Here is a 113686-nt window from a genome sequence, read left to right as displayed (position 1 = left end):
GCGGTCGGGCTCGTGTCCAAATGGGAGCGGGTCGTGCGCCGGTTCGAACGCCTCGGCAGGCTCACGGCCGCGGTGGCGTCGGGCGAATGCGCCGGAACGGCCTTGGACCTCCTGCTCGCCGCCGACATCCGGATCGCCGAACCGGGCACCACGCTGCGGCTCGCGTCGGCGGGCGGTGGCACCTGGCCGGGGATGACCGTGTACCGGCTCACCAAGCAGGCCGGGGCGGCGGGCATCCGCCGGGCCGTGCTGCTCGGAACCCCGCTCGACACGGAGCGCGCGCTCGCCCTCGACCTGATCGACGAGGTGTCCGACGATCCGGCGAAGACGCTGGCCGAATTGGACGTCGTCGTGGATGGCGCCGAGACCGCGATCCGGCGGCAGCTGATCTTCGAAGCGGGCTCGACCACCTTCGAAGAGGCGCTCGGTTCCCACCTGGCCGCGGCGGACCGGGCCCTGCGCCGGGAAGCCAAGTCGTGACGGCTCTTTCGCCAGGGCTCGATCTCCGGGCCCTGGCGGGGGAGGCCCACCGGGTCGACGACGAGGTCCGGACACAGCGCGCGGCCTTCGTCGAGGCGCACGCCGAGGAGCTCTACGCCGAACTCACCGACGGCCGGACGCGGTACCTGCGGCTCGACGAACTCGTCCGCGCCGCCGCGCTCGCCTTCCCCGGGCTGGTGCCGTCGGAGGAGCAGATGGCGGCCGAGCGGGCGCGGCCGCAGGCGGAGAAGGAAGGGCGCGAGATCGACCAGGGCATCTTCCTGCGCGGGATCCTGCGCGCGCCGAAGGCGGGCCCGCATCTGCTCGACGCCATGCTCCGGCCCACCGCCAGGGCTCAGCGGCTGCTCCCGGAGTTCCTCGAAACCGGGGTCGTGCAGATGGAAGCCGTCCGGCTGGAGCGGCGGGACGGCGTCGCGCACCTGACCCTGTGCCGGGACGACTGCCTGAACGCCGAGGACGCCCAGCAGGTCGACGACATGGAGACCGCGGTCGACCTGGTGCTGCTCGACCCGTCCGTCCGGGTGGGACTGCTGCGGGGCGGGGTGATGAGCCATCCCCGCTATCTCGGGCGCCGGGTGTTCTGCGCGGGGATCAACCTCAAGAAGCTCAGCTCCGGCGACATCCCGCTGGTGGATTTCCTGCTGCGGCGGGAAACGGGGTACATCCAGAAGATCTTCCGCGGTCTGCTGACGGACGATTCCTGGCATTCCCGGTTCACGGACAAACCCTGGATGGCGGCCGTCGATTCCTTCGCCATCGGTGGCGGGACCCAGCTGCTGCTGGTCTTCGACCACGTGCTGGCGGCGTCCGACGCGTACCTCAGCCTGCCCGCGGCCAAGGAGGGGATCATCCCCGGCGTGTCCAACTTCCGGCTTTCCCGGATCGCCGGGCCGCGCGTGGCCCGGCAGGTGATCCTCGGCGGCCGCAAGCTCCGGGCGGACGAGCCGGACGCCCGCTCGATCGTCGACGAGGTCGTGCCGCCGGAGGAGATGGACGCGGCCATCGACGGCGCGCTCGCCCGGCTCGACGGGGAGGCCGTCGCCGCCAACCGGCGCATGGTGAACCTTTCCGAGGAACCGCCGGAGGAATTCCGCCGGTACATCGCCGAATTCGCGTTGCAGCAGGCTTTGCGCATCTACGGCGCGGACGTGATCGGCAAGGTGGACGGCTTCGCGGTGGGCTCGCGATGAACGGCGTCCGGTACGAGAAGAAGGACCACGTCGCCTACGTGACGATGGACCGGCCCGAGGCGCTGAACGCGATGGACCGGCGGATGCACGCGGAACTCGCCGGGATCTGGGACGACGTCGAAGCCGACGACGACGTCCGGGCCGTGGTCCTGACCGGGGCGGGGGATCGGGCGTTCTCCGTCGGGCAGGACCTCAAGGAACGCGCGCGGCTGACCGACGAAGGCGTCGAAGCGTCGACGTTCGGCAGCAGCGGTCAGCCGGGCCACCCCCGGCTGACCGACCGGTTCACGCTGTCCAAACCGGTGGTCGCGCGCGTGCACGGCTACGCGCTGGGCGGCGGTTTCGAACTGGTGCTGGCGTGCGACATCGTCGTCGCTTCGGAAGAAGCGGTCTTCGGCTTGCCGGAGGTCCGTCTCGGCCTGATCGCCGGGGCGGGCGGGGTGTTCCGGTTGCCGCGCCAGCTTCCGCAGAAGGTGGCGATGGGATATCTGCTGACCGGGCGCAGAATGGACGCGGCGACGGCGTTGCGTCACGGGCTGGTCAACGAGGTCGTCCCGTTCCCGGAATTGGATCGGTGCGTCGCCGAATGGACGGACGACCTGGTGCGCGCCGCTCCGCTTTCGGTACGGGCGATCAAAGAGGCCGCGCTGCGATCGCTCGACCTCCCACTCGAAGAAGCGTTCAAAACCTCGTATCCGTGGGAAGAACGGCGACGGACGAGCGCGGACGCGAGCGAAGGCGCCCGTGCCTTCGCCGAGAAACGGGATCCGATCTGGACCGGTCGCTGAATTCGGGTTGGACCATTGTTCCGTGTGGCGGATGATGGAACATTCGGGGTAAGAGAATTCTCGCTCGAGTAAATGCCGGGCCTGCTTCTTCGTTCACCCGAGACCGCCGTCCGGGCCGGGAAACCCCGGCTTTCCCGCGCCCGGTGCCGGCAGAAACCCTGGATATCTGTGATGACAACCCTCGCCACGGTCGAACTCGACAACCAGCGCATCGACCGGATGGTCCCGCTGGTCACACCCGCCCTGCTGCACCACGAACTGCCGCTCAGCGCCACTGCGGCCGACACGGTGCGCCACGGCAGGGAAAACGTCCTCCGCGTGCTCGACGGCACGGACGACAGGCTGCTCGTGATCGCCGGGCCCTGTTCCATCCACGATCCCGCCGCGGCACTCGAATACGCCGACCGGCTCGCCGCCCTCGCCGGCCGGTTCGCCGACGAACTCCTGGTCGTCATGCGCGTGTACTTCGAAAAGCCCCGCACGGTCGGCGGCTGGAAGGGGCTCATCAACGATCCGCACCTCGACGGCACCGGCGACGTCAACCGCGGGCTGCGCGTCGCCAGGGACCTGCTCCTCGAACTCGCCGAGGGCGGTCTGCCCGCCGCTTGCGAATGGCTGGACACCACGATCCCGGCGTACCTCGCCGACACCGTCTCGTGGGGCGCGATCGGCGCGCGCACCGTGGAAAGCCAGAACCACCGCATGCTGGCGAGCGGCCTGTCCATGCCGGTCGGGTTCAAGAACCGCCGCGACGGCGATGTCGGCGTCGCGGTCGACGCCATCCGCGCCGCCGAGGCCCGGCATGTCGTCCCCGGTGTCGACCCCAGCGGCCTGCCCGCGATCCTGCACACCGTCGGCAATCCGGACTGTCACCTCGTGCTGCGCGGCGGCAACAGCGCGCCGAACCACAACCCGGCGTCCGTCCGCGCGGCGCTCACCACGCTGCAGAACGCGGGCCTGCCCCGCCGGGTCGTGATCGACGCCAGCCACGACAACAGCCGCAAGGACCACCTCCGGCAGCCCGTCGTCGCCGGCCAGATCGCCGAACAGATCAAGAACGGTCAGCGCGGCATCGTCGGCGTCATGCTCGAATCCAACCTCCAGGCGGGCCGCCAGGACCTCCACCCCGACCGGCCGCTCACCTACGGCCAGTCCATCACGGACGCCTGCATCGACCTCGCCACCACCCAAGAGGTCCTGCAGACCCTCGCCACGGCCACCGCCGCCCGCCGCTCCGGACTGCGCTGACCCGTGATCGCCCCCCCAAACACGCGAGATCGCCGTTCAATCACGCGAGATCGCCGTTCAATCACGCGTGATCGCTCTTCAATCACGCGAGATCGCTATCCGATCGCGTCGGCGCAGCCCATCGCGGCGTTCGGGGCGGCGTCGCCACGGGTGCGTTCGAGATGCGCCTCGCCCCAGACCCTGACTCCCTCGACCACCGGCAGAACCGTTGCGCCGTAAGGAGTGAGCCGGTAGATGACGCGCGCCGGGACCGGCCCGGTGACCACGCGTTCGACGAGCCCGTCGGCTTCGAGTTCGCGGAGCTGTTCGGCCAGCACCTTGGGCGTGATGGGGGCGCCCCGGCGGCGGAGGCCGGCGAAATGGGATTCGCCGTGGGCGAGCCAGTACAGGAGCGTCAGTTTCCATTTCCCGCCGATCGCGGCGAACGCCGCGGCCATCGGACAGCCCGGCAGCGGGTTGGGGCGGGGAAGGTTACCCGGAAGTGCCTTCTTGTCCATGGTCGTCCTCCGCTCGGATAGTTCGGACCATGACCGTGCCATACAAACGAATCCTGACAGTGGGCCTTGCGGCCCTGATGCTGGTCGCGACGGCGGCGTCGGGCGACGCGTCGACCTCGGGCACCGATCCCCAGCGGGCGTTCGACTGGGAGATCGGCACCTGGCGCTCGACGGTGCGGGTGCTCGCCGAGCCGCTTTCGGAGTCCGCGGACCAGTGGCTCCAGTTCGCGGGCACCAGCACCGTCCGCCCGCTCATGGACCGGCGGGCGAACGCCCTCGAATTCGAGGTTTCGGGCCCGGACGGGCGGATCGACGCGCTCAACCTGCGGCTGTACGAACCGCAGGCGCAGCGGTGGAGCCTGACCTTCGTCAACATGCGCGACGGTCTGCTCACCCCGTCGGTCTACGGCGGGTTCCATGACGGCGTCGGCGAGTTCCACGGCGACGACCAGCTCGGCGGCCGTCCGATCAAGGTGCGTTTCCTCGTCTTCCGGCAAGGCACGGACGAAGCGCGATTCGAGCAGGCGTTCTCGGCCGACGGCGGGGCGACCTGGGAGACGAACTGGGTCGCCGTGGACCGCCGGGTCCGCTGGTGATCGGCCGCACTCGTCACCCTCGGCCCACGCCGTCCAGCAAAGCGAGTTCCTCCTCGCTCAACCGCAGTCCGCCCGCCGCGACGTTCTCCGCCAGATGCCCGGGATCGCCGGTCCCCGGGATGGCGAGGACGTGCGCGCCGCGGTGCAGCGTCCAGGCGAGCCGGATCTGCGCCGAAGTCGCGTCATGCGCCGCGGCGACCTTCGCGACCTCGGCCTCGCCGCGAACAGCGCCGGGCGCCGCTCCCGGAATAGAGGTCGTGACGGCGAAGAACGGCACGAAAGCGATGCCGAGCTCCCCGCACAGGTCGAGCAGGGCGTCGTCCTCGCGGTCGGTCAGGCCGTAGCGGTTCTGCACGCAGACCACCGGAGCGATCGACAAAGCTTCGGTCAGCTGGTCCGCCACGACGTTGGAGACACCCAGATGGCGGATCAGGCCGGCCTCGCGCAGCTCCGCCAGCGCGCCGAAATGGTCGGCCACCGAGCCGGGCTCCTTGCCCATCGCCGCGCCCCAGCGCAGATTGACGACGTCGAGGTGGTCGAGGCCGAGTTGCCGGATGTTCTCCTCGACCTGGCCGCGCAGCTGATCCGGCCGGGCGAAGGAGAACTCGCCGTCGCGGTCGCGGCCCGCGCCGACCTTCGTGGTGATCACGAGGTCTTCGGGATACGGCTGGAGCGCGGTCGCGATCAGCTCGTTCGCCGAGCGCGTGGGCGTGAAGTAGAACGAAGCCGTGTCGATGTGGTTGACGCCGAGTTCGATCGCGCGGCGCAGGACGGTGATCGCGTCCTCGCGGCTCTTGGGTCGCTCGTCCCAGGGCATCCCGGTCAGCCGCATCGCGCCGAGCCCGAGGCGGTTGACGGTGAGGTCGCCGAGCCGCCAGGTGTCGTGAAGATTCGTCATGACCATCAGCGTCGTGAGGAGGCCGTCCGTAGTCAGAAAATGGCAACAAGCTGCCACGTACTGGCGAGGCTGGGGCAGTATCGGTGTCATGCGGACGAGTGATGCGGTGACGGTCGTGCGCGGCGAGGAGGAGCTGTTCCGCCGCGTCGGGCACCTGTTCTCGACCGTGACCGACCTGGCGTGCGCCGCCAACGACCTCGCGACCTGGGTCGCCGCCCACGGAGCCGGCGAGCTCGCCGAGCGCCGGGCGGGCCAGGTCCGGATCCGCAAGATCTACCGCGCCGGACTGCTGCTCGACGAGGGCGCCGCGCAGGAACTCGCGAAGGTCCGCGACCGGCACGGAGCCCAGGTCCGGATCTCCACCGAGGACCTCAACGAGACGATCGTCCTGGACGGCAGGCTCGTCATCCTCGCCGGTGACCTCAGCGCCGGGCAGCGCGGCTACAGCGTCATCACCCAGCCCGAAACCGTGCAAGGTGTGACGTCGCTGTTCGAGGCGGCCTGGCGATCGGCGACCGAACTCGCCGTCTTCGACGCGCAGGTGTCCGAGATCCGGCGGCTCGCCCCCGCGGTGCTGGACCTGCTCGGCAGCGGCGTCAAGGACGAAGCCGCCGCCCGGACCCTCGGCCTCGGCGTGCGGACCTACCGGCGCCGGGTGGCCGAGCTGATGGCCGCCCTCGGTGCCGAGTCCCGCTTCCAGGCCGGAGTCCGGGCGCGTGAACTCGGTTTGGTCTAGGCCGCCCAATCCGGCAGCGGTTCGCAGCCGCTCTCGCGGACGAGACGCAGCAAGCGGTTCATGGACGGCCCGGGTGGCCAAAGGCCCCCGACCGGGTGAGCTTCGGCTGCTGTCGGTGCCCACCGGGAGGGTAAGATCTCCCCTCCGGGGACGCCGTGGAAATCTTCCGGGAACCAACGCGCGGCCGGATGCGTCGGTGTACACGAACGGCGTCATCGCGTTTACGGAAACGGTGCGCACGCGTGGGTGGGAACTCATAGGGTGCGCGGTGGGGCAACATGGGTCAGGCAAGCACGGGCCGGAAGGATCATTCATGACTCGCCGATTCGATCCAGAGCAGATCGCCGCGCTGGCCAAGAAGGTCGGCGGGCTCAAGGACGGTTACACCGGCACGGGCAAGGACCTGGGCGACGGTGATCCCGGAGCGGCGTTCGGCGATCTGAAGAACGCGGCCAGCACGGGGACCACGATGAAGGGTTTCCACCGCGGTGTGAACGCCGAACTGGCGGCCGCCGCGAAGCTCGTCGACGCCGCGTCGAACGCGCTGGCCAACGCCGCGCAGCGGATGCGCAACGACGAGGCCGCGGGTGTCGACACCCTCCGCGGCCACGCGCGCGAGCGGGACTGATCGGACTGAAGACGGGAACCAGGGGGATTTACCGATGACCACCGCGGAGCGGAATCCGAGCACGCTCGACGACCCGTCGCACGACCGCCCGAAGTCGCTGGACGCCATCGACAAGCACGCCCAGCAGACGCAGAAGCTCAACTCGGGCGCGGTCAACGACCAGGCCAGGAAGGTCGGCGGAGCCGCCACCCGGGCCAACGACCTGGGCGACGACCTCAAGGCCTTCCGTGACGACGTGCTGCGCCACTGGGAGGGCAAGGACGCCGACGCCGTCGCCGACCATCTCGAAAAGCTCGGCAAGGCCAGCTACAAGGTCAGTGACAAGGCCGAGGCGGCCAAGAACATCCTCCAGCGGGTGTCCGAGATCATGGACGAGGTCAAGAAGAAGGTCGCACAACTCGCCCAGGAAGCCAACGACAAGGACGCGGACAACCGCAAGCTGATCGACTCGGCCCGCCGCCGGAAGAACAGTTCCGAGGACGACAACGAGATCGCCGCGGCCGCGTCGGATATCGAGCGGCTCCGGCAGCTCAACGAAAAAGACTCGAACGGCAAGAAGGACGAGATCGAAAAGGCGCTGGACGACGCCGAGAAGCAGATCGACGAGCTTCTCAAGCCGCTCGGCCTGGAGATCGAAGGCGGCTTCCTCGAGCTGATCCCGGCCGACGACGGCCAGACCACGGCGTCGAGCGTCCACGCCAAGCCGGTCAACCAGCACCTGAGCGCCACCCCCAGCTACGGCGGGGGAGACGGCGGCGGTGGCGGAGGCGGCGGTGGCGGTGGCGGTGGGGGCCACGCCGGGGTTCCGGGCGACGGCAGGCCTGCCAAGCCGATCGACGCCCGCGGTGACAACCCGGCGAAGATCGCGGAGAAGTTCCTCGGCCGCAACGCCGGCGACCTCAAGGGCAGCGGTGAGCTCCCCGCCATGCAGTCGTGGGTGCCCAACAACGTCAACTGCGCGAACTTCGTCTCCGGCTGTCTCGAGGCGGCGGGCCTGATCGACAAGGGGCAGGCCAGTGCCTCGGTCGCGGGTCTGACGGCCAACCTCGAAGCGGACGGCTGGCGGTCGGTGCCGCTTTCCGAAGCGAAGCCCGGCGACGTGGTGATCTCGAACAACGGCGGGCACGTCGTGCTGTACGCGGGCGATGGCCAGTTCATCGGCTCGAACAACATCAACCCCGACGGTTCGCAGAAGATCAGCATGGGCGGCGGTGGCGGCCTCGTGAAGATCCTCACCCCGCCGACCTGATCCGACAGAACGCCGTAGCAGCACCGGGCAGGCGGACGCGATCGCTCGCGTCCCCGCCCGCCAGTGGGAGGTAGCTTGATGTACACCCCGTCCGCACGACCGTTCCCGGTGGCGCTGAATCCCGGCGACCCGGTCCGGGAAGCGGTGCTCCAGGCCGCCACCGCCCGGCTCGACGAGGAGTTCGGCGATCAGGTCCGGGTGGCCGTGGAACAGCTCGACCGGCTCGGCCCCTGGGTTTTCCTGCAGGGCACGATGCGTCCCGCCGAAGCAGGCCGTCCGTACTACGCCGGCACGATCTACGAGAACCGCCGGGCCGACGGCGTCATGTCCGACGTCTACGTCGCCCTGCTCAAGAAGAAGAGCGAAACGGGCGTCGACGACGACCCGCGGTCCTGGCGGGTGGCCAACTGCGCCATCGGCCCGACCGACGTCGCGTGGCTGACCTGGCCGGACGACTACGAAATCCCGCAGGAGCTGTTCGGGTTCTAGGCCCGAGTCCATTCCGGCAGGGTGCGGGCGACCTCGTCGGGCGAGGGCATCCGGGCGATCTCCTCGGCGATCGCCCGGGCCGCGTCGCGATGCGCGTTCCGGCCCAGCAGGGTCCGTGTGTGCGCGGCGACGGCTTCCGCGCTCAGCTCGCCGGGCTGAAGGCTCAGCGCGGCCCCCGCGGCGCACAGCGCTCCGGCGTTGGCGAAGTGGTCGGCTCCCTGGGGGAGGACCAGTTGCGGGACACCGGCGGCGAGCGCGCCGAGCGTCGTGCCGCTGCCGCCGTGGTGCACCACCGCGTCGACGTGCGGCATCAGGTCCGGTTGCGAGATCCAGGCCCGCACCGTGACGTTGTCCGGGACGGCGCCGAGTTCGTCAGGGCGGATCCGTCCCGAGGCGACGACCACGTGCGCGCCGAGCGGGGCCAGCCCCCGGATGGCCGTGGCGAGCACTTCCGGCGTGCCGAACGCGGTGCCGAGGGTCAGGTAGATCAACGGTCGCGCGGTCGTTTCGAGCCGCGCCGCCGGTTCGGAGAACGGAACGGGACGTAGTTCGACGCGTTCGGCCGTCGCGAGGAAGTCCTTGTCCTGCAAGGACGGCGGGCAGATGTCGAGATGCGGCCGGTCGGGCCGCGTCGGCGGCTGGAGCCCGATCCCGTCGGGGAACAAGCGGCCGAAACCGTGCCAGAGTCCCGGGATCCCGGCGCGTTCCGCGGCGACGGCCACCCCCGGTTGTCCCCACTCGTGCACGACGAGGTCGGGCCGTAGCCGAGCCAGTTCCGGTTCGAGGTCCTCGGCGTAGATCTCGTAGAACGTGTCCGCCGGCCGAAACGGTCGGAGGCCGTTCCTGAGCAGTGGCGGATGGACGTTCTCGCCGGCGGCGAAGAACACCTCGTGCCCGGCGTTCCTGGCGGCGATCGCGAGCGGGATCAGCGGATAGGTGTGGCCGACCGACGCGAGGCTGGCGAAGAGGACACGCATGGTTGAGATGTTAGCACCAGATGTTCTGAACATCTGAAACCGCGCAGGGATGCCACCCCTTCCCGGCGGGCCCACCGGGAAGGGGTGGCGAAGCGGGTTACGGGATGACGCGGTTGCGCAGATTGTTCGGGTACGGGCCTTCGCCGTGGATGTTCAGCTCGTTGGCCACCTCGAAGCTGTAATACGGGTGCGAGCTGAAATAGCTGTCCAGATTGGTACCGCCGAAACAGATCAGATCCGCGCCGCCCGCCGCGTTGGGGCCGTTGCAGAGACTCAAGGTCGGGTAGCGGAAGGAATCCACCGGCCGGAAACCGGCGCCACCGGGACCGGGAACGGGAAGATGCCCGATCAACCCGCCGGGGTCACCCGGCCAATTCGACTCGACGGGCTGCCGCCGCCCGTCGGCGAACAGCACGCCCTGGATGTTCCGTCCGGGCGGCTCGGTCTCCAGCACCGTGCCCGCGACGAGCGCGCCGAGGCTGAATCCGACGATGTACACCTTCGTTTCGAGGTCGCAGCCGTAGGTGACATAAAGGTTGTAGAGCGCGGTCCGGAGATTGGCGACACCGGCGTCGACGTCGGCGTACAGATTGACGTCCCCGGCGCTGTTCGGATACGGAATGCGCACCGGGTCGGCGCCGCCCGGCGCGAGTCCCCGGTCGAGCAGCTTTTGCGCGCCGCCGTCCTGATATCCCGGGACGACGAACATGACTGGCCCGCACGGACCGTCCGGGCGGGCGGGTGCCGCCTGCGCCGCTCCCGTGCCGGCGATCGCGCCTGCCAGGGTGACGACGGACAGGACGGCGGTCGCGAGCAAACGCGCTCCGGTTCTTTTCATCGGTTTCTCCCCACTGTCGTATTACCGCGCCGAACATTAATGAGCGCGGATGAAATACCGATGAAATGCGGCGCTGTACCCGCTTTCGGGTGAAGTTTCGGCGGGAGGTAGTTTTCCGTCGTGACGAAAAAGCGTGGGATTTCGATGACGGCACTGGCCGCACTGTTCGCTTGCTTGGCCATCGCCGGTTGTGGTGGTGATCCGCAGCCTTCCGCTCCCGCGGCAGGGCCGGGATCGAGCCAAGCGTCGACCACGGGGTCGGCGTATCCGATGCCCGCGGGCTGGCCGTTGACGGAGTTCCCGCTGCCGCCGGGCGGTACGGCGCCCGCCTCGCGCGCGGATGACAGTGTCGTGTCGTTCCGGGTCGACGGCGTGGACACCGAGAGCGCGAAGACCTTCTACGCGGACACGTTGCCGAATCTCGGCTACGCCGACACCCACAACGCGAACCTCGCCATCGCCCGCTACGAAGGCAACGGGCTGAAGATCCTGGTGCAGGACGAACAGACCGGCTCGGCGCGCGTCACCATCACGAAATCGGCGGGCTGACGGGGGAGCACCCGCGGCGCCACGGGTGTCCTGCCGGATCCGCGGGCTCAGGCCCTGGTGTTGACGCTGACCGGTCGCGAACCGGTCGGCGGGGTCCAGCCCTGCAGGGTGGAGCGGATGCTCACGCGGTTGGCGCAGTTGATCACCTGGTAATGCAGGTGATAATCGGTGGCCGCCCCGGTCTTGCCCGACCAGCCGATGATCCGGCCCTGCGGGACCCAGGCGCCCGCGTCGTAGATGGCCCGGTTCAGGTGGATGTATTGCGTGCAGGTGCCGTTGGAGTGCCGGATGATCACCTCGATGCCGTTCGACGCGTACGGCGACCAGCCCGAGACGAGGATCTGGCCGCCCTGTGCGGCGGAGACCTCGTAGTTGGCCGGGAGTGCGATGTCCCAGGCGTACTCGTTGTAGGCGCCGGTGTGGGAGAAGGTGCCTTCCGGTCCCTGCGAGATGGTGTAGGCCTCACCCGCGGGGTACGGCATCTCGTAGTAGAAGTCCGCGGCCGAAGCCGTGGCGGAGCCGGCGATCGAGAGGCCCGCCGCCGTCAGTACCGCGGCCGCCATCGTGATCAGCTTGCGCGGTAACGCTTTTCCGCTCATGTGTCCCTCGCTTCCGTGCGCTCGACGCCCTGCCATCGGCCGGGCGCCCCTGACTAAACAGGCAGGCCACGGCTCGGACAATGGTTTGTTCAGGGCTTGCGCGAGGGCGAGGATCGGGTTATCCGGTCAGCGACGGCCCGCGGCCAGGATGACGAGGAACTGGCCGCCGCCCGGCTCGACGGCGGCGGTCACCGGCAATCCCGGCACCAGCCGGGAGAAGCGGTCCACCAGCCAGTCGGCCGCCTCCTGCGCGTCCTGTTTCGTCGGGCAACGGGCCACCATTTCGCGGCCTCCCTTGCGTTCCAGCCGCCCGGCGACGGTGATCAGCGGCGCGGGCTCGACCACGTGCAGCCGGTCCGGCCAGGCGATGACCACCTTGACCGCGCCCTTGCGGGTGTTGCAGCCGCGGTGCGCGAGCCGCTCCGCGATCTTGGCCTTGCGGTCCGCGGTCCGGCTGTCGACGCTCGGGCCCCGCGGGTCGTTCACCGACATGTCCGGGTCGACCGGTTCGTCGCACACCCAGCAGCGCCAGCCGTCGCGTTCGGCCACGTCGTCGAGAAGACTCACCCGGCCAACCTAGCCTGAACATCCGTGAAGGCCTCCTTAAGGGACCCAGAGTCCCTCAAGGAGGCATTCACGGACCCCCTACTTCGTACAGTGGATCCCGGCTTCACCCCGGTACATCACGAAGCTGATCTTCACCGAGTACAGATGGATGATCACGCACTGATCCTGCGTGTACCCGTAGACGGAAGCGTGGTCGTAGGCCTGCTGCAACGCCGTCCGCTTGGCCGAGGCCGACGTCTTCTCCACCGTGGTCCCGAGGAACGCCCGGGTCTCCTCGGCGCTCGCCGTCGACGGCGCCAGTGTCATGAGTCCCGCGAGGACCACGGCGGCCCCCGTGGCGCGGGCGATCGTCCTGTTCATGTTTTCCCCTCCTGGTTTCAGCGCTGGCAGTAGAGCCAGACGCGTGCGCTGTAGTAGTCGAAGTGCGACCGGATGTCGGAGCCGCGGACGTAACACTGCGAGTCGAGCCAGCCCGTGTTGCGCGCGTACAAGCGCGCGACCTTTTCCGCCGACGCGACGGCGTCCGACGGTCCCGGGCCGATGCCGGTCGCGTAGAAGTCCCCGGTCTCCACGGCGAACGCCGGCTGTGCCGACATGGTCACCGCGCCCACCACCAGGGCGGCCGCGGTCAGCAACTTCTTCATGGGAGATCCCCCTTCTGGGTGTCAGCCAGGATCGACCGACTCCCCTTGGTCATTCATCTCAGCTAACGTGGAAACCGTAGGGCGACGGCCGTCTGGATGTCAACCCAGATGAACGAAGCAACGCATGTCATTCATTTCAGCTAACGGAGGTGAAGATGACCGAACCACGGGCGACCACGCTCACCGACCGGATCGACCGCCTCTTCCAGGTGGTCCGGCGGCCCAACGGCGAGCAGCACAGCCACGAGGAGGTGGCGCGGGCCTGCCGGGAGAGCACCGGCGAGTCGTTTTCCGCCGCCTACCTGTGGCAACTGCGGACCGGTCGCCGGGACAACCCGACCAAACGGCACCTCGAAGCGCTCGCGGCGTTCTTCCAGGTGCCGCCCGCGTACTTCTTCGACGACGAACAGGGGAGGGCCCTTGCCGAGGAGGTCGAATTGCTGGGAGCGTTGCGCAACAGCGCGGTGCGCAACCTGGCGTTGCGCGCGGTGACGCTGTCCGAGGAGGGGCTCGGCACCGTGACCGACATCGTCGAGGCGATCAAGCGGCGCGAGTCCAAGCGTGACCCGGGGGAGTAGCCATGCTGGGCAGGAAGAGTGCGCTCTGGCGCAGATGTGAGCGCATCGCGGGCGGTGTGCGGCTGCCGGAGCCGTTCGACGTCACCACGTTGTTCGGCGAGGTCGCGGCGATGCGGGGGCGGCCCATCGAACTGGTGCCGCTCGAAGCGCGGCCGGGGGCGCCGTGCGGGGTGCTCGCGGCCACCGATCGGGCGGACTACGTGTTCTACACGCGGGACACGTCCCCGTTGCACCAGCGGCACATCCTGCTGCACGAACTCGGTCACCTGCTCTGCGGGCACGTCGAAGGCGAGGTGCGGCCGGAGGCGATCGCGGAGATCGTCGCGCCCAGCCTGTCGGTGGACCTGGTCCGCCGCGTCCTCGGCCGCACCACCTACGCGCGGGAACAGGAGAAGGAAGCCGAACTCGTCGCTTCGCTGCTCATGCGCCGCGCCGCGCGCACCGGGCCGGAAAACGATCGGCTGCGCCACGCCCTCGGTTCATGATCAGCTACCTGTCCGCCGCGCTGCTGGCGCTGATCGGCCTCACCCGGCTGATGACGGTCCGCGCCGGACCGGGGTACCTGGCCACGTTCTTCCTCAGCATGGCGGTGGCTCTCGCCGTCTCGGCCGAAGACACGGTCCGGCTGCTCGGTGACGAACTACTCCCGCGGCTGGTCACCAACGCGCTGCAACTGCTCGCGATGCGCGCGCTGCTGCAACTGGTCCGCAGCACCCGGTCGCCGGAGAAACCGACGCCGTTCTGGCCGATCGTGGTGTGCTGGACCCTGATGGTGGTGTGCTACCTGGACTTCGCGCCGCATAAGTCCGAGGCGGGCACGCCCGAGTTCCAATGGCGCCTCAGCATCGTGGCGTACCAGGTGGTCCTCACGACCTACGCGGTCACGTGCCTGGTGCTGTTCATCCGCACGCTCGTCCGCAGCGCCGCGGGCCGTCCACGAGGGGCGTTCCGGACCGGGCTGCGGATCCTGGTCTGCGCCGCCGTCGTCACCATCGGCTGGGCGCTGTTCTCCGGGCTTCCCTCGCTGTGGCTGGAGATCACCGATCTCGCGGACCTCGACTTCCTGCCCCGCGCACGTCTGGTCGGGCTCTGCGCGATGGTGTTGTGGGTCCTCGGTGGACTGTTCACCACCTGGGACGGCGCGCTCCGGCTGGCGCGTGCGTGGCTGAGGATCCGGGCGGTGACACCGTTGTGGAAGGAACTCGTCGCCGCCCACCCACAGATCGCGCTGCCCGTGCGGCACGACCTCGAATTCACCTTGTACCGCAGGGTGATCGAGATCCGCGACGGGCTGCTCGCCTTGCGGGCACACGTCCCACCGCATGTCGGGGACTGGCTGCGCACCCCGGTCGACGAACCCACGCGCGCCGCCGCCGAACTCGCCGCCGCACTGGTGATGCGACAGGCAGGCCGGAGCTGGCCGAACCGATCGGCGGGGCCGCATCCCAGCGCACGGGACGAAAGCGCCTGGCTGAGCGCGGTTTCGTCCGCGTTCACGCGGTCCCGCGTCGTGCGGGAGGTACGCGAACGCGCGCTGGCGGAGGTCAAGGCCTCTTGAATTCCGGTGCGTCCGGCCCGGTTTCTTCACAGTCGAGTCCCCGGAATTGCTTTCACGTTATTTGCTGGTGTGGTGTTGCCGAAAATCGGCGATGCTTTGATTGTTCGTGGGGCCGGGAATTGTCGGTGGTGGGTCGTAGGTTCGTGGGGTGGATACTCATTCCGCGCCTGTGGCGCTTGTGGAAAGCCTCGCCGATCCCGAGGTGCTGGCCGCGGTGAACTCCGTGGTGGATTCTTTGGATGACAAGGATTGCGTGGCGTTGGCGCAGGCCGCGTCGGCGGGGATCGCGCGTTTGGAGGCGGTGCGGTTTCGGGCGTTGGCGCAGCTGAACCGTCATCGTGAGGGTGCGCGGAGTGTGGCGCAGGAGGTCGCGCTTGAGTTGTCCCTTGTGGACAATCATGCAGGTGCGCTGGTCGCTGCCGCGGACGCGCTGACCACCCGCCTACCCCGCACGCTGAATCTGATGGATGAGGGGAAGCTGGCCGGGTTCAGTGCGATGAAGGTCGCCACGGCCACCGCCTGGCTGTCCGACGAGGACGCTCAAGCGGTCGACGCGCTGCTGGAAGAGCGGATCGCGGACAAGAACCCCGATCAGGTCCGGAAAGCGGCCAATCATGCGGCGAACACGATCGACCCTGAGGGTGCCGGGAAACGGGCCGAGCGGCACCGTGAGGGACGTCGCCTCACGATGCGGCATGGTGAGACGGGGGTTGCGTCGATCGAGGTCGAGGATGGGCCGGTGGAGAAGGTCGTTGCCGCGTATCAGCGGATCGATCGTGAAGCTCGCGCACTCAGAACCGGTGGTGAGACTCGTACGTTGGAGCAGTTACGGGCAGATGTCGCCCTCGATCTGCTGCTCGGCGGCCAGGGCGGGGCGAGTGAACGCAGCGAAGTGTTCCTCTATATGGATTTGTTCACCTATCTGGGCTTGAACGAGGATCCGGCGGAGCTCGCGGGACATGGCACGATCCCCGCCGCGCTGGCCAGGGAGATCGCCACGGGTGGGAACAGTGTGTTGCGGCGGATCATCACCGATCCGCTGTCCGGGCAGGTTCTGGATCTGGGCCGTGACCGGTACCGGCCGACCGCGGGTTTGGCGGAGTTCGTGCGGGTGCGGGACCGTGAGTGTCGAAGACCCGGCTGCCATCGTCCGGCGCAGGCGTGCGACATCGATCATGCGGTGCCGTGGCAGCACGGCGGGCACACCACTGACACCGACCTGATCGATCTCTGCCGCCGCGATCATCGGTTGAAGGATGAACCCGGCTGGACCTACCACCTCGCCTGTGATGGCACTCTGACGATCACCACACCCACCGGGCAGCGTTACGACAGCACACCACCACCGCTGCACGAACCCCGCCCGGCGGTCGACGAGCCGCCACCGTTCTGAGTCCGTCGCCGAAAAGCGGCAACGTACGGCGAGTCGCCGAAAGCGCGAGCGTTGGAACGACCCGAACATTCACGACAGCGTCCCCTTCCGGGCCCGCGCGGCGCCAGCCGCCGCTCAGGCACCGGTCGAAGTACGAACCTGGCTGGACCTATCACCTCGCCATCGACGGCACCCTTACCATCACCACACCCACCGGGCAGCACACCACCGCCACTCCACGGACCCCGCCCGGCAGCCGACGAACCGCCACCGTTCTGAGTCCGTCGCCGAAAAGCGGCAACGTACGGCGAGTCGCCGAAAGCACGAGCGTTGGAACGACCCGAACATTCACGACAGCGTCCCCTTCCGGGCACGCGCGGCGCCAGCCGCCGCTCAAGCACCGGTCGAAGGACGAACCCGGCTGGACCTACCACCCCGCCACCGACGGCACCCTCACCATCACCACACCCACCGGCCAGCACACCACCACCGCCACTCCACGAACCCCGCCCAGCAGCCGACGAACCACCACCGTTCTGAACCCGTCGCCGAAAACCGGCAACGAACGGCAAGCCGCCAAAAGCGCGAGCCGCTCAGGCACCGGTGACGTAGATCCGGGCGATACTCCCGTCCGCCCAGCACAAGCAGAGCCGATGCCCGTCGATGTGGTAGACGACCGTGGCTTCGCCGTTGGCACGGTTCACCCAGCTGTCGTGCGGAACGGCCCCATGCGCCCGCACGAAGGCATCGACGGACCCACGATGCCCGCCGAGGTCGAGCCCGGAGATCAGCCGGTCCGCGGCCGGGCAGACCGCGACATCCACGCTGACCTTCGTCACCAGCCCGTCGAGCGCCTCGATGTAGACGCCGTCGGTGCTCGGCTCGTCGGGGACCAGCTCACTCCGCCTGACGGTCGAGCCGGGGAAGAGCCGCCGAAGTTCCGCGAAGGCAGGGGAGTCCTCAGACTCGCCCAACGAGGCGCACATCGTGACGATGACACCGGTCAGCGGTGTCCCGGGGGCCGGGAGCGGATCGGCCGTGGGCGCCTCGGAGTTCAGCGGCGCCGGCCGCGGGTCCTGCCCGCCGAAGTTCGCCACCCGGTCCCAGATCCAGTCGGCCATCGAGTCGGCGACGGGCTCGTCGGGCTGTCCTGCCCGGCGTTTCACCAGCCTCCCGAACGCGACGGCGACCAGGTAGGCCCCGGCGTCGTCGGTCATCACCTGCTCCCAGACCTCCTTGTCGGGCCAGTCGGGGTGCGCCGCCTGGTCGGCTTCGATCTCGGAGTCCATGGCGATGATTTCGGCCGCCGACATCAGGCGGAACGGCTCGGTCCAGCCCCAGGCGGCGCCGGAGCCGGGCGGCTGGCCGTTGTGCCAGGTGAGCAGATCCCTCGCGGCCATGGAGCCGACCTTGTCCTCGCCCTCGGCCAGCTCCGCGGCCGAGGCTCCCGGCATTAGCGTGTCGCGGAGTTCGGCGGGCATCACCGCGTCCAGTGCCGCCAGCGCGGAGGCCAGGTCGATGCCCAGCTTCAGGTCGCGGATCTGCTGCCAAGCCATCTCGAGCGCGCCGGTGGCTTGGATGTCCGCCAGGCTGATGTCGTCGTCGCGCGCCTTTTCGACGATCGTCAGCATCGTCCGAGCGGTATCCACCAGGGTGTGCAACAGGTCGTCGGTCGGGTCCTCACGCAGCAGCCGGAGACCGAGTCGTTCGGCGTCGTCGAACCGGTATTGCGCCAGGTAGGCGTAGCCGAGCAGCGTGGCGACCCAGGAGTCCGCCACGTTGGTCCGGATGGCCTCCTCGGCGGCGGGAACGAACCGTTCGGGTGGTGCGCAGGTGCCCAGCAGGTACTCCGCGCGTTTCGCCAGTGCCTTGGGGAGGTGGTCCGGCGCCGTCCGCGCGCACAGCGCCACCGCCTCGTCGAGTTGCCGCCACCCGGCCTCGTGCTCCCCGGCGCAGGCCTGGGCGTGGCCCAGTTGCATCCAGTCGTCCCAGCCCTCGTGGTTCTGGGCCAGTACGGTGCGAGCCCACCGCAACGCCTCGTCGTGGTTGTGCTCCCCCGATTCCAGATGCCGAAGCGCGCGAGCCGCCCAGATGAACTGATTGTCGCGGCGACCGGCCACCCGGTGATAAAGGCGCCGCGCTTCGTCCGTGTCGCCGCAGGACTCGCGGTGGTATGCGAGCACCATCGACGCGCTGCTCCGCTCCGGCTGGGCCGCGAGCACCCGCACCGCCAGCTCGGCGACGCGGGGATGCGTCGGCTGTGCTTCAAGGAGTTCCCAAGCCAGGTCGAGGTCCCGCTCGACGGTGTCGCTCATCGCATGCCCCGCTTGACCCGGTACGCCCGGAGCTGGTCGAAGGTGCCGTCGTCGACGCCGAACTCCAGCACCGGCGCCACCTGGTCGAACCAGGATGTCGTGGACGGGGTGATGCCGCGGACGGCGGCCAGCAGCGCGCCGGTGGTGACCGGGACCAGCTCGCCCTTGCTCATCGACTCGACCATCGCCTGCTGCAGCACGGTGGTCGTCAGGTGGCTGAGATCGGCACCGGAGAACCCTTCGGTCGCCGCCGCGACGGCCACGACGTCGACGTCGTCGGCGGGTTTGCCGTCCAGCGCGCCCTGGACGATCGCCGCCCTGGCGACCGCGTCCGGGGGCAGCACCAGCACCGTCTTGTCGATCCGGCCCGGGCGGCGCAGCGCGGAGTCGATGTCCCACGGCCGGTTCGTCGCGGCGAGGAAGTAGACCCCGTCGTTCGCGCCCGCCACGCCGTCGAGCTCCTCCAGGAGCTGGGTGACGAGCATCCGCATCGCTTGCGAACCGCCGCCACCGGAGGTGCGCCGTCCGCCGAGCGCGTCGAACTCGTCGAAGAAGATCACGCACGGTGCGGCCGCGCGGGCGTGGCGGAACACGCTCTGGATCGCCTTCTCGCTTTCACCGATCCATTTGCTGAGCAGGTCCGCGAGGGTCACGTGGATGAAGGACGCGCCGAGATCACCGGCGATCGCCCTGGCGATGAACGTCTTGCCGCAGCCGGGCGGGCCGTACATCAGCAGCGATCCGCCCGGTTTCTGCCCGAACGCCGCCGCCAGTTCGGGATTGCGCAGCGGCGTCAGGAACGCGGTGTTCAGATGCTGCTTGACCTCGGCGAGCCCCACGACGTCGGCCAGCGTCACCGACGGACGCTCGGTGTCCCACAGCGACTCCGAAGCGCCGGCGCTCACGGCGTGACGGTCCTCATCGGACGGGGCCGCCACGGCCTCGGCGGGCGGTGGGGCCGAGGTCCGCAACCGCGCCGCCATCAGCCGGGCACGCAGCAGGCGGATCCGCGCCTGATCACCGCCGTGTGCCTCGAACGCCGTCAGTTCGGTGGCGGCGCGGTCCGGGTCCTTCTCCAGCAGCAGCGTGATGAAGTCCTCACGCAGCGCCAGATTGCCGGGGTCGGCCTCCACTTCGCGGGCGATCACCTCGATGAAACCGTCATCGCTCACCGCGCACCTCCTTCCGCACATGGTCGGTGTGTCAGACCAGAGACAATCATCCCGGCGATCCTGGCGCACAGGCGGTCCGGCGAAGATCCCTGTCAGGGGTGAATCGGGGACGGTCCCTGATGTGCGCCCGCCTCGCGCGATGGACCGTGATGGGGTGACAGCAAGGACAACGGAATCACCCCAGTCCCTTGATCGCGGGATGTTCTTCGGTGGCAACGTGCCGATGGAGGGCGTGCTGAACGCGCTGGCCATGGAACCGTTCATCACCGGGGCCAAGCCGCATTCACGGGCCGCCGAAATCACCGAGGTCTCGCCGGACGCGACGCTGCTGCCGCCAGGAGTCACCGCGGATCTGACGTACGAACTGGACGGCAAGCGCTCGCATCTCGCCTCCGGTCCTGATTGGACACTCGTCGCGATGCGCCGCCGCGCCGGCGCCGCGACCGTGTGCGTGTGCGCCACTTCCGGCAAGCTCGCGGAGGAGGTGCTCGCGGCCGCGGTCGGAACCGCGCGGACGGGGCTACCCGGGGAATCGGCCGTACCGGTCGGGTTCTGGCACGTGCAGGGATGCGGCGGCGCCGGCGTACGCGCGCCCAGGACGATGGACTTGCCGCCGTGGCAGGCGATCCGCGGCAACTACCCGCGGTCGGCGGTGACCGCGCTCGACACGCTCATGGCGGCGCGCCCGGAGGACATCACCGGCAGGCTGATCCTTCTCCACGGCCCCGCGGGCACCGGCAAGACGACCGCCGTGCGCGCGCTCGCGCACGAATGGCGGGACTGGTGCCAGGTCGACAACGTCCTCGACCCCGAGGTCCTGTTCGCCGATCCGGGTTACCTGACATCGGTGGTGCTCGGTGAAGAGCGGGCGGACAACCGGAAATGGCGCCTGCTGATCCTCGAGGACTGCGACGAACTCGTCGGCGCGGACGCGAAGCGCGACTCCGGCCAGGCTCTGTCCCGTTTGCTCAATCTGACCGACGGACTGCTCGGCCAGGGCCTGGACATCCTGGTGTGCCTGACCACGAACGAGGACGTCGCGCGGTTGCATCCGGCGGTGGTCCGGCCCGGCCGCTGCCTCGCGGAGATCGAGGTCTGCCCGCTGCCGCGAGACGAGGCGGCCGCGTGGCTGGGCACGGAGAACGGCGCGGACATCGGCGCCGAGGGCGCCACGCTGGCCGAGCTGTATCGCCTGCGAGCCGCGGCCTAGCCGAGGGGCGGGTGGGATTCGGTCGTTCGGCCTGATCCCCGGCCCGCGGACTGTTAAGGTCCGCGCCATGCGGGTGTGGCTGTGCGGGCTGGTCGTGGGCGTGGTGGCGCTGCTCGGCGCGTGTGCCGGGGGCGGGCAGGGGCGCGGCCAGGTGGTGTCCCCGGCGACGACTTCGCTGACGGCCCCGGCGACGGCTCCGACGACGACCGGTCCGGTCACGACGGCCTCGCCGCAGACCCCGGCGACGACCACGACGACCCGGATCACCCCCGAGACCACACGGACCACCACGTACCGCGCCCCGACGACCGCGAAGCGCCCGACGACCCCGCGCCGTTCCACGCCCACTCGCAGACGCTGACGGCCGCGCGATTCCGTCCACATTCACGTCATTCCGGAAACGCGGGCGAAGTTCGGCGCGAGCGCCGTGGCCGCTACGGTTCCCGTTCGGGACCGACCTTCCAGGGGGACGAATGAGCGAGACGTTGGACGAGACCGTCGCGGGCATCATGCCCGAGGTCAGCACGACGATCGCCGAGGGCGACAGCATGTTCGCGGGCAACAACACCGCGCACTACATGAGCGTGTCCAGGGACGCGTTGCGCGCGGTGCTCGCCGCGTTGCAGGTCACGGGGAGGCCGGAACCGAAGCGGGTCTTGGACTTCGGGTGTGGTTACGGCCGGGTGATGCGTTCGCTGCGCGCTGCCTTCCCGGCGGCGGAGCTGATCGCGTGCGACATGGACCCGGCGGCGCTGGCCTCCTGCGCGGAGGCGTTCGGCGCGCGGGCCGTGCCCGGCGCCCCGGATGTCGACGACATCGAGCAGGTGACCGGTGTGGACCTGCTGTGGTGCGGTTCGGTGCTGACCCATCTCGATGCCCCGAACTGGGGTCCGCTGCTGCGCTACTTCTCGCGCTCGCTGGCTCCCGGCGGCGTCGCGGTGGTCACCACGCACGGCCGCCGGATGGCGATGCGCGCCGAGGCGGGCAAGGACTACGGGCTGGACGCCCGTGCCACCGACCGCGTGCTCGCCGCGTACAAGGCGTGCGGGTTCGGCTACAACGACTACGCGGGCAACGACGGCTACGGCATCTCGCTCAGCTCGCCAGGCTGGGCGGTGCAGCGCGCGCTGGAGGCTCCCGGCCTGCGTCTCGCCGGGTACGACGAGGCGGCGTGGGATCGCCATCAGGACGTCATGGTGCTGGTGAAGGACGCCGACGAGATCCTGAAGTCCGACCTGTAAACCCTGACCCCGTCACGGACTTTGCCGCGCTCGCAGCTGGTGCTATACCCTACGGGGGTAAAGTACTCCGATCGAAGGGTGGAGGCTGATGGACACCACCGTGTACACGGTCAAGGGCATGACCTGCTCGGGCTGCATGAACAAGGTGACGACGGCGGTGAACGGGGTCGCCGGGGTCAGCGACGTCGACGCGGACATCGCGACCGGTGAAGTGACCGTCGTGAGCGAGGGGCCGGTCGACGCGCGGCTGGTGCGGTCCGCGGTCGAAGAGGCAGGCTACGAGGTGGTCGGCTGACGACGATGGCCGACAACGGAGCCGAACCGGCCGTCGTCATCAAGGTCGTGGACAACGGGCCGTATCAGGTGAAAGGCCCTGTCCGGCTGGTCGACCACGACAACAACGAATACGAGATCGGCGGCCGCACGCACTTGCTGTGCCGGTGCGGTAATTCGGCGAAGAAGCCGTTCTGCGACGGAGCCCACGTCCGGACCGGGTTCACGGCGACCAGGGCGGAATGAGAAGCGGGCGGGTGACGTGAGGTCACCCGCCCGCTCGTTTGTACAAAAGGGTCAGGAGCGCACCAGGCGCGCGATCGCTTCGGAGGCTTCCCGGAGCTTCCTGTCCGCCTCGGGGCCGCCCTTCGCGGCGGCTTCGACGACGCAGCCCGCCATGTGCCGCTCGAGGAGTTCGAGGGAGAACGATTGCAGGGCGCGGGTCGCCGCTGAAACCTGGGTGAGGACGTCGATGCAGTACTTGTCCTCCTCGACCATCTTCTGCAGCCCCCGGATCTGCCCCTCGACGCGTCGCAGGCGTTTGAGCTGGCGCTCCTTGTCGTCGCCGTGATCGGCCACGCTCACTCCTCGAGTCGGGATTCGCGGACGTCCCAATCATGCCCGGCCGAAGGTGGCGCGTCGAAGGCGGCTGCCGCGCGAGCGAGTGGTGACATACACCACCGGGGTATGCCGGTTGCCCTACCCCCCTAGGGTATGTAGAGTCCTCGTCAGGAGGTCGAGATGCACGGATACACGCAAGGCAAGGACGACTACCTGACCCGGCTGCGGCGGATCGAAGGACAGATCCGGGGCCTGCAGCGAATGGTCGAAGAGGACAAGTACTGCATCGACATCCTCACGCAGGTGTCCGCGGCCACGAAGGCGTTGCAGTCGGTGTCGCTGGGGTTGATGGACGAGCACCTCAGGCACTGCGTGTCCGACGCCATCGCCAAGGGGGGCGACGAGGCCGACGAGAAGATCAAAGAGGCGACCGACGTCATCGCCCGCCTCGTCCGTTCCTGAAGTACCGCAACGAATCCGGAGGAGAAGAGAAATGAGCGAGACCACCTACACCGTCACCGGCATGACCTGCGGCCACTGCGTCCGCTCCGTCACCGAAGAGGTCGGCAAGATCGACGGCGTCACCGGCGTCCGCGTGGATCTGCCCACCGGCGCGGTGACCGTGACCGGCTCCCGGGAGCCCGCCCTCGCGGATGTTCGCGCCGCCGTCGAAGAAGCCGGATACGAGCTGACCGCCTGAGCCGCGGTTCGCTCCCGATCGCGGGTCACGGCCCGCACTAAGGACTTCACGATGAACACAGTTGCGAAGCTCTCCGCCTACGGTGTGGCGCTTGCCCTGGTCGCCGGTGGCGCCTGGGCCGCAGGCGCCGCTGTCGGTCCTTTCGCCGGCGCGGCCGGCCTTCCCGGCGGCGAGGACGCCGGGCATGGGGACGCTCACAGCGGCACCGTCGCGGAGGCGGCGCCGACCGACGAGCCCGGCGGGCTCGCGTCGTCCAGGGGCGGCTACACCCTCACGCCCACCACCACGACGCTCACGCCGGGGACGAACCAGCCCTTCTCCTTCAGGATTCTCGGCCCCGACGGCGCGCCGGTCACCGCGTACGACGTCGAACACGAAAAGCGGATGCACCTGATCGTCGTCCGTCGCGACACGGCCGGATTCCAGCACGTGCATCCCGAACTCGCGCCCGACGGCGTGTGGAGTGTCCCGCTGGCCCTGCCCGAGGCGGGCAGTTACCGCGTCTTCGCGGACTTCAAGCCGACGGGCGGCTCGGCCTCGACACTCGGTGTCGACGTGGCCGCGGCGGGGGAGTTCAAGCCCGTCGAGCACCAGCCCTCGCGGGTCGCGAACGTCGACGGCTACCAGGTCCGCCTGGACGGCGAGCTGGCGCCGGGCAAAGCGTCGAAGGTGACCTTGACGGTGACCAAGGACGGCCGTGACGTGACCGATCTGCAGCCGTATCTGGGCGCCTACGGGCATTTGGTGGCGCTGCGCGGTGGCGATCTCGCCTACCTGCACGTCCACCCGGACGGCGAGCCCGGAGACGGCCGCACGAAACCCGGCCCCACGGTGACCTTCTTCGCCGAAGTCCCTTCGGCCGGGACGTACCGGCTGTTCCTGGACTTCCAGCACCAGGGCAAGGTCCGCACCGCCGAGTTCACCGTCGCCACCGCGGGCACACCCGCCCCGGCCGCTTCGGCGCCCCAGAACCAGACCCCACCCCCGGCGGCCGGCGACGGCCACGGCGGACACGGCTGAGGCCGAGCCGGAAAGGAGTGACCACGATGACTTCCGATCTGGACCAGGCCACCACGGCCGAGGTCGAACTCGCGATCACCGGGATGACCTGCGCGTCGTGCGCGATGCGCATCGAGAAGAAGCTGAACAAGCTGGACGGCGTCACCGCCACGGTCAACTACGCCACGGAGAAGGCGAAAGTCACCTACAGCGGGGACATCGAACCCCAGCGGCTGATCGAGCAGGTGGAGGCGGCCGGTTACGCCGCCGCTCTGCCGGCTCCGCCGAAGCAGGAGCAGCCGGACGGGCCCGCCGAAGAGGCCGACCCGATCGCGCCGTTGCGGCAGCGGCTGATCGGTTCCGCGGTACTGTCGGTGCCGGTGATCCTGCTGGCGATGGTGCCGGCGTTCCAGTTCACCTACTGGCAGTGGATCTCGCTGACGCTGGCCGCGCCGGTGCTGGTGTGGGCGGCCTGGCCGTTCCACAAGGCGGCGTGGGCGAACCTGCGCCACGGCGCGGCCACCATGGACACCCTGATCTCGATGGGCACGCTCGCCGCGTTCCTGTGGTCGCTGTACGCGCTGCTGTTCGGCAGCGCGGGGACGCCGGGGATGACGCACGCCTTCGAACTGACCGTCGAGCGGATGGCCGGGGACGGCAACATCTATCTCGAGGTCGCCGCCGGGGTGACGACGTTCATCCTCGCAGGGAGGTACTTCGAGGCGCGGTCCAAGCGCCGGGCCGGTGCCGCGCTGCGCGCGTTGCTGGAGCTGGGCGCGAAGGACGTCGCCGTGCTCCGTGACGGCAAGGAAGAGCGGATCCCGGTCGACCGGCTCGTCGTCGGGGACCGGTTCGTGGTCCGGCCGGGGGAGAAGATCGCCACTGACGGCGTGATCGCCGAAGGCAGCTCCGCCGTCGACGCGAGCATGCTGACCGGTGAGAGCGTCCCCGTCGAGGTCGGGCCCGGCGACGCCGTGGTCGGCGCGACGGTGAACGCGGGCGGACGGCTCGTCGTCCGTGCCACGCGGGTCGGCGCGGACACGCAGCTGGCGCAGATGGCGAAACTGGTGGAGGACGCGCAGACCGGCAAGGCGCAGGTCCAGCGGCTGGCCGACCGGGTTTCGGGTGTGTTCGTGCCGATCGTGATCGCGCTCGCCGTCGGCACGCTGATGTTCTGGCTCGGGGCCGGTGGTTCGGTCGCGGCGGCGTTCACCGCGGCGGTGGCCGTGCTGATCATCGCCTGCCCGTGCGCACTGGGGCTGGCGACGCCGACGGCGCTGCTGGTGGGCACCGGACGGGGCGCACAGCTCGGGATCCTGATCAAGGGCCCGGAAGTGCTGGAGTCCACGCGCTCGGTCGACACGGTCGTCCTCGACAAGACCGGCACCGTGACCACCGGGCAGATGTCGCTGGTGGCGGTCCACGTCGCCGAAGGCGTCGACGAGGAGACGACGCTGCGCTTGGCCGGTGCGCTGGAGAACGCTTCGGAGCACCCGATCGCGCAGGCCATCGCCCGCGCGGCACGGGAGCGGGTGGGCGAGCTGCCCGCCGTCGAGGAGTTCACCAACGTCGAAGGCCTTGGTGTGCAAGGGATCGTCGACGGGAAGGCGGTGCTGGCCGGACGCAGCGCGCTGCTGGAGGAGTGGGCGCACCACCTGCCGTCGGATCTCGCGGCGAAGAAGGCGTCCGAGGAGAAGGACGGCCGCACCGCGATCGCCGTCGGCTGGGACGGGAAGGCGCGCGCCGTCCTCGTCGTCGCCGACACGGTGAAGCCGACGTCCGCCGAAGCCATCACGCAGCTGCGGGCGCTCGGCCTGACCCCGGTCCTGCTCACCGGGGACAACGAGGCCGTGGCCCGCGCGGTGGCCGCGGAGGTCGGGATCACCGAGGTGATCGCGGAGGTCCTGCCCAAGGACAAGGTCGACGTGGTCAAGCGGCTGCAGGGCGAGGGCAAGGTGGTCGCGATGGTGGGCGACGGCGTCAACGACGCGGCCGCGCTCGCGCAGGCCGACCTCGGCCTGGCCATGGGCACCGGCACGGACGTCGCCATCGAGGCGTCGGATCTCACCCTCGTCCGCGGTGACCTGCGAGCGGCGGTGGACGCGATCCGGCTCTCGCGGCGGACGCTGCGCACCATCAAGGGGAACCTGTTCTGGGCCTTCGCCTACAACGTCGCGGCGCTGCCACTGGCCGCGGCCGGGCTGCTCAACCCGATGATCGCCGGCGCCGCGATGGCGTTCAGCTCGGTCTTCGTGGTGACGAACAGCCTGCGGCTCAAGGGATTCCGCAGCACGGCGAGCCTCCGCTGACGTTGCGAAAGCCACTTTCGCAACCTTCAACGTTGCGAAAGTGGCTTTCGCAACCTGCCCACCGCCGATCAGAACGCAGCAACGACAAAAGGGCCGCCCCCGGTGCGAAAGCACCAAGGGCGGCCCTTGATCCGTAGTGAATCAGTGGTGGTAAGCGTGCACCACCGCGTGTCCGGCGCCGCGGCCGATGAGCCACTTGTTGACCGGCGTGGTGAGCAGGAAGGCGACGAAGAGGGCGAAGGCGAGCGCGCCCCAGAACAGCCCGCTGGTGAGACCGGCCTCCATCGCGCCGGGGACGACGAGCATCACGCCGTTGTCGATGATCTCCATGACGATGATCGAGACGGTGTCGGCGGCGAGCGCGACCTTGAGGGCCTGCTTGAAACCGACGCCCGCGCGCAGGACGCCGCGCATCGTCAGTGCATAGCCGAAGACGAACGCCAGCGCGACGGCGAGCACGATGGTGGCGAGGTTTCCCCAGCCCAGCGCGGTGCCGATCACCATGCCGAGCACTTCGCCGATGGCGCAGCCGGTGAGGCAGTGCAGGGTGGCCGACGCCGCCATACTCCAGGACACCTTGCCCTGCTGGTGGTGTTCGTGGCCGCCGTCGCCCGAATGTCCACTGTGGTCACCGTGGTGCTGGTGCTCGTGGTGCGAGTGGTCGTGTTCAGCCGACATGATCGTGTTTCTCCTTTGTGGACTGCTCGGCAGGCGCGGGTTCGAGTCCTGCGACGAGATTGAACGAACCGGTGAGCAGGTTGAGGGACACCAGCCCCACCGTGTCGGCGATGTGCCGGTCGCTCCAGCCGTGTCGCCGCAATTCGGCGACGTCCTCGTCGCCGATCGACGACGGTTCGGCGAGGACCCGCACCGCGTACGCGATCAGCGCGGCCTCGCGCCGATCGGTGGACGTGCCCTGGCGTGCCAGCGCGATGTCGTCGTCGCCGAGTCCGGCGGCCCGCGCGGCCCGGGTGTGCGCCTGCAGGCACAGTGCGCAACCGATCCACTCCTGCAGGGCGAGTGAGATCTTCTCGCCGAGTGCCCGGGGAAGCTTGGCCCGTTTCATGGCGCGCGAGAAGTCGAGGTAGCCCTGAAGGAGCGCGGGGGAGTTGGCCATCGCGGAGACCATCGGGCCCACCGAGCCGTGCCGCTCGATGATGTCGCCGAGCAACTCGGCGGACTTCGCCGGCGCATCGGTCGGATCAAGCGATTTGAGACGCTGCACGGCTCCTCCTCGTCTGTCGGTCGCCGGAACCTTATACCTGTAAGGGGTACCTGTCGACCTACTTGGTGCCGCGTAACGGTTCGCCGCCAGGAAGCGCCTGTGACGACCGCAACATTAACACCCCCTAGGGGTACTTGTGCGGCGGTGCCCGATCGGTCTAACTTCAACTCCGCAATACCCCCTAGGGGTAACTGAATCCTGAAAGGACGGTCGTCATGGCGGAGACAACCCCGGACCCACGACGGTGGTGGGCGCTGGGACTCATCGCGTTGGCCCAGTTCATGGTCATCATGGACACCTCGATCATCGGCGTCGCCCTCCCGGCGATGCAGCAGGACCTAGGGTTCTCCCCGGGTGACCTGTCGTGGGTGTTCAACGCCTACGTCATCGCGCTCGCCGGGCTGCTTCTGCTCGGCGGACGCCTCTCGGACCTGTTCGGCGCGCGGAGGATGTTCACCGCCGGCTGGGTCGTCACCCTCGGCGGTTCCGTGGTCGCCGCGGTCGCGGGCACCGCCTGGGTCGAACTGCTCGGCCGGGTGCTGCAAGGCGCCGGAGCGGCACTCATCGCGCCGTCCGCGCTGACCCTGCTGATGATGCTGTTCGGTGCGCGTCCGCGTGAGCTCACCAAGGCACTCGCGCTCTACGGCGCGGCGGCTCCCGCGGGCGGCACCGCGGGCGTGTTCCTCGGCGGCGTGATCACCGAATGGTTGTCGTGGCCGTGGATCTTCTGGCTCTACGTCCCGATCTCGCTGGTCGCGATCGTGGCGACCGGCAAGCTGATGCCGTCCGCCCCGGCCCGGCGTGGCTCGGTCGACATCGCCGGCGCCATCGCGGCGACCGCGGGCCTCGGCCTGACCGTGTTCGGCGTCGTCCGCGCACCGGAAGCGGGCTGGGACTCGGCGGGCACGTGGGGCGCGCTGGCCGGCGGCATCGCCCTGCTCGCGGTGTTCGTCGCGATCCAGCGGAAGCGCGAAGTCCCCTTGGTGCGGCTGGGTATCTTCCGGACGCCGAACCTAGGCGGCGCGAACCTGGCGCAGTTCCTGCTCGGCGCGGCGTGGATCCCGATGTGGTACTTCCTCAACCTGTACCTGCAGCAGGTCCTGGGCTACGGCGCGTTCGCCAGTGGCGCGGCGCTGCTGCCGATGACGGTGCTGATCGTCGTGCTGATGGTCGCGGTCGCGCCGAAGCTGATCGGCCGGTTCGGGCCGAAGAAGATGATCATCGGTGGGTTGTGGGCGCTCGCCGCGGGCCTGGTGTGGCTGTCCTTCGTCAGCCCGACGGGGAACTTCGTCGTCGATGTCCTGCCCGCGTCGCTGGTCGCGGCCCTGGGTCAGGCGCTGGCGTTCATCCCGTCGCTCGGCACCGCGATCTCCAGCGCGAAACCGGAGGAAGGTGGCCTCGCTTCCGGGATCGTGAACACCTCGTACCAGATCGGGTCGGCGCTCGGCCTGGCCGCGATGACCGCGGTCGCCGTGTCGGCCGGTGCGGGACGGGTCGGCGACCCGGTCGCGCTGACCGGCGGCTACTCGGCCGCGTTCCTCGGCGCCGCCGGGATCGCGATCGCCGGTGGCTTCCTGGCCATGGCGACCTTGCGCACTCCCAGTGAGGTCAGCGGAGGTGAACCGGCGGTCCGGCGATGACCGGCTGTATCCCCGTGTGGAGGGCGAGACCGATTCCCGGTCCGCCCTCCACACGGCGTTTCAGGCAGGAGGCTCCTCCTGACCCCGGTCGCCGAAAACGCCCGCCAGCTCGTCCGGACGGCAGGGCCCGCCGTAGTGATCACCCACCGCCAGCTCGGCCCCGGCGGCCAGCCAGAATCGCGCCTGGTCGGCGGTGGTCAGACCGTCCACGATCACGTCTGCGCCCGTCCGGTGCGCCAGTTCCGGCAGATCCCGCAGCAGACCGGCCACCGGCGAGTCCGGCGCGATCCCGTCCAGCAGCCCGCAGTCGAGCCGCACGCCGTGCACCGGCAGGTCGGCCACCAGGGCCAGCGCGCCGTCGCCCAGCCCGCGGACGCTGATCACCGGCCGCACCCCGAGGTCGGCCAGCGCGCCCAGGTTGTCCCTCGTCTCGCCGAGGTCGGCGGCCAGGGCCAGCATGGGCAACTCGACCAGCAGCCGCTCGGCGGGGAACCGCGTCTCCTCCAGCACGCCGACCAGCCGGGTGAGCAGGTCGGTGTCGGCCGCCTGGTGCGGGCTCAGACTGATCAGCATCCGCAGGTCGCGGTCCAGCCGCTGCCGCCACCAGCCCACCTGACGGCATCCGGTGCCCAGCAGCCATTCGCCCAGCGGCAGCATCAGCCCGGTCGTCTCGGCCAAACGGCGGCAGTGCTGGTCGGACAGCGGGCCCACGCCGGGCGGATCCCAGCTGAGCTGCACCTCCACCCCGTGCACCGCGCCGTCGGCCAGCCGTACCAGCGGCCGGTACCGCGCCTCCACGTCCCCGTGCTCGAAAGCGCCCGGCATGATCGCGGCCAGCGCGTCGGTCTCACGGTCCAGCCGGTTCTGCTCGGGGTGGAACAACTCCCACTGCCCGTGCCCGTTGGCCTTCGCCCGGCGCAATGCCTGATGGGACTCGCGCAGCAGATCGGCGGCTTCGCTGTCCTGGGCGGGCCGATTGACCACGCCGATACTGACCGAAAGCGCCAGCCCGTGCCCGTCCACGTAAGTAGGTTCGGTCAACGCTTGACGCAGTTCGTGCACCAAGCGCACCGGGTCCGGGGTGTCCGGCCCGTTCTCCACCAGCACCGCGAATTCCGCGCCGTCGAACCGGGAAAGAAGGGCCTTTTCCTTGGCCATCACGGACTTCAGCTGTTTCGCCACGGCGATCAGCAGCTGTTCGGCCGCACGCTCGCCGAGGCCGTTGCGCACCACCGCGAAGGAATCGAGCTCCAGCCGCAGGAGCGTCACGCCCAGTTCGGGATCGGCCCCGCCCAGCAGGTTCTCCATCCGCGTGCCGAAGCACTGCCGGTTGGGCAGGCCGGTGAGCACGTCGTGCAGGGCCTGCCTGCTGAGTTCGTTCTGCAGCAAAGAAAGTTCGGTGCCGTCCTCGACGACGGTGACGAAATGGCTGGGCTCGTCACCGGCGCCGCGCAGCAGCGAAGCGGTCAACGACACCGACACCGGCTCGCCGTCGCGGTGGAGCAACCGTTGCGACTGCTTGATCCGCTCGACCTCGCCCGTCAGCAGCGCGCGGTAATCCTCCCGCAGGACCAGCTTGTAGTCGGGGTGTACCAGCTCGAACAGGTCGCGTCCGGTCAGCTCGTCCGGGGCGTGCCCGAGCATCACGCCGGCCGCGGCGTTCACGGTGACCAGCGTGCCGTCCAGGTCGGTGACCAGGATGCCGCTGGCGGAGGAAGTGGCGACCTCGTCGAACCGTGCCTGCGCGGTCCGCAGCTCGTATTTGGCGTCCCGTACCGCTTTCAGCATGGACAGCTTCAGGCTTTCCTGCTGTGCCAAGGTGGCGTTCTGTGCGGCCACCACGACACTCGCGGCCAGCGCGCCGAGCACGCCCACCACGCGTTCGGCGAATTCTTCGGCGGGCTGGAATTCGGGCAGCGTGAGCAGACCCTTGCCCAGGACGCCCATGGTGACGGTGATCGCCTGCCCGCTCGCGCAGTTGAGCTCGGCCAGTCGCGCGCCCGCGGCCTCCAGCGAACCCGTGCTGCCCGGCGAATGTTCCTGCCCGCTCTCGTATACCTCGGCGCACAAGGCGTCCAGCAGCGCGGTCAGCTCTGCCTCGAAACTGGCGTGCACCAGTGGCACGTAACCGATTCCGCCGAGCAGGTACGCCCACTTGCGCGCGAGGAGAGCGCGCTCGCGGCGCCCGTCTTCGGGCGGCTCGGGGATCGGCAGGTCGCCGGGGTCGGTCATGGGCTCAGGACTTCCGTGCGACGCCCGCGTAGATCAGCTCGTTCCATGCCGGGTCCTCGGCGATGTCGGTGGGCCCGGTGGGCCGCCAGCTGCCACAGCCCACCAAACCCGGCTCGACCAGCGTCAGATCCCCGAGCAGACCGAGGACCTCGTCGTGGGAACGGGTGTGCGGCACCTCGCCGCGCCGCTCGGCCATCTGGTCGCTCGCCACGGCGAACGACTCCTGATGCGAGTCGGCCGAGATGTGGGTGAAGGCGAGCAGGCTGCCCGGAGCCAGGGGTTCCTGGTAGGCGCGCACCAGCCCGGCCGGGTCGTCCTCGTCCGGGATCCAGTGCAGCAGCAGCATGCACAGCAGGCCCACCGGCTCGGAGAAATCGATCAACCGCCGGACCTCCGGGCTGCCCAGCACCTTCGCCACGTCGCGCACGTCCGCGTGCAGGACCGCGGTGCGGTCGTCGCCCGCCAGCATCAGCTCGCCGTGGGCGACCGCCACGGCTTCCTTGTCGACGTAGACCACCCGGGCCTCAGGCGCCTCCCGCCGGGCGATCTCGTGCACGTTGCCCACGGTGGGGATCCCCGCGCCCAGGTCGAGGAACTGGCGGACGCCTTGGGCGGTCATGAAACGCACCGCCCGGCCGAGGAAGGCGCGGTTGAGCCGCACCGACTGCCGGATCCACGGCAGCGTGCGCTCGAGGTGGTCCGCGGTAGTGCGATCTTTTTCGAAATTGTGGTTGCCGCCGAGCCAATAGTCATAGATCCGGGCGACGTTCGGTGTGGCTGTATCGACTCCGGCCGGGACCCAGTCCCGTGTACCCGCCATCGCGCACCTCAATCGGTTCGGGAGACGGAACAGCATACCCACTCCCTCGAAATCGACTTAATCCGTCTTTCGTGGCGGGGATACACCCGATCGGGCGCTGCCGTCGCGGCCGAAGGGCCCGTACCGTGGCGGCCTTCCAGATTTTCCGTCAATGCCAAGGAGTTCCCGTGTCCGTCCGGGTGGCACCCGGCCGGTGGCCCTTGCTGGGACACACCCTCGCCCTGGTCCGCCGTCCGGTCCGATTCACCGCGGGACTGAGGGAACACGGTGACGTGGTCAAGGTTTCATTGGGGCCATTGCAAACCTATTTCCTCACGAATCCGGAATTAATTCACCGGGTACTGGTGACGAACGGATCGAGCTTCGGCACCGGGATCATGTTCCGCAAATTCCGTCCGTACGCGGGCAACGGCTTGGCCTTGTCCGACGGGCCTTTCCACCGCAGGCAGCGCAAGCTGATGTTGCCCGCCTTCGACCGGAAGCACCTTTCCCGCTACGCCGAGATCTGGGTCCGGGCGACCACCGCGCTGACCGGGTCCTGGCGGCCGGGCGAGGTACGGCGGATCGACGCGGACATGCAGGCGCTGGCCATGACCAACGTGGGCGAGGCGCTGTTCGGCACGGAACTGGGGGAGGCGGCGATCCGCGAGGCCCGCCGCTCGATCCCGCTGGTCATCCAGCTGGGTATGTACCGGGTGCTTTCCCCCGGCTTCGTGGAGAAACTGCCGCTCCCGTTCAACCGCCGCTTCGACGAGGCCACCGCGCGAATGAAGGCCGTGGTGCACGAGTTGATGGCGGGCCGCGACGCCGACACCGATCACGGTGACCTGCTGTCCACGTTGCTTTTGGCCCGGGACGCCGAGACCGGGGAGCGGATGACCCGGGAGCAGGTGCACGACGAGGTGATGACCCTGCTCACCGCGGGCACCGAGACCACCGCGCTGATCCTGGCGTGGGCCTGCCACGAGCTGGGACGCGATCCCGGCGTCGCGGACCGGCTGCGGGCGGAGGTGGACCAGGTGCTGGGCGGGCGCCCGGTGACCTTCGACGACCTGCCCGCGCTGGTCTACACCGGGCAGGTGGTCAGCGAGGTACTGAGGATGTACGCGCTGTGGATCCTGATGCGCCGGACCGAGCAGGAGATCGATCTCGGGCCGGTGCGGCTACGGCCCGGCGACGAGGTGATGTTCAGCCCGCTCGCCCTGCACACCGATCCCCGGTATTGGGACCATCCCGAAGTCTTCGATCCGGACCGCTGGGCCACCGATCGGGTGCGGTCGTTGCCGCCGGGGGTGTTCATCCCGTTCGGCAACGGGATCCGGCAGTGCGTCGGCCATCTGTTCGCCAGGGCCGAGGTGGTCATCGGCCTGGCCACGATCTTCGCCCGATGGCGCCTCGAACCCGCCGGCCCGGTCCGGGTGCGCTACACCACCATCGCCTATCCGCGCGGCATGCCGATGACGGTGCGCCCGCGGGATTAGGCCCCACAAAGGAGAATTTCGTGCGTTTTCGCTTGCGTCGCCTCGCCGTCGCGGTGGCCCTGCTGTGCGCGGGGGCGGTGCTCATCCCCGTGCAGGCGTCCGCCGTGGAGGCGGCTTGCCAGGACTTGAACATCCCCGTGTCGCTGGTGGATGTGCCGCTGCTGGGACTCAAGGATCAGACCATGTACGGCAGGCTGTGCGTCCCGCCGGGCGGCAGCCGCACCCTGCAGGTGCTGGTGCCGGGCGGTACCTGTAAATCGGACTACTACGACCCGCCGGACCTCTCGGAGACCCGGTCGTTCCGCAAGGCGGTGAACAAGGCCGGGTACGCCACCTTGTCGGTGGACCGGGTCGGTTCGGGGCGCAGCTCCAAGCCTCCGGCCGCGCTGCTGTCCGCGAGCGCACAGGCCAACGCGGTCCACCACGCCATCCAGGCGATGCGGACGGGCACAGTGGGGCCCGGGTTCGACAAGATCGTCCTCGTCGGACACTCGCTCGGATCGGCCACCGCGCTCATCGAAGCGGCCACCTTCCGTGACGTGGACGGCGTGGTGATCACCGGGTTCACCCATCGGATCGCGCCGCTGACGGTGACACCCACGCTGGTGGCGCTGGGCCCGGCGATGCTCGACGAGAAGATGTCCAAGATCGTCGGCCTGGACCCGGCGTACCTGACCACGGTGGCGGGCATGCGGTACTCCGCTTTCCACAATCCGGGGCCGTTCGACCAGCAGGTCGTCGACTCGGACGAGGCGAGCAAGGACCTGATCGCGGCCGGTGAGATCGTGGACGCCGTCCTGATCGGTCTGGTGCTTCCGTACAGCAGGCGGATCAACGTCCCGGTGCTGGTGGCCATGGGAGAAAAGGACGGTGTGTTCTGCGGCCCGCTGGCCAGCGACTGCTCCAGCGCGGAAAGCCTGCGGCAGGGCGAGGCAGGGTACTACTCGTCCGAGGCGAGGCTGCGCACGTTCGTGGTGCCGGGCTACGGGCACTCGATCAACTACGCGCCCAACGCGCCACTGCTGCACGACGCGGTGACCGGCTGGATGACCGAGATGGTCGGCCGGTAGCGCGGCCCGTTCGGACCGGATCTTTTCGTCGAGTTGTGGACAGGAGCACCGCGGGCATGTTGGGCTGAGACCGGGCCGGACCTGACGTGGTCGGCTTTTTTCTGACCTGCGACGTCGAGGAGCGGCGCCCTGAGCCTGTCGGAGTACCTCCGGGAGAACTGGATCGACGTCGTGAACGACGCGATCCTGCACGTGGATCTCACTCTGGCGGCGATGGCGCTGGCCGTGCTGATCGGGATGACGATCGGCCTGCTCACCTACCGGCGGCGGTGGCTGGGCGCGATGGCGACCACGACGACGGCGGCGTTCCTTACCATTCCGTCGATCGCGCTGCTGGGCATCCTGATCGGCCCGTTCGGGCTGGGGCTGACGAACGTCCTGTGCGCGCTGGTGCTTTACGCGCTTCTGCCGATCACGCGCAACACGATCGTCGGGCTGCGCGGCGTCGATCCGGCCGTGGTGGACGCGGCGCGGGGGATGGGCTTCGGCCGCGCGCGGCTGCTGTTCCGGGTACGCCTGCCGCTGGCCTGGCCGGTGATCCTTTCCGGTATCCGGGTCTCCACGCAGATCACGATCGGTATCGCGGCCATCGGCGCGTACGTCAAAGGTCCCGGCCTCGGCAACGAGATCTTCGACGGGCTCGGCCGGTTCGGTTCGGTCAACTCGCTGAACCAGGTCCTCACCGGAACGCTCGGGATCATGGTGCTGGCGCTGCTGTTCGACCTGGCCTTCGTGCTGGTCGGGAAGCTGACCACACGACGACGCCCACGTGTTCGCGGAACGGCGGCCCCGGTGACTTCGGGAGCGGCGGCCGGAACGGGCGGCGAGACGATCGAGTTGCTGGGCGTCGGCAAGCACTACCCCGGCCGAGCGGTACCGGCGGTCGAAAACCTGACGATGCGCATCCCCGCGGGCGAAATCGTCGTGCTGACCGGTCCGTCGGGATGCGGCAAGACGACGACCATGCGGATGATCAACCGGCTCGTCGAGCCCACCTCGGGCGCCGTCACGATCGGCGGTACCGACGTGTCGGCGCTCGACGTCGACGAACATCGGCGCAACACCGGCTACGTCATCCAGCAGATCGGGCTCTTCCCGCATCTGCGAGTGGACGCCAACATCGGTGTGGTGCCGCGGATGCTCGGCTGGACCCGGCAGCGGGTCGCCGGCCGCGTGCGCGAGTTGCTCGACGTCGTGGGCCTGACCCGCGAGCACGGTTTCCGTTACCCGCGTGAGCTTTCCGGCGGTCAGCAGCAGCGCGTCGGGGTGGCGCGGGCGATGGCCGCGGATCCGCCGGTGCTGCTGATGGACGAGCCGTTCGGCTCCACCGACCCGATCACGCGCGCCCGGCTGCAGGACGAATTCCTTCGCCTGCAACGGGAAGTGCGCAAGACGATCGTGTTCGTCACGCACGATTTCGACGAGGCGCTGAAGGTCGGCGACCGGATCGCCGTGCTGCGGCCGCGGTCGGTGATCGCTCAATACGACACGCCCCAGGCGATCCTCGCCGCGCCGGCGGACGACTACGTCGCGAGTTTCGCCGGCTCGAAGCGGAACCTGAAGCGGCTCGCGCTGATCCGGGTGGGTGACCTGGACCTCCGGCAGGAAGAAGGGCCGGACGGTTCGCCCGCGGTCCGGCCCGACGCCACCTTGCGGGACGTGCTGGACGTGATGGTGCGGACCGGCCGCACCGCCGTCGTGATCACCGAAGGCGACACCGCGCGGCCGCTGGGGGTGTGCGACGTGGCCATCCTGGTCGCGGCGCTGAGGTCCACCGACGCGGCACCCGCGATCCCCGCTGTGGAGGAGACGCCTCGGCCGGACACCACGGTGCCCGCGCGACCTCGTCGGCGGCGGCTCGGGCTGCTGATACGCCCGGTTCTGCTGACGCTCGCGTTGCTGGCGCTCTTCATGATCGTGCGCGCGCATCCGATCGACTCGATCGAACAGCGTTTCCTCAACCCCGGCGCGATCTTCACCGAACTGGGCGAGCACCTGCGGCTCACCCTGATCTCGACGGCGTGCACCATCGCCATCGCCCTCCCGCTCGGCGTCCTGCTCACCCGCGCCGGCGCCCGCTGGGCCCGGCCCATCGGGCTGGGTCTGGGCAACCTCGGCCAGGCGATCCCGTCGATCGGGCTCGTCGTGCTGCTCGCGCTCTGGATGGGCACGGGCACCGCGACCGCGGTGACGGCGCTCGTCGTCTACGCGACTTTGCCGGTGCTGCGCAACACGATCGTCGGACTCGACGGCGTCGACCCGACCCTCGTCGACGCCGCGCGGGGGATGGGCATGGGCAAGACGGCCGTCCTGTGGCGGATCGAACTGCCGCTGGCCGTCCCGGTGATCCTCGCCGGGATCCGGACCGCGCTGGTGCTCACCGTCGCGAGCGCGACGCTGGCGACGTTCATCGACGGCGGCGGCCTCGGGGGTGGGCTCGTCGCCGGGATCGGGCTGGACCGGCCGATCCTGAGCCTGACCTTCGGCATCATCGTCGCCGCGCTGGCGCTTTTCGCCGACTGGCTGGGGCTGGTCGCCGAGGAGGTCCTGCGCCCGCGCGGAATGTAGCTCGACCGACTCAAGGAGGACCCACCCATGCGGATGCTCCGGCGCACGACCGCCGCCGTACTCGCGCTCGTCGCGTCAGCGTCGCTCGCGGCGGGCTGCACCATCGGCAAGGACGAGACCGGTGCCCAAGTGGGCGCGGGATCCATCAAGAAGATCGACGCGCTGAACGGCGCCCGGATCCGCGTCAGCTCCAAGGAGTTCGACGAGCAGCTGCTCCTCGGCCAGATCGCCATCGTCGCCCTGCAGGCGGCCGGGGTGAGCCCGGAGGACAAGACCAACATCACCGGTTCGAGCAACGTCCGCCAGGCGCTCACCAGCGGCGCGGTCGACCTGTACTGGGAATACACCGGCACCGCCTGGATCAGCTACCTCAACCAGACCAAGCCGATCAGCGACCCGCAGGCGCAGTACGACGCGGTCAAACAGGCCGACACCGCCAACGGCGTCACCTGGTGGGCACGCTCGCCGGCCAACGACACCTACGCCCTGGCCGGAAACCCGGCGACACTGACCCGGACCGGCGTGAAGACGCTGTCCGACTACGCGGCCCTGGTGAAACGGGACCCGGCCGCGGCCTCGACCTGTATGGGCCCGGAATTCAAGAGCCGGGACGACGGGTTCCCCGGCCTGGCGAAGGCCTACGGGTTCGCCCTGCCCGACGCGCAGGTGCACCTGCTCAACGACGCCGTCGTCTACCCGAGCATCGGCAAGGGGGACCCGTGCGGCTTCGGCTCGGTCGCCTCCACCGACGGTCGCGTGGCCGCGCAGCAGCTGACCGTGCTCGAGGACGACAAGCACTTCTTCCCGACGTACAACCCGGCCATCACGATCGCCACTCCGCTCGCCCAGAAGTACCCGCAGCTGGAGCAGGTCTTCACGCCGATCGCCGCGAAGCTCGACACCGCGACGCTCACGGACCTGAACAAGAAGGTCAGCGTCGATGGACAGAAAGCGGCGACGGTCGCTCGCGACTGGCTCAAGTCGGCGGGCTTCATCAGCTGAGTCGTTCGCGTGGTCGGCTACAGAGTCCCTTCGAATACGACGGTGCCGTTGGCATCGCGCGTTTGAAGGTGGACCCCTTGTGGGAACGGGATTTTCTGCCCTCACGACTGCCCTTTCGGACAGTGCGCGGCGGCGCGGCCTGCGGTTGCGTTGGGCGAATGCGCGCGAAACTAGACCGAATAGCCCGATTCGACTGCTCCGCCCAGCCGGGTGCGCCAAGACCGCCGCACAACAATCTGCTGGCCTTGCAGCGAGCGGCAGGAAACCGCGCGGTCAATGCTGCCGTCCAGCGGCAGGTGGCATTCAAGTCGGGCGGGCAGTCGAAGCGCGCGTTAGACGTACGTGCCGAGGACCTGCAAGCCGCGTTCGCGGCGCGCGAGTACCTGCACCCGGAGATCCCGCGACGGTGGGGAGAGCCCAGCGCGGTGCGACTCACCGCGCTGCGCGGCGCCCTGGCTGCGCTTGACGAGTCGGTGCACGACCACGGCCTCATTGATCTGGACGAAGAAGAAGAGGTCACCGCGCTCTGCCGGGCGTTGATCGCCATCGCTGGATCCGGTGAAAAGCCGGTGTCCGGGTTCCGCTACCCCAGGATGAACGCCGAGGTCATCACCCGCAAGACCCGCGCCGGGATCGAACTCACCCTGGCGAAGTGGCACGACTATGCCAAAAAGTGGGTGGATGACGCGAGCGAAGAACACAGCGAGTGGACCGTCGCACGGAACAAGCTGGGAAACCAGTACTACGAGGACACCGCCCACCAAGATTTCCGCAAGCAGTACAAGGCATTCATGACCACCTACGAGCACATGGACGGTGTCATCCGGGAGTGCTTGGTGCTGATGGGGGTACTGAAGGACGCGGGCGAGGAGGAACTTCGCAGGTTCCGCGCGGTGTACAAAGCGGAAGCACTCCAGGCGGTCGTCGAGTGGGGAGACGAGACCGCCGCTCACATCGAGAACATCGTGTCCAATCCGCACAACCTGACGCCGGTGAACGAGCATCACCGCGTGCCCGGTGCCGCAGCCGCTGTACTCGCCCTCACTGTCCTGCGGAACCGGGCTCACCACGGGGGGTCGGGCCAGGACATCACCCTCACCACGCTCAACAACAAAGTCAAAGCGATCTACGACCGGTACTACTTCCGCGTGCGAACCGAGGAAAACAAGATCTACGAACGACCGAAACGTGGAGAGCTCAAACGGAAAGGCGACGGCAGACTCAAGCCGGCCAAGACGCCATGGCACAAGGAAGACAGCATGGTGCTGACACCGGCTATGGCGGATCGACTGTTGAGCGACGTCCAGCCAAACGAATGGCTGACCACGCCGACCGACCTCGACCGCGACCACGCGACAACAGAGAGTCAACTCTTAAAGTGAGGCGAAACGAAAAAACCGCCCTACCTCGGCGAATCTGCCAGGTGGGCGGTGTTTCGTAACTGTGGAGCTAAGGGGACTCGAACCCCTGACCCCCTCACTGCCAGTGAGGTGCGCTACCAGCTGCGCCATAGCCCCGGAGCGGATTTGTTCTCCGCATCTCGTGTGTCCATACATTACACCGCCCGCGGAGGCCGTTCACGCGGGGGTCACTCTATGCGCCCGGGGGCCGGTCGAACGTCGATGACCTGCATCTTTGCGACTTATTTTTAGCCGTGTATTGACTCCGCGTGTGACCGCCGTTACGTTTCGGGCATCGTGACGCCGAGGTCCCCGCCCGCTACGCCGCGTCTCCACTTGGGCTCCGCCTCAGCTCGCCCTGCCCGAATGACGCGGAGGAGACCCTGATGAGGGCCAGAGCAGTCCTGATAGCCCTGTTTTCCCTGGTCGGAGCACTGTTGGTGGTGGCTCCGGCAGCGCAGGCGGCCATCGTTCCCGACACCTGGTACACCGTGTCGACCACCGGCGGGAAATGCGTGGACGCGCGCGCCGCCGGGACGGCGAACGGGACGGTCGTCCAGCAGTACGCCTGCAACCAGACCTTTTCCCAGCAATGGCAGTTCCAGCCCACCTCGGGCGGCTACTACCGGGTCAACACCCGCAACGCCCCGGCGCAGGTGTGGGACGTCGCCGAGGTGTCGACGGCCGACGGTGGGCTGATCCACCTGTGGGCCTACGGCGGCGGGAACAACCAGCAGTGGCAGCCGGTCGAGGAGTCGGGCGGGACGTATCACTTCGTGAGCCGCAACAGCGGCAAGTGCCTGGACATCCCCGGCCTCTCGACCCAGGACAGCACCCAGCTGCAGCAGTACGCCTGCAACGGCACCGGCGCCCAGTCCTTCCGGCTCACCCCGGTCTCCGGCACCGCGAACCCCGACCTCGGGCCGAACGTGCTCGTCTTCGATCCGGCGATGTCGCAGTCGGCGATCCAGTCCCAGGTGAACAGCGTGTTCTCGCAGCAGGAGACCAGTCAGTTCGGCCCGAACCGGAAGGCACTGCTGTTCAAGCCGGGCTCGTACAACGTCGATGTGAACGTCGGGTTCTACACGCAGGTGCTGGGGCTCGGCCTGTCTCCCGACAACGTGACGATCAACGGCGCGGTGCACGCGGAGGCCGACTGGTTCCAGGGCAACGCGACGCAGAACTTCTGGCGTGGTGCGGAAAACCTGTCCGTGAATCCCAACGGCGGCACCGATAGGTGGGCCGTTTCGCAGGCCGCGCCGTACCGCCGCATGCATGTCCGCGGCAACCTGCAGCTCGACGACGGCGGCTGGTCCAGCGGTGGGTGGATGTCCGACGTGAAGGTCGACGGCCAGGTGCGGTCGGGCTCGCAGCAGCAGTGGATCTCGCGCAATTCGCAGTTCGGGAGTTGGAGCGGCTCCAACTGGAACATGGTCTTCGCCGGAGTCGGTGGCGCACCGTCGACCAGTTTCCCCAATCCGCCGTACACCACGGTGAACACGACGCCGGTCGTGCGGGAGAAGCCGTTCCTCTACGTCGATGCCGCGGGTGCGTACCAGGTCTTCGTGCCTTCCAAGCGCACCAACGCCTCCGGGATCACGTGGGGCGCCGGCCAGCCGGGATCCTCGCTGCCGATCAGCCGGTTCTTCATCGCGAAGCCCGGCACGACGGCGTCGCAGATCAACGCGGCCCTCGCCGAAGGCAAGGACCTCCTGATCACGCCGGGCGTCTATCACCTCAACGAGACGCTGCGCGTCACGCGGCCCGACACCGTCGTGCTGGGACTCGGCCTGGCGACGTTGATCCCGGACAACGGCATCACGGCGATGACGGTGGCCGACGTCGACGGCGTCAAGATCGCCGGCGTGCTGATCGACGCGGGCACCACGAACTCGAACACGCTGATGGAGGTCGGCCCGGCGAACTCCGCGCAGGACCACGCGGCCAACCCGACTTCGCTGTACGACGTGTTCTTCCGTATCGGCGGGGCGGGCGTCGGCAAGGCCACGAACAGCCTGGTGGTCAACAGCGACGACGTCATCGGTGACCACCTGTGGATCTGGCGCGCCGATCACGGCAGCGGGGTCGGGTGGAACACCAACACCGCCGACACCGGCCTGATCGTCAGCGGTGACGACGTCACGATGTACGGCCTGTTCGTCGAGCATTACCAGAAGTACCAGACGATCTGGACCGGCGAACGCGGCCGGACGTACTTCTACCAGAACGAAATGCCTTACGACCCGCCGAATCAGGCCGCCTGGATGAACGGCTCGACGCGCGGTTACGCGGCCTACAAGGTGGCGGATTCGGTGACGAACCACGAGGCCTACGGGCTCGGCAGCTACTGCTTCTTCAACGTGAATCCGAGTGTGGTGGCGGATCGCGCGATCGAGGTGCCGAACAACGCGAACGTCCGGTTCCGCAGTATGGTCGCCGTCTCCCTCGGCGGGAACGGGACCATCGCCCGGGTGATCAACGACCGCGGTGGACCGGCCAACTCGGGATCGAACGTGGCCAACCTGGTCGCTTATCCCTGACGACCCCGGTGCGCGCCGTGATGGCGGTCGCGGCGCGCACCGGCCTCACCCCAACGGGTGGCGTGCCGCGCGCTCCCGCGCGGGCGCTCCGATACTCGGCACATGCCTCTCGTCGGTCTCACCGTCGTCGAACCCCGCCTGGCCTGGCCGCTCGCCGCCGTGCGCGGGGTTTTCGCCATCCTGTTCGGCATTCTCGCGTTGATCTGGCCGGGAACGACCGTCCTGGCCCTCGCGATCCTCTACGGCATTTACGCCATCTTCGACGGCATCGGCGGCATCATGCAGGCCTTCCGGCCGGGCGACGCCGCTCATCGCGCCGCCTACGGTGTCCTCGGCGCGTTCGGGATCATCGCCGGTGTCCTCGTCCTGATCTGGCCCGGGATCACGGTGCTGGTGCTGGCCCTCCTGGTCGGTTTCTGGGCGATCTTCACGGGCATCGTCGAGATCGTCGCGGCGATCCGGCTGCGCAAGCAGATCGAGGGCGAGGCGTTCCTCATCGCGGCGGGCGCGCTGTCCCTGATCGCGGGCATCGTGATCGTGTTCAACCCGATCGCCGGCGCGTACGGGATCGCCCTCCTGGTCGGGATCTACGCCCTGCTGTACGGCGTGATGCTGCTCGTCCTGGCCTTCCGGTTGCGGAAACTCACCCAAGCCTGAAGGGCTAGGGGCTCGGCAAGAGGGCTTAGGCTGATCCGGTGAGCCAGCCGATCCTGTTGACCGTCGACGACGATCCCGCCGTATCCCGCTCGGTCGCCCGTGACCTGCGCCGAAGGTACGGAAAGGACTACCGGATCATCCGGGCCGATTCCGGCGCCGACGCCCTCGACGCGTTGCGCGAGATCAAGCTGCGCGGCGACGCCGTGGCCGCGATCCTCGCCGACTACCGGATGCCGCAGATGGACGGCATCGTCTTCCTCGAAAAGGCGATGGACCTGTTCCCGAACGCGCGTCGCGCGCTGCTGACCGCCTACGCCGACACCGACGCCGCGATTCAGGCGATCAACGTCGTCGATGTCGACCATTACCTGCTCAAGCCGTGGGACCCGCCGGAGGAGAAGCTCTATCCGGTCGTCGACGCGCTGGTGGAGACGTGGCGCGCGGTGGGGGAGCGGCCGGTCGACGAGATCAAGCTCATCGGCCACCGGTACTCCTCTCCGTCGTTCCACCTGCGCGACTTCCTGGCGCGCAACGCCGTGCCGTACCGCTGGTACTCCGTCGACGACGACGAGGGCCGCCGGATCCTCGAGGCGGCGGACGCGGCGCCGCACGACATCCCGGTGCTGGTCACCCCGGACGGCACGGTGCTGCGCCAGCCGTCGGGGCCGGAACTCGCCGACGCCGTCGGCCTCTCCACCCGGCCCACCCAGGAGTTCTACGATCTGATCGTGATCGGCGGCGGGCCCGCCGGGCTCGGGGCGGCCGTGTACGGCGCGTCGGAGGGCCTGCGGACCGTCATCGTCGAGCGCAAGGCGACCGGCGGGCAGGCGGGCACCAGCTCCCGCATCGAGAACTACCTCGGCTTCCCGGACGGCGTTTCCGGCGCGCAGCTCACCGACCGCGCGCGGCGGCAGGCGCTCAAGTTCGGCGCCGAGGTGCTCACCGCCCGCGACGTCGTGGGCCTGGAGGCACGCGGTTCCGCGCGCGTGGTCATGTTCGGCGACGGCACCGAGATCTCCGCGCATTCCGTGGTGCTGGCCAGCGGCGTCACCTACCGGGCGCTGGAAGCCCCCGGCGTCGCCGAACTCGCCGGCCGCGGCGTGTACTACGGCTCGGCCGCGACCGAGGCGCCCGAGTGCAAGGGCGAGCACGTCTACATCGTCGGCGGCGCGAACTCGGCGGGGCAGGCGGCCGTGTTCTTCTCCAAGCATGCCGCCGACGTCACCATCCTCGTCCGCGGCCAGTCGCTCGAAGCGTCGATGTCGCACTACCTGATCGAGCAGATCGCCGGGATCGAGAACATCCACGTCCGCACCCGGACCACCGTGGTCGAGGCGCACGGCGACGATCACCTCGAACGGCTGACCCTGTGCGAGAACGGCGGCGCGACCGAGACGGTGCCCACCGGGCACCTGTTCATCTTCATCGGCGCCGCCCCGCGCACCGACTGGCTCGGCACGGAGATCCAGCGGGACGACCACGGTTTCGTGCGCACCGGTCCCGATCTGCTCACCGACGGCGGCCCGCCGCCGGGCTGGCCGCTGGACCGCGACCCGCACTATCTGGAGTCGTCCATCCCGGGCGTGTTCGTGGCGGGCGACGTCCGGGCCGCGTCGGTGAAGCGTGTCGCGTCGGCCGTCGGCGAAGGCGCCATGGCGGTCACCCTGGTCCACCGGTACTTGGAGGAGCAATGAGCGTTCTGCCCAGGGAAGAACTGCGCGGGCTCTTCCTCTTCGAGCATCTCAGCGAGGAGCAACTCGACTGGATCGACGAGCACGCCGTGCTGGAGCAGTACACCGGCGGCACCACGGTCATGCGCGAGGGTGAACCGGCCACCTGCTTCTATCTCCTGCTGTCGGGCGCGTTGCGGATGACGCGGCTCGTCGGCGGCACCGAGGTCGAGACGATCCGGTCCGACCAGCGAGGCGCGTATTGCGGCGCGACGCAGTTCTTCGTGCACCAGGAGACCGAGCACACCTACGGCGCGTCGGTGCACGCGGTCAGCGACCTCACTTTCCTGACCCTGCCCGCGGCCGAATTCGCCACCGAGTTCCGCCGCTGGTTCCCGATGGCGACGCATCTGCTGGAGGGCATGTACCTCGGCTGGCGCAACAGCGACACCGTCATCGGTTCGCGACGGCGCCTGCTGGCGCTCGGCGAGCTGTCCGCCGGGCTGACCCACGAGCTCAACAATCCGGCGGCCGCCGCCGTCCGCGCGACGGCGTCGCTGCGGGAGCGGGTCGCCGGGATGCGGCACAAGCTCGCGATGCTGGCGAAGAAGAACGTCGACCCGACGCTGCTGGAGCAGCTGCTCGACATCCAGGAACAGCTGGTCAAACAGGTCGCGTCGGCGCCGAAGCTGACCGCGATGCAGCAGGCCGACCGCGAGGACGAGATCGGCGACTGGTTCGACGACCACGGCATCGACCAGGGCTGGGATCTCGCCGACATCTACGTCCGCGCCGGGCTGACGGTGCCGGATCTCGACCGGCTGCTCGACGCGGTCGGCGAGACCTTCCTCGACGGCGCCGTCCGCTGGCTCGCGTACGCGCTCGAGACCGAGATGCTGATGGGCGAGATCGAGGATTCGACCACCCGGATCTCGGTACTGGTCGGCAAGGCCAAGCAGTACTCGCAGATGGACCGCGCCCCGCACCAGTGGATCGACGTCCACGAAGGCCTCGACTCGACCCTCGTGATGCTGGCGGGCAAGATCGCGCCGGGGATCCGCGTGGTGAAGGAGTACGACCACACGATCCCGAGGATCCCGGCGTACGCGGGCGAGCTCAACCAGGTGTGGACGAACGTCATCGACAACGCGCTCGGCGCCATGGGGACCGAGGGCACGCTGACCCTGCGGACGTCCAGGGTGGACGATCACGTGCACGTCGAGATCGGCGACACCGGGCCCGGTATCCCGGCGGAGGTGCGGCAGCGGATCTTCGAGCCGTTCTTCACCACGAAACCGGTGGGGCAGGGGACCGGTCTCGGCCTGGACATCTCCTGGCGCATCGTCGTCGAACGGCATCAGGGCGATCTGCGGGTCGATTCGGCGCCGGGTGACACGCGGTTCACCGTGTGCCTGCCGGTTTCGGAGCAGTCCGTGATCTGATTTCCCTTATCCCCCAAGGTTTCGCCAGAAACTACCGACGGCTTCCGTTCATCGATCGTTCACTTCGAAATGGCTCGCCCGCGCGTCAAAAGAGTCGTACGGGCTGAAAGATCGAGCCTGTGAACGAGGGGGTTGGCCGGTGAAACGCCGTCTGTCGATCGGTCTGGCCGTGGTGCTGCTGCTGGCCGTGACCGCGGTGATCGTCTGGGGCCGGGACGGTGACGAGAACACCGCGCAGGGCACGGATCTGACCACGGTGCGCGGGGTCATCGGTTCGGAGAAGCTCGCCTTCTTCTCCGACAAGCGGGTGGCGGACGCGTTCGCGAAGCACGGGCTGAAGGTCGAGGTCGACACCGCGGGCTCGCGGCAGATCGCGAGCATGGACCTCGGGAAGTACGAGTTCGCGTTCCCGTCCTCGTCGCCCGCCGCGCAGCGGATCCAGCGCGATCACCAGGTGACCGGCGTGCACACGCCGTTCCAGTCACCGATGGCGGTCGCGACCTTCGAGCCGATCGTGAACCTCCTGAGCGCCAACGGGATCGTGCGCAAGGGCGCCGGCGAGTACCAGGTGCTCGACATCGCGAAGTACCTCGAAGCCGCGCAGAAGGGCACGCGCTGGGACCAGCTTCCCGGCAACACCGCGTTCCCCGCGCGCAAGAACGTGCTGGTCACGACCACGGACCCGCGCGAATCGAACTCGGCGGCGATGTACCTGTCGATCGTCTCGTTCGTCGCCAACGGGAACAACGTCGTCAGCACGCCGGAAGCCGAGGCGAAGGTGCTGCCCGCGGTGTCGAAGCTGTTCATCGACCAGGGGTACACGCAGAACAGCACCGAAGGCCCGTTCGAGGACTACCTCGCGGCGGGGATGGGCAAGACCCCGATGGCGCTGATCTACGAATCGCAGTTCGTCGACCGGCTGGTGCGCGCCGACGGGTCGATCCGGCCGGACATGCGGCTGCTCTACACCGCGCCGACGGTGTACTCCAAGCACACGCTCGTGCCGCTGAAACCGAACGGCGACCAGGTCGGCAGGCTGCTCGCGACCGACCCGGAGCTGGGGAAACTCGCCGCGACGTTCGGTTTCCGTACCGGGGATCCGCGCCTGTTCGCCGACGTCGTCGCCGTGGCCAAGGCGCCGGTGCCCGCGGATCTGGTGGACGCCGTCGAGCCGCCGTCGTACGAAACGCTGGAGCGTCTGCTCGACGCGGTGAAGAAGCAGTACTGATGGACGATTTCACGCTCACTCCACCCGAACCGGTGGAGGCGATCCCGGCCGAGCGCGCGGCCGGCCTGGTCACCCTCGCGCCGGAGGTCCACGCCGAGATCGCGAAGCGCGCGGAGGGGTTCGCCCGGCGCCTCGAAGCGCTCGACGTCCGCTCGCCGGATTTCACGCGCGTCCTGGACGAACTGCTCGCGGTCGGCGAGTCCGACATGCGCGCGGCGGCGACCGTCGCCGGCGCGCTGCTGGACCGGTCGACGCGGGCGCTCACGGAAATCGGGTCGCCGCAACACCAGGCGACGGTGAGCCTGGCCGGGCTCCGGCGGGCCGTGGCGGAGATCGATCCGGCGAAACTGCCGATCACCGGCCGCAAGCTGATGGGGCTGATTCCGGTCGCGGGCAGCGCGAAGAAGGCTCTGGACCGCTACCGCGCGGCCAACGAGCCGGTGAACGCGCTCGTACTCGACCTGCGTGCGCGGCAAGACCATCTGCGACGGGACAACGCCGCGCTCAAGGGTGAACGAGAACGCCTGTGGGCGACGCTCGGCAAGCTGTCGGAAGCGGCCGCGTTCGCCGAAGCCGTCGATACGGCCGTCGACCGCCAAGCCGGGATCTTCGACTTCACCGACCCCGCGCGGGCCAAGGCCTTGCGGGCGGACGCGCTGCATCCGATCCGGCAGCGACATCAGGATCTGCTGACCCAGCTCGCCGTCAGCGCGCAGGGTTATCTCGCGCTGGATCTGGTGCGGCGCAACAACGACGAGCTGATCCGCGGGATCGAACGGGCGGTGTCGACCACGGTCGCGGCGCTGCGGGTCGCGCTGGTGGTGAGCGGGGCGCTCGCCGGGCAACGCGACGTCCTCGACGAGATCCAGGCCGTGCAGGCGACCACCGACGGGTTGATCAGGGCCAACGCCGAAATGCTGGAACTGCGCAGCGCCGAGATCCAGCGCGCGGGCAGCGATCCGGCGGTGGCGGTGGCGACGATCCGCGAGTCGTTCGAGCGGATCTACCGGAGCATCGACGCGATCGACGAGTTCAAGGCGGGGGCCGTCTCGACGATGGCGGCGACCGTGGAGGCGCTGTCGGGGGAGATCCGGCGGGCCGAAGACCATCTGCGCCGGTCTCACGAGACGGCGGCGGCCGAGGGGGCATCGTGAAACGCTGGGCGGTACTCACGGTGGCGGCGATCTGCGCGCTGTCATTGGTTTCCTGCGATTCGAGCGAAGGCGGGACGGGGCTGGGGGAGGCCGAAGCAGGCACCTTGCGGGTGCTCGCGGGCAGCGAACTGGCCGACCTGCGGCCGCTGCTGGAACAGGAGGCGGCGGCGACCGGCGTCAAGGTCAAGTTCCAGTTCACCGGGACGCTGGAAGGCACCGAGTCGCTCGCGAACGGCAAGGTGGACGGCCAGTACGACGCCGTCTGGTTCTCGTCGAACCGGTATCCGGCGGCGGTTCCGGAGGCCGCGAAACGGCTGGGCGAGCAGGTGAAGATCATGAGCTCGCCGGTGGTGCTCGGGCTGTCCGCGTCGGCGGCGCAACGGCTCGGCTGGGCCGGGCGCCCGGTGGGCTGGGGCGAGATCGCCGAACAGGCCGGGAAGAAGGCCTTCACCTACGGCATGACGGATCCGTCCGCGTCGAACTCCGGTTTCTCGGCGCTCGTCGGGGTGGCGTCGGCGCTCGCGGGGGCGGGCAACGCGATCGACGCTCAGCAGATCGCTACAGTCACCCCGAAACTGACCGAGTTCTTCAGCGCGCAGGCGATGTCCGCGGGCTCGTCGGGCTGGCTTTCCGAGGCCTACCAACGACGGGCGAGCGGCCAGGATCCCGGCAAGAAGGTCGACGGCCTGATCAACTACGAGTCCGTCCTGCTGTCGATGAACGCGAGCGGGAAACTGCCCGAACCGCTGACGCTGGTGTATCCCTCCGATGGTGTCGTGACCGCGGACTATCCGCTGACTTTGTTGCAGAGCGCGAATTCCGACGCGCGGGACGCGCACCGCAAGCTCGCCGAGCGGCTGCGAACGCCGGACACCCAGCGCAAGATCATGGAGACCACGCAGCGCCGTCCGGTCGTGCCGGGGGTCCAGCTGGGGCAGCAGTTCGCGCGAAAGGATCTCGTCGAGCTGCCGTTCCCCGCGACGCAGCAAGCGGTCGACGCGTTGCTGGGCGCCTACTTCGACAAGATCCGGCGGCCGTCGCGGACGCTGTACGTGCTTGACACCTCCGGTTCCATGTCGGGCGACCGGATCGAGTCGCTGCGCGCCGCACTGATCGGGCTGACCGGCGCCGACGGTTCGCTGACCGGGCGGTACCGCCGGTTCCGCAGCCGTGAGGAGGTCACGATGCTGCCGTTCGACACCGTGCCCGGCAGCCCGGAGACGTTCACCGTCCCGGAAGGCGATCCACAACCCGCGTTGGACAAGATCAAGCGCTTCGCCGAGGGCCTCGACGCGAACGGTGGCACGGCGATTTACGACAGCCTTCAGCGCGCGTACGACATCATGGGACCTTTGGTCGCGCGGGACCCCGATCGCTTCAACTCGATCGTGCTGATGACCGACGGACAGAACGCGAACGGCGCCAAGTTCTCCGATTTCCAGCTGAGGTTCCCGTCGTTGCCGGAGGCGATGCGGCAGATCCCGGTGTTCACCGTGATCTTCGGCGAAGGCGACTCCGCCGAGCTCGGCGAGGTCGCGAAACGCACGGGTGGCAACGTGTTCGACGCCCGAGGCGACGTGCTGCCCAAGGTGTTCCAGGAAATCCGCGGGTACCAGTGATCGGTTACCTCGGCTCCACGAAGAACCTCGCCGGCTGCGTCGGCGGGCTGATCGGGCTGGCGCTGTACCTGACCGGCGTCGTCGGCGGGTTGTGGCCGCTGGTCGTCGCGGGGCTGTACGCGGTGTTCGCCCTGCTCGCGCCGCCCGAGAAGGTCCGGCTCGTCTCGGTGGACGCCGTCGCCGAGGCCGGGCAGCTGCGGGCGGACCTCGAATCGCTGGTGGGCAAGGTGACCGAACGGGCGCAGCGGATGCCCGAGTCCTCTGTGGACGGTGTGCGGCGGATCGCGGAGGTGCTCGAAGACCTGCTCGCGCGGCCGGAGCGGTGGGCGGCGAACCCGGACGTCCAGCACGCCGTCACCCGGTTGGCGCGAACGGATCTGCCGCTTTCGGTGGAGACGTATCTGAATCTGCCGTGGTGGTTCGCCGCCAAACGGCCGGCCGAAGAGCTCCTCGCGCAGCTGGAGCTGCTGGAGACCGAAGCGCACCGGATAGCGGAACGCTTCTACGCCGGTGACGTCCATCAACAGGCCGATCACACGCGATATCTGCGCGAGCGCGGCGAATCGGCCTAGCGGTCCCGTTCAGTGGCAAGCGAAAAACAGTCTGCCGGTCGTTCTGCATGGGCAAGCCGGTTTCCCCGTGGTGGACTCGTGACGCCGATCCGATCATGGTCGGTATTCCGTCTTCCCCAGGGAGTTCAGACGTGCACAAGTACAGACTCGGGGCGGCCTTCCTGGCCGCTGTGGCGATGTGTCTCGCCTGCGTCGTCCCGGCGAACGCCGCGGAACGTGACGAGCACTGCGTCGCCGACACGATCACCGGTGCTTTCCGGTGCTTCGACAGCGTGGGCGAGTCCCTCGCCGCGGCGTCGGCGGGCGAGGTCGGCGCGTCCGCGACAGTGATCAGCGTGCTCTACGAACACGGGAACTTCGGCGGCGCGAGTGTCGCCGTCACCGGATCGCCGTGCGTCGAGGGGACGAACCAGACCATCGGCTTCCTCGGCTCGATGAACGACAAGGTCTCCTCGTTCCAGACCTTCTACAACTGCTACATCACGATGTACGAGCACGCCGAATACCAGGGCGCCACCCAGGAGTGGTACGCCAACGACAGCGCCAACTACGGGTCGAACATGAACGACCTCGGCAGCTCCGTCGTGTACTCGCGCGGGCCGTCCCGCGCCGAACTGCTCAAGGACTGCGGCCGCGCCACCAAGTCCTGCAACGCCCACGTCGACCAGCGCGGCCAGGACTTCTACGGCGAGTGGAACCGGGTGGACACGGTCTTCAACTGCAGTGCCAACAAGATCACCCAGGTGATCGGCAAGCGGGACACCCGCAGCGGGAAGAACACGGTGTCGAACGAGATCAGCGTGAGCGCGGGCTTCGAGTTCCTCGTCCAGTGGACGGTCGCCTACAAGCGCACGTGGGGCCAGGAGTGGGGCTGGGAGACCAGCGAGAACGTCGAGACCCGGATCGAGGTGAATCCGGGCTACTGGGCAGGCCTGGACCGCTCTCCGGTGATGCGTGTGGGCTACGGCTCGTACGACATGTGGTACGACAAGCGCCGATGGGGCCACCACCAGTGGTACGTCTGGAACTTCAGCGGTGAGGGCCCGGCGCCCGGTGTCGTGGGCCAGACCAGGACCGTCGGCAAGAAGATGACGTCGGCCGAGAAGAAGAAGGCGTGCGGCACGAAGACCGGTCTCGTACGGTCGTCCGCCCTCGCGGAGGCGGATACCGCCGCCGCGTCCGCCGCGAAGCCCGCCGCGCCCGCGGTGCGCGTCGCGCAGGGCGCGCTGCACAGCTGATCCGATGATGGCCCTCGTCGCCGTGGCGAGGGCCATCGCCGGTCACCGTCCGCCGAGTCTCGGCAGGGTCAACGTGGTCACGGCCGTCGTCACCCAGCCCAGCAGGTCACCGAGCGGGATGGTGGACAGCTTCTCCGGCCATTCCTCGGCCAGCGCGTGCAGCACCAGGTGACCGTCGTGCGCCTCGACGGCGGTGAGGCGGATCCCTTGCGGGAGTTCGGGTAGCGGCAGAACGATCGGTTTGAGCCGGGACGGTGGGCCGAATCGGCGGCGTCCGATGTGGACGGACATCGGCCGGAGGACGACGGCGTCGTGCTCCACAGTGGACTCCAGGGCGAGGTGTCCCCAGCGGGGCCGCTTTTCCCAGCGGATGTGGAAATGCCCGTCGTCGCCGGGGGTCACGATGATGCCCGGCCGGACCTCGGCCACACGGACCTGGAGGACTTCCGGCGATACCCGGATCGCCATCTTCACCTGTTCGGGGATGGCGGCCGGGGAGGGGAGTGAACGAAGACGCACGTTCGACGCCAGCACGGTGATGCGTTCGAGCGGGGTTTCCGGCCAGTCGACGTCCTCGACGACGATGCGGACGTCGCCGACCCGGCCGGTGGCGGCCAGGCTGAGGCTGTCGGTCTGGTAGTCGAGCCCAGTGAGGGTGAGACCGACGTCGTGCCCGTCCACCTTGGCCGTCAGCCTGCGCCCGACCAGCTGCTCGGTCACGGTCTTCAGGATCGCGGCCGGGGTCACGGGCACGTTCGGCAACAGCGCCCGCCCGGCGGCGGCCAGGCCGAACAGCTCGGGAAGCGGGTTCAGGTCGAACCATCTGCCGTCGCTCATCCGTCCAGTGTCGCCGAACGGGACGCCGATTGCCGCCGCAGGGGGTCAGCGGGCCGCGAAACGGGCGATGACGCCCGCCAGGATCACCCAGAACGCCGCGGCCAGACCGTAGTCGAGGATGACCGCGAGATTCGGGTCACTCACCGGGAAGAGACCCGGCCAGAACAACGCCAGCGGCCTGGCCAGTGCCTGGATGAAGATGAAGAAACCGTTGCCCGCGTTGGCACCCGCGAGCACCATCACCATGTACAGCAGTTCGATGAAAGCGAACAGCGCGCCGATGCCGGTGATGACGCGCACGGCGGTGTTGCTCCTACTGGTGGTTCGCCATCTGGACATGCCGGAAAAGTTCCCGCGCTCCGGCGGGGCAAACGCGTCAAGGGCCAAGTTGCGCCGATCGGCCGTACCTCGCTTACTACCTGGAGGTGGACCGTGACGCGCTGCTCACTTGATGGTATCGATTATCATTATCGGGCGTTTTCCCAGGCGGAGGTCACGCTGGTCGATCTCGACCCGGCGAACGCCCGCGGGTCGCTGCCATCGTCGGTCGAGGTAATCCGAGCCGGTCGACGAGTCCGTCGTGGTGGCCTTCAGGCCCCGTTGAACGGTGGATCGTCGAGCGGGGTGCCTCGCCATTGCCACCCGGCGCGCGACGGCCGTCCCGGTAGCTCCGTCCGGTCCGTCGCCCACAGCAACGCCGTCCAGGGATCGACGCCGGTGACGTCGACATCCGGGAACATCCGCGCGAGCACGCGCGAGCAGACGTCGCGCGGCGGGTCGAGACTGACGTCGAGCCCCCTGGCCATGTCCTCGCCGTGGACCAGGACTTCGACGCAGCCCATCCCGGCGAAACCTTCGAGGTCGGCACGGCCGCTCGGGTGGTACGCGCGGACGTCCGGGGCCACCGTGCGGAGCGTGGCGCCCAGGATGCCGCCGGCGACCGTGACGAACTCCAGCATCTCCGACGGAGTCGCGGCCTGGTCGGCGACGGATTCGAAGCAGACGAAACGTGGTGTCGACGGCCGCGCGATCAGCAGGCCCGCATAGGAGATCAGGCAGTCGCCGAGGTGTTCGGCCGTGCGCCAGGCGTTCAGGTCGCCGGTGCCCGACGCCGTCGACCAGTCACGGCCCGACGCCTGGCTTAGTTCACCGACCACGCTCGCGATCGCGGCGTCGAGGTCGCCGGGGGTGACTGTCATCGTGGCATCAGCTCAGCGACCTCAACTCAGCGTCTTCAACTCGGCAACCCTCAACTCAAGGGCGTCGGAAACGCAACCGGACCGCGGTGGCCGTTCTTTCCGACCGCGCGGACGCCGAAGAACACGTTGTCCTTCGACAGATCCACTTTAGCCTCGGTCGTGTCGCCGACCGTGACCACGTGCGTCCAGTCGGGCGCCGTCGTCTCCCTCCAGACGACCTCGTAGCCGGCGAGGTCCGGGTCCGTTCCGCGCCGCCACACCAGATCCGTCTCGTTCGTCAGCCGGTTCGTCCGGATCCGGACGTCTTCGGGGGTACCGGGCGCGGTCGCCAGCGACCACATCGTCGCGGCGTTCACCCGCGCGACCCTGGCGATGAACGGGAAGTCGCAGAACTCGGGCAGATCGCCGAACCGCTTGCCGTTCTCCACGCGGACGTCCTGGTGCTGATGGGCGTAGTCCTCGTGCGGTTCGGTGAACCGCGCGGCGGGATACCCCTGCTCCAGGAACGGGATGTGGTCGCCGCCGCGGAGGTAGCGGTCGCGCCGGTGGATCACCCGTACGGTCATGCCGGTCGCTTCGTTGTCCGCGACCGAGCGTACGAACCGCGCCAGCTGACGGGAGGGCGAATCGTTCTCCCCGCCGACCGCGCGCCGGATGTCGGCCTGCGCCGGGGTTTCCGACGTCGGCACGCCCTCGGCGAACAATCGGATCGTGCGCGGATCCCGCGTCCCGTCGTCCGCCCGGCTGGAACCGACGATGTCGTTGGTGAACATCGCCTGCACGTTCGTTCCTGCCGTCTTGAACAGCGTGGCCATGTGCCGTGCGCCGAACAGGCCCTGTTCCTCACCGGCGACCGCGGCGAACACGATGGTCGCGGCCGGACGGCGAGTGGCGAGCACCCGGGCGAGCTCCATCGCGACGGCCACCCCGGAGGCATCGTCGTCGGCGCCCGGCGCGTCCTTCGTCGCGTCGAGTGGGTCCGAACACCGCGAGTCGTAGTGACCGGACACGACGTAGACCCGTTCCGGGGTGGTGGAGCCGCGCAAGGTGGCGACGACGTTGGTGATGGTGGTCGCGACCGGGATCCGAGGCGGAGCGGGCTGCTGGAGGTACGACTGTGCCTCGACCGTCATCCGGCCGCCCGACCGCTCCGCGGATTTCGTCATCTCCGCGAGGATCCAGTCGCGGGCGGCGCCGATTCCCCGGACAGGGTCGGTCTGCGAGGACAACGTGTGCCGGGTTCCGAAGGCCGCGAGTCTGCGTACGGTGGCCTCGATGCGGTGTTCGTCTATCTCACGGAGGATCGCTCGGAGTTCGGCGTCGGGTCGTTGTGGGGTGAGGCGTTCGCCGGCTTCTTCGGCGCCGGCGCTCGGTGCGAGAGTTGCAGATGACAGGGCGGCCGCCGAGAGCGCGGCCGACGTGGACAGGAAAACTCGTCTGGACCTTTCCTCAGCCATTCTCTCGTTCCTACGCGTTCGGTCATCGGGCGTCTACCCGCGAAAAGGATGAGCGCGGTGGGCGGTGGATCGGGGAAGATCGCCGGGTGATCTTCGGGAGAAGCAAGTCCGTGGCCGAGGCACTCCAGGAAACTTTGGAGAGCAGGGGACAGCGCGTCGGCGTACTCATCGATGCGCTCATGCGCGTCGACAAGTCCGGCGACGACTCCGCGATCAAGGCCGCCTTCGCGACGATCACCGAGACACCGGCGCTCGTCGCGACTCTCGACGTGTACTGCCGATCTCAGCCGGCCTTGGCCGACGTCGGTCTACCGCTCACGGGACGTGGGGCCGGACCGTTGACTACGGCGATCGCCGCTTCACACGGCAACGGTCGAGTCCGCGAGGTGGCGGTCACGAAGATGCTGGCGAACCCACGACCGGAGATGCTTCCGTTCCTGCTGGTGCGCATGACGGATTGGGCCTCTCCGGTCCGCGACGCCGCCCGCATGGGTGTCGTCCGGCTGCTGCACGACAAGCCATCGACGTATCTCCAGCCCGCCGCCCGAGACGATGCTTCACCTGCGGCGCCGTCGTCGTGGGGGCTTCGGCGTCCAGCAGTTGTACGCGGCTGCTTACGACGCCCCCGTGGCGGTGCTCGAGCAGCTGATGTGCTCGGCGACCTCCGCGGTGCCGAGGTTCGCGTTCGAAATCAGAACCCGGCGTGGCGATCTCAAACTCGACGAGATGGTTCGGCTTGCCCTGACGAATTCCGACAAGGGTATCCGCGCCCGAGCCGCTGAGGCCGCCGCCCGCGAGGCCGTGTGGACCGGTCGCGTGGACGTCCTGCGCAAGCTGGCCGCCTCCCGGTACGGCGAGGTACGGATCAGCGCGCTGACCGGACTCGCTCGCCTCGGCCACTGGAATGAAATCGTCGGTCTGCTGGACGACCGTTCCTCACTGATCCGTGCGCTCGCGCGAGATGCTGCCCGGCGTACGGGCGTCGACGCTGTCGACTGGTACCGGTCGGCCGTTTCCGACGCGAACCCTTCCTTGGGCGCCATCGCGGGCCTTGCCGAGTCGGGGCGGCAAGAGGACGGGGAGCTGTTGTATCCGTTGCTGAGGCACCCCGCGGCCAGGGTGCGGGCCCAAACTGTTGGGGCGCTTCGGATTCTGGACGCCGTCCCGGTCGATTCGGTGAGGTCGATGGTCGAGGATCCTTCCCGTCGGGTGGTCAGGGCGGCCTTGAAGGCTTTGGGAACACGAGCTCAGGTCTGAGTTTCATCGTCCTCGGGACCTGTGCGTGGTTCGTGGAACGGCTCTGGCGCTGACTCGTAGGTATGGCCGCTCGGCGTGGTGATGATCATGCCGCCGTCGCCGGTGGGTACGGCCGACCACCCGGGTTCCTCCTTGAGCAGGTTGTGGTTCTTGCAGTGGATATGACAGTTGTGGTGATTGGTCTTCCCGTTGCGAGCCCGCGCGATGATGTGGTCGATCTCGGAGGCCTCGGCCGGAAGATGGCAGCCTGGCTGTGTGCACTCGCGATCCCTCGCCTTGATCAAGCGGGCCAAGGACGCCGGTGATCGGTACTTGTCGCCGCCCGCCTCGAGCAGTTGGCCCGTGGCGGAGTCGGTGATCAGCCGGGACCAGGTGGACCCGGGGTCTGAGGCGATCTCGCGGACCAGCCAGTCGGGGATGGGGCCGTACCCGGCCAGCGTCGCGGGATCGTCGCGCGCGCCGACGAGTGTCAAGAAGTCGACATAGACATGGATGTGGGCTCGCGGCTTGCCCCGGCCGTTCTCGGCCAGTAGCCGTTCGGCGAAGATGTCGGCGCGATGCTGGTCGAGCGTCCGGGATTTGTCCTTGTTCCGCCGGGAGCGCGCTGCGCGGCTCATCGAGGCGTAGATGGAACTGGCGACTTCCGTGGGAAGGTGGCCTGAGAGTGTGGACATGGTCTCGTCGTCGTGTTCCAACGAGATATGCCGCAAGGCGCGTTTCTTGGCCGCTCGTTCGCGATAGCCGTCGGGATCGAATTTCTGCACGGCATGTCTCACCGAACCCCGGATCGCTCCGGGATCACGGTCGGCGAGGCGTTTGGTCAGCCAGGCGTCGACCTGTGCCGCGACTTCGTCCGACACCTCTCTGGTCAGCTGCATGACCTTGGAAGCCTTGTACAGGTCGATATCGCCACGCTCCAACGCCGCCAGCGTGTTCGGCAGGCGGGCGACGAGGGCGCAGGAAGTCTCGACGAGCAGGAACGCGTGATTGCGGGTGACCGAGAAGCGCAAGGCGACCTCCTCGGTCACGGATCTTCGTGATCCACCGCGAGCGGCGAAGTCGGCTAACGCTCGTACCTGACGTCCCTGCGTCCGCCGAAGCGAAAGCTCTTCGTCGAACGCGGCGTCAAGAAAGCGAGCGGCTTTCGGGTTATAAGCGAGAGTTGTGGTCATGTCCATGATCATACTCGAACTTACGTTCGAATGGTGGCGAGAGCGTGATCGAATTTACGCGGAGAGTGAACGGGCCAGTCATGGCTGTTAGTTCCGGCTGAGGCGCGATCGCCGGCGCGGCTGATTGAATGGGAAGGTGAGCGACTACCCGAGGCTGCTGGAAGACCGAGAAGTATTGGTGGCGCGTGCCGGTGAAGGGCGACGAGCGCGGCTGCGGGGCTGGCTGGACGGTTACGACGGGCCAAGGCCGCTCTATCGGATCGAGCTGTTCCTGGGCGTTGACCGGTTTACGGCCACCGCCATGGACATGTTCGAGGCGCTGGCCCGGCTGCGTCGTCAGCTGGAACCCGGGGGTTGGGCCATCGCCGTTCAAGGCGCCCGCCGCGACACCTACCCGAGCGGGATGTGCAGGGACATGGGCGGCGGGATGCAGATCTATGTCATGCGCACTGGCGAAAAGACTTCGGAAGCGGACCTCGTCGATACGCTGGCCGATGCGGAACTCGACCAGATCGTGACCGTCGCGGAACAGGAGGCTTGGCACGCCGAATGGTGGGAAGCGGCCACCGGTCACCGGCTCTGAGCGCACGTGAAGGGAACTGTCATGAGCCAGGCGAACGGGGGCGACGGCAGACGACGCAACCGCGACCTCGTTGCTCGACACCGCAACGCCTGAGCCTCACTTGTCGGTGGTGCTTTCCCAGAGTGCATAGAACGTAGAACGGGAAACAGCTGTGAGGCCGGGGTCGAGTGCTTGATCGGTGAGTCCGCCGGCTTCATCCTCGATATTCCGCCACCAGTAGCGGCGAACGGCCCCTGACGAGTCCAATTCGATTTGTTTGATGGCCACTATCTCGTGCTCGACCACAACCGCTTCCCACAGCCAGCGAGCGCCTTCGTCGACCAGGCCTTCATGGTCCACGTACTCGTAGTACTGGCGAAGCCCAGCGCCCTCGTCCAACGCCCGATACCTCGCGACGCTTGCCCGGAAGGCGGCTTCAGTCTCGTGCGGCCAGTGCCGTTGGACTGCCAGACGCCGGTAGTGCGCCTCCACGTCCGGCGGAAAGTCGGTCACCATCAGAGTGCGCCGGTGGTTGAGTCGGAAGGCGCGGGATCCAGCTCTGTATCGGGCCAAGACTGTGGCGCGGGCCCGAACGCGCGTCGGGCGGCTCGGACCGCCAGGGAGGCGAGGGTGGCGTTGGCGCCGCCGCCGATCACCGCGCCGATGCCGAATGGAGCCACCCTGCCGAGCACGATGATGCCCTGCTTGGTGCCGTACTTGGTGATGAAGTTCTTGCCCAGGACCTTGTTGATCTGGCGGAGCGTCGCCGTAGGCACCTTGCTGACGAGCTGGCGGGCCCAGTGCTGGCCGGTGCGCTCGGCGGCCTTGCCGACAATGGTCGTGGAACCTGAATGTCCGAGGAGAATCCCCATGACCAGTGTCCGACGGCGTTCGATCTCGTCCAGCTGAACGCCGTGGACCTCGGCGACCGAAAGCACGAACAAAGTGCTCAGTTCAAGCGAAGAAAATGCCTCACCCGCCGACAAGGCCAATGCGACCCCGGTGCCGACGGCGGGTGCGGCCGCGGTGGCCCCGACTGCGGCTCCAGTGCCTGCCAAGGCGCTGACGTACATCCGTTCCAGTGTGCGCACGACTTCTGCGGGCGTCGCATCTGGGTTGCGCTGACGGGCCCGTGCGATGTTCTTGCGCACCAGCGGTGTCTGCAAGCCGATGGCCTTGTCCAGCAGATCGAGGATCGGCTGTCCCGGCCCGCTTGCCGCCGGTACCGGTCGTTCAAGGGCATCAGAGGCCACAGCGAGCTCCTTCGCGTCGTCAAGTTGCCGCCAAGTCTCGCACTGGCGCGGCCATCGCCGGTGCGTCGAGGTAGACGTAGTCCTCGACACGGATGCAGCGCCCGTTGCGCTCGAAGTGTTCAAGCAGGCGCCGCCCCTCGTGCCGACCGGAGACCTGCTGTTTGACTTCGATTCGGCGACCATGCGGCCGAGGTCCGAGCCGCAGGCCGTGGTCGCTGTGGTCCTCGCGGAGGACTGGTCGGTTGCACGCGTCCGGGCGCGGCGAGGCGGAGCCGGTCGACGCTAACGGCACGTCGGCGCAACCGGAGGGTCGAGCTCGGATCGACGCCGTGATTCCCCGGTCCGCTCAAGGACCGGCGGCCGGGTCGTCGAAGTCGAGCGGCGGCATCGTCGCCACATCCTGGGCCCAGGTGTCGCGAAATCCCGGCTGCACCGCGAGATCGACCAGTTCGATCCGCGCTCCGATGCTGTCGAGCCGGTGGTAGGTGAAGGACCGACCGTAGGGGCAGGAGTCGAACTCGATCGGCGCGCCTCGATCCGCCAGGCGCTGTTTGTCCGTCACGACGTCCTTGGACCAGTAGCCGATGTGGTCGAAGCGGGACCCGTCGGTCGCGTCCCACGGACTTCCGGCGGGTCCTTGGATCACCTCGAAGAACGGCGGCCCACCGGTCGAGAACACGATTTCGTAGTCCCAATCCCCGAGGGTGCCCGCACGGACCGGGCTCCAGGTCACGCCGAGGGTGCGGGTGAGGTCCTCGGTCGCCTGTCCGATATCTCGAACGACGAAGCACAAGTGATAGAAGGCGTTCAACTACTCAACCCTCGCCCGCCGCGAGCAACTCCCGCAACATCGCCAGCAGTTCCCGCCGGTCCCCGGCCCCGAGTTTGCCCCGGATCCGTGCCATGTGGTGTTCCACGGTCTTACCCGAGATGAACAGTTCGCTTCCGGCCTGCTTGTACGTCAGCCCGCCGACGACGAGACGGGCGACTTCCAGCTCCCGTTCGCTCAAGGCGTTCAGCCCGGTGGCCGCGACGGGTTCCGGTGCCCGGCCTTGGAACTGCCGGGCCGCTTCGAGCAGCTGGACCATCGCCTTCCGGTCGGAGGTCCGGATCGCCGCCTGCCCGGCCAGCCGGGACGCGTCCCAGCAGAGCCCCAGTTCGTGCAGTTCCGACGCGGACGCGGTGATCGATTCCGGATCGAAGCTGCCGGTCAGGACCGCGAGCCAGCCGGACGCGGCGGCGGCGAGGGCGGCGGGATAGCGGCCGCAGGACGCGAAGTCGTTCAACGCGGCCAGATGTTCGCCCGCCGACGTGTGGTCTTCGACGGTGATGGCGGCGTGCAGTTCGTGCCAGCGCAGGGTGGCCGTCCACAGTGGAGGGTTGCCGAGCGCGTCGAGCACGGCGTGTGCCCGCTCCAGCTGCCCGGCCAGTTTGGCGCTCGCGCCGCCCCGTGCGGCCGCGATCGCGAGTTCTCCCAGCGGCAGCAGCGAATACAGGTCCGGCTGCTGGCGCATCGAAGCCTGATACGCCCGGTCCCAAGAACGTTGCAGGCCGGGAAGATCGCTCGCCCGCCGTGCCAGGCCCAGCTGCAGAGTGGCGGCGAAGAGTTCGTCGCGCGCTTCGAGACCGTCCGGTGGCATCAGGGCTTCGGCTGCCGTCTTGAGGTCGCCCGCGGTCATCGCGACCCAGCCGAGCAGCAGCCGGTGCCGCTTCGCGAGCAGGTCGCCGCCGATCCGGCCGTTCGCCGCGCGGCTCAACACCGACTCGGCCAGCGCGAGTTCGCCGGAATGCAGGCCCACCAACGCCGCCAGGGCCGCCGGGCTGTCCGGCAGCGGAGCGGGCGCGCCCGTCGATTCCAGCATCGAAGCCGCGCCCAGCAAGGCGGACAGGGTTTCGGCGCCGCAACCCGACACCGAATCGGTGATCGCCCGCGCCATCCGCGAGGCGGCACCGGCGAACAATGTCGGGACTTCGGGAGTTTCCAGCACACCCCGGGCGGCTTCGAGTTTTCCGGTGCCCAGCAACGCGATCGCGGCGAATGCCTTCGACGCGGCCCGCCCGGACCATTGGTACAGCTCCGCGCTGTGCGCCAGTTCGCCGCGATGCGCCAGCACGGTCGCGGCCACTTCGGCGCCCGCGGCCCGGGCGTCCGTGTCCGAAGTGCTGCCGAGCATGCCGTCGCCGAGCCGCAACGCGGTGTCGAGGTCACCAGCCAGCGCCGCGGCATGCGCCCAGCCGACGGTGAGCGCCGCGCCGCGCCCACCGGCCTCGGACGCGGCCTCGTAGAACCGCGCCGCGAGTTTCGTGTCGTCGGGCATCGCCTCGCGGGCGGCGGCTTCGAAGGCCGTAGCTGCGCTCGCGCCCGAACTTCCCGTTCCCAGCAACGACTTCGCGAGGTCCAGCACCGGAAGCCCGTCCCGCAACTGGAGTTCCACGAGCCGCTGCAGCACCGTCAGCCGTCGTCCCGGCGAACCCCAGGTCCGGATGGCTTCGGCCGCGATCGGCAGCAGGACGTCGTCCTCGCCGAGGAGACCGGTCGCCCTGGCACTGTCGAAGACCTCGGGGAGACCTTCGCGATCGCGGTTCAGGAGCGCGGCGAGGAGATCGAGATTCCGGCCCGCGCCCGCCTCCGCCGCGATCAGGAAGCGGTGCACGTCGTCGTCCAGCTGCTCCAGTTCGCCGCGGAAGTCCGCGAGCCGCCCGGTGACCGCGCGCACGACGAGTCCCGGCACACCACCGGTTTTGAGGTGGACTTCGGCCGCGGTGGCCGCGTCGCCGCCGGAGTGCTCGACGAGCTTCCGGACGTCGTCGACGCCGAAAGCGCCCAAAGACACCGATCTGCCGAAGGAATCGGCGAGCGTGCGCAACGCCTTCGTGCGCGCCGTCCGGAAGGCCAGCACCACGGGCGCCGTCGTTTCCTCCGTCCGTGCCTTGATCTTCGCGAGCTCGTCGTCGTCGAGCTGGTCGGCGTCGTCGATCAGCAGTGCCTCGACACCGACGTCGGCGTAGCGACGTCCGAGCAGGCCGAGCAGATGGGTCTTGCCGTACCCGCCGGGGGCGACGACGGTGACCCGCACCGGGACTTCCGGGGCGGTGGTCACCTCGTCGAGCAGGCGCCGGGCACCCGGCTGGATGATGCCGGGCTGGTCGAGCAGTGCGTTCAACAGCGACCTTCGGGGGAATCGGTGGCACCGGGGGTGGGCGGCGCGCACGAGCTCGAAGTGGTGGGAGGGGCTTCGGGACCCTTGTCGGCGGTGGCTTCTCGAGTGGTCAGGGTGAGCAGCAGGGTGGTCGCGGCCAGCACCACGACCGCGGCGCCGGCGACGAGGGGCTTGCGCCGGCTGAGCAGTTTCGCCGCCCCGGTGCGTTCTGGCAAGGGGAACGGGGTGATGTCCACCGGCGGCCGTTCGGGCCGCTCGGTGAGCTCTTCGGGGGTGTCGACCCGGGGGAGCAGGGTGGTTTCGACGGTCGCGACGGCGTGCGATCCCGCGCCGCCGGGTTGAGGAAGGTCACGTCGCGCGGCGATGTTGGCGGCACCGGTCGCCACCGTCAGCACCGGGTCGCTCGACGCGAAGACGGGGCACCGTGTCCGGCCGGGAACCGGCGGTGCCTCGCCGCAAAGCACGATGCCCGCCAGCGCCTGGGGCGGGACCCCGGCGCCGTGCGCGAGTTCGAAGACCTTGCCGACGGCTTCGGCGGGGTCGACACCTTCCAGCGTTTTGACGGGTTGCCAGCCGTTGACGGCGGTGGCGGCGGCGATCGTGACGACCGCGCCGTCCGGGCCGAATTCGCAGACACCGGCGGTGACGTCGCCGTGCGGGGCGAGGTACGCGTGCAGTGCGGCGACGGGCGACGCCACCAGTGCGGCACGGGGGAATCCGGCTTCCGCCAGCGCCCGGCGCAGCAGGTCGCGGCGGAACGAACCCCAGCCGACGGGATGCGTGAGCACGATGTGGTGCGGTTTCTCACCGAAGCGTTCGGCCGCTTGATCCACCGCCGCGTCGACGAGGACCGCGCTGAGGGATTCGGCGGGGAACCGCTCGCCACCGACGATCACGGGAACGTCGTCGCCGACCCGTTCGTGGAACCCGGTGAGCAGACGGGCGGGCGCGGACCGGCCCGCCTCGACCGCGGCGTCCCCGGTGAGCAGGTAGCCGTCGTCGTCGAGGAACACCGCCGACGCCGCCGCCGGGCCGCGCGCGCCGAGCCACGACGGCTCGGGCACGCTCCAGCCGTCGCCGGAGTTCACGCAGGTGGCGGCGGTGGTGCGGGTCGAGGCGATATCGATGCCGAGGACGTAGGGCAACGAGCATCCTCCTTCGCTTGACCAGCCCCTAAGGACCAAATAGGGCCACTCACCTGAACGGCTTGACCCATCCGGGTGAGGGTTGGCATTAAACCCAACCGAGTGCGTCTCGGTTAAGCCCCTAACGCCCTAACGATGTCATACCGATCCCCTATTGGCTGAGTGAGCGACGACCAGGAGTGATCCCCGATGTGCCCACGGGTACCGGCTCACTAGCTTCGGTGACCTGCGCTCAGCCGTGCCCTCCGGCCGCTGGGCGCGCCCCACCGACCTAGACCCCCAGGAGAGTCCTTTCATGGGTTCCGTCCAGACCCTGCACGACTTCACGCTGAACCTGCTGAACGACACCGCGGCCCGCGCGGCGTTCGCCAACGACCCGCAGCAGGTGCTGGCCGACGCCGGCCTCGGTGACATCAACGCCGCCGACGTGCACGAGGTCGTCCCGCTGGTGCTCGACTTCGTCCCGGTCGGCACCGCCACCGACCTCACCGGAACCACCGCCGCGACCGCCGACAACCTGGCCGGCTTCGGCGGCGTCACGAACGCCGTCAACGGCACCGACGGCGAGTGCGCCGACGGCGTCCAGGGCGCGATCGACCAGCTCACCGCGCTGACCGCCGGTCTGCCGGTCGCGGTCCCCGGTGCCGGCTCCCTGCCGGGCCTGCCCGAGGCCGGTCTCCCGTCCGTGCCGGGTCTTCCGGAGCTCGGCGGCCTGCCGGAGCTGGGCGACCTGCCCGCCGTCCCGGCCGTGCCCGCCGTGGGCGACCTGCCGGTCGACGTCCCGGGCCTGTCCGCCGTCCCGGCCGTCTCCGACGTGACCGACGTGTCGAACGCCGCCGCCGGCGTGACCGCCCTCGCGCAGAACACCGTCGGCAGCTTCGGCCTGACCGACGACCTTTCGCGTGGCCTCGACGCCGCTTCCGTCGGCCAGGCCGGCGACCTCGCCAACGGCGCCGTCGACAGCGCGACCGACCTGGCCCACAGCGTCCCGGCCGTGGACGCCGCCGGTCTGCCCGCCGTCGACTCGGTCCCGGCCGTCGGCGACCTGACCAGCGACCTGCCGCGCGCCGACGGTGTCGCGGGCGACGCCCCGAACTTCCTGTCCACGGTCGGCGACCTGACCAGCGTCATCGGTCAGACGACGGGCGTCGCGGACGTCACCACCAAGGTGCACGACATCGCGGGCAAGGCGCACGACATCGGCAACGGCAACGTCGCGAGCGACGTGACCGACAACGTCGCGACCGACGTCACCGACAACGTCGTGAACGATGTCGCGAACCACGCGGGCGTCAACGACGTGCACGACGTCGTCTCCGGTGTGGCCAACAACATCGGCCACGTGGGCGACATCAACCTCGGGGCCGGCGACATCGCCTCGAACAACGACATCCACATCGGCTGATCCGAACATTTTTCAGCTCTGTGCCAGGGCCCCGCGACCGCCGCAGGTCGCGGGGCCCGCACGGCATGTTGGCCCATGCCACATTGATTCCGCGCTTGGTTAAGGGAACACTGCATCCCCGTGACAGCCCCCGCCTGGCTCGACGTGCTCAACGAGACCTTGGACGCCTGTGCCGCCCACGGCCGCGCCGACCTGGCCGAACGGCTCCGGCGTAGACGAGACCAACGGGCGCCGGGCACCCGGATCGCGGTGGTCGGTTTTCCCAAGCAGGGCAAGAGTTACCTGCTCAACGCGCTGCTGAACGCGCCGGTCTGCGCCGTCGGGGACGCGAGTACGCCCGCCGTTCCCACGGAGATCGGGTACGCCGCCGACCCCGCCGCCATCCTGGTCGGGCACGCGCGGGAGAACGTGCCGGTCGGCGACCTCGCCAAGGAACTCGAGGTCCGGCCGCCCGGGTCGCTGCGCCGGGTCGAAGTCGGCCTGCCGCGCGAACTCCTCGGCACCGGCCTGGTGCTCGTGGACACCCCGGCGATCGGGGATCCCCGGTCCCCGCGCACGGCGGCCACACTCGACGTCCTCGCCGACGCGCACGCGGTGATCCTCGTCTCCGACGCGACACAGGAACTCCAGCCCGCCGAACTCGCGCTGGCCAGGCACATCCGGACCTGGTGCCCCGCCTTGGTGCTGGCGCTGACCAAGATCGACGTGAGCCCGGACTGGCGGGAACTCGCCGCCCGCAATCGCGCCGCGCTGTCGGAGACCGGTGTCGTCGCCGATGTCTTCCCCGTGTCCGCGACGGTGCGGCAAGCCGCCGCGAAGGCCGGTGACGCGGCCCTCAACGGACGGTCGGGCTTCCCGGAACTCCTGACCTGGGTGGGAGAACAGGCCGCGCGCCCGATCGAACGCACCCGCGCGCTCGCCGTCGCGGTGAGTGTGCGCGCGGCGGCGGTCGAACTGGTCGAGACCTTGCAAACCCGGCTGAACGCGGTCTCGCAGGACAACGGCGTCGACCAGGTCACCCTGCTGCACCAGGCACAACGGCGCACCGAGGAACTGCGGCGGCAGAACGTCCGCTGGCAGAACATGTTGTCCGACGAGATCACCGACCTGATCTCCGACGCCGAATACGATCTGCGCGAGCGGACCCGGGTGATCGTGCGGCATGTCGACCGCACCTTCGACGAAGGCGACCCGGTGCAGATCTGGCCGGAGTTCCAGACCTGGCTGGAAGAGAACCTCGCCGAGGCCGTCGAGACGAACTACAACTGGGTGTCCGACCGGTCGGAGTGGATCGCGCAAGCGGTGGCGTCGACCTTCGGGCCGCATTACGGCCACGCCCCGGAACTGCCACTGACCGGGTCCGGAGTGGACTCGATCCCCGAGGTCGGCACGCCCAAGATCGAGCGGTTCAAGATCGGGCAGAAACTCTTCACCGGCTTGCGCGGTTCCTACGGTGGCGTGCTGATGTTCGGCCTGGTCACCAGTCTCGCCGGGCTGCCGTTGATCAACCCGGTGTCGCTCGGCGCGGGTGTCGCGTTCGCCACCAAGAGCGTGCGTGACGAAGGCGGGATGCGGTTGCAGCGCCGCCAGGCGTTGGCGAAGGCCGCGGCGCAGCGCCATGTGGACGACGTGTTCATCCGGTTCAGCAAGGAGATCAAGGACGAGGTCCGTCAGGTGCAGCGGCGCCTGCGCGACCATTTCGCCGCGCTGTCCGACCAGCTTTCGGAAGAGCTGACGCGGCAACGGGAACTGATCATCGCGGGCTCCGCCGAACGGGACCGGCGTACTCAGCGGGTCAAGAAGGAGATCGACCGGCTGGCCGCTCTGCACCGGAAGGCGGGGGCACTCGGCACCGGCGCCGCGCCGCGCCGGGAGCTGTCGGCGTGACCGCTCTGGACGTCCGGGAACTGCTGAACGAGGCCGCCGCGCATTACCGGGATCGCCCGCACGCCGTGGCGATGCTGCGGGAATGCCTGGAGCGGCTGGACGAACCGCTGCGCGTCGGCTTCATCGGCACGCCGGGAACCGGGAAGTCCACTTTGGTCTCCGCGTTGGCGGAATGGCCGACGCGGGCCCTGCGCGAGATCGATCTGTTCGACACTCCGGCTTTCGCCGAACACGTCGACGCGACGGTGCGTTTGGTGCGCCATCTCGAACCCGACGAACTCGCCGGAACGCGGTCGGTGGGCGGTTCGGCGTTCGCGCGGCAGACCGCGGTGAACTCGGTTCTGGTTCTCGGCCGGGCGGACGAGGTCGGCGCGGGCCGGATCGACGCCTTGCTCACCGCGAAACAGCTGGCACGCCGGGCCTGGCGCGAAAACCCGGATTGCGCGGGATTCCAAGGAGTCATCGCGGTCGCCGGACAGCTGGGCTACGCGGGACGAGCGTTGCGGGACGACGAATTCGAGGTGCTGCGCGCGCTCGCGTCGATCTCCCGGCCGGAGCTGGAGCGGTATCTGCTGTCCGTGGATTCCTTTGTGGACGATCCGTTCCCGGTGCGGGTCTCGCCGGAGTCGCGGAAACACCTGGTGTCGCGGTTCGGGCTCTACGGCGTCCGGCTGGCGATCACCTTGATCCGCACCGGCTGCGACAGCAGGCTCAAACTCTCGGCGGAACTCGTGCACCGAAGCGGTCTCGGCGACCTGAGGGACACGCTCGCCGGATGCTTCGTCGCGCGGGCCGAAGCGTTGAAGGCGCGCACGGCGGTGTTGCGCTTGGAAAGCCTTCTCGCCGCGGAACCACTTCCGCACGGTGACCGGCTTGCCGCCCGCGTGGAACGCTTCGCCGCGGCCGCGCACGACTTCCGGGAACTGCGGCTCATCGCGGGTATCCGCGGCGGCCGTACGGCGTTGTCCGGGGAGAGCGCCGAGGAGGCCGTCCGGCTGCTCGGCGCGCAGGGACTCGCGCCCACCGAGCGGCTCGGTCTCGAACCCGACGCGGATCCGGCCGAGATCCACGCGGGTGCCGAAAGCGCCCTCGTCCGCTGGCGGCACGAGGCGGAACGGGCCGACGCCGCGCACGCCGAACGCGCCGCCGCCCGGGTGATCGTGCGCTCGGTCGAGGGACTGCTCAGCCTGTTCGTGGCTTGACGCCTGCTGGTCACCGAGTCACCATAGAGCACTCTATGGCGGCTCTGACCAGGCGAAAGGGGTCCGGCATGCCCGATGACGCGCGTCCGGATGTGCGGCTTCTCGGTGAACTTTTCGCGCACTGGGCGAAGGCGATCCCCGAGCGGGAGGCCCTCTCGTTCCCGGGGCGGCGGCTCACCTGGGCCGAACTCGACGACCGGGCGAGGCGCGTCACCGGCGCGCTCGCGGCCGCCGGAATCGGCAGAGGCGACCGGGTCGCCTTCGTCGACAAGAACACGCCCGCCTGCCTGGAGGTGACCTTCGGCGCGTCCTCGCTCGGGGCGGCGAACGCGGTCGTCAACTGGCGTCTCGCCCCCGAGGAACTGGCGTACGTCCTCGGTGACAGCGGCGCGCGGATCGTCTTCGCCGGACCGGAACTGCTGCCCGCCGTCGAGGCGCTGCGCGATCGGCTGCCGTCGGTCGAGCGCGTGATCGTCGTCGGGGGAGAAGAGGACCAGTACGAGGACTTCCTGGCCGGGGCGACGCCTGCCGACGTCTCACCCGAGGTCGATGAACACGACGGCGCGCTGATCATCTACACCAGCGGTACCACCGGTTTTCCCAAGGGCGCCGTCCTGACGCACCGGAACCTGCTGGCGCACAGCCGCAACGCCGGCGCCGCGTTCCCGATGGGCGACGGCGACCGCAACCTGGTCGCGATGCCGCTGTTCCACGTCGGCGGGAGTTGTTACGCGATCATCGGTTTCCACTACGGGCGGCCGACGACGATGACGCGCGAGCCCGACGGCAGGTCGCTGCTGGGCGCGCTCGCCGAAGGGGTCACGCACGCGTTCCTGGTGCCCGCCGTGGTCGCCGGCATCATGCAGGCGGGGGAGCAGGCCGTCGCCGCGTTCGCGCGGTTGAAGTACCTGGGCTACGGCGCTTCGCCGATGCCGCTCCCGTTGCTGCGCAAGGCACTCGCGGGCTGGCCGGACACCCGGTTCGTGCAGGTCTATGGCATGACCGAGCTGTCCGGGGTGGTGACGACGCTCGGTCCGGATGCGCATCGCGACCCCGCCCGGCCCGAGCGGCTGGCGTCGGCGGGCACGGTGCTCCCCGCGGTGGGGATGCGCGTCGTCGACCCGGCGACGCTGGAAGACGCCGAGCCGGGGACCCCCGGCGAGCTGTGGTTCCGCACCGATCAGGCGATGGCGGGCTATCTGGGCAAACCGGAGGCGACCGCTGAGACGATCGTCGACGGCTGGGTCCGCAGCGGTGACGTCGGCAGGGTCGACGACGGAGGTTTCGTCTTCATCGAAGACCGCGTGAAGGACATGATCATCACCGGTGGCGAGAACGTCTACTCGCCCGAGGTGGAGCGGGTCATCGCCGAACATCCCGCGGTCGGCGAGGTCGCCGTGATCGGGATCCCCGACGATCGCTGGGGCGAGCAGGTCAAGGCCGTCGTCGCCCCGGCTCCGGGAGAGCGCGTCGACGCCGACGAACTCGTCGAGTACTGCCGGGAACGCTTGGCGCATTACAAATGCCCGCGGACGGTCGAGCTCGTGGAGGCGTTGCCGCGCAACGCGACCGGCAAGATCCTCAAACGCACGTTGCGGCGCCCGTACTGGGAGGGACGGGAGCGCGCGGTCTGATGCCGTCGACCGTCAGCCGCGAGCAGTACTTCGACGCGGCGCTGGAGATCCTCGCGGAGTCCGGGTTCGCCGGGCTCAACGTCGGCGCGCTCGGCAGACGCCTCGGCGTCACCAGCGGATCCTTCTACCACCATTTCGGCGGCTGGCCCGGATTCGTGGGCGCCTTGCTCGACTTCTGGGCGCAGCGGCAGGTGCGGATCCTGCGGGAACTGGACTTCGGTTCCGGTGGCCCCGAGGCGGATTTCGCCGCGCTGATGAGCCTGACGCGCGGACTCCGCCATCGCTCGGAGGCGGCCATCCGCGCCTGGGCGGCGAACGACGAAACCGTTCGCGTGGCGCAGAAACGCGTCGACGACGCCCGGGTCAAGACGGTCGGGAGGGTGGTGGCCGAGCTGATCCCCGATCGGCGTCGCGCGGAGGTCGTGACCTCGCTCGGGCTGGCGATGCTGGTGGGTTATCAGCAGGTGGCCTCGGCGGGTGGGTTCACCGATCTCGGCGAGATCCTGGACGAGTACACGCGGCTGGTGCTCGCCGGTTAAGGTGCCCGATTTGAGCACTTTGTGCAGTATTGCGCGACGGTCGTGAGTGGTAATGGTCGTTCTAACCTTCTTTGCCACTCACGACCCCACGCGGAACTGTGCATGCAGGCATGAACCGGACATTCGATCGCCGTGGAATGTCCTCTGTGGACAATCCGAGTCGGGATCGTGCCGCCCATGGGCGGCACGGCTCATCTTGAAGCCCGCGAAGGGTCTTCGCGGACTTGTCGGCGGTGTCGCGAGACGCGGGGCTGTCAGGCGTTGCCGAGCACCCGCGTCACGGTGATCTCGATGACCACCCGTTCCGGGTTCGGCTTGGGCTGCCGATAGCGCGCGGCGTAGCGATTCTCGGCGTCGCGCACGGACTCCGGGTCTTCGCGCAGTACCGCGCGTCCCTCCAAAGTGGACCACCGGGGCCCGTCGAGCTGGCAGGCGGCGACCGGAATGCCGTTTTCGCCCGCTTCCTTGACCAGGCGTGCCTTCTTGGACGAGCGGAAGGTGATCACCCGGGCGATCCCCGCCTCGAAGTCCACCGTGACCCCGACCGCGACGACGTGCGGGGTGCCGTCCGGGCGGACGGTGGTCAGGGTGGCGAGATGCCGTTCGGTCCAGAATTCCCGGAAGGCTTCGCCGCGTTCGCTCAGGTCGATCTTCATGGTGTCAACGCTAGGCCACTGTTCACGTAGGCGTCATTTGAGGTAATAGTAAGGAAACTTTCTTAACTCTCTTGTTTTTGCCCGATCCGGATGTCACTCTCGGAACGCGCCGCCGCCACCAACGACGTTTCCGGAGGAGCCATGAGAAAGACCGTTCGGACAGTGCTGGCCGCGGCCGTGCTGACCGCCGGGCTGGTCGCCACGACCGCCCCCGCCACCGCGGCGACCACTCAGGGGACGCCTTACCTGCCGGGCGTTCTGCGCCCGTCGGCGAGCCAGTCGGCGCAGGACGCGGCGCTGGCCAAGTACTACGACTTCTGGAAGAAGAACTTCCTGACCACCAAGTGCGGCACGGGCACCTACGCGGTCAAGGCGCCGGACGCCGACCACGCCTTCGTCGCCGAGGGTCAGGGCTACGGCATGACCATCGCGGCCATGATGGGCGACAAGGACCCGCAGGCGCGCACCGTCTTCGACGGCATCCTCAAGTTCGTGAAGGCGCACCCGTCCGTGATCGACAAGGACCTGCACGCCGCCGAACAGGACCCGAACTGCAAGAGCGTCAACGGCGGTGACTCGGCGACCGACGGCGACCTCGAGATCGCCTACGGCCTGCTCATCGCCGACAAGGTCTGGGGAAGCGGGGGCTCGGTCAACTACAAGGCCGAGGCGCTGCGGATCATCAAGGCGATCAAGCGCAGCGAGGTCAACCCCGACACCAAGTTCATGCGGCTGGCGGACTGGGCCGACAGCGGCAAGTACATCAACAGCTCGCGCTCCTCGGACTGGATGCCGGGGCACCTTCGCGCGTTCGAAAAGGCCACTGGGGACTCGTTCTGGGGGCAGGTGCGGGCCCGGCAGGAGAAGGCCGTCACGCAGCTGCAGGAGAAGTACGCGCCGAAGACCGGCCTCATCCCGGACTTCGTCGTCGGCACCAACGCCACGCCGAAGCCCGCGCCGTCGGACTTCATGGAGGACCACCCGCAGCACTTCAGCTGGAACGCCTGCCGTGACCCGTGGCGCCTCGGCGTCGACGGCGTCACCGTGTCGGGCAGCCCGGCGCAGGGTCAGGTGCGGAAGATGAACACCTGGATCCAGCAGGCCACCGGCGGCGACCCCGCCAAGATCAACCAGGGTTACACGCTGTCGGGCTCCAAGATCTCGGGCGAGTCCGGCGAGCACCCCTGCTTCACCGCGTCGTTCGCCATCGCGGCGATGAACGACCCGGGCAGCCAGGCCTGGCTGGACAAGCTGTGGACCCGCGTCACGTCCTGGTCGCCGCAGGCCGACGACTACTACGGCACCGGCATCACCGTGCAGGTCCTGATCATCCTCTCGGGGAACTACATCGCGGTCTGATCCCGCGGCGCCAGCCGCTCGCTGAAGTGTCATGAAAGGGCCGTTCAGGACATCTTTTGTCCTGAACGGCCCTTTCATGACATCCGACCGGACAAGATTTCAACAGTCAGTTGACCTCTTCAACACCCAGTTGTAGCGTCGGCGACCACCCGAAGCCCCCCGTGGAGGTCCGTCATGCCGTCGACGCCGCTCACCCTGAACCGAACCTGGCGCCTGGCCGTGCTCACCGGCCTGGCCGCGCTCGTCACCGCGGCCTGCGGAGGCGGGCCCGACGGCGCCGGCGGCCAGGAACCCGCGGCCCCCGGCGCGCCCGCCGCGATCCCGGACACGACCGCGCTGATCGAGTCCGTCCAGAAGGACGCCGCCGTCGCCGGCACCTTGCCCGCGAAGTACACGCAGGCCGGGATGCTGCACCTGGCCTCGAACCTGCAGTCCGCGCCCAACAACTTCTACGCCGCCGACGGCAAGACCCCGATCGGTTACGAGGTCGACCTCGCCAAGGCCATCGGCAAGAAGCTGGGCGTCACCGTGCACCACCAGGACATGGCGTTCGGTTCGCTGATCACGAGCCTCCAGTCCGGCCGCGTCGACCTCACGATGGCCGCGATGAACGACACGAAGACCCGGCAGGCGCAGATCGATTTCGTCGACTACTTCTCGTCCGGCATCACGATCATGGTCCGCAAGGGCAACCCCGACCGGATCTCCGGGCCGGACACGTTGTGCGGCAAGAACGTCGCGGTGGTGCAGGGGACGAGCCACCAGAAGTTCGCCGAAGAACAGAACGGCAAATGCGCTCAAGCCGGCAAGCCCGCGCTGACCGTCACCGCGACCGATTCCGACACCCAGAACCAGAACCAGCTCCGCACCGGCCGGGTCGCCGCCATCCTCAACGACCTGCCCAGCGCGGTCTACATCTCGCGGACCGCGGGCGAGGGCAAGTTCTTCGAGGTCGTCCCCGGTGAGCCGATCAACGGCGGGCCGTACGGGATCGGCGTCAACAAGGAGAACAAGCCGCTCGCCGAGTCGATCCAGAAGGCACTGCAGTCGCTGATCGCCGACGGCGGCTACGGCAAGATCCTCCAGGCATGGGGCGTCGAGCAGGGCGCGCTCAAGGAGGCGAAGCTCAATGGCGGAAGTTGAGCCGCTGCCGATCGTCCGGCGTAAACACTGGGGCCGGTGGGTCAGCGCCGCGATCATCCTGGCGCTGCTGATCCTGCTCGGGATCGCGCTCGGCAACGCGCAGATCCAATGGGATTCGGTCCCCGATTTCCTGTGGTACCGCGTGATGGCGGTCGGCCTGCTCAACACCGTGCTGCTCGCGGTGATCGCGCAGGTATCGGCGATCGTCATCGGGATCGTGATCGCGTTGATGCGCCGGTCGGCGAATCCGGTGGCGCGCTGGTTCGCGGCGGGCTACATCTGGCTGTTCCGCGGGCTTCCGGTGCTGTTGCAGATCCTGATCTGGTACAACCTGGCGCTGGTCTTCGAGTTCATCTCCATCCCGCTGCCGTTCGGCGGCCACCTGCTGCACGAGCAGACCAACGTGCTGATCACCGCGTTCACCGCCGCGCTACTCGGCCTGGCGCTCAACGAAAGCGCGTACATGGCGGAGATCGTCCGCGCCGGGCTGAACAGTGTCGACAGTGGACAGACCGAGGCGGCGAAGTCGATCGGGATGTCGCCGGGCGCGACACTGTGCCGCGTGGTGCTGCCGCAGGCGATGCGGGTGATCATCCCGCCGACCGGCAACGACTTCATCAACATGCTCAAGGGCACGTCGATGGCGTCGGTGATCGGCGTGACCGAACTGATCCACGCCGCCAACAACATCTCGTCCAACAACCTGCTGGTGATGGAGACCCTGCTGGCCGCCGCCGTCTGGTACATGGTCGTGGTGACCGTCGCCGGGGTGGGGCAGCACTACCTGGAGCGCGCCTTCGACTCCGAAGACCGGTCGCGGAGCGCGTTCTCCCGCGCCGCCAAGGCCCTGCGCACCGCGCCACTGGTGAGGAGTGAACGTGTCTGAGCCACTGCTCAAGGCCGTCGGCGTCCGCAAGAGCTACGGCCACACCGAGGTACTGGGCGGCATCGACCTCGAAGTCCACAAAGGACAGGTCGTCTGCCTGCTCGGCCCGTCCGGCGCGGGGAAGAGCACCTTCCTGCGCTGTGTCAACCATCTGGAGACGATCGACGCCGGGCAGGTCTGGGTCGACGGCGAGCCGATCGGGTTCCGGCTGCGCGACGGCAAACTGTACGAGCTGAAGGAACGCGAGGTCGCCCGGCAGCGGCGCGACATCGGCATGGTGTTCCAGCGCTTCAACCTGTTCGGTCACCGGACGGCGCTGCAGAACGTCGTCGAGGGGCCGGTGCGCGTGCTCGGCGTCCCCCTGGAGGAGGCCCGGGAGCAGGCACTCGACCTGCTTGACAGGGTCGGCCTCGCGCATCGCGCCGACGCGTACCCGGCGCAGCTTTCGGGCGGGCAGCAGCAGCGGGTCGCGATCGCCCGGTCGCTCGCGATGAAACCGAAGCTGATGCTGTTCGACGAGCCGACGTCGGCGCTCGACCCGGAACTCGTGGGCGAGGTGCTGGCGGTGATGGGTACGTTGGCCGCGGAGGGGATGACGATGGTCGTGGTGACGCACGAGATGGGGTTCGCGGCCGAGGCCGCGGACGAGGTGGTGTTCATGGCCGACGGCAGGGTCGTCGAGACCGGTCCGCCGGGGGAGCTCCTGAGCTCCCCGAAGCACGAGCGGACCAGGCAGTTCCTGGCCAGGGTCCTCGCATGACGCGGATCTCGCCGCGGTACCTGCTGCAGTTCGGCGAGCCCGCCGGGTACCTCGACTTCGCCCGGTTCGGACCGCCGTCGCACGCCGTGCTCGACACGACGGCGAGCCTGCTCGACGCTTCGACCAAGGCTGGTCCGTCCACTGTGGACGACCTGATGCGGCAGGAGACCAGGGCCAAGGCCGCCGCCGCGCGGCTTTCCGGCAGCGACACCGACCACACGGTGCTGTTGCCGCACACGAGTCTCGGCCTGTTCCAGGCGGCGTTCAACGCGCCGGGCGGTGAGGCGCTGGTGTCGGCGGCGGAGTTCCCGGCCAACACCTACCCATGGGCCCGCGCGGAACGGGCGGGACGGCTGACCGTGCGGCGGCTGCCGCTGGGCAACGTCACCGCGGACGCGGTGAAGGCGGCGCTGACCCCGGAGACGTCGCTGGTGAGCGTGAGCGCGGTCGATTTCCGCACCGGGTACCGCGCCGATCTGGCGGCCATCCGCGAGGTGGTGGGGGACCGGCTCCTCGTGGTCGACGGGATCCAGGGCTTCGGCGTGACCGAGGCGCCGTGGGAGGTCGCGGACGTACTCGTCGTCGGCGGGCAGAAATGGCTGCGGGCGGGCTGGGGCACCGGTTTCGCCGTGCTGTCGGATCGCGCGCTGGAGCGGATGGAGCCGATCCTTTCCGGCTGGACCGGCGCCCGCGACCCCGGTCTGTTCGACGACGAGATCCATCCGGCCGACGACACCGCGGCCGCGTGGTCGATCTCGAACCTGAGCCCGATCACCTCGGGCGCGTTCGCGGCCGCGCTGGAACTGGTCGAGGAAGCGGGCGTCGGCGCCATCGCCGGGCGGATCGCCGAACGGGTCGGCGAACTCGAAGAAGTCGTGAAGTCGGTTGGTGGCGAGGTGGTTTCCGCCGTCGAGCGACGGGCCGGGATCCTCGCCTTCACGCTGGCGGGGCACGCGGCCGAACAGGTGGGTTCCGCGCTGGCGAACGCCGGGATCGCGGCGACCGTGCGGCCGGAACACGTCCGGCTGTCGCCGCACGCGTCCACTCCGGCGAGTGCGGCGGAGCAGGTGCGTTCGGCGTTGGAACGGCTGAAGAAGCCGGCTCGTGTCTTCGAGGCGCCCGTTGTCGCGTCCGCGGCCTCCGGCGATCTGCTCACCGCGCTCGTCCCGGCGGTGCACGCGCTCGCCGCGATGCTGGGGCCGGGCAACGAAGTCCTGCTGCACGATCTGAGCAGGCTGCCGGACTCGATCGTCGCCATCGCGGGCGATCTCACCGGCCGGACGGTCGGCGGGCCGATGACGGATCTGCTGCTGGGGCTCGTCCGCCGGGGCACCACGCAGGATCTGACGAACTACGAGACCCACGGCCCCGACGGGCGCGCGATCCGCTCGTCGACGTTGTTCCTGCGGGACGCGGACGGGGTCGCGATCGGCTGCCTGTGCGTCAACCGGCTGTCCGACGGTGCGCCGAAGGCCAACGGGCACGAGCCCGAGACGTTTCCGCCGGACGTCGACAGCCTGCAACGGTTCCTGGTCGGGCGCGCGGTGGCGAAGGCGGGGATCCCGGTGGACCTGATGAAGAAACGCCACAAGGCGGCCGTGGTCCGGGAACTGGACGAGGCGGGGTTCTTCCTCATCAAGGACTCGGTGGACCACCTCGCCGGGGAACTCGACGTCACGCGGTACACCATCTACAACTACCTGAACGAGATCCGGGGTACCTGACGCGCGTGCCATGAAAGGTCCTTTCCTTGCAAATTTTGCAAGGAAAGGACCTTTCATGGCGTTCCTGAGGGACTACGGGAGGAACGACTCCACGGCATCGGCGGCCCGCTCGATCCCGCCGTTCCCGCGGGTCTCGGCCCGCACCTCGGCCAGCCGCGCGGCCACCGAGGGCGAACCGGCCACCCGCTCGACGGCGGCACGCAGCGTCGATGCCGTCACCTCGTCGGCCGGAAGCTGTTCACCGACGCCGAGTTCGGCCAGTTTCGCCGCGTTGCCGAAACCGTCGGTCGCCAGCGGGATCGCGACGGTCGGCACGCCGTACCACAGCGATTCCGTGCTGCCGCCCATACCGGCGTGCGTGATGAACGCCGACGCGGCCTCCAGCACCGCGAGTTGCGGCACGAACGACCGCACCTCGATGTGCTCCGGCAGCGGCCCGAGCGCGGCCGGATCGGTCTGGCCGATCGAGATGACCACGTGCCAGTCCGAGTCGCGGAACCCGTCGACGCACGCGCGGAACAGGTCGAGCTGGTCGGTGAACGCCGTGCCGAGCGACATCAGGAGGACCTTCCGGCCGCTCGACGGCGGGGTCCAGCTCCGACCGGCCAGACGTTCCGGGTCCAGTGCCGGGCCGACGAACCGCACCGACGACGGCACCCGCTCGACGTTCGGCTGCATCGCCCTCGGCAGCAGCGCGAGCACCTGCTCCGGATGGGAGATCCAGTCCCAGGCGTCGGCCTCGATGCCGTTCTCGTTCAGCCAGTGGGTGAACGTGGCGAAATAGTCCTTTCCGGACGGTGAGGTCCGGATCGCGGTGACGATCTCGCCCATGTCCTCCTCGTAGCCTTCCCAGGCGACATACGTCGGGGAAAGCTGCACCGCGGGAACGCCGTAACGCCTCGCCAGCAGTGGCCCCGGAAGCCCGCCGATGTCGTACAGCACCAGATCCGGGCGGTTGTCGTCGTAGAAGTCGGTGAGCACCGGCATCGCCTGGATGCCTTCGTCGAGGAAGACCCGCATCTGTGACGCCGGATCCTCCGGCCACGCCGACTGATCGCCGAGCGGGAGGATCGAGGGGTGCGAGACGACCTCGGCCCCGGTCGGCGCGATCAACCCGGTGAGCGGCTCGCCCACGGCGTAGCTGACCCGATGCCCGCGGGCGACGAGCTCGCGGATGATCGCCAACGAGGGGTAGATGTGACTCGGCGCGGTGGAGCCGATCATGGCGATGTGCTGGTTCTGCATGTGTCCTGTCCGGATCCGTGAAGTGGGGTCAGAGGGCGCGAACGCGGATGCGGCGGATCATGATCGACAGCCTAGCGAGGCCCGCGAGGCCTCCCAACCGATTAACCGGTTGCCCGGTTTGCCGCGATCGGGACCCGCCGTTGGTAGGGACCTTCGCCGGAAGGCTTCCGCAGGTCATGGACGTGGATAGGGTTTCGGGGCTTTCACCTTTGGAGGGAAAGGGAGAAACCTTGAGACGTGTTCTCATCACCGCGCTGGCCGCGGCCACGCTCGCCTCGGTCGCGGTGACCGCGCCCGCCGGCGCGGCGGAGGCGGCGCAGCCCGTCGAGACGATCACCTGGGGAGCGTGCACCGACCCGACGTTGATCAACGCCGGTGCCGAATGCGGTCACCTGTCCGTTCCACTGGACTATTCGAGGCCGCGCGGCGAGAAGATCCAGCTCGCGCTCAGCCGCGTCAAGCACAAGACGCCCGAGGCGCAGTACCAGGGCGTCATGCTCACGAACCCCGGCGGCCCCGGCGGTTCCGGGCTGCTGCTCGCCACCCGCGGCACCCGCGTGCCGAACCACGCGGGCGACGCCTACGACTGGGTCGGCTTCGACCCGCGCGGCGTCGGCTCCAGCAAACCCGCGCTTTCGTGCATCCCGGACTACATGGACTACAACCGGCCGAACTACGTGCCGACGACGCGGCAGCTGGAGAAGACCTGGCTGCAGCGCTCGAAGTCCTACGCCGACGCGTGCGCGGAGAAGAACAGCCGCGCGCTGCTGGAGAACATCAAGACGACCGACACGGTCAAGGACATGGACAGTATCCGCAAGGCGCTTCGCGTCGAGAAGCTGAACTTCTACGGGTACTCCTACGGCACGTATCTCGGCCAGGTCTACGGAACGCTGTTCCCGCAGCACGTCCGGCGGATGGTCCTCGATTCCACTGTGGACCCCCGCAACGTCTGGTACCAGGCGAACCTCAACCAGGACGTGGCCTTCGACGTCAACCTGAACATCTGGTTCGGCTGGGTCGCACAGCACGACGACGTCTATCACCTCGGCAAGACGCAGGCCGCGGTGAAGCAGGTCTTCAACGAGCAGTTGAAGAAGGTGGCCGCCGTTCCGGCCGGTGGTTTCATCGGACCGGACGAACTCCTCGACGTCTTCCAGCAGGCGTCGTACTACCAGCTGCGCTGGACGCTGCTCGGTGACGCGCTCGCGAAGTTCGTCAACAAGGGCGACTGGCAGACGATGAAGGGTCTGTTCGAGGCCTTCGGCGGACGCGGTGACGACAACGGGTACGCCGTCTACCTCGCCGTCCAGTGCACGGACGTGAAGTGGCCGCCGAGCTGGCAGCAGTGGAAGCGCGACAACTGGCGCACGTACGAGAAGGCGCCGTACTTCACCTGGCAGAACGCCTGGTTCAACGCGCCTTGCCTGTACTGGCCCGCGAAGCCTGCCAAGCCGGTGAAGGTCGACGGCTCGAAGGTGCCGAGTGTGCTGATGATCGGCGAGACGCTCGACGCGGCGACGCCGTACGAGGGCAGCCTCGAGGTGCGTAGCCGGTTCCCCGGCGCTCGCCTGATCGGTGAGCCGGGCGGCACGAGCCACGCCATCACCCCGCGCGGAAACGCTTGCGTCGACAACCGGATCGCCGACTACCTGGCGACCGGGGCCCTGCCCGACCGCAAGCCGGGGCGTACGGCCGACGTCGAGTGCGCGCCGTTGCCGCTCCCGGTGCCGCCTCCGGCACCCGCCGCGGCTACGGCTTCGGCCCCCGACGCGGCGCTCTCCCGGGTGCCCGCCTAACCCCAGTCCGTGAAGGCCTCCTTGAGGGACCCAGAGTCCCTCAAGGAGGCCTTCACGGACTTCTGGGGTTTTCGAGGCAGGGGACTTTGTGTTACAAAGTGCGAGTGAGCTTTGTAGTTCAGAGTGCTCGAAGGGGGAGAGTCATGGCGGACGCGTTCAGCCTCGAAGGGCTGGTCAAGCGCTTCGGTGACGTCCTGGCCGTCGAAGACGTCAGCATGCGGGTCGCGCCAGGGGAGGTGGTGGCGCTGCTCGGGCCGAACGGCGCGGGCAAATCGACCACCATCGACATGCTGCTGGGGCTGAGCAGGCCGGACGACGGCCGGGTCCGGGTCGCCGGGCTCAGCGCGGCCGAGGCGATGGACCGGGGGATGGTCGGCGCGATGGCGCAGAACGGGACGCTGCTGCGGGACGCCACGGTCGCCGAACTGGTCGGCCTGTTCGCGTCGCTGCACCGGAATCCGCTGCCGGTCCGCGAGGTGCTCAAGCGGGCGGGTGTCACCGAGTACGCGAACCGCCGCTGCGGCAAGCTTTCCGGTGGGGAGCAGCAACGGGTCCGGTTCGCGCTCGCGCTGGTCGGCGATCCGGATCTGCTGGTGCTCGACGAACCCACGGCGGCCATGGACGTCGACGGGCGGCGCCGGTTCTGGGCGTCGATGCGCGAGTACACCGAGACGGGCCGCACGGTCCTCTTCGCGACGCATTACCTCGCCGAGGCCGAGGATTACGCGGACCGCGTGGTGCTCATGCGGCACGGCCGGGTCGTCGCGGACGGTCCCGTCGGCGAGGTGCGGGCCGCGGTCGCCGGGCGGGTGCTGCGCGCCGTCGTCCCGGACGCCACCCAAGCCGCACTCGCCGCGCTGCCCGGGGTCTCGCGAGCCGTGCTGCGCGCCGGCCACGCGGAACTGAACTGTGCCGACTCCGACGCCGCCGTCCGCGGCCTGCTGCGCGAGTTCCCGCTCGCCGCGAACATCGAAATCACCGCTGTGGGACTGGAAGAAGCCTTCATCGCGCTGACCACGGACGAGACTGAGGGAGCGCTGCGATGAACCTGAACTACCTCGCGCTGGAGATCAAGCGCATCGTCCGGAGCCCGCAGTTCGCGTTGTTCACCATCGGCATGCCGCTGGCGATGTTCCTGTTGTTCGGCGGGATCTTCGGTGCCCGCGAGATCGCTCCTGGCATCTCGACCGCGACGGTGACCATGGTGAACATGGCCGCGTACGGCGCCATGACCGCCGCGCTGTTCACCGGCACCCGCGTCGCCACCGAGCGCACCGACGGCTGGCAGCGCACCCTGCGGCTGACGCCGTTGCGCGCGCCCGGCTATCTGATGGTCAAGGTGGCGGCCGGGCTGTTCGTCGCCTTGCCCGTCCTGCTGGTGATCTTCGCGGCCGGGATGATCCGCGGCATCCGGCTCGAAACCGGCCAGTGGCTCACGATCTTCGGCACGCTGTGGCTCGGGACGCTGCCGTTCGCCGTACTGGGCCTCATGATCGGCCTGTTCGGCAAGGGCGACACGGTCCAGGCCGTGACCGGCGCGCTGATGCTGCCGCTGGGCATGTTCGGCGGGTTGTGGATCCCGCTGCAGGTGCTGCCCGGCTGGATGAACACCGCCGGGCATCTCATGCCGACGTACTGGCTCGGCGAGATCGGCCGCGCGCCGGTGCTCGGCGGCTCGGGCATGGTGACCGCCGTCGGAGTGCTCGCGGCGTGGCTGGTGGTGCCCGCGCTCGTGGTGATGGCGAGGTTCCGGCTCGACACGGCGAGGCTGTGAACCCGTGTTAGTTTTCCCAAGTGGTGGAGGATGAACGGGACGGCGACGAGCGGCCGATGACGCCCGAGGAGTCGCTCGCGCTCATCGCCACGCAGTCGGAGCGGACCCGGCGCGAGATCGGGCCGAATCCGGCCGTGCTGCTCGCCGTCTGGGGTCTGGTGTGGCTGTTCGGTTTCGGGCTGATCTACGTCTCCGCCCCGCCGACGGCGTTGATGCCGCTGTGGGTCGCCGCCGTGCTCACCGTCGTCGGTTTCGCCGGGGCCATGACGTACTCGGCGATCTACGGCATCCGCGCGGGCCGCGGCGTACACGGCCCGTCCCGGCTCGTCGGGGCGATGTACGGGTGGAGCTGGATGATCGCGTTCGGCGGGCTGACGGTGGTGAACACCGCGCTGATCCGTCTGGGCATCGACGCCGACCTGATCCCGTTGCTCTGGTCCGGGACCGCGCTCATGCTGACCGGCCTGATGTACCTCGCCGGCGGAATGCTGTGGCAGAGCAAACTGCAGTACGGCCTCGGCGTGTGGATCATCGCGTGCGGCGCGGCGAGTGTGCTGGCCGGGGGACCGTACAACTTCCTCGTGCTGAGCGTCGCGGGCGGCGGTGGCTTCCTGGTGGCGTCCCTGGTCTTCCTGGTGCGGGCGCGATGAGTGAGGACGGGCTGCCCCAGCTGGATCCGGTGATCCACGCGCAGGCGCGGCTGCGGGTCACCGTGGCCCTGTCGAGCCTGGGGCCGGGGGACAGCATCACCTTCCCGCGGTTGCAGCAACTGCTGGACATGACGCCGGGCAACCTGTCGACGCATCTGCGCAAACTCGAGGACGCCGGCTACGTCGGGATCACCAAGGCCTTCGAACATCGCACGCCGGTGACGCTGGTCGAGCTGACCACGCGTGGCCGGGCCGCGTTCGAGGAGTACACGAAGGCCCTGCACCGTCTTCTCGAGGTGCCGGGCGATGGGCGGGCATGACCGGTGGGTCATCCACCTCGACATGGACGCGTTCTACGCCTCCTGTGAACAGCTGACCCGGCCGACCCTGGCGCACCGCCCGGTCCTGGTCGGCGGCGCGGGCCCGCGCGGCGTGGTCGCCGGCGCGAGTTATCAGGCGCGCGAACACGGGATCAAATCGGCGATGCCGATGTCGCAGGCGCGGCGGCTGTTGCCGCCCAACGGGGTCATCCTGCCGCCGCGGTTCAAACTGTACGAACTGCTGAGCACCCGGGTGTTCGACCTCGTCGCCACGTACGCGCCCGTGCTGGAACGGATCTCCCTCGACGAGGCCTTCGCGGAACCGCCGTCACTGGCCGGGGCTTCGTCGGAGGAAGTGCGGGAGTTCGGTGCGCGCCTGCGGGAGCACATCCGCTCCGACATCGGCCTGGTCGCGTCGATCGGGGCGGCGTCGGGGAAACAGGTCGCGAAGGTCGCTTCGGATCTGGCGAAACCGGACGGGCTGCTCGTCGTCGACCAGGGCACCGAACGCGATTTCCTCGCGCCGCTGCCGACCAGGGTGCTGTGGGGGATCGGCCCGGTGGCGGAGGGGAAACTGCGCGCGATCGGCGTCCGGACACTGGGGCAGCTGACCGAGCTCTCCGACGCCGACGCGGTGTCCACTTTGGGCAGTGTGGTCGGGCGGGACCTGCGGCGGCTGGCGACCGGCGTCGACGACCGGCCGGTGTCCGACCGCGCGGAGCTCAAGCAGGTCAGCGCGGAGACGACGTTCGACCGCGACCTGATCGACCTGCCGAGCCTGCGGCGCGAGGTCCGCGACCTCGCCGTGCACGCGCACCGGCGGCTCGTCAACGCCGGCCGGGTCGCGCGGACGGTCGTGGTGAAACTGCGGCACACCGATTTCAGCACGGTGACGCGTTCGGAGACGATGGCCTCGCCCACCGACGAATTCGACCAGCTCGCCGCGATGGCGGAACGGCTGCTGATCGACCCGACCGAATTCGGCGGGGTGCGGCTGGCCGGTGTCGCGCTGTCCGGGCTGTCGGTGCCGCATCAGGATCCGCTGTTCACGCTTTCCGTTCCGGCGCCGGACGTGCCGGTGGTCGAGCGGGCGCCCGCGCCGGTGGCCGTGGTCTCGTCGAGCTGGCGGCCCGGCGACGACGTCGTGCACGACGAGTTCGGCACCGGCTGGGTGCAGGGCGCCGGGCACGGCCGGGTGACCGTCCGGTTCGAGACGCGGTCCAGCGGGCCGGGGGTCGCGCGGACCTTCACCCAGGAGGATCCGGCGCTGCGCCGGGGAGAACCCGGCGACTGCCTGGCCTGAACGCCGAACTCGCGTGATTGGAAGCGGAACTCGCGTGATTGAAGACCGATCTCGTGGGGGCGGCGGGCCGGTAAGGCAGGATGGAGGGGACTGTCACCCGATCGAGGGAATCGATGTTCAGCTCCCGCGTCCGCCAGACCACCGCCCTCCTCGGCGCCGCCGTCCTGCTCGCCGCGTGCAGCGGCACCCCTGAGCAGCAGCCGCCGCCCGCCTCCTCCGAGGCTCCGCGGGCGAGCCAGGCGCCGGACGGGTCCTTCACCGTGGTCGCCACCGGCGACGTGCTGATCCACCCCGCGCTGACCGAGCAGGCGAAGGAGGACGGCGGCGGCAAGATCGACTACCGGCCGCTGCTGGCCGGGATCAAACCGCTGATCTCCGGGGCCGACCTCGGCATCTGTCACCTCGAAACCCCGCTCGCGCCGAAGGGCGGGCCGTACAGCGGCTACCCGTCGTTCAGCGCGCCGCCGGAGATCGTCGACGCGCTCAAGGACACCGGGTACGACAACTGCTCGACCGCGTCGAATCACACGATCGACCAGGGCGTGGACGGCGCGACCCGCACGCTCGACGAACTCGACGAGGCGGGGATCAAGCACACCGGTTCGGCGCGTTCGGCCGAAGAGGCGAAGAAGCCGCTCATCGTCGACGTCAACGGCGTCAAGGTCGCCCAGATCTCCTTCGCCTACGGGTTCAACGGGATCAAGGTGCCCGCGGGCAAACCCTGGCTGGTCAACCAGATCGACGCCGAAGACGTGATCGCCCAGGCCAAGGCCGCGCGGAAGGCGGGCGCCCAGGTCGTCCTCGCGAGCCTGCACTGGGGCACCGAATACCAGCACGATCCGACCGCCGAACAGCGCACGCTGGCGAAGAAACTCCTCGGTGACGACTCGATCGACCTGATCATCGGCCACCACGCGCACGTCGTGCAGCCCTTCGAGCAGATCAACGGCAAGTGGGTCGCCTACGGCCTCGGCAACAGCGTCGCCCGGCATTCGGAACCGAAGGGCTCGACCGAACAGGGCGCCGCGGCGCGGTTCCGGTTCGTGCGGGACGGCGACCGCTGGAAGGTCGACAAGGCCGAGTACGTGCCGACGCTGGTCCAGCTCGGCCCGCCGATCCGGCTGCTCGACCTGACCGCGGGTCAGGCCGGGAACGCTGGCGCGGAGGCGCTCAAGGCCACCGACGAGGTCGTCCTCAGCCGTGGTGCCGGTGACCAGGGCTTGACCCGGCCCGGTCGTTGATCTGAGGGGACAGGGGTGGGCTCTTCCCCGCCCACCCCTGCCTTACCGCGCCCGGCTTCAATACCGTCGCCGCACCACCAGTTTCGCGAGGGCCGCGAGCTCGGCGCCTGGGCGGGGCACCGGGTTCGCGACGGCGAGATGGTGCAGCGCGCCGGTCAGGAGCGCGTCGGCCTGCTCCTGGCTCCACGTCCGGCCGCCCGCCCGTTCCACCAGCTCCGCCGCGTGGGGCAACTCCGCGGCGTCGAGGTTTTCCTTGCGGTACAAGGCATCCAGTTCTCGCCCGGCGTCCGTCCCCGAGTGGAGCGCGGCCACCACCGGCAGGGACTTCTTCCGGTTGGAGAGATCCGAGTGGACCGGTTTCCCGGTCACCGCCGGATCGCCCCAGATCCCGAGGAGATCGTCGATGTGCTGGAACGCCAGCCCGAGTGCCCTCCCGTACTCGGTCAGCCGGTCGACCTGATCCTGCCTCCCTTCTCCGGCCAGCGCTCCGAGCGTGCACGACGCCCCGAGCAACGCGCCGGTCTTCCCCTCGGCCATGCGAACGCATTCGGCGGTGTCGACGTCACCGCGTTCCTCGAACTTCAGATCGGCGCTCTGCCCTTCCAGCAGGTCGATCACGGCGGTGCTGAGCACCCGCAGCGCGGTCTGCCCGAACGGCGCCAGCACCTCGAAGGCCCGGCACAGCAAGGCGTCCCCGGCGAGGATCGCCGCGCCGGTGCCGAAAACGGTCCAGGCGGTCGGGCGGTGCCGCCGCGTGGTGTCGGAGTCCATCACGTCGTCGTGCAACAGGGAGAAGTTGTGCACCATCTCCACCGCGACGCCCACCGGGACGGCGGTCTCGGCGTCCCCGCCGACCGCCTGCGCCGACAACAGCGCCAGCGCGGGCCGCAGCGCCTTCCCGCTGTCCGAAGTGGACGGACGGCCGTGTTCGTCCCACCAGCCGAAGTGGTAACCGGCGATGAGCCGCATCGACTCGGGCAGTCCGTCGACGGCTTCACGCAAGGCCGGGTCGAGAAGATTCCGGCTCCAGGTCAGTACCTCGCCGGCGGGCCGGGCGCGGGTATGGGTCTCGATGGTCGTCAACGGACTCCCTTTCAGTCGACCCGGTGAACCGCGGTTTTTCGCAATTCGCGGATACCCATTCGAGTGGGGTGGGCGCAAAGTCAACATAGCAAGGGGTAATGCCCGGTCAAACAGCTCGATCGGGTCTACGGAGAGGTTCACCTGTTTGCCGGATTGGGCCGGACGCGCGTTCCGCGGGGGCCGATCGGGTGCCGTCGCTACGCGAAATGCCCGTATGCGGCGAGGTCGGTGACGTCTCGTGGTGGCCGCTCACCCGGTCGTGAAGCGGGGTTCTCCGACCGGTGACGGGCCTTTCCGGCGCGTGTCGGAAATGGTTTCGAGTCGTGGGAAATTGGGCCGAGCCGGTGATGATCGACTTATCTGCGTCCGCCGCTGGTATGAATTGATTCAACCGGTCTTTTCCGTTCGTCGAAGGGTGAACTAGTTTCAGCAGTCTCCCGCCTGGAAGGACTCGAATGGGTATTTACCTGACCGGCATCGCCTGGGTCGTCGGCGCGGCGGCCCTCGCGGGACTCGTCGGCTACCTCGTCCGCAAGTTCGGCTGGGACGAAGGACGGCCCGACAACAACGACGCCGCCGGCCAGGTGTTCACCATCGTCGGCGGGCTCCACGCCGTCCTGGTCGCGTTCATCCTGATCTCCCTCTTCGATTCCGCGAGCGCGGCGCGCGAGGGCTCCTACCACGAGGCGGACAGCCTGGTCGCCGCCGTCTGGGCCGCCGATTCGCTGGGGACCGAGGTCAAGGACGAGGTCCGGAAGCTGAGCACCGAGTACATCACCACGGTCGAGCAGAAGGAATGGCCGCTGATGGCCGGAGGGCAGACGACCCTCCCGGACACCGGCTGGACGCAGCTCGACCGGTTGCGCAAGGCCGTGGACAAGGCCCCGACGGACGACGACTGGCTCCGCGAGCGCAAGACCGAGGCGAACACGCAGCTCTGGCAGGTCTACGAGGCGCGGCAGGAACGGCTCAACGCGGTCGTGGGCGGCCGGGTCGGCGGTGTCGTGTGGTTCGCGCTCATCCTCGGCAGCCTCATCTCGGCACTGCTGCCCAACCTGTTCGGCGGTACCCGGCTGGCCGCGCATCTGGTGATCGTGTCCACGCTGGCCGGCACGGTCACGTTGCTGCTGTTCGCGATCTACCAGCTGCAGAACCCGTTCGGCGGTGGGGTGCGGATCCCGCCGGACGCGTTCACCGCCGCGCTGGCGAGGATCTCTTGAGCCGGTGAGCACTGTGGACGGGGTGACCCGCGCGGCGGCGACGGTGGCCGTCGCCGGGCTGGTGGGGGCGTCGGCGCTCTTGGCGCCGATGGCCGCGCGAGCCGCCGAATCCTGCCTGGTGGTGCAGGCGGAGACCGGGTCGTACGGCAAGTCGAAACTGCGCTGGCTCGACGTCGGCTCCGGCACGACGTCACGCGTGACCGAGCCGGGCTACCGGCTCAACGCGCTCGGCTATTCCGCGACGCGCGATCTGGTCTTCGGTGTCGCCGAAGGACTCAGCCGGGGCGCGCACGCGGTGACGATCGACCGGGCGGGGAAGACCCGGGACCTCGGCCCGATCACCCGCGCCGGGAACCGGCTGCCGCTGTGGAGTCCCGTCGCCGGGGTGACCGCCGGTGCGATCGGCGGTGATTCCTGGTACCTGCTCAGGAACGGCACACTGTACACAGTGGACTTGACGCCGGGGGAGCGGTTCCTGCGGGTGATCAGGACGGTGTTCCTGCGGCCGATCACGCTCGCCCACGACGTCAACGATTTCGCCTACCACAACGGATTGCTGTACGGGGTTTCCACCACCTGGCGCGGAAAAGGCGCCGTGATCACCATCGATCCGGAAACCGGCAAGGTTCGTGAAGCCGAAGACGCGCGTTTCCCGCCCGCCGACGTCTACGGCTCGGTGGTGCTCGGCCGCGACGGTGCCCTGTACGCCACGGCGAACCGGATCGGCGGGCGCAGTGTGCTCTACCGGCTGGACCGGAGCGGCCAGGTGACCGTGGTCCTTTCGGGACCGCCGCTGGCGGGTTCGGACGCCGCGGGCTGTCTCACCGCGCCGGAACCCGAGCCACCCAAGCCTGAGCCGCCGAAGCCGGAACCACCCAAACCGACGCCCACACCCACGCCTTCTCCTACTTCTACACCGCCGTCGACCAGCCCGTCTCCGTCTCCCTCACCGAGCCCGACGCCTACTCCCTCGTCGTCGCCCACGCCTTCGCCGTCGTCGAGCCCGGCGCCCACGTCCGCTCCCCAGGTGATGCCGCAGCCGCCCGTGTCCCAGCCGAGGCCGTCTCGTTCGGCGGCGCCCAGGGAACGGAAGGAGGTGGCGGCGGAGGTCGACGCGCACGCCCGCACGAAGGAGAAACGGCGGTGGGGCTTGACCGCATTGGTCCTGATCCTCGGCGGTGGCGCGGCGGCCGGTGCCGTCCGGCGGGCGCGGTGAGTCAGTACTTGAACTGGTCCACGTTCTCGCGCGTGATCAGGAGCGGGTCGCCCAGCAGGAGGGTCTTCTTGTCTTCCTCGTACTTGATCGCGGGGAGTTCGAGGTTGACCTTGTTCGACGGGCCGGGCAGTTTGCCCTCGGCGATCTGCTTGCCCGCCCAGGCGGTGAGGTAGCCGAGCGATTCGACGTTCCACAGCACCGAGAGCGACGCGGAACCGTCCAGCAGGTACGGCTTGATCGCCTGCGGGGTCCCGACGCCGACGGTGAAGACACGGCCGATCTTCTGCTGCGAGCGGACCGCTTCGGCGACGCCGGGCGCGGACGTCGTGCATTCGCCGACCAGGCCGGTGAGGTCCGGGTACTTGGTCATCAGCTGTTTGGCCAGCGCGGTGGCGTTGTCCTTGTCCTCACCGGCGTAGACCGTCTCGACGAGCTGGGCATGGGGGTACTGGGTAGCGGTATAGGCACGCTGGACGGCGATCCACGCGTTGAGGTTCTCGGCGGTCTCGCCACAGGAGACGATCGCGTACTTGCCCGCGTTCCCCATCTTCTTCATCAGCGCGTCGGTGAGCGCCTTGCCGATACCTTCCGGGGTCGCCTGATTGACGAAGAGCTCGCGATCGGTGCCCGGCGCGTCGGTGTCCGAAGTGATCACATGGATGCCCTTGGCCCGCGCGTCGGTGATCGCGGGCGCGATCGCCCTGGGATCGTTCGGTGCGATCGCGATGACGTCCACCTGCTGGTCGACGAGGCCGCGCACGATCGAGACCTGCGCCGCGGGGTCCACCGTGACCGGACCGGTCGAGGTCCATTCGACACCGAGCTGCTTGGCCGCGGCCCGCCCGCCGGTGTTCATCGCCTCGAAGTACGGGATGCCGGCGACCTTCGGCACGAACGCGATCCGGATCGGCCTGGCCGCCATGCCCGCCGGCTCTTCGCCGTCACAGCCGGCCAGCCCGAACACCATGCCCAAAACGAGCACAGTGGCAACGACGAGCGTCTTCGTCGGCCCTCGCATCTCCACCCCATAGTCACGGAACCATCTGAACCAGCCGATCGGTCTACGCGCGGTGGAGACCTCCGGCGAAACTAGGGGTCTCCGGTTACCCCGGTCAACCGGATGAGCGCAAAGGGTTACGGAAGTGAGTTCATCGACCTGGGACGATTACCCAGTCGGCCTCCGGGGGTGACGGTGAGCGACGGCTCGCCCTGCGGTTGATACGGGCGGGGGGTATGGTCTCCCGTATGGACGACACTAGGCATGGAGCAAGCTGGTCGATGGCGGTGTCGGCGACCCTGCACTGCCTCACCGGCTGTGCGATCGGTGAGGTCCTCGGCATGGTCGTCGGAACCGCGCTCGGCCTCAGCAACCTGGCGACGGTCATCCTCTCGGTGGTGCTCGCCTTCGTCTTCGGTTACGCGCTGACCATGCGTGGCGTGCTGAAGTCGGGGCTGCCGTTCGGCGCCGCGCTCAAGGTGGCGCTGGCCGCCGACACCGTGTCGATCGCGGTCATGGAGATCGTCGACAACGCGGTCATGCTGGTGGTGCCGGGCGCCATGGAGGCCGGGCTCGGGACCCTGCTGTTCTGGGGTGCGCTGGTGTTCTCACTGGCGGTGGCGTTCGTGCTGACGGTGCCGGTGAACAAGTGGATGATCGGGCGCGGGCTGGGGCACGCGAAGGTCCACGTGCACCACGGTGGCCACTGAGCGCGCTTCGCGGTCTTCGCAACACCGCGCCGCAGCCGGAAAGCCCGTCCGGCTCAGACGCTCGACAGATCGATGGCCCGGTCGATCTCCCGCGGCATCAGTACCCGCAGAATGCCCTCCAGCAGGTAGTAGTCGCCGTACGGCAACGAAACCTCGACACCGTCCTCGGCCCGCCGGTTGCGCGTGCCCCGCGCCATGATCGCCTCGGCCCGCGTGGATTTCGTGGTCAGGCACGTGTCGCACAGCGCGGTGAGGATGCGGATCGCGGCTTCGCGGTACTGCGGCCGGTTCGCCACCTTCGCCAGGTCGAGCAATCCGCACGCCATCACGGCCCCGGCGGAGGAGTCCTTGATGTCGTACGGCGCCTGCGGTGCGAGGTAGTCCCACACCGGCACGTTGTCCGGAGTCAGCGCGCGCAGCGCGAAGTCGGCCAGGCGTCGTGCGGTCCGCAGGAACAGCGGATCCCCGGAGCGCCGGTACATCGTGGTGAACCCGTAGATGCCCCAGGCCTGGCCGCGCGACCAGCACGACGTCGGGCTGTAGCCCTGCACGGTGTTCGGCCCGATCTCGGCGCCGGTGTCCGGATCGAAATCGAAGACGTGCGGGGTCGAACCGTCCGGGCGCACGAAGACCCGTTCGGTGGTCTTCGCGTGCGCGACGGCGATGTCGAGGTACTTCCGGTCTCCGGTCTGTTCGCTCGCGAAGGTCAGCAGGTCCAGGTTCATCATCGTGTCGACGATGACCCGGCCCGCGTTGCCCGGGGTGCCGAGCGCGCCCCACGCCCGGATGAACCGGCCTTTTTCGTTGTAGCGCTGGATGAGCGACGCGGCGGCGTTGAGCGCGCCGGCGCGCCACTTTTCGTCGCCGGTGAGCCGCCAGCCGGTCACCCACGACGGGTAGAAGAGGAATCCGAGGTCGTGATCCCGCGTCTCGTACTGGCGCGGCGCGAGCTTTTCCGCCGACGCCATGGCGAGTGTGCGGAATAGCGGGTCACCGCTGTAGATCGAGGCGAGCCACAAAGTGCCCGGCCAGAATCCGCCGATCCAGCCGCCGTTCTGCGAATAGGTCCATTTCTCGAATCGGGTGATCTCCGGAAAGGCCGTGACGCCGGGGGCGACGGCCCGCAGCTTGGTCACCGCGTAATCGGCCGTTCGGCGGAAAGTCCTTAGCCCGTCGGCTTCTTCCCCTGCCGCACTGGCGGCCGGGGTGATCGTCGTCGCCGCGACGGCGGCACCGGCAGCGGTGGTCAAGAGGGTTCGCCGGGAAACGTTCACAATGCCCGCCATTCGTCAGTGGGAACGCGTCACGGGAGTTTCGCACGACGATTACGGACTTGTGAAGACCATTCATGGTTGTGAATAACCGCGTCACTCAGCGGGACGGATGTTCGCGTTGTGGTGGAACACGTTGTCCGGGTCGTACACCGCCTTGATGGCGGCCAGCCGCGCGTACTTCTCCGCGCCGAACGCCGTGCGCACGCGGTCTTCGTCGTATTCGTTCATGAAGTTCAGATAACCGCCGTGGTTGTTGGAATGCGGCAGGAGTTCCTCCCACAGCGACCGCACCCAAGCCCGGTCGACGGCCAGGAGTTCCGGCGTCGGCGCGGTCGCCGCGAGGCCGACGACGAACCCCGGCGTCCGCGGCCCGCCGAACGCGGTCGCGTCGTCGGGCACCGTCGAGAACGTGTCCTGCAACGGCACGATCGGCATCACGGTCGTCGGCGACGCCTTGTCCGGCAGGCGCACGGCGATCACGTCGATGACCTTTTCGGACAGTGACGAGACATAGAGCGACTTCTCGTAGGCGAGGATGCCCCGTGGCGCGGTCGGGTCGAGCAGTTTCTGCAGCTCCGCGTACGGCATCGGCGTGACGAGTTCGAACGCCGTGGGCAGCCCGCCCCGGATCCGCTCGACCAGCCGCTCGTGCCGCTCGGGGCCGTCGAAGCCGGCGACGACCAGCGCGAGCCCCGGCGCGAAGTGGTGCTCCGGCGGGACGAACGGCGCGGGCGGCGCGGTGATCCCGACGAGCATGGAACCGGTACCCGGTGGCAGCGTCGCGATCACGTCCTTCGCGAACCGCATCGCGTCGGGCGCGTCCGCCAGTGTCCAGAAGAACAGCCCGACCTCGGCGAGACCGACCCGGTGCAACCGGAACTCGAATTCCGTGACCACGCCGAAGTTCCCGCCACCGCCGCGCAAGGCCCAGAACAGATCCGGATGCTCCACTTCGGACGCCCGCAGGATCCGGCCCTCGGCCGTGACGACCTCCGCCGAAAGCAGATTGTCGATCGTGAGCCCGTGTTTCGCGGTCAGCCAGCCGAAGCCGCCCCCGAGGGTGAGACCGCCGACGCCGGTGTCGCTCACCGTGCCGCCGACCGTCGCGAGCCCGTACCGCTGCGTCGTTTCGTCGAGGTCGGCCCAGACGGCGCCGCCCCCGGCCCGCGCGGTGCGGGCGTCGGGATCGACGGTGATCCGGCGCAGCCCGCCGAGGTCGATCACCAGTCCGTCGTCGGCGACGGCGGAACCGCTGAAACTGTGCCCGCCGCCGCGAACGGTGATCTCGAGACCCTTTTCGCGGCCGAAGGCCAGCGCGGTGACGACGTCTTCGCGGGTGGCGCATTCGGCGACCACCGCCGGACGCCGGTCGATGTCGCCGTTCCACACGGCGCGGGCGGTGTCGTAGCCCGGATCGGCGGCGGTGACCACCGTGCCGGAGAGCTTTTCGCGCAACGTGGTCGTTTCGGGCGGATTCATGGGGACCCCCTCAGGTCGTGGCTACCGCAAGTCTCGATGGCGGACGCCGCGGCCCAAGGTCCTCACGAGCGGGAGAAGGGGCGGACGAAAGGGCGAAGGCCCGGCGTTATGGGGTACGCCGGGCCTTCGCGATCAGGAGTGCGTCAGCACTTGGGTGCCACGGGCAGATCCGAGCCGGTCTGCACGTAGGTGTCGGAGACGTAGTGTCCCGGGCCGATCCGGTCCCAGATGTTGCTGGTGCCGAACTTGCCGGTGACGGTCTCGCCCTCGACGTAGCATTCGATGTTGACCTTCGCGTAGTTCGCCGCGAGACCCTTGATCGCCGCGGTGGTGCTCGCCGAAGCCCGGACGTTCATCGGGTCGCCCGCGGTGCTGATGACGCCGGTCGGGCCGGAGCCGGTCCACAGGTAGGAGACGTTGACCCAGCCGTTGTCCGTCATCTTCAGGCCGTCCCAGAAGGTGCCGTCCGCGAGGTCGATACCCGCCGGGTTGGCCACCTTGCGGCCGAACTCGTCCTTGCCGCCGTTGTAGCCGTCCTGGTACGCGGCCTGCGCCTCGGGCTTGCCCTGCGGCAGGTTCTTCCACATCTGGCGGGTGGCCGACGGGTTCCAGTAGTCGTCCTTGGTGTTCCACGGGCCGACGTCCCACACCGGCGCGTATTCGCAGCGGCTGTTGTCGGTGCGGCAGATGCGGACGGTGTAGTTGCCGGTGTTCTTCGGCGCCAGGCCGCGGCCCGACGGGAGGGCGACGAAGTGGTCGCGGGACTTGATCACGTGCCCGTTGGCGGTGGTGCCGCCGACGAGGCCTTCGCGGGTGCCGTAGACCTTGTACGTCAGCGGGGCCGCGGCCGCGCCGATCGCGTTCACCTGCGGGGCGAGATCACCCTGGAGGGTGATGTCGCTGACCTTCGCGGTCACGCCGTCGTTCACCGTGCGCAGTCCGACGCGGACCTGGACCGTGGAGACCGAAGCGGACAGCAGGGTGCCACCGTCGGCGGGAGTCCACTCCGTCCAGTCCTGCGAGTTGAGCTTGCCGCGGACGTCGACCTCGACCTCGGTGCCCTTCGGCGCGTCGGCGGTCACCTGTGCGGTGACACGGTTGACCGGCTTCCCGAGCTTCTGCTCGGCCAGCAGCAGGTAACCCTGGCTGCCGATGGAGTCGGGTTTTCTGTGCCAGGCGGCGTTTTCCAGGCTGAGCACACCGCCGTCGCTGCGGACGTTGACGTCGTCGCCGTCCACAGTGGACAGGTCGGCGCGCCAGCTTCCTTCGGGCGCGGCGTTCGCGGGGCTGGCGGCGAGCGCGGTGACCGCCCCCATGGCCAGCACGGCCGCCATCACCCGGCGGGCCTTCACGGTCCGGACCATTCCGGTCTCCCTTCGAGCACTCTCGGTTGCTACGAAGGGAGCTTCGCCGGGGGCTGTACACGATCGATACAAACGCAAGTCGGCACCCGATCGCGGTGCGTGAACCCCGCGCTCAGGTGCCGAAAGGCGAAACGGTCAGGCGCTCGCGGAGTCGTTGTAGGACGCTTCGGCCGCCTCCTGCAGGCGCGAAGCGAGCGCGGATTCCTGCGGCCGTGCGGAGAGTTCCCGCCACAACGCCAGCGCGCGTTCCGAATAGGTCCGCGACCGCTCGGGCTGGCTCAGCGCCTCGTGCAGTTCCCCGAGCAACTGCGACACCTCGGCCTCGGACCGGCGGTCCCCGTTGCGCCGGTGCACGCTGAGCGAATTGACCAGCAGCAGTTGCGCGTGCGCCAGATCCCCGCTGTGCAGGTACAGCTCGCCGAGATTCTGGTTCGCGTAACCGACGCAGTGGTCGTCGCCGAGTTCGTTGAAGAGGGCGATGGCGCGGTCGACCCACTCCCGCGCGCCCGCGAGGTCGCCCTGGTGCTGACGCAGCATCGCGAGCCGCTTCAACGCGTGCGCCTCCCGATGCCGGTCCCCGATCCGGGCGGACTGTTCGAGCGCCTCGGTGAACCAGCGTTCCGCTTCGGCGAACCGTCGCCGCGCCAGCCACACCGCGCCGATGGCGATCCGCGCGAGGGCCTCGCCATGCGGGTCGCCCGCCGCCGAGAACTGGTCGAGCGCCGCGTGACAGTGCTCCAGCGCGACGGTGTCCTCGCCCTTGATCCGCAGCACCGTGCCGAGCCCGGCCAGCGCGATCGCCGCGCCCTGCGCGTCGCCGACCTTGTCGAACAGCAGCTGCGACTGCTCGAACGCGACCAGGGCCTCGGCGTAACTGTCCTGGTACAGCTGGATCTGCCCGAGGTTGCGCTGGATGATCGCCTCGCCGCGGACCTCGCCGGACCGCCGGGCGGCGGCCAGCGCGACGGCGTGCGTGTGCAGCCAGTCGTCCTGGTGACCGCGCTGGTCGAAGTACGGCGCCAGGGCGGCGGCGAGCCGCCAGGCCAGCGAATCGAAGCCGAGGTCGGCGGCCAGCGAGACGGCGGCGACACAGGTGTGCCGTTCGGCGGCGAACCACGCGGCCGGATCCTCGATCAGCCTGCCGGTCCCCCGGGGGAGCGCGGGCTGGGCCGCGGTGTCGTCCCGGTAGAGGCCGAAGAAGTGGATCGGCAGCCGGTCCGCGGCCTCGACCGCGAGCGCGAGATAGCCCTCCAGCACCCGTTTCGTGGCGCCGTGCGCCTTCGCCGGGACGTCCTGCGCGCGGAGTTCGAGCGCGTAACACCGCAACAGGTCGTGCAGACGGTAGCGAGGCTCGCCGGTGGTGTCCGAGCCGCTGAGCTCGACCAGATGGGCGTCCACCAGCACGTCGAGGACGTCGTCCCCGTGCTCGCGGCCGAGCAGGGCCGCGACCACCCAGCCGGGGAACTGCACCGAGCCGAGCCCACCGAGGCCGCGGAACGCGGTCGCCGCCGACATGGGCAGCAGGTCGTAGCTGAGAGTGACACTCGCCCGCACGGCGAGATCGCCGACGCGGAGTTCGTCCAATCTTCGTCTCTCGTCCCGCAGCCGGTCCGCCAGCACGCGCAACGTCCAGCCCGGCCGGTGGGTCAGCTTCGCCCCGGCGACCCGGATCGCCAGCGGCAGATACCCGCAGTGACGCAGGATCGCGGTCGCGCACTCCGGCTCCGCGGCGACCCTCTCGGCACCGACGATGCCTTCGAGCAGCTTCGCGGCCTCGGCTTCGGGGAGGAGTTCGATGTCGACCGGGGTCGCCCCGGCCAGATCCGGCATCCGGATCCGGCTGGTGATCAGCACCGCGCACGAACCCGCGCCGGGCAGCAGCGGCCGGACCTGCGCCGCGCTGCCGGCGTCGTCGAGGACCACGCACATCCGCATGGTCGACAGCCGGGACCGCAGCAACGCCGCGCGTTCGGGGAGATCGCGCGGCAGCCCCGCGTCGGGGACGCCCAGCGCGCGGAGCAACTCGGCGAGCACCGTCATCGGGGGCCGGGGCGAGGACGACGTCCCGGCGAGGTCGACGTGCAGCTGACCGTCCGGGAAGTCGTCCCGGACCGCGTGCGCCACCCGGATCGCGACGGAGGATTTGCCGATCCCCGGCGCCCCGGAAAGCACCGCGATCGCCGGCTTCCCCTGTTCGCGGCGCTCGCGGAAGAGGCCGACGAGCTCGCCGACCACGTCGTCGCGGCCGGTGAAGTCCGGCAGGTCCAGCGGCAGCTGGCAGACCGGCGCCATCGGCCGGGTGAGGGCCGCGGACACCGCGTCCTGGGTCGCGGACGGCGTGAGGACCAGCGAGGCCCGCAGCTCCCTCAGCCGCGGGCCCGGTTCGGTGCCGAGCTCCTCGGCCAGCACCTTCTCGGCCGTTTCGTAGGCCTCGATCGCGTCGGCCGTGCGGCCGTCGGCGCGCAACGCGACGATCAGCTGCTGCCAGAGCTCCTCGCGCAGGGGATGCTCGGTGACCAGGCCGCGCAGTTCGGCGACGGCCTCCGCGGTCCGGCCGAGTTCGATCCTCGCCCGCAGCCGCTGTTCCTGCACCGCCAGCCGCAGTTCCGACAGCCGCGCCACGGTCGCGCCCCAGCCGTGGTCGTGGGGGAGGCCTTCGAGTACTTCCCCGCGCCACAGGGCTTCGGCCTGATCCAGCAGGTCGAGAGCGGATTCGGCCTCGCCGCGGCCGAGCGCGTCCTGCGCGCGGGCGGCCAGTTCGCCGAACCGGATGTGGTCGATCTCCTCGGGTGTGGCCTTGAGGATGTAGCCGGACGCCCGGCTCCCGATGCGCTCCCCGAGCGCGGGGTCGTGGTCGGCGAGGCGTTTGCGGAGTGAGTGGACGTAGGTGCGGATGTTCGCGGCCGCCGACCGGGGAGCCGACGAAGGCCACAGGACCTCGATCAGCAGTTCGGTGGAGACGACGACGTTGGGCTGGAGCAGGAGAGCGGCCAGCAGCAGACGGGGTTTGGGGCCGCCGAGCGGCACCACCTGCCCGTCCACCGCCACTTCGAGCGGACCGAGAACGCGAAACCCGAGAATAGTCACCTAAACCGCCAATACGGCAGGAGCCCCATATCCGCCGATAATATTGCCGTCCCGCCATGGTTGGCTAGATCCATTCGCATGCATGTGCAGACACGGGTCCGGTTTGTACGTGATGTGTACGACGCCGGTCGACCCTGCGGTCATGAAGCGTTCAAGTGTCCGGCGGCTCGCCGGTTTCTTTCTCGTGCTGGTGACGGCGGGCGCCTTGGGCCTCGCCGGAGCCACTCCCGCGGTGGCCGCGGCCACCGGGACCGTGAAGACGGCGGGTGATCCGCTGAACGTCCGCCGCGCCCCGAGCACCTCCTCGACCGCGGTGCGCACGGTCGCCAACGGCGCCTCGGTGACCATCGACTGCCAGACGATCGGGACCTCCGTCGCCGGCCCGCTGGGCACGACGACGTTGTGGGACTACGTTCCCGCGCTGGGCGGTTACATCTCGGACGGTTACGTCTACACCGGTTCCGATCAGCGCATCGCGCCCGACTGCGGAGTCGGTTCCGGCAGCGCCGAATGTTCGACCGGCGTCTGCGCGGGCGAGGGGCAGTTCCGTTCATCGGATGCTCATTTCCTCGTCTACGACAAGGACGCCGACGGCAAGTCCGCCGTGGTCGCCTACTGGCTGAAGGGCGGCGCCGGCCCGTTCTACGTCTGGGCTTCCGGCGGCAACGGCACCCACGTCGACAAGGCCGTGCCGGTCGCGAAGGGATCGTGGGTCTATTACAAGGTCTGCGTCGCCAACGCCGCCGCCAATCCGACGCTCGAAGCCTGTAGTGGCGGCATCACCGATTACGCCGCGTGAAATCCCTCCCCGTTCTTTCCCCACTTCGAAAGGTTGAATTTTCATGGGCCAGGTGAATCGGCGGGCGGTACTCCTCGGCGGTGCCGCGGCGGTTTCGGCGGCGGCGTTGTCGTCGACGGTGCCTTCGTGGGCGAACGCGAGAACGCTGGCGGCGGCGCCCGCCATCCACGATCCGTTCCAGCTCGGGGTCGCCTCGGGTGACCCGCTGCCGGACAGCGTCGTGCTGTGGACGCGGCTCGCGCCCGCGCCGCTGAACCCCGACGGTTTCGGCGGGATGCCGGACGCTTCGTACACAGTGGACTGGGAACTCGCGAACGACCAGGCGTTCACCTCGATCGTGCAGCGGGGCACCGCGACCGCGGCCCGCGCCTCCGGGCACAGCGTGCACATCGAACCGGTCGGACTCGAGCCGGGACGTGAATACTTTTACCGGTTCAAGACCAGCGGTTACATCTCGCCGGTCGGCCGGACCAGGACCGCACCCGCCGCCGGTGCCGCGGTGAACCAGCTGAAGTACTGCTTCTCCTCGTGTCAGCACTGGGAGGAAGGCTGGTACCACTCGTACAAGGGCATGCTCGCCGACAACCCGGAACTGGTGCTGTTCCTGGGCGACTACATGTACGAGCGGAAATCCGGCCGTGCCGCCGCCGAACGGAATCCGCGCAAGCTGGCCTTCACCGAGGACGTCACGACCCTCGCCCAGTACCGCGCGCGGCACGCCCAGCACAAGACCGACGCCGACCTGCAGAACGCGCACGCGATGGCGCCGTGGATCGTGGTCTTCGACGACCACGAGGTGATGAACAACTGGAACGGCACCACCAGCCCGGCCACCGCGGACCGCAAGGCCGCCGGATTCCAGGCGTTCTACGAGAACATGCCGATCCGGTCGACCGCCAAGCCGAGCGGCGCGTCGATCCGCCTGTACCGCCAGTTCACGTGGGGGAACCTCGCCCGGTTCCACATGCTCGACACCCGCCAGTACCGCAACGCGCAGGTGACCGACCCGTCTGGTTCGGCGGGACCGTCGTGCACCGACATGCGGTCGACGTCGCGCAGCATCCTCGGCACCACACAGGAAGCGTGGCTGCTGAAGGCGCTGGAGACGCAGCCGGCGAAGTGGGACTTCCTCGGCCAGCAGGTCTTCTTCGCCACCCGTGACGGCGACGGCAACAAGGCGACGTGCGAGAGCCCAGACTCCTGGCAGGGTTACGAGGCCTCGCGCGACCGGATCGCGAAGGGCATCGTGGACCGCAAGGTGCCGAACCCGATCGTGCTGACCGGCGACGTCCACCGGCACTGGGCGGCCGATCTGCGCCGCGACTACTTCAACCACAGTGACCCGGTGTTCGGTTCGGAACTCGTGACGACCTCGGTCACGAGCAACAGCGACACCGCGACCGACCCGTCGTCGACGTGGCTCTCGAACAACCCGCACATCAAGTACTGCCGGGGAAAGCGCGGTTATGTCCGGGTGACGGCGTCGCAAACCCAGATGCGGGCGGATTTCATGACGGTTTCGGACACCACCGAGTACGACTTCTCGAAGGTGACCTTGGCCGCGGACCGTTCGTACGTCGTCGAGGCCGGTAAACCGGGGCTGCAGCGGGTCTAGTCAGGAGAGCAGGTCCACCAGCGCGTCACCGCGAGGAGTCCGGACCACGAGGACGACCTGGCCCTCGCGGTGCCGCTGGATCAACCCCGCCGAAACGAGCTGTTCGCAGTGATAGGTCGCGGTGCTCGCGGCGCACGACAGCAGATTGGCGATCTCGCCCATCCGGGCCGGTTTTCCCAGATGCCGCAACAGTTTCGCGCGGTGGGCGCCGACCACCAGGTCGAGCCCGTCGACACCGGGGACCGGTTCGGTCTTGGCGCCGTCGAGCAGGCCGTCGAGCCCCGGCAACGGGTAGCCGATCCAGATGGCGTCCTCTTCGTCGAAGTTGGACACCACCGAACGGCTGCCCGCGAGCATCGGGACGAGGATCAGTTTGCGGCCGCGGGTGGTGTATCGCGCCGGTTCGGCGTCGGGCAGCAGGAGACATCCGTTGCTGAACCGGAAATGGGGCCGCAGCAGGCCGAGTACCGCGTCCGTTCCGCCGCGGACGGAGGCGACGCCGATACGTTCGATCTCGCGGTCGAGCAGGGGACGGGCCTTGGTCCAGAGATTTTCGGTCGCCAGCCTGGTCGCGGTGAAGGCGTCCGCGAGCGAGGCGGCCCAGCGTCTCGGCTGGTCGGCGGCCTGCCGCCACTGCGCGGGCAACCGGTCGCCGAAGACCTCTTCCAGGCCTTTCAGGACGTCGGCCTCCGGCAGTTCGCGCAGCATCTCCGCCTGTGCGGCGGCGGAGGAGTCCGCGCCGGGGCTGATCGGGACGATGAAGTCCGGTTGCACCGAAGTGCCGCGGCGGGCGAGGGCGCTCGCCGCGCGGTATCCCTGCTCCGGGATCGCCGAGCCCACCTGACGGCGCCAGGCGGCGGGCAGGCCGCGGTCGTACCCGCCGACGACCTCGACGAGCATCGAAACCAGTGAGATGTGCGGGGAAACCGTCACACCGACCGGGATCGTGCTGGTGTCACCGAGTTCGAGCCGGGTATAAGAAGCCGGGGGCGGCGTCTCGCGCATCCGGTCGTCCCTCCTGGGAGTGGGCGTCGCAGCACGCGATGTTAGCGCCTCCGGTCAATACCCGGAATCCGGCCGGAAACCGACCGAAGGACGCTTTCCCCAGGTCGGAAGCGGGGAAGGCGTCCTTCGGCCGGTGCGGCGACCTCAGCGGGCGAGTTGCTCATTCATGATGAGGAACGCGCCGAGACCGTGGAAATCGTTGGTGTTGCGTTTACGCGCGTAGTAATACGCCGTGTCGCCGACGTTGGTGCCTTCGGAAATATTCGCGATATCGGTCAATCCGTCGGAACCGGTCGAAACCTGGGACAGAACCCCGCGGTAGCCCTTCGCGGCCACTGGTCCGTACTCCGGGCCGACGTAGCCGCGTTGCACCGCGCGGGACAGCAGGAACGTGTACATCGCCGAAGCCGACGTCTCCAGCCAGTTGTCCTTGTCGCCGCCCCGGTCGACGACCTGGAACCAGCGGCCCGAAGCCCGGTCCTGCCAGCGCCGGTAGCCGGCCGCGAGGAATCCGACGACGTCCACGAGACGACGCCGCCGCGGATGGTCGCGGGGAAGGATTTCGAGGAGGTCGATCGCCGTCATCCCGAGCCAGCCGATCGCCCGCCCCCAGTGGTACTTCGAATGCCGTCCGGCGCCCGAAGCCCACGGTTCCGAGCCGTCCTCGTCGTAGGCGTGGTAGAGCAGGCCCTTGGCGGGTTCCTTGAGGTGGTCGAAATAGACGCTGACGTTCTTCGCGGCCTCTTCGTAGCAGTAGCCGGCATCGCCGAAGGTCTTGCCGTACAGGGCGAGGAACGGCTGCGCCATGTACACGCCGTCCGCCCACAACTGCCCGACCCGGCTCGTGGCGTGGAACATCCCGCCGTCGGACGTCCGGGGATAGGACGGGAAGCGGCCGCGCAGCTGCTCCGCCGCGGTCTTGTACTTCTCCTGCCCAGTTTCGGTGTACAGCAAGGGGAACATCTGCCCGGAGCGCATCGCGTCCAGATTGGTGAACCCGTTGGAAATGCCGCTGTCGGTGACGAATCGGTCGTACCACGCGAGGATGTAGTCGAGGTAGGACTTCTCGCCGGTGCGCCGGTACACCAGGTATTGGCCGTAGAGGTAGAGACCACGGGTGTAGCCCCAGCCGCCGAGCGTGGCCGGGGTGTGGCGTTTCATCGTCGAGTCGACGACCGCGCGCGACCAGTCCACCGGCGCCGCGGTGGCCACGCCGGGCAGGGTGAGCGCGCCGAGGGCGCCCGCGGTTCCCGCCAGCACGGTGCGTCGCGAAAGCCGTGCCGCGCGAAGAGGATCCGGTGCCATTCGAGGTCCTTCCTGCGCCGGGGAACCGGGAGAATGAGTGGCCGGGACGCCGATCCGCCGTCCGTCGCCATCCCGGCCGAACAACGTCTACCCGCGTGTTCGACGGCGAGTCAAGAGAGATCCGATCTCTTACGTCATATATCAGATATGCCACTCGAATGGGCGCTCCCGGTCGCCGGGACGGTCCCGCTGGGCGGCACTTTCCGTCCCCTGGCCCGCGCTCGCCTACGATCGGTGCGTGAACGAGCTGACCTTCCGCGGGCGCCGCGTCGCCAGGGACCGCGCCCTGGTCATGGCTATCGTCAACCGGACCCCCGATTCGTTCTACGACAAGGGCGCGACCTTCTCGGATCCGGACGCGCTCGCCGCCGTCGCCAGGGTGGTGGCGGAGGGCGCCGACATCGTGGACATCGGCGGGGTCAAGGCGGGCCCCGGCGCGGACGTCGACGTCGAGGAAGAGATCCGACGAGTGGTCCCGTTCGTCGAGCGGATCCGCGAACTGCATCCCGACCTGGTGATCAGCGTCGACACCTGGCGTCACGAGGTGGGCAGGCGCGCGGCGGAGGCCGGCGCGGATCTGATCAACGACACCTGGGCGGGCGCCGATCCGAAACTGGCCGAGGTCGCCGCGGAATTCGGCACCGGTTACGTCTGCTCGCACACCGGGAACGCCGTCCCGCGCACCCGCCCGTTCCGGGTGCGCTACCCGGACGTCGTCGCGGACGTCGTCGCGGAGACGACGGCCCACGCCGAAGCCGTCGTGGCGCTCGGTGTCCCGCGGGAAGGGGTGCTGATCGACCCGACGCACGACTTCGGCAAGAACACGTGGCACAGCCTCGCGCTCCTGCGGCACGCGCGGGAACTGGCGGACACCGGCTGGCCGGTGCTGATGGCACTGTCCAATAAGGACTTCGTCGGGGAGACGCTCGGCGTGGAACTCGCGGAGCGGGTCGACGGCACTCTCGCCGCGACGGCCTGGGCGGTGGCCGAAGGGGCGAAGGTGTTCCGGGTGCACGAAGTGCGGCGTACCCGGCATGTTCTGGAGATGGTCGCGTCGATCCAGGGTGTGCGGCCGCCGGCGCGCGCGATCCGCGGCCTCGCTTAGCCGCGGTCGGTCGCCAGCGCGATTCGGTCTGCGATCGGGCATTTCGCGTGACCGCGGGGACGACACTGGTGATCAGATGGACGACACGCGTGACTGGATGGACGACACGCGCACGTGGCCGGGTCCGCCGCGAGTCGTCCACCTGGACACGCGTGTCGTCCATCTGATCACGCGTGTCGTCCCCGCAATCACGCGCGCCGGACCGCGGCAGGGGCTAGGCGTCCAAGGGGATGACGGCCGAAACCGTGGTGCCCGAGCCGGGTTCGCTCGCGACGGTCAGTTCGCCGCCGAGCGCGCGCACCCGGTCACGGAGGCCGTGCAGCCCGGAACCGCCGCCGAGGTCGGCCGTGCCGACGCCGTCGTCGTGGACGTCCACCCGCAGGCCGTCCTCCCCGACGCGGATGCACACCCGGACCTGCTCGGCTTGCGCGTGTTTCAACGCGTTGGTGACCGCCTCCGAGACGACGAAGTACGCCGTCGCCTCGACGGCGCCGCTGAGCCGGGGTACGTCCGCCCCCGCGAGGTCGACGGCGATCGGGACGCGGTCCAGCAGCGACCGGACGGCGGGGATCAGCCCGGCCTCGGTGAGGATCGGGGGCCGCAGTCCGCGTGCGAGTTCACGCAATTCGGTGACGGTGGCCTGCAGTTCGTCGATCGTGCCGGCCAGCAGGGTCGCGACGGCGGGCGTGAGGTCCTCCCCGAGCCGTCGTTCCGCCATCCGCAGCAGCAGTACGACGCTGACCAGGCGTTGCTGTGCCCCGTCGTGCAGGTCGCGTTCGACCCGCCGCCGCTCGTCGTCGGCGGCGGCGACGATCCGGGCGCGGGAGGCCTGGACCTCGACGAGACGTTCCTCCAGTTCCGCGGCCAGCCGCTGGTTGTCCAGCACGAGCCCGGCGGCGGCGTTGAGCGCGTCGATCGACCGGCTGTCCTTCCACACCTCGTCGTCCTGCACGAGCGCGGCCAGCCCGGAGCCGTCGCGTTCCAGCAGGAGCCGGATCATCTCCGCGTTGCCGACCCGCGCCCGCAGCACCCCGATCAGGAACGTCAGCGGCCACAGGCAGAACGAGATCCGGTAGACGTCCAGCAGCGGTTCGGAGAACGGGTGCCCGGAGCCGAGCGCGCTGCCGACCGTGGTGCTCACCGCGCCGACCACGGCGATCGCGAGGACGGGGGAGAGCAGTCGCCGCTGCGGGAGCCGCCCGGCGAGCCAGCGGTAGAGCAGCACCACCACGACCCCGCCGCCGATCAGCGCGCCGACCAGCTCCAGCAGCCGTTTGACCAGTTGTTCGGCCTCCGGCGAGGCGGCGACCGCGGCGAGGTTCCGCGGATCGTCGTTGACCAGCAGGCCGAGGACCGCCGATCCGAAGACCACGGCGTACGCGGAGAACGCGAGGATCCGCTCCCCACGGGACCGGAGTTTCCCGTGGGGGAAGGCGAGTACGAGATGCGCGATCACCGGACTGGACGCGGCCGAGAGCGCCAAGCCGAGGGTGTGCGTGAGCGGCTCGTCGGAGAACTGGAGGTCCTCGGTGAACAACGCGAGCCCGGCCAGTGCGATGAGCAGGCCGATGGGGTTCGAGGCCCGGCGCACGTGCGCGACGGCGCCGGCGAGGAGGAAGAGGAACCCCGTCGTGGACGACAGGGTGGTGTCGAGCACGGTGTGCGTGCCGTCGGCGATCTTGAGCGTCGTCGCGACGACGCCCATGCCGATACCGGCGGTCAGCACGCCCGCCATCGCGACGGTCCGAGGGTGCGTCACCACTAAGCGTGATTCGTCCGTTCGGCCCGGACCGTTACACCGGTCCTGGTATGTGGAACACCTGTTCCGCCAGGTGTCAAGGATTCTCAGCATCTTTCCCGTCATTCGGATGGCGATGCAGGCACGTGGGTGAACATGCGACTCTCGCGCCACCACCCGAGCCGAAGTCGTACCCTCCGAAAGGCGACCTTCCGTGAGCACCCACCACAGAACCCGTTTGCTGGCCGCGGCCTTCGCCGCCTTGACCTTGGCTGGCGGGATCGCGGGGTGTTCACGTGCGGACAGCGGCGCCGCCCCGGCGGAGCAGAAGAGCCAGGGCGCCGCGGCCGAGGTGCGTGTCGGGTACTTCCCCAACGTGACGCACGCGCCCGCGCTGATCGGCGTCAAGAACGGCTTCTTCGCCAAGGAAATCGGCTCGACGAAGCTCACCACGCAGACGTTCAACGCGGGACCCGAAGAGGTCAACGCGCTGCTCGGCAACTCGCTCGACATCGCCTTCATCGGCTCCGGGCCCGCGATCAACGCCTTCACCAAGTCCAAGGGCGCCATCCAGCTGGTCTCCGGCGCGGTCACCGGCGGCGCGCAGCTGGTGGTGAAGCCCGAGATCACCGCTCCCGAGCAGCTCACCGGCAAGAACATCGCGACACCGTCGCTGGCGAACACCCAGGACGTCGCGCTCAAGAAGTTCATCGCCGAAAAGAAGCTGCCCGACGTCAAGATCACCAACCTCGAGAACCCGAAGACGTTCGACGCCTTCAAGAAGGGCGAGCTCGACGGCGGTTGGCTGCCCGAACCGTGGTCCTCACGGCTCGTGCTGGACGCGGGCGCGAAGGTCCTGCTGGACGAGAAGAACCTCTGGCCGGAGGGCAAGTTCCCGACCACGGTCGTGATCGTCCGCAGCGAGTTCCTGCAGCAGCACCCGGAGACCGTCACCGCCATCCTCAAGGGTGAACTCGCCGCCATCGAGTGGGCGAAGACCAACCCCGCCGAGGCGAAGAAGGTGGTCAACGGAGAACTCAAGGCGCTCGCGGGCAGCACACTGAGCGAGGCCGTCCTCGACCGCGCGTTCTCCGGTATCGAACTCGGCATCGATCCGGTGGCGTCGACCTTCACCCAGCTCGCGCAGGACTCGGTGACCGCGGGCGTGGTGAAGTCCGCGGTGGACCTCAAGGGGTTCGCCGATTTCGGCCCGCTCAACGCCGTGCTCAAAGAGCAGGGCAAGCCCGGCGTGAACGCGCCCGGGCTGACGAAGTGACCGGAGGGGATCAGCGATGACGACCACCTTGGAGCCCGGCTTGTCCACCGAGGTCGCCGTGCGGCTCGACGGGGTGCGGAAGGCGTTCGGGCCGACCGGCCGCGCCGTCGTGGCCCTCGACGGGATGGACCTGACGGTCGCGCCCGGCGAGTTCGTCTGTCTCCTCGGCGCCTCCGGCTGTGGCAAGAGCACCCTGCTGAACCTGGTCGCCGGCCTCGACCAGCCGACGTCGGGCTCGATCACGCTCGAAACCTCCCGGCCCGCGGTCATGTTCCAGGAAGCCGCGCTGATGCCGTGGCTGACCGCGGCCCGCAACGTGGAACTGCCGCTGCGGCTCGCCGGTTTCGGGCGGGCCGAGCGCCGCGAGAAGGCGGCCGAACTGCTCGAACTCGTCCGCCTCGGCGGCGCGGGCGACAAGCGGCCGCACGAGCTGTCCGGCGGGATGCGGCAGCGTGTCGCGCTCGCCAGGGCGCTGGCCGCGACCCTGCGCGTCGGCGGTGACGCGGAGCAGTCGCTGCTGCTGATGGACGAGCCGTTCGCCGCGCTCGACGCCATCACCCGCGACGTCCTGCAGGGTGAACTGCTGCGTGTCTACCGCAGCACCGGCACCTCCGTGCTGTTCGTGACCCACGACGTCCGCGAGGCCGTCCGGCTGGGCCAGCGGGTCGTGCTGCTGTCGTCGCGGCCGGGCCGGGTCGTGCGGGAATGGCGCGACGTCCAGGCTTCCGACGCCGAAGAGCTGACCCTGGAGATCACCGGTCACCTCCGGGAGGTGATCAGTACCCATGCCGCGGCTTGACCGCCCTGAAGCCGCGGTGGAAGACGCCGACGAGGCCGTCGGCGCGGGACTCGATTCGCTCGACACCCCGACCGGGGAACGCCGGGAAAGCCGGGGCAAGCGGTTCCTGCGCGGCTTCGTGCCGCCGGTGGTCTTCCTGGCGCTGCTGGTCGCGCTGTGGCAGGCGCTCTGGGCCGCCGCGTTCTGGCCGGAGGCGATGCTGCCCGCGCCGCTCGCGGTATGGGACGAACTCGTCGGGATCACCGTCGACGGCGAGATCTTCGAATTCGTCTGGACGTCGGTGCACCGGGCGGCGCTGGGCTTCCTGATCGGCGTGGTCATCGGGACCCCGCTCGGCCTGCTGGTGGCGAAGGTCCGCATCGTGCGCGCCGCGGTCGGGCCGTTCCTGACCGGGCTGCAGAGCCTTCCGTCGGTGGCGTGGGTGCCGGCGGCGATCCTGTGGTTCGGGCTGAACGACGCTTCGATCTACTTCGTGGTGTTGCTGGGTTCGGTGCCTTCGATCGCGAACGGCCTCGTCTCGGGCATCGACCAGATCCCCCCGATCCTGCCGCGCGTCGGGCAGGTGATGGGCGCGAACCGGCTCTCGTCGGCCAGGCACATCCTGCTGCCCGCCGCGTTGCCCGGGTTCCTCGCCGGGCTCAAACAGGGCTGGGCGTTCTCGTGGCGTTCGCTGATGGCCGCCGAGCTGATCGCGCTGTCCCCGGCGCTGGGCAAGGGGCTCGGCGCGTACCTCAACGAGGGCTCGTCGTTCAACAGCATGGAGGCCGTGATGTCGGCGATCTTCCTGATCCTGCTGGTCGGCGTCGGTATCGAGCTGCTGGTGTTCCGTCCGCTGGAGCGTTCGGTGCTGCGGGCGAGGGGGCTGACGGCCTCGCTGTAAGTCGTTCATCTTCCGGAGGTGGCAAACCTACGACACCGTAAGTTACGGTGTCGTAGGTAGCGTTTTCCGTACCCTGGAAGGACGAAACGCATGGCGGTCCCCGAAACCACCCGGCTGATGCTCGAGCTCGAGGGGACGGTCGAGGAGAACCTCAACCGGCATCTCTCGGTCGCCAAGGAATGGATGCCGCACGAGTACGTGCCGTGGGACGAGGGCCGGAACTTCGCCGATCTCGGCGGCGAGGCGTGGGATCCCGAGCAGTCGCGGGTGTCGCCGATCGCGCGGACGTCCCTGGAGGTCAACCTCCTCACCGAGGACAACCTGCCGAGCTACCACCGCGAGATCGAGCGTGCCTTCGGCCGCGACGGCGCGTGGGGGACGTGGGTGCACCGGTGGACCGCCGAGGAGGGTCGCCACGGCATCTGCATCCGCGACTATCTGCTGGTGACGCGTGCGGTCGATCCGGTCGAGCTGGAGCGTATGCGGATGCAGACCATGGAAGTCGGCTACGACAGCGGCGACAAGGCGCTGCTGAACGTCTTCGCGTACGTGTCCTTCCAGGAGCTGGCGACACGGATCTCGCACCGCAACACCGGGAAGTACACGCAGGATCCGTTGTGCGAGAAGCTGCTCGCGCGGGTCGCCATGGACGAGAACCTGCACATGCTCTTCTACCGCAACCTGGTGCAGGCGTCGCTGGAGCTTTCACCCGACGCGATGATGCGCGCCATCACCGACGAGGTCGTCCAGTTCCAGATGCCGGGCGCGGTGATCCCGAGTTTCGTGCGGAAGGCCGCGCTGATCGCGAAGGCGGGCATCTACGACCTGCGGATCCACCACGACGAGGTGATCTGGCCGCTGCTGCGGCAGTGGAAGATCTTCGAGCTCGAAGGGCTCGGCGAGGTGGGGGAGAAGGCGCGGGACGAACTCGACCAGTTCCTGAAGGCCCTCGACACCCAGGCGTCACGTTTCGAAGAACGTCGCGCGGCCGCCGAGGCCCGCTCCGCCGCCCGTCGCTCGTGATCGGAGCCGTCACTCGCGTGATCAGAGGCGTAACTCGCGTGATTGGAGCCGGATCACGGAGTTACGCCTTCAATCACGCGAGTCACGCCTCCGGACACGCGTGATCCGCCTTCGATCACGCGTGTCCGGGGTGGATCAGCGCGAGCGGCGCGAGCCGGCCCGGGTTCCCGAAGAGAACGCGGCGGCACCACCACGACGGGCCGGAGCACCGCCGGACTGGTTCCGCGAGGATTGCGACTTCGACGCGCCGGAGCCGCGGCGCGGCTGCGCCTCGGCGGCGGCGCGACGGCCTTGACCGCCCTTGGGCGCGCCTTCGCGACGTCCGGTGGACTCGGCACCGCGACGGCCCTGGCCCGCGGAAGCGCCGCGACGGTCGCCTTCGGTACGGGGCTGACGCGAACGGCCGTCCGAGGAGCCACCGCGACGTCCGCCGCCGGAAGCGCCACGGCCACCGGCCGAGGGACCGCGGCCACGACCACCGCGGGCACCGCGCCCGCCGCGAGCCGGACGCTCTTCGTCGTCACCCTTGGCCGGGATGGCCTCACCGGACGCGGTGACCTTCTTCGGCCGCGTGTCCACGATCGGCCGCCGCGGCGACGCGGTGAACGAACGCTCACCGGGCGCCAGCTCCGACAGCAGAGGGTGGCCGGGGCCGAGCTGCGTCGTGGTCGGCTTGATACCCGCCTTGCGGGTGAGGTCGCGGACGTCGCCGACCTGCGCGTCGGTCATCAGCGTGACGACGGTGCCGGACGCCCCGGCCCGCGCGGTCCGGCCGGAGCGGTGCAGGTACGCCTTGTGCTCGACCGGCGGGTCGGCGTGGATGACGAGCGTGACGTCGTCGACGTGGATACCGCGCGCGGCGATGTCGGTCGCGACCAGCGTCTTCGCCGCGCCGGACGCGAACGCCTCCAGGTTGCGGGTCCGCGCCGTCTGGCCGAGGTTGCCGTGCAGTTCGACCGCCGGCACACCGGAGGCCATGAGCTTGCGCGTCAGCTGCTTGGCGCGATGCTTCGTGCGGGTGAACACGAGCGTGCGGCCCGGGGCGGCGGTGAGGTCGATCAGGACCGGCAGCCGGTGGGTCTCCTCCAGGTGCAGCACGTGGTGCTTCATGGTCGCGACCGGCGACTGCGCCGAGTCGACGCTGTGCGTCACCGGGTCGTGCATGAAGCGCTTGACCAGCACGTCGACACCCGCGTCGAGGGTCGCGGAGAACAGCAGCCGCTGCCCGCGCTCCGGGGTCTCGGCCATGATGCGCCGCACGTCGGGCAGGAAGCCGAGGTCGGCCATGTGGTCGGCCTCGTCCAGCACGGTGATCTCGACGTGGTCGAGCTTCGCCTCGCCGGACCGCATGTGGTCGGCGAGCCTGCCGGGGCAGGCGACGACGATGTCGACGCCGTCACGCAGGCGGGTGATCTGCGGGTTCGGGCTGACCCCGCCGAAGATCGTGGTGACCTTGAGGCCGAGCGGTTTGGCCAGCGGCAGGAACGACGCCTCGATCTGGGTCGCCAGCTCGCGGGTCGGCGCCAGGACCAGCGCGCGCGGGCGGCCGGGGCGGCGCCGCGTCGGGCCGTCGGCGAGCCGGGCGAGGACGGGCAGCACGAAACCGTACGTCTTGCCGGAGCCGGTGCGGCCGCGGCCGAGGACGTCCCGGCCTGCCAGCGAATGCGGCAGCGTGGCGGCCTGGATCGGGAACGGGCTGGTGACGCCCTGTTCGGCGAGCGCGTCGACGATCGTCTTGGACAGGCCGAGTTCGGTGAAGGTAGGTGTGCTCATAAGCGTGTGGGCGCACGGGCGCCCTGGTATCTCCGTAAGAGTAGAAACGGTTGTCCTGCCCGGCGCAGACCTCGGGGGCCGCGGCGCGTGGTCTTCGACAACGAAACGCGGCCCGAGGCAGAACTGAGCGGACCGCAAGGCCAGTGTACTGGGTCGTGATCTCCCGGGCTACGTGATATCGCCCGCACCGGCCCGCCGATGTTCGTCGGTTCGTACGAGCCGGACCCGCCCTCACGGTGAAACGCTGACCTGACCGGACGAAAGGGGACACGGGTGTCGAACGTTCAGGAACTGCAAGGGGTGCTCGACGAGGAGGCGCGTCGCGCGAGCGTCCCCGGGGCCGTGGTGGGGGTGACGCACCGGGGCGAGGAGTCGGTGTTCGCCACCGGAGTGTCCAGTGTGGACACCGGGCTCCCGGTCGATCCCGGCACGTTGTTCATGATCGGCTCCACCAGCAAGACGTTCGCCGCGGCCGCCGTCATGGCACTGGTCGAAGACGGGGTGCTGGACCTGGACCGGCCGGTCGTCGAACATCTTCCCGATCTCCCGCTGGCGGATCCGGTGGCGCGGAAGACGGTGACTCTGCGCCATCTGCTCACGCATTCGGCCGGGTTCCTCGGCGACGTGGACTTCACCACCGGGTGGGGTGACGACGCGCTGGCCCTCGCGATCGCGAAGTTCGGCGAACTCCCGCAGAATTTCGCGCCCGGCGAGGTGTTCTCCTACTGCAACGCCGGGTTCCAGCTGGCCGGGCGGGTCGTCGAGGTGGCCGCGGGCGAGCCTTTCGAGGACGTCGTCCGCGCCCGGCTGCTCGAACCGCTCGGCATGACCGAGTCGTATTACCTGCCGTGGGAGGTGCTCACCCGGCGTCACGCCGTCGGTCACGTCCTGCGAGACGGCGGACCGGCGGTCGAGCACACCGTGGGCCTGACCCGCGCGGACAGCGCGAGCGGCGGTCTCTGGTCGACGGCGGGTGACCAGCTGAAGTGGGCGCGGTTCTTCCTGACCGGCGAGGCCGAGGGGAAGGTGCCGCTCAGCGAGGCCACCCGCGATCTCCTGCGCGCGCCGCAGCGCAAGGCCGCGCTGCGGTTCGAGGAGGTCGGCCTGAGCTGGCTGCACACGACTCACGGCGAGGCCCGGCTGGTCCGGCACGGCGGCAACGTGAGCAATCTGCAGCTGTCGGAGTTCGTGACCTTGCCCGAGCACGATTTCGCCGTCACGGTGCTGACCAACAGCGCGGGCGGATCGGCGCTGGGCGCCAAGATCGTCGACTGGTGCCTGGAGAAGGTGGTCGGGCTGCCGCCGCTCGTGAGCCCGCCGCCCGTGCCCCAGCCGGATATCGCCGAGTACCTGGGCCGCTACCAGACCGGTGACCTGACGTTCGTGATCAGCGACCGGGACGGCGCCCTCTGCGCTCAGATGGTCGCCGATATCGAGGACTTCCCGTCGCCTCCGCCGTTCGAGGCCGTGTTCGTCGGCGACGACGCGATCGCCCCGGCCGCGGACACCCGCAAGCCCACCGCGCGGT

At 69.1% G+C, this 113686-nt stretch carries 105 protein-coding genes and 1 tRNA gene (2 of these 106 running past the window's edge); 68 read left to right on the top strand and 38 right to left on the bottom strand.

Annotation, left to right across the window (positions count from 1 at the left end):
- From dpgB to DMC64_RS25650, 4 genes are all read left to right on the top strand, one after another.
- On the top strand, positions 1–480 hold the 3' portion of the coding sequence (gene dpgB / locus DMC64_RS25665) for an enoyl-CoA-hydratase DpgB (protein ID WP_125735606.1). It extends 183 nt beyond the left edge of the window; only the last 480 of its 663 coding nucleotides appear in the window; its start codon lies beyond the left edge, outside the window; its stop codon occupies positions 478–480.
- Positions 477–1691: a (3,5-dihydroxyphenyl)acetyl-CoA 1,2-dioxygenase DpgC gene (gene dpgC, locus DMC64_RS25660; RefSeq protein WP_125735605.1), complete on the top strand. Its 1215-nt coding sequence runs from the start codon at positions 477–479 to the stop codon at positions 1689–1691. Before dpgB ends, dpgC begins: the two co-directional genes overlap by 4 nt.
- Entirely contained in the window at positions 1688–2479 is a 792-nt protein-coding gene (gene dpgD, locus DMC64_RS25655; RefSeq protein WP_037346444.1) for an enoyl-CoA-hydratase DpgD, read from the top strand. Before dpgC ends, dpgD begins: the two co-directional genes overlap by 4 nt.
- 171 nt (positions 2480–2650) lie before the next feature.
- Positions 2651–3727: a 3-deoxy-7-phosphoheptulonate synthase gene (locus tag DMC64_RS25650; protein WP_125735604.1), complete on the top strand. Its 1077-nt coding sequence runs from the start codon at positions 2651–2653 to the stop codon at positions 3725–3727.
- Between the two features lie 95 nt (positions 3728–3822).
- Here the strand turns inward: DMC64_RS25650 and DMC64_RS25645 are convergent, their stop codons facing one another.
- Positions 3823–4224 carry a helix-turn-helix domain-containing protein gene (locus DMC64_RS25645; RefSeq protein WP_228694658.1) on the bottom strand — a complete coding sequence of 134 codons (402 nt, stop codon included), beginning with the start codon at positions 4222–4224 and terminating at the stop codon, positions 3823–3825.
- Between the two features lie 29 nt (positions 4225–4253).
- Between DMC64_RS25645 and DMC64_RS25640 the strand changes: the two genes are divergently transcribed.
- A complete protein-coding gene (locus DMC64_RS25640; RefSeq protein WP_233629803.1) occupies positions 4254–4820 on the top strand; it encodes a hypothetical protein in 567 nt (188 codons plus the stop codon).
- 13 nt (positions 4821–4833) lie between these two features.
- Here DMC64_RS25640 and DMC64_RS25635 read toward each other — a convergent pair whose 3' ends face one another.
- Positions 4834–5718 (bottom strand): oxidoreductase, encoded by an 885-nt coding sequence (locus DMC64_RS25635; protein ID WP_037346972.1) that lies wholly within the window; start codon positions 5716–5718, stop codon positions 4834–4836.
- 88 nt (positions 5719–5806) lie between these two features.
- On the opposite strand from DMC64_RS25635, the gene DMC64_RS25630 reads away from it, so the two are divergent.
- The 4 genes from DMC64_RS25630 to DMC64_RS25615 all read left to right on the top strand — a co-directional run bounded on the left by DMC64_RS25630 (position 5807) and on the right by DMC64_RS25615 (position 8820).
- On the top strand, positions 5807–6454 hold the full coding sequence (locus DMC64_RS25630) for a response regulator transcription factor (RefSeq protein ID WP_125735603.1): 648 nt from the start codon (positions 5807–5809) through the stop codon (positions 6452–6454).
- A 313-nt stretch (positions 6455–6767) separates the two neighbouring features.
- A complete protein-coding gene (locus DMC64_RS25625; RefSeq protein WP_037346453.1) occupies positions 6768–7082 on the top strand; it encodes a hypothetical protein in 315 nt (104 codons plus the stop codon).
- A gap of 34 nt (positions 7083–7116) precedes the next feature.
- Positions 7117–8331 carry a peptidoglycan-binding protein gene (locus DMC64_RS25620; protein WP_125735602.1) on the top strand — a complete coding sequence of 405 codons (1215 nt, stop codon included), beginning with the start codon at positions 7117–7119 and terminating at the stop codon, positions 8329–8331.
- 78 nt (positions 8332–8409) lie between these two features.
- Positions 8410–8820, top strand: coding sequence for a hypothetical protein (locus DMC64_RS25615; RefSeq protein ID WP_037346455.1), 411 nt, complete (start codon positions 8410–8412; stop codon positions 8818–8820).
- On the opposite strand, the gene DMC64_RS25610 is transcribed toward DMC64_RS25615, so the two are convergent.
- Together DMC64_RS25610 and DMC64_RS25605 are read right to left on the bottom strand one after the other, a co-directional pair.
- Positions 8817–9797 carry a glycosyltransferase gene (locus DMC64_RS25610; RefSeq protein ID WP_125735601.1) on the bottom strand — a complete coding sequence of 327 codons (981 nt, stop codon included), beginning with the start codon at positions 9795–9797 and terminating at the stop codon, positions 8817–8819. The two genes, DMC64_RS25615 and DMC64_RS25610, sit on opposite strands and share 4 nt — an antisense overlap.
- Positions 9798–9894: 97 nt before the next feature.
- On the bottom strand, positions 9895–10635 hold the full coding sequence (locus tag DMC64_RS25605) for a hypothetical protein (protein WP_038518176.1): 741 nt from the start codon (positions 10633–10635) through the stop codon (positions 9895–9897).
- Between the two features lie 120 nt (positions 10636–10755).
- Here DMC64_RS25605 and DMC64_RS25600 point away from each other — a divergent pair, with 120 nt between their 5' ends.
- On the top strand, positions 10756–11184 hold the full coding sequence (locus DMC64_RS25600; RefSeq protein ID WP_125735600.1) for a hypothetical protein: 429 nt from the start codon (positions 10756–10758) through the stop codon (positions 11182–11184).
- 47 nt (positions 11185–11231) lie between these two features.
- Here DMC64_RS25600 and DMC64_RS25595 read toward each other — a convergent pair whose 3' ends face one another.
- The 4 genes from DMC64_RS25595 to DMC64_RS25580 form a co-directional block, all read right to left on the bottom strand.
- Positions 11232–11783, bottom strand: a complete 552-nt coding sequence (locus tag DMC64_RS25595) for a M23 family metallopeptidase (RefSeq protein WP_125735599.1) — start codon at positions 11781–11783, stop codon at positions 11232–11234.
- 126 nt (positions 11784–11909) lie between these two features.
- Complete coding sequence (locus DMC64_RS25590) at positions 11910–12350, bottom strand: hypothetical protein (protein ID WP_037346462.1); 441 nt, start codon at positions 12348–12350, stop codon at positions 11910–11912.
- A 78-nt stretch (positions 12351–12428) separates the two neighbouring features.
- Positions 12429–12710: a hypothetical protein gene (locus tag DMC64_RS25585; RefSeq protein WP_125735598.1), complete on the bottom strand. Its 282-nt coding sequence runs from the start codon at positions 12708–12710 to the stop codon at positions 12429–12431.
- A 17-nt stretch (positions 12711–12727) separates the two neighbouring features.
- Positions 12728–12994, bottom strand: a complete 267-nt coding sequence (locus tag DMC64_RS25580; protein ID WP_125735597.1) for a hypothetical protein — start codon at positions 12992–12994, stop codon at positions 12728–12730.
- Positions 12995–13149: 155 nt separating this feature from the next.
- Between DMC64_RS25580 and DMC64_RS25575 the strand changes: the two genes are divergently transcribed.
- From DMC64_RS25575 to DMC64_RS25560, 4 genes are all read left to right on the top strand, one after another.
- Positions 13150–13572: a helix-turn-helix domain-containing protein gene (locus DMC64_RS25575; protein WP_125735596.1), complete on the top strand. Its 423-nt coding sequence runs from the start codon at positions 13150–13152 to the stop codon at positions 13570–13572.
- Between the two features lie 2 nt (positions 13573–13574).
- Complete coding sequence (locus DMC64_RS25570) at positions 13575–14057, top strand: ImmA/IrrE family metallo-endopeptidase (RefSeq protein WP_073847821.1); 483 nt, start codon at positions 13575–13577, stop codon at positions 14055–14057.
- On the top strand, positions 14054–15130 hold the full coding sequence (locus DMC64_RS25565; RefSeq protein WP_125735595.1) for an MAB_1171c family putative transporter: 1077 nt from the start codon (positions 14054–14056) through the stop codon (positions 15128–15130). Before DMC64_RS25570 ends, DMC64_RS25565 begins: the two co-directional genes overlap by 4 nt.
- Positions 15131–15299: 169 nt before the next feature.
- Complete coding sequence (locus DMC64_RS25560; protein ID WP_125735800.1) at positions 15300–16523, top strand: HNH endonuclease signature motif containing protein; 1224 nt, start codon at positions 15300–15302, stop codon at positions 16521–16523.
- 572 nt (positions 16524–17095) lie between these two features.
- Here DMC64_RS25560 and DMC64_RS25545 read toward each other — a convergent pair.
- Both DMC64_RS25545 and DMC64_RS25540 read right to left on the bottom strand, forming a co-directional pair.
- Entirely contained in the window at positions 17096–18817 is a 1722-nt protein-coding gene (locus DMC64_RS25545) for a lipopolysaccharide assembly protein LapB (protein WP_125735594.1), read from the bottom strand.
- Entirely contained in the window at positions 18814–19989 is a 1176-nt protein-coding gene (locus tag DMC64_RS25540; protein WP_125735593.1) for a 26S protease regulatory subunit, read from the bottom strand. The genes DMC64_RS25545 and DMC64_RS25540 overlap by 4 nt, the downstream gene beginning before the upstream one ends.
- 154 nt (positions 19990–20143) lie before the next feature.
- On the opposite strand from DMC64_RS25540, the gene DMC64_RS25535 reads away from it, so the two are divergent.
- The 5 genes from DMC64_RS25535 (at position 20144) to DMC64_RS25515 (ending at position 22959) form a co-directional block, all read left to right on the top strand.
- A complete protein-coding gene (locus tag DMC64_RS25535) occupies positions 20144–21199 on the top strand; it encodes a DUF5925 domain-containing protein (RefSeq protein ID WP_233629802.1) in 1056 nt (351 codons plus the stop codon).
- A gap of 67 nt (positions 21200–21266) precedes the next feature.
- The gene (locus DMC64_RS25530; RefSeq protein ID WP_125735592.1) at positions 21267–21560 is read left to right on the top strand and encodes a hypothetical protein; all 294 of its coding nucleotides are present in this window, start codon (positions 21267–21269) and stop codon (positions 21558–21560) included.
- 112 nt (positions 21561–21672) lie between these two features.
- A complete protein-coding gene (locus DMC64_RS25525) occupies positions 21673–22440 on the top strand; it encodes a trans-aconitate 2-methyltransferase (RefSeq protein WP_125735591.1) in 768 nt (255 codons plus the stop codon).
- Positions 22441–22528: 88 nt separating this feature from the next.
- Entirely contained in the window at positions 22529–22735 is a 207-nt protein-coding gene (locus DMC64_RS25520; RefSeq protein WP_125735590.1) for a heavy-metal-associated domain-containing protein, read from the top strand.
- Between the two features lie 5 nt (positions 22736–22740).
- The gene (locus tag DMC64_RS25515) at positions 22741–22959 is read left to right on the top strand and encodes a CDGSH iron-sulfur domain-containing protein (RefSeq protein WP_125735589.1); all 219 of its coding nucleotides are present in this window, start codon (positions 22741–22743) and stop codon (positions 22957–22959) included.
- 51 nt (positions 22960–23010) lie between these two features.
- Here DMC64_RS25515 and DMC64_RS25510 read toward each other — a convergent pair whose 3' ends face one another.
- Positions 23011–23292 carry a metal-sensitive transcriptional regulator gene (locus DMC64_RS25510; protein ID WP_125735588.1) on the bottom strand — a complete coding sequence of 94 codons (282 nt, stop codon included), beginning with the start codon at positions 23290–23292 and terminating at the stop codon, positions 23011–23013.
- Positions 23293–23454: 162 nt separating this feature from the next.
- Here DMC64_RS25510 and DMC64_RS25505 point away from each other — a divergent pair, with 162 nt between their 5' ends.
- From DMC64_RS25505 to DMC64_RS25490, 4 genes are read left to right on the top strand one after another with little or no spacing between them, the layout of a single operon-like run.
- Positions 23455–23736 carry a metal-sensitive transcriptional regulator gene (locus tag DMC64_RS25505; RefSeq protein ID WP_125735587.1) on the top strand — a complete coding sequence of 94 codons (282 nt, stop codon included), beginning with the start codon at positions 23455–23457 and terminating at the stop codon, positions 23734–23736.
- A gap of 31 nt (positions 23737–23767) precedes the next feature.
- Complete coding sequence (locus DMC64_RS25500) at positions 23768–23974, top strand: heavy-metal-associated domain-containing protein (protein WP_125735586.1); 207 nt, start codon at positions 23768–23770, stop codon at positions 23972–23974.
- Positions 23975–24025: 51 nt separating this feature from the next.
- Positions 24026–24994, top strand: a complete 969-nt coding sequence (locus DMC64_RS25495; protein WP_125735585.1) for a hypothetical protein — start codon at positions 24026–24028, stop codon at positions 24992–24994.
- Positions 24995–25020: 26 nt separating this feature from the next.
- Positions 25021–27282 carry a cation-translocating P-type ATPase gene (locus DMC64_RS25490; RefSeq protein ID WP_125735584.1) on the top strand — a complete coding sequence of 754 codons (2262 nt, stop codon included), beginning with the start codon at positions 25021–25023 and terminating at the stop codon, positions 27280–27282.
- A gap of 141 nt (positions 27283–27423) precedes the next feature.
- On the opposite strand, the gene DMC64_RS25485 is transcribed toward DMC64_RS25490, so the two are convergent.
- The gene (locus DMC64_RS25485) at positions 27424–27960 is read right to left on the bottom strand and encodes a DUF4396 domain-containing protein (protein ID WP_125735583.1); all 537 of its coding nucleotides are present in this window, start codon (positions 27958–27960) and stop codon (positions 27424–27426) included.
- Positions 27950–28507, bottom strand: a complete 558-nt coding sequence (locus DMC64_RS25480) for a carboxymuconolactone decarboxylase family protein (protein WP_125735582.1) — start codon at positions 28505–28507, stop codon at positions 27950–27952. The genes DMC64_RS25485 and DMC64_RS25480 overlap by 11 nt, the downstream gene beginning before the upstream one ends.
- Before the next feature lie 215 nt (positions 28508–28722).
- Between DMC64_RS25480 and DMC64_RS25475 the strand changes: the two genes are divergently transcribed.
- On the top strand, positions 28723–30147 hold the full coding sequence (locus tag DMC64_RS25475) for an MFS transporter (RefSeq protein WP_125735581.1): 1425 nt from the start codon (positions 28723–28725) through the stop codon (positions 30145–30147).
- Between the two features lie 60 nt (positions 30148–30207).
- Here DMC64_RS25475 and DMC64_RS25470 read toward each other — a convergent pair whose 3' ends face one another.
- Positions 30208–32379 (bottom strand): bifunctional diguanylate cyclase/phosphodiesterase, encoded by a 2172-nt coding sequence (locus DMC64_RS25470; protein WP_125735580.1) that lies wholly within the window; start codon positions 32377–32379, stop codon positions 30208–30210.
- A gap of 4 nt (positions 32380–32383) precedes the next feature.
- On the bottom strand, positions 32384–33199 hold the full coding sequence (locus tag DMC64_RS25465) for an SAM-dependent methyltransferase (RefSeq protein ID WP_125735579.1): 816 nt from the start codon (positions 33197–33199) through the stop codon (positions 32384–32386).
- Between the two features lie 167 nt (positions 33200–33366).
- On the opposite strand from DMC64_RS25465, the gene DMC64_RS25460 reads away from it, so the two are divergent.
- The 5 genes from DMC64_RS25460 to DMC64_RS25440 all read left to right on the top strand — a co-directional run bounded on the left by DMC64_RS25460 (position 33367) and on the right by DMC64_RS25440 (position 40702).
- Positions 33367–34680: a cytochrome P450 gene (locus DMC64_RS25460; RefSeq protein ID WP_125735578.1), complete on the top strand. Its 1314-nt coding sequence runs from the start codon at positions 33367–33369 to the stop codon at positions 34678–34680.
- A 20-nt stretch (positions 34681–34700) separates the two neighbouring features.
- Positions 34701–35750 carry an alpha/beta hydrolase gene (locus DMC64_RS25455; protein WP_233629801.1) on the top strand — a complete coding sequence of 350 codons (1050 nt, stop codon included), beginning with the start codon at positions 34701–34703 and terminating at the stop codon, positions 35748–35750.
- A gap of 171 nt (positions 35751–35921) precedes the next feature.
- Positions 35922–38318 (top strand): ABC transporter permease subunit, encoded by a 2397-nt coding sequence (locus tag DMC64_RS43685; RefSeq protein WP_125735577.1) that lies wholly within the window; start codon positions 35922–35924, stop codon positions 38316–38318.
- Between the two features lie 27 nt (positions 38319–38345).
- Positions 38346–39320: a glycine betaine ABC transporter substrate-binding protein gene (locus DMC64_RS25445; RefSeq protein ID WP_125735576.1), complete on the top strand. Its 975-nt coding sequence runs from the start codon at positions 38346–38348 to the stop codon at positions 39318–39320.
- A 158-nt stretch (positions 39321–39478) separates the two neighbouring features.
- Positions 39479–40702, top strand: coding sequence for a hypothetical protein (locus DMC64_RS25440; RefSeq protein WP_125735575.1), 1224 nt, complete (start codon positions 39479–39481; stop codon positions 40700–40702).
- A 62-nt stretch (positions 40703–40764) separates the two neighbouring features.
- Here DMC64_RS25440 and DMC64_RS25435 read toward each other — a convergent pair.
- A tRNA-Ala gene (locus tag DMC64_RS25435) sits at positions 40765–40837 on the bottom strand.
- 269 nt (positions 40838–41106) lie between these two features.
- On the opposite strand from DMC64_RS25435, the gene DMC64_RS25430 reads away from it, so the two are divergent.
- The 9 genes from DMC64_RS25430 (at position 41107) to DMC64_RS25390 (ending at position 52840) form a co-directional block, all read left to right on the top strand.
- A complete protein-coding gene (locus tag DMC64_RS25430) occupies positions 41107–43260 on the top strand; it encodes an RICIN domain-containing protein (RefSeq protein WP_125735574.1) in 2154 nt (717 codons plus the stop codon).
- A gap of 102 nt (positions 43261–43362) precedes the next feature.
- Positions 43363–43917: an HdeD family acid-resistance protein gene (locus DMC64_RS25425; RefSeq protein WP_038518076.1), complete on the top strand. Its 555-nt coding sequence runs from the start codon at positions 43363–43365 to the stop codon at positions 43915–43917.
- A gap of 38 nt (positions 43918–43955) precedes the next feature.
- A complete protein-coding gene (locus tag DMC64_RS25420; protein WP_037346516.1) occupies positions 43956–45611 on the top strand; it encodes an FAD-dependent oxidoreductase in 1656 nt (551 codons plus the stop codon).
- Complete coding sequence (locus tag DMC64_RS25415; protein WP_038518070.1) at positions 45608–47029, top strand: ATP-binding protein; 1422 nt, start codon at positions 45608–45610, stop codon at positions 47027–47029. The genes DMC64_RS25420 and DMC64_RS25415 overlap by 4 nt, the downstream gene beginning before the upstream one ends.
- 139 nt (positions 47030–47168) lie before the next feature.
- A complete protein-coding gene (locus DMC64_RS25410; protein ID WP_125735573.1) occupies positions 47169–48257 on the top strand; it encodes a hypothetical protein in 1089 nt (362 codons plus the stop codon).
- Complete coding sequence (locus DMC64_RS25405; protein WP_125735572.1) at positions 48257–49411, top strand: toxic anion resistance protein; 1155 nt, start codon at positions 48257–48259, stop codon at positions 49409–49411. The genes DMC64_RS25410 and DMC64_RS25405 overlap by 1 nt, the downstream gene beginning before the upstream one ends.
- Complete coding sequence (locus DMC64_RS25400; protein WP_125735571.1) at positions 49408–51030, top strand: VWA domain-containing protein; 1623 nt, start codon at positions 49408–49410, stop codon at positions 51028–51030. Before DMC64_RS25405 ends, DMC64_RS25400 begins: the two co-directional genes overlap by 4 nt.
- Positions 51027–51602, top strand: coding sequence for a hypothetical protein (locus DMC64_RS25395; RefSeq protein ID WP_037346521.1), 576 nt, complete (start codon positions 51027–51029; stop codon positions 51600–51602). The genes DMC64_RS25400 and DMC64_RS25395 overlap by 4 nt, the downstream gene beginning before the upstream one ends.
- A 131-nt stretch (positions 51603–51733) precedes the next feature.
- Complete coding sequence (locus tag DMC64_RS25390) at positions 51734–52840, top strand: hypothetical protein (protein WP_125735570.1); 1107 nt, start codon at positions 51734–51736, stop codon at positions 52838–52840.
- Between the two features lie 42 nt (positions 52841–52882).
- Here DMC64_RS25390 and DMC64_RS25385 read toward each other — a convergent pair whose 3' ends face one another.
- From DMC64_RS25385 to DMC64_RS25370, 4 genes are all read right to left on the bottom strand, one after another.
- Entirely contained in the window at positions 52883–53677 is a 795-nt protein-coding gene (locus DMC64_RS25385; RefSeq protein WP_125735569.1) for an LmeA family phospholipid-binding protein, read from the bottom strand.
- Positions 53678–53722: 45 nt separating this feature from the next.
- Entirely contained in the window at positions 53723–53977 is a 255-nt protein-coding gene (locus tag DMC64_RS25380; RefSeq protein WP_016331969.1) for a hypothetical protein, read from the bottom strand.
- 290 nt (positions 53978–54267) lie between these two features.
- Positions 54268–54876 (bottom strand): hypothetical protein, encoded by a 609-nt coding sequence (locus tag DMC64_RS25375; protein WP_125735568.1) that lies wholly within the window; start codon positions 54874–54876, stop codon positions 54268–54270.
- A gap of 50 nt (positions 54877–54926) precedes the next feature.
- Positions 54927–56333: a M20/M25/M40 family metallo-hydrolase gene (locus DMC64_RS25370; RefSeq protein WP_125735567.1), complete on the bottom strand. Its 1407-nt coding sequence runs from the start codon at positions 56331–56333 to the stop codon at positions 54927–54929.
- A 627-nt stretch (positions 56334–56960) separates the two neighbouring features.
- Here DMC64_RS25370 and DMC64_RS25365 point away from each other — a divergent pair.
- Positions 56961–57590, top strand: a complete 630-nt coding sequence (locus DMC64_RS25365; protein ID WP_125735566.1) for a HEAT repeat domain-containing protein — start codon at positions 56961–56963, stop codon at positions 57588–57590.
- On the opposite strand, the gene DMC64_RS25360 is transcribed toward DMC64_RS25365, so the two are convergent.
- A complete protein-coding gene (locus tag DMC64_RS25360) occupies positions 57581–58762 on the bottom strand; it encodes an HNH endonuclease signature motif containing protein (protein WP_073848005.1) in 1182 nt (393 codons plus the stop codon). The two genes, DMC64_RS25365 and DMC64_RS25360, sit on opposite strands and share 10 nt — an antisense overlap.
- A 136-nt stretch (positions 58763–58898) precedes the next feature.
- Between DMC64_RS25360 and DMC64_RS25355 the strand changes: the two genes are divergently transcribed.
- Positions 58899–59345: a hypothetical protein gene (locus DMC64_RS25355; protein ID WP_125735565.1), complete on the top strand. Its 447-nt coding sequence runs from the start codon at positions 58899–58901 to the stop codon at positions 59343–59345.
- Positions 59346–59441: 96 nt separating this feature from the next.
- Here the strand turns inward: DMC64_RS25355 and DMC64_RS25350 are convergent, their stop codons facing one another.
- From DMC64_RS25350 to DMC64_RS25330, 5 genes are all read right to left on the bottom strand, one after another.
- The gene (locus tag DMC64_RS25350; RefSeq protein ID WP_199755089.1) at positions 59442–59837 is read right to left on the bottom strand and encodes a hypothetical protein; all 396 of its coding nucleotides are present in this window, start codon (positions 59835–59837) and stop codon (positions 59442–59444) included.
- 2 nt (positions 59838–59839) lie between these two features.
- Positions 59840–60577 carry a hypothetical protein gene (locus tag DMC64_RS25345; RefSeq protein WP_125735564.1) on the bottom strand — a complete coding sequence of 246 codons (738 nt, stop codon included), beginning with the start codon at positions 60575–60577 and terminating at the stop codon, positions 59840–59842.
- 346 nt (positions 60578–60923) lie between these two features.
- Positions 60924–61388 (bottom strand): VOC family protein, encoded by a 465-nt coding sequence (locus DMC64_RS25340; RefSeq protein ID WP_125735563.1) that lies wholly within the window; start codon positions 61386–61388, stop codon positions 60924–60926.
- Positions 61389–61392: 4 nt separating this feature from the next.
- Entirely contained in the window at positions 61393–63741 is a 2349-nt protein-coding gene (locus DMC64_RS25335; protein WP_125735562.1) for a helix-turn-helix transcriptional regulator, read from the bottom strand.
- Complete coding sequence (locus DMC64_RS25330) at positions 63738–64883, bottom strand: molecular chaperone DnaK (protein WP_125735561.1); 1146 nt, start codon at positions 64881–64883, stop codon at positions 63738–63740. Before DMC64_RS25330 ends, DMC64_RS25335 begins: the two co-directional genes overlap by 4 nt.
- Before the next feature lie 295 nt (positions 64884–65178).
- On the opposite strand from DMC64_RS25330, the gene DMC64_RS25325 reads away from it, so the two are divergent.
- The 5 genes from DMC64_RS25325 to DMC64_RS25305 all read left to right on the top strand — a co-directional run bounded on the left by DMC64_RS25325 (position 65179) and on the right by DMC64_RS25305 (position 71550).
- Complete coding sequence (locus DMC64_RS25325; RefSeq protein ID WP_125735560.1) at positions 65179–66288, top strand: IniB N-terminal domain-containing protein; 1110 nt, start codon at positions 65179–65181, stop codon at positions 66286–66288.
- Positions 66289–66408: 120 nt separating this feature from the next.
- On the top strand, positions 66409–68175 hold the full coding sequence (locus DMC64_RS25320; protein WP_125735559.1) for a dynamin family protein: 1767 nt from the start codon (positions 66409–66411) through the stop codon (positions 68173–68175).
- Positions 68172–69377, top strand: a complete 1206-nt coding sequence (locus DMC64_RS25315; RefSeq protein ID WP_125735558.1) for a GTPase — start codon at positions 68172–68174, stop codon at positions 69375–69377. The genes DMC64_RS25320 and DMC64_RS25315 overlap by 4 nt, the downstream gene beginning before the upstream one ends.
- 68 nt (positions 69378–69445) lie before the next feature.
- Positions 69446–71011: a long-chain-fatty-acid--CoA ligase gene (locus DMC64_RS25310; RefSeq protein WP_125735557.1), complete on the top strand. Its 1566-nt coding sequence runs from the start codon at positions 69446–69448 to the stop codon at positions 71009–71011.
- Positions 71011–71550: a TetR/AcrR family transcriptional regulator gene (locus DMC64_RS25305; RefSeq protein ID WP_125735556.1), complete on the top strand. Its 540-nt coding sequence runs from the start codon at positions 71011–71013 to the stop codon at positions 71548–71550. The genes DMC64_RS25310 and DMC64_RS25305 overlap by 1 nt, the downstream gene beginning before the upstream one ends.
- A gap of 254 nt (positions 71551–71804) precedes the next feature.
- Here DMC64_RS25305 and DMC64_RS25300 read toward each other — a convergent pair whose 3' ends face one another.
- Positions 71805–72206 (bottom strand): PPOX class F420-dependent oxidoreductase, encoded by a 402-nt coding sequence (locus DMC64_RS25300; RefSeq protein WP_125735555.1) that lies wholly within the window; start codon positions 72204–72206, stop codon positions 71805–71807.
- A 141-nt stretch (positions 72207–72347) separates the two neighbouring features.
- On the opposite strand from DMC64_RS25300, the gene DMC64_RS25295 reads away from it, so the two are divergent.
- The 5 genes from DMC64_RS25295 (at position 72348) to DMC64_RS25275 (ending at position 78078) form a co-directional block, all read left to right on the top strand.
- On the top strand, positions 72348–73565 hold the full coding sequence (locus DMC64_RS25295; RefSeq protein ID WP_037346977.1) for a glycosyl hydrolase family 8: 1218 nt from the start codon (positions 72348–72350) through the stop codon (positions 73563–73565).
- A gap of 174 nt (positions 73566–73739) precedes the next feature.
- Positions 73740–74708 (top strand): ABC transporter substrate-binding protein, encoded by a 969-nt coding sequence (locus DMC64_RS25290; RefSeq protein ID WP_125735554.1) that lies wholly within the window; start codon positions 73740–73742, stop codon positions 74706–74708.
- On the top strand, positions 74695–75594 hold the full coding sequence (locus DMC64_RS25285) for an amino acid ABC transporter permease (protein WP_125735553.1): 900 nt from the start codon (positions 74695–74697) through the stop codon (positions 75592–75594). The genes DMC64_RS25290 and DMC64_RS25285 overlap by 14 nt, the downstream gene beginning before the upstream one ends.
- On the top strand, positions 75587–76354 hold the full coding sequence (locus DMC64_RS25280; protein WP_125735552.1) for an amino acid ABC transporter ATP-binding protein: 768 nt from the start codon (positions 75587–75589) through the stop codon (positions 76352–76354). The genes DMC64_RS25285 and DMC64_RS25280 overlap by 8 nt, the downstream gene beginning before the upstream one ends.
- Complete coding sequence (locus DMC64_RS25275) at positions 76351–78078, top strand: aminotransferase class V-fold PLP-dependent enzyme (RefSeq protein ID WP_125735551.1); 1728 nt, start codon at positions 76351–76353, stop codon at positions 78076–78078. Before DMC64_RS25280 ends, DMC64_RS25275 begins: the two co-directional genes overlap by 4 nt.
- Before the next feature lie 72 nt (positions 78079–78150).
- On the opposite strand, the gene DMC64_RS25270 is transcribed toward DMC64_RS25275, so the two are convergent.
- Complete coding sequence (locus tag DMC64_RS25270) at positions 78151–79323, bottom strand: macrolide family glycosyltransferase (RefSeq protein ID WP_125735550.1); 1173 nt, start codon at positions 79321–79323, stop codon at positions 78151–78153.
- A 230-nt stretch (positions 79324–79553) separates the two neighbouring features.
- Between DMC64_RS25270 and DMC64_RS25265 the strand changes: the two genes are divergently transcribed.
- The 7 genes from DMC64_RS25265 (at position 79554) to DMC64_RS25235 (ending at position 86410) form a co-directional block, all read left to right on the top strand.
- Positions 79554–81122, top strand: a complete 1569-nt coding sequence (locus DMC64_RS25265; protein WP_125735549.1) for an alpha/beta hydrolase — start codon at positions 79554–79556, stop codon at positions 81120–81122.
- A 143-nt stretch (positions 81123–81265) separates the two neighbouring features.
- Positions 81266–82168, top strand: a complete 903-nt coding sequence (locus DMC64_RS25260; protein ID WP_125735548.1) for an ABC transporter ATP-binding protein — start codon at positions 81266–81268, stop codon at positions 82166–82168.
- On the top strand, positions 82165–82896 hold the full coding sequence (locus tag DMC64_RS25255) for an ABC transporter permease (protein WP_125735547.1): 732 nt from the start codon (positions 82165–82167) through the stop codon (positions 82894–82896). Before DMC64_RS25260 ends, DMC64_RS25255 begins: the two co-directional genes overlap by 4 nt.
- A gap of 20 nt (positions 82897–82916) precedes the next feature.
- Complete coding sequence (locus DMC64_RS25250; RefSeq protein ID WP_125735546.1) at positions 82917–83546, top strand: hypothetical protein; 630 nt, start codon at positions 82917–82919, stop codon at positions 83544–83546.
- On the top strand, positions 83543–83866 hold the full coding sequence (locus tag DMC64_RS25245) for a transcriptional regulator (RefSeq protein ID WP_016332004.1): 324 nt from the start codon (positions 83543–83545) through the stop codon (positions 83864–83866). The genes DMC64_RS25250 and DMC64_RS25245 overlap by 4 nt, the downstream gene beginning before the upstream one ends.
- Positions 83853–85169: a DNA polymerase IV gene (locus tag DMC64_RS25240; RefSeq protein WP_125735545.1), complete on the top strand. Its 1317-nt coding sequence runs from the start codon at positions 83853–83855 to the stop codon at positions 85167–85169. Before DMC64_RS25245 ends, DMC64_RS25240 begins: the two co-directional genes overlap by 14 nt.
- A gap of 113 nt (positions 85170–85282) precedes the next feature.
- The gene (locus tag DMC64_RS25235) at positions 85283–86410 is read left to right on the top strand and encodes a CapA family protein (RefSeq protein ID WP_125735544.1); all 1128 of its coding nucleotides are present in this window, start codon (positions 85283–85285) and stop codon (positions 86408–86410) included.
- 57 nt (positions 86411–86467) lie between these two features.
- On the opposite strand, the gene DMC64_RS25230 is transcribed toward DMC64_RS25235, so the two are convergent.
- Positions 86468–87493, bottom strand: a complete 1026-nt coding sequence (locus tag DMC64_RS25230; RefSeq protein WP_125735543.1) for a family 2 encapsulin nanocompartment cargo protein polyprenyl transferase — start codon at positions 87491–87493, stop codon at positions 86468–86470.
- 455 nt (positions 87494–87948) lie between these two features.
- On the opposite strand from DMC64_RS25230, the gene DMC64_RS25225 reads away from it, so the two are divergent.
- Positions 87949–88713, top strand: a complete 765-nt coding sequence (locus DMC64_RS25225) for a DUF4239 domain-containing protein (protein WP_125735542.1) — start codon at positions 87949–87951, stop codon at positions 88711–88713.
- Between the two features lie 4 nt (positions 88714–88717).
- The gene (locus DMC64_RS25220; protein WP_125735541.1) at positions 88718–89929 is read left to right on the top strand and encodes a serine protease; all 1212 of its coding nucleotides are present in this window, start codon (positions 88718–88720) and stop codon (positions 89927–89929) included.
- A 1-nt stretch (position 89930) separates the two neighbouring features.
- Here the strand turns inward: DMC64_RS25220 and DMC64_RS25215 are convergent, their stop codons facing one another.
- Positions 89931–90947 (bottom strand): autoinducer 2 ABC transporter substrate-binding protein, encoded by a 1017-nt coding sequence (locus tag DMC64_RS25215; RefSeq protein ID WP_199755088.1) that lies wholly within the window; start codon positions 90945–90947, stop codon positions 89931–89933.
- 260 nt (positions 90948–91207) lie between these two features.
- Here DMC64_RS25215 and DMC64_RS25210 point away from each other — a divergent pair, with 260 nt between their 5' ends.
- Positions 91208–91636, top strand: coding sequence for a DUF4396 domain-containing protein (locus tag DMC64_RS25210; protein WP_199755103.1), 429 nt, complete (start codon positions 91208–91210; stop codon positions 91634–91636).
- A gap of 53 nt (positions 91637–91689) precedes the next feature.
- On the opposite strand, the gene DMC64_RS25205 is transcribed toward DMC64_RS25210, so the two are convergent.
- The 4 genes from DMC64_RS25205 to DMC64_RS25190 all read right to left on the bottom strand — a co-directional run bounded on the left by DMC64_RS25205 (position 91690) and on the right by DMC64_RS25190 (position 98840).
- Positions 91690–92910, bottom strand: a complete 1221-nt coding sequence (locus DMC64_RS25205; RefSeq protein ID WP_125735797.1) for a glycoside hydrolase family 88 protein — start codon at positions 92908–92910, stop codon at positions 91690–91692.
- 93 nt (positions 92911–93003) lie between these two features.
- The gene (locus tag DMC64_RS25200; RefSeq protein WP_125735538.1) at positions 93004–94389 is read right to left on the bottom strand and encodes an FAD-binding oxidoreductase; all 1386 of its coding nucleotides are present in this window, start codon (positions 94387–94389) and stop codon (positions 93004–93006) included.
- Positions 94390–94532: 143 nt separating this feature from the next.
- Positions 94533–95753, bottom strand: coding sequence for a hypothetical protein (locus DMC64_RS25195; RefSeq protein WP_125735537.1), 1221 nt, complete (start codon positions 95751–95753; stop codon positions 94533–94535).
- Between the two features lie 135 nt (positions 95754–95888).
- The gene (locus DMC64_RS25190; protein WP_125735536.1) at positions 95889–98840 is read right to left on the bottom strand and encodes a BTAD domain-containing putative transcriptional regulator; all 2952 of its coding nucleotides are present in this window, start codon (positions 98838–98840) and stop codon (positions 95889–95891) included.
- Positions 98841–98982: 142 nt separating this feature from the next.
- On the opposite strand from DMC64_RS25190, the gene DMC64_RS25185 reads away from it, so the two are divergent.
- Complete coding sequence (locus DMC64_RS25185; protein ID WP_125735535.1) at positions 98983–99639, top strand: hypothetical protein; 657 nt, start codon at positions 98983–98985, stop codon at positions 99637–99639.
- A 43-nt stretch (positions 99640–99682) separates the two neighbouring features.
- A complete protein-coding gene (locus DMC64_RS25180) occupies positions 99683–101254 on the top strand; it encodes an alkaline phosphatase (RefSeq protein ID WP_125735534.1) in 1572 nt (523 codons plus the stop codon).
- On the opposite strand, the gene DMC64_RS25175 is transcribed toward DMC64_RS25180, so the two are convergent.
- Both DMC64_RS25175 and DMC64_RS25170 read right to left on the bottom strand, forming a co-directional pair.
- A complete protein-coding gene (locus tag DMC64_RS25175) occupies positions 101255–102259 on the bottom strand; it encodes a helix-turn-helix domain-containing protein (RefSeq protein ID WP_125735533.1) in 1005 nt (334 codons plus the stop codon).
- A gap of 144 nt (positions 102260–102403) precedes the next feature.
- On the bottom strand, positions 102404–103564 hold the full coding sequence (locus DMC64_RS25170; protein ID WP_125735532.1) for a glycoside hydrolase family 105 protein: 1161 nt from the start codon (positions 103562–103564) through the stop codon (positions 102404–102406).
- Between the two features lie 238 nt (positions 103565–103802).
- Between DMC64_RS25170 and folP the strand changes: the two genes are divergently transcribed.
- A complete protein-coding gene (gene folP / locus DMC64_RS25165; RefSeq protein ID WP_125735531.1) occupies positions 103803–104669 on the top strand; it encodes a dihydropteroate synthase in 867 nt (288 codons plus the stop codon).
- 214 nt (positions 104670–104883) lie between these two features.
- Here folP and DMC64_RS25160 read toward each other — a convergent pair whose 3' ends face one another.
- Complete coding sequence (locus DMC64_RS25160) at positions 104884–106404, bottom strand: sensor histidine kinase (RefSeq protein WP_125735796.1); 1521 nt, start codon at positions 106402–106404, stop codon at positions 104884–104886.
- A gap of 217 nt (positions 106405–106621) precedes the next feature.
- Between DMC64_RS25160 and DMC64_RS25155 the strand changes: the two genes are divergently transcribed.
- The 4 genes from DMC64_RS25155 to DMC64_RS25140 all read left to right on the top strand — a co-directional run bounded on the left by DMC64_RS25155 (position 106622) and on the right by DMC64_RS25140 (position 110385).
- Entirely contained in the window at positions 106622–107683 is a 1062-nt protein-coding gene (locus DMC64_RS25155) for an ABC transporter substrate-binding protein (RefSeq protein WP_037346589.1), read from the top strand.
- Positions 107684–107699: 16 nt separating this feature from the next.
- A complete protein-coding gene (locus DMC64_RS25150; protein WP_037346592.1) occupies positions 107700–108482 on the top strand; it encodes an ABC transporter ATP-binding protein in 783 nt (260 codons plus the stop codon).
- Positions 108469–109362 (top strand): ABC transporter permease, encoded by an 894-nt coding sequence (locus tag DMC64_RS25145; protein WP_037346594.1) that lies wholly within the window; start codon positions 108469–108471, stop codon positions 109360–109362. The genes DMC64_RS25150 and DMC64_RS25145 overlap by 14 nt, the downstream gene beginning before the upstream one ends.
- 90 nt (positions 109363–109452) lie before the next feature.
- Positions 109453–110385, top strand: coding sequence for an acyl-ACP desaturase (locus DMC64_RS25140; RefSeq protein ID WP_125735530.1), 933 nt, complete (start codon positions 109453–109455; stop codon positions 110383–110385).
- 135 nt (positions 110386–110520) lie between these two features.
- Here the strand turns inward: DMC64_RS25140 and DMC64_RS25135 are convergent, their stop codons facing one another.
- Positions 110521–112158 carry a DEAD/DEAH box helicase gene (locus tag DMC64_RS25135; RefSeq protein ID WP_125735529.1) on the bottom strand — a complete coding sequence of 546 codons (1638 nt, stop codon included), beginning with the start codon at positions 112156–112158 and terminating at the stop codon, positions 110521–110523.
- 273 nt (positions 112159–112431) lie between these two features.
- On the opposite strand from DMC64_RS25135, the gene DMC64_RS25130 reads away from it, so the two are divergent.
- Positions 112432–113686, top strand: partial view of a serine hydrolase gene (locus DMC64_RS25130; RefSeq protein ID WP_125735528.1) — the 5' portion only. The gene runs 83 nt beyond the window's last position; 1255 of the gene's 1338 nt are visible here — the first part of the coding sequence; it begins with the start codon at positions 112432–112434; the stop codon falls past the right edge of the window.

The organism is Amycolatopsis sp. WAC 04197 (genome assembly GCF_003947475.1).
Classification (GTDB): Bacteria; Actinomycetota; Actinomycetes; order Mycobacteriales; family Pseudonocardiaceae; genus Amycolatopsis; species Amycolatopsis japonica.
This window is presented reverse-complemented; position numbering and strand designations above follow the sequence as displayed.

What these genes read in the sequence shown, in the direction of transcription:
- DMC64_RS25150 (WP_037346592.1), top strand. Translation starts at nt 107,700, where the DNA reads ATGACGACCACCTTGGAGCCCGGCTTGTCCACCGAGGTCGCCGTGCGG.
- DMC64_RS25415 (WP_038518070.1), top strand. Translation starts at nt 45,608, where the DNA reads ATGAGCGTTCTGCCCAGGGAAGAACTGCGCGGGCTCTTCCTCTTCGAG.
- DMC64_RS25290 (WP_125735554.1), top strand. Translation starts at nt 73,740, where the DNA reads ATGCCGTCGACGCCGCTCACCCTGAACCGAACCTGGCGCCTGGCCGTG.
- DMC64_RS25650 (WP_125735604.1), top strand. Translation starts at nt 2,651, where the DNA reads ATGACAACCCTCGCCACGGTCGAACTCGACAACCAGCGCATCGACCGG.
- DMC64_RS25305 (WP_125735556.1), top strand. Translation starts at nt 71,011, where the DNA reads ATGCCGTCGACCGTCAGCCGCGAGCAGTACTTCGACGCGGCGCTGGAG.
- DMC64_RS25620 (WP_125735602.1), top strand. Translation starts at nt 7,117, where the DNA reads ATGACCACCGCGGAGCGGAATCCGAGCACGCTCGACGACCCGTCGCAC.
- DMC64_RS25300 (WP_125735555.1), bottom strand. Translation starts at nt 72,206, where the DNA reads ATGAAGATCGACCTGAGCGAACGCGGCGAAGCCTTCCGGGAATTCTGG.
- DMC64_RS25425 (WP_038518076.1), top strand. Translation starts at nt 43,363, where the DNA reads ATGCCTCTCGTCGGTCTCACCGTCGTCGAACCCCGCCTGGCCTGGCCG.
- DMC64_RS25225 (WP_125735542.1), top strand. Translation starts at nt 87,949, where the DNA reads ATGGGTATTTACCTGACCGGCATCGCCTGGGTCGTCGGCGCGGCGGCC.
- DMC64_RS25530 (WP_125735592.1), top strand. Translation starts at nt 21,267, where the DNA reads ATGCGGGTGTGGCTGTGCGGGCTGGTCGTGGGCGTGGTGGCGCTGCTC.
- DMC64_RS25500 (WP_125735586.1), top strand. Translation starts at nt 23,768, where the DNA reads ATGAGCGAGACCACCTACACCGTCACCGGCATGACCTGCGGCCACTGC.
- DMC64_RS25145 (WP_037346594.1), top strand. Translation starts at nt 108,469, where the DNA reads ATGCCGCGGCTTGACCGCCCTGAAGCCGCGGTGGAAGACGCCGACGAG.
- DMC64_RS25295 (WP_037346977.1), top strand. Translation starts at nt 72,348, where the DNA reads ATGAGAAAGACCGTTCGGACAGTGCTGGCCGCGGCCGTGCTGACCGCC.
- DMC64_RS25515 (WP_125735589.1), top strand. Translation starts at nt 22,741, where the DNA reads ATGGCCGACAACGGAGCCGAACCGGCCGTCGTCATCAAGGTCGTGGAC.
- DMC64_RS25370 (WP_125735567.1), bottom strand. Translation starts at nt 56,333, where the DNA reads ATGGCTGAGGAAAGGTCCAGACGAGTTTTCCTGTCCACGTCGGCCGCG.
- dpgD (WP_037346444.1), top strand. Translation starts at nt 1,688, where the DNA reads ATGAACGGCGTCCGGTACGAGAAGAAGGACCACGTCGCCTACGTGACG.
- DMC64_RS25570 (WP_073847821.1), top strand. Translation starts at nt 13,575, where the DNA reads ATGCTGGGCAGGAAGAGTGCGCTCTGGCGCAGATGTGAGCGCATCGCG.
- DMC64_RS25135 (WP_125735529.1), bottom strand. Translation starts at nt 112,158, where the DNA reads ATGAGCACACCTACCTTCACCGAACTCGGCCTGTCCAAGACGATCGTC.
- DMC64_RS25585 (WP_125735598.1), bottom strand. Translation starts at nt 12,710, where the DNA reads ATGAACAGGACGATCGCCCGCGCCACGGGGGCCGCCGTGGTCCTCGCG.
- DMC64_RS25375 (WP_125735568.1), bottom strand. Translation starts at nt 54,876, where the DNA reads ATGACAGTCACCCCCGGCGACCTCGACGCCGCGATCGCGAGCGTGGTC.
- DMC64_RS25160 (WP_125735796.1), bottom strand. Translation starts at nt 106,404, where the DNA reads ATGGCGGGCGTGCTGACCGCCGGTATCGGCATGGGCGTCGTCGCGACG.
- DMC64_RS25490 (WP_125735584.1), top strand. Translation starts at nt 25,021, where the DNA reads ATGACTTCCGATCTGGACCAGGCCACCACGGCCGAGGTCGAACTCGCG.
- DMC64_RS25140 (WP_125735530.1), top strand. Translation starts at nt 109,453, where the DNA reads ATGGCGGTCCCCGAAACCACCCGGCTGATGCTCGAGCTCGAGGGGACG.
- DMC64_RS25445 (WP_125735576.1), top strand. Translation starts at nt 38,346, where the DNA reads ATGCGGATGCTCCGGCGCACGACCGCCGCCGTACTCGCGCTCGTCGCG.
- DMC64_RS25630 (WP_125735603.1), top strand. Translation starts at nt 5,807, where the DNA reads ATGCGGACGAGTGATGCGGTGACGGTCGTGCGCGGCGAGGAGGAGCTG.
- DMC64_RS25440 (WP_125735575.1), top strand. Translation starts at nt 39,479, where the DNA reads ATGCGCGCGAAACTAGACCGAATAGCCCGATTCGACTGCTCCGCCCAG.
- DMC64_RS25645 (WP_228694658.1), bottom strand. Translation starts at nt 4,224, where the DNA reads ATGGACAAGAAGGCACTTCCGGGTAACCTTCCCCGCCCCAACCCGCTG.
- DMC64_RS25200 (WP_125735538.1), bottom strand. Translation starts at nt 94,389, where the DNA reads ATGAATCCGCCCGAAACGACCACGTTGCGCGAAAAGCTCTCCGGCACG.
- DMC64_RS25610 (WP_125735601.1), bottom strand. Translation starts at nt 9,797, where the DNA reads ATGCGTGTCCTCTTCGCCAGCCTCGCGTCGGTCGGCCACACCTATCCG.
- DMC64_RS25260 (WP_125735548.1), top strand. Translation starts at nt 81,266, where the DNA reads ATGGCGGACGCGTTCAGCCTCGAAGGGCTGGTCAAGCGCTTCGGTGAC.
- DMC64_RS25255 (WP_125735547.1), top strand. Translation starts at nt 82,165, where the DNA reads ATGAACCTGAACTACCTCGCGCTGGAGATCAAGCGCATCGTCCGGAGC.
- DMC64_RS25405 (WP_125735572.1), top strand. Translation starts at nt 48,257, where the DNA reads ATGGACGATTTCACGCTCACTCCACCCGAACCGGTGGAGGCGATCCCG.
- DMC64_RS25525 (WP_125735591.1), top strand. Translation starts at nt 21,673, where the DNA reads ATGAGCGAGACGTTGGACGAGACCGTCGCGGGCATCATGCCCGAGGTC.
- DMC64_RS25485 (WP_125735583.1), bottom strand. Translation starts at nt 27,960, where the DNA reads ATGTCGGCTGAACACGACCACTCGCACCACGAGCACCAGCACCACGGT.
- DMC64_RS25245 (WP_016332004.1), top strand. Translation starts at nt 83,543, where the DNA reads ATGAGTGAGGACGGGCTGCCCCAGCTGGATCCGGTGATCCACGCGCAG.
- DMC64_RS25640 (WP_233629803.1), top strand. Translation starts at nt 4,254, where the DNA reads ATGACCGTGCCATACAAACGAATCCTGACAGTGGGCCTTGCGGCCCTG.
- DMC64_RS25240 (WP_125735545.1), top strand. Translation starts at nt 83,853, where the DNA reads ATGGGCGGGCATGACCGGTGGGTCATCCACCTCGACATGGACGCGTTC.
- DMC64_RS25465 (WP_125735579.1), bottom strand. Translation starts at nt 33,199, where the DNA reads ATGGCGGGTACACGGGACTGGGTCCCGGCCGGAGTCGATACAGCCACA.
- DMC64_RS25275 (WP_125735551.1), top strand. Translation starts at nt 76,351, where the DNA reads ATGACGCGGATCTCGCCGCGGTACCTGCTGCAGTTCGGCGAGCCCGCC.
- DMC64_RS25575 (WP_125735596.1), top strand. Translation starts at nt 13,150, where the DNA reads ATGACCGAACCACGGGCGACCACGCTCACCGACCGGATCGACCGCCTC.
- DMC64_RS25430 (WP_125735574.1), top strand. Translation starts at nt 41,107, where the DNA reads ATGAGGGCCAGAGCAGTCCTGATAGCCCTGTTTTCCCTGGTCGGAGCA.
- DMC64_RS25325 (WP_125735560.1), top strand. Translation starts at nt 65,179, where the DNA reads ATGGGTTCCGTCCAGACCCTGCACGACTTCACGCTGAACCTGCTGAAC.
- DMC64_RS25235 (WP_125735544.1), top strand. Translation starts at nt 85,283, where the DNA reads ATGTTCAGCTCCCGCGTCCGCCAGACCACCGCCCTCCTCGGCGCCGCC.
- DMC64_RS25595 (WP_125735599.1), bottom strand. Translation starts at nt 11,783, where the DNA reads ATGAGCGGAAAAGCGTTACCGCGCAAGCTGATCACGATGGCGGCCGCG.
- DMC64_RS25285 (WP_125735553.1), top strand. Translation starts at nt 74,695, where the DNA reads ATGGCGGAAGTTGAGCCGCTGCCGATCGTCCGGCGTAAACACTGGGGC.
- DMC64_RS25385 (WP_125735569.1), bottom strand. Translation starts at nt 53,677, where the DNA reads ATGAGCGACGGCAGATGGTTCGACCTGAACCCGCTTCCCGAGCTGTTC.
- DMC64_RS25505 (WP_125735587.1), top strand. Translation starts at nt 23,455, where the DNA reads ATGCACGGATACACGCAAGGCAAGGACGACTACCTGACCCGGCTGCGG.
- DMC64_RS25360 (WP_073848005.1), bottom strand. Translation starts at nt 58,762, where the DNA reads ATGACCACAACTCTCGCTTATAACCCGAAAGCCGCTCGCTTTCTTGAC.
- DMC64_RS25545 (WP_125735594.1), bottom strand. Translation starts at nt 18,817, where the DNA reads ATGAGCGACACCGTCGAGCGGGACCTCGACCTGGCTTGGGAACTCCTT.
- DMC64_RS25215 (WP_199755088.1), bottom strand. Translation starts at nt 90,947, where the DNA reads ATGCGAGGGCCGACGAAGACGCTCGTCGTTGCCACTGTGCTCGTTTTG.
- DMC64_RS25580 (WP_125735597.1), bottom strand. Translation starts at nt 12,994, where the DNA reads ATGAAGAAGTTGCTGACCGCGGCCGCCCTGGTGGTGGGCGCGGTGACC.
- DMC64_RS25615 (WP_037346455.1), top strand. Translation starts at nt 8,410, where the DNA reads ATGTACACCCCGTCCGCACGACCGTTCCCGGTGGCGCTGAATCCCGGC.
- DMC64_RS25180 (WP_125735534.1), top strand. Translation starts at nt 99,683, where the DNA reads ATGGGCCAGGTGAATCGGCGGGCGGTACTCCTCGGCGGTGCCGCGGCG.
- DMC64_RS25170 (WP_125735532.1), bottom strand. Translation starts at nt 103,564, where the DNA reads ATGGCACCGGATCCTCTTCGCGCGGCACGGCTTTCGCGACGCACCGTG.
- DMC64_RS25565 (WP_125735595.1), top strand. Translation starts at nt 14,054, where the DNA reads ATGATCAGCTACCTGTCCGCCGCGCTGCTGGCGCTGATCGGCCTCACC.
- DMC64_RS25605 (WP_038518176.1), bottom strand. Translation starts at nt 10,635, where the DNA reads ATGAAAAGAACCGGAGCGCGTTTGCTCGCGACCGCCGTCCTGTCCGTC.
- DMC64_RS25310 (WP_125735557.1), top strand. Translation starts at nt 69,446, where the DNA reads ATGCCCGATGACGCGCGTCCGGATGTGCGGCTTCTCGGTGAACTTTTC.
- DMC64_RS25210 (WP_199755103.1), top strand. Translation starts at nt 91,208, where the DNA reads ATGGCGGTGTCGGCGACCCTGCACTGCCTCACCGGCTGTGCGATCGGT.
- DMC64_RS25475 (WP_125735581.1), top strand. Translation starts at nt 28,723, where the DNA reads ATGGCGGAGACAACCCCGGACCCACGACGGTGGTGGGCGCTGGGACTC.
- DMC64_RS25625 (WP_037346453.1), top strand. Translation starts at nt 6,768, where the DNA reads ATGACTCGCCGATTCGATCCAGAGCAGATCGCCGCGCTGGCCAAGAAG.
- DMC64_RS25470 (WP_125735580.1), bottom strand. Translation starts at nt 32,379, where the DNA reads ATGACCGACCCCGGCGACCTGCCGATCCCCGAGCCGCCCGAAGACGGG.
- DMC64_RS25185 (WP_125735535.1), top strand. Translation starts at nt 98,983, where the DNA reads ATGAAGCGTTCAAGTGTCCGGCGGCTCGCCGGTTTCTTTCTCGTGCTG.
- DMC64_RS25520 (WP_125735590.1), top strand. Translation starts at nt 22,529, where the DNA reads ATGGACACCACCGTGTACACGGTCAAGGGCATGACCTGCTCGGGCTGC.
- DMC64_RS25270 (WP_125735550.1), bottom strand. Translation starts at nt 79,323, where the DNA reads ATGCAGAACCAGCACATCGCCATGATCGGCTCCACCGCGCCGAGTCAC.
- DMC64_RS25175 (WP_125735533.1), bottom strand. Translation starts at nt 102,259, where the DNA reads ATGCGCGAGACGCCGCCCCCGGCTTCTTATACCCGGCTCGAACTCGGT.
- DMC64_RS25635 (WP_037346972.1), bottom strand. Translation starts at nt 5,718, where the DNA reads ATGACGAATCTTCACGACACCTGGCGGCTCGGCGACCTCACCGTCAAC.
- DMC64_RS25495 (WP_125735585.1), top strand. Translation starts at nt 24,026, where the DNA reads ATGAACACAGTTGCGAAGCTCTCCGCCTACGGTGTGGCGCTTGCCCTG.
- DMC64_RS25195 (WP_125735537.1), bottom strand. Translation starts at nt 95,753, where the DNA reads ATGGTCCGGACCGTGAAGGCCCGCCGGGTGATGGCGGCCGTGCTGGCC.